Origin of the sequence: Streptomyces sp. NPDC101776 (assembly GCF_044766845.1) — a bacterium.
In the GTDB taxonomy this organism is placed as follows: domain Bacteria; phylum Actinomycetota; class Actinomycetes; order Streptomycetales; family Streptomycetaceae; genus Streptomyces.
Genome location: NZ_JBIWMV010000026.1, coordinates 1 through 112,291, shown reverse-complemented (window position 1 = coordinate 112,291; position 112,291 = coordinate 1). Strand labels below are relative to the sequence as shown.

General features: G+C 69.5%; 111 protein-coding genes and 1 riboswitch (1 of these 112 cut by a window edge). Of the genes, 56 read left to right on the top strand and 55 right to left on the bottom strand.

Annotated elements, in window-relative coordinates:
* From ACIRRY_RS45765 to ACIRRY_RS45740, 6 genes are all read left to right on the top strand, one after another.
* A protein-coding gene (locus ACIRRY_RS45765) for a penicillin-binding transpeptidase domain-containing protein (RefSeq protein WP_403985309.1) crosses the window boundary here: on the top strand, positions 1-288 show its end. The gene continues 1,170 nt to the left of window position 1, outside the view; only the last 288 of its 1,458 coding nucleotides appear in the window; the start codon falls outside the window, past its left edge; it ends in the stop codon at positions 286-288.
* Positions 289-331: 43 nt separating this feature from the next.
* On the top strand, positions 332-808 hold the full coding sequence (locus ACIRRY_RS45760; protein ID WP_403985271.1) for a DUF3291 domain-containing protein: 477 nt from the start codon (positions 332-334) through the stop codon (positions 806-808).
* 118 nt (positions 809-926) lie between these two features.
* The gene (locus ACIRRY_RS45755; RefSeq protein ID WP_403985269.1) at positions 927-1,865 is read left to right on the top strand and encodes a diiron oxygenase; all 939 of its coding nucleotides are present in this window, start codon (positions 927-929) and stop codon (positions 1,863-1,865) included.
* A gap of 191 nt (positions 1,866-2,056) precedes the next feature.
* Positions 2,057-2,710: a TetR/AcrR family transcriptional regulator gene (locus ACIRRY_RS45750; RefSeq protein WP_403985267.1), complete on the top strand. Its 654-nt coding sequence runs from the start codon at positions 2,057-2,059 to the stop codon at positions 2,708-2,710.
* 10 nt (positions 2,711-2,720) lie between these two features.
* Positions 2,721-3,035 (top strand): hypothetical protein, encoded by a 315-nt coding sequence (locus ACIRRY_RS45745; RefSeq protein WP_403985265.1) that lies wholly within the window; start codon positions 2,721-2,723, stop codon positions 3,033-3,035.
* Positions 3,036-3,175: 140 nt separating this feature from the next.
* Positions 3,176-4,186: a C40 family peptidase gene (locus tag ACIRRY_RS45740; RefSeq protein WP_403985307.1), complete on the top strand. Its 1,011-nt coding sequence runs from the start codon at positions 3,176-3,178 to the stop codon at positions 4,184-4,186.
* A gap of 94 nt (positions 4,187-4,280) precedes the next feature.
* On the opposite strand, the gene ACIRRY_RS45735 is transcribed toward ACIRRY_RS45740, so the two are convergent.
* From ACIRRY_RS45735 to ACIRRY_RS45715, 5 genes are all read right to left on the bottom strand, one after another.
* Complete coding sequence (locus ACIRRY_RS45735; protein WP_403985263.1) at positions 4,281-5,528, bottom strand: styrene monooxygenase/indole monooxygenase family protein; 1,248 nt, start codon at positions 5,526-5,528, stop codon at positions 4,281-4,283.
* Between the two features lie 69 nt (positions 5,529-5,597).
* Positions 5,598-6,239: an ATP/GTP-binding protein gene (locus ACIRRY_RS45730; protein ID WP_200689465.1), complete on the bottom strand. Its 642-nt coding sequence runs from the start codon at positions 6,237-6,239 to the stop codon at positions 5,598-5,600.
* The gene (locus ACIRRY_RS45725) at positions 6,220-6,633 is read right to left on the bottom strand and encodes a DUF742 domain-containing protein (protein ID WP_403985261.1); all 414 of its coding nucleotides are present in this window, start codon (positions 6,631-6,633) and stop codon (positions 6,220-6,222) included. Before ACIRRY_RS45725 ends, ACIRRY_RS45730 begins: the two co-directional genes overlap by 20 nt.
* Positions 6,630-7,133 carry a roadblock/LC7 domain-containing protein gene (locus ACIRRY_RS45720; RefSeq protein ID WP_403985259.1) on the bottom strand — a complete coding sequence of 168 codons (504 nt, stop codon included), beginning with the start codon at positions 7,131-7,133 and terminating at the stop codon, positions 6,630-6,632. Before ACIRRY_RS45720 ends, ACIRRY_RS45725 begins: the two co-directional genes overlap by 4 nt.
* The gene (locus tag ACIRRY_RS45715) at positions 7,130-9,856 is read right to left on the bottom strand and encodes a nitrate- and nitrite sensing domain-containing protein (RefSeq protein WP_403985257.1); all 2,727 of its coding nucleotides are present in this window, start codon (positions 9,854-9,856) and stop codon (positions 7,130-7,132) included. Before ACIRRY_RS45715 ends, ACIRRY_RS45720 begins: the two co-directional genes overlap by 4 nt.
* Positions 9,857-10,209: 353 nt before the next feature.
* Between ACIRRY_RS45715 and ACIRRY_RS45710 the strand changes: the two genes are divergently transcribed.
* Entirely contained in the window at positions 10,210-10,998 is a 789-nt protein-coding gene (locus tag ACIRRY_RS45710; protein WP_403985255.1) for a protein phosphatase 2C domain-containing protein, read from the top strand.
* Positions 10,999-11,016: 18 nt separating this feature from the next.
* On the opposite strand, the gene ACIRRY_RS45705 is transcribed toward ACIRRY_RS45710, so the two are convergent.
* Together ACIRRY_RS45705 and lon are read right to left on the bottom strand one after the other, a co-directional pair.
* Positions 11,017-11,526, bottom strand: coding sequence for a MarR family winged helix-turn-helix transcriptional regulator (locus ACIRRY_RS45705; protein ID WP_403985253.1), 510 nt, complete (start codon positions 11,524-11,526; stop codon positions 11,017-11,019).
* 138 nt (positions 11,527-11,664) lie between these two features.
* Entirely contained in the window at positions 11,665-14,106 is a 2,442-nt protein-coding gene (gene lon, locus ACIRRY_RS45700) for an endopeptidase La (RefSeq protein WP_403985251.1), read from the bottom strand.
* Positions 14,107-14,398: 292 nt separating this feature from the next.
* On the opposite strand from lon, the gene ACIRRY_RS45695 reads away from it, so the two are divergent.
* The 4 genes from ACIRRY_RS45695 (at position 14,399) to ACIRRY_RS45680 (ending at position 16,727) form a co-directional block, all read left to right on the top strand.
* Positions 14,399-14,824: a DUF4259 domain-containing protein gene (locus tag ACIRRY_RS45695; RefSeq protein WP_403985249.1), complete on the top strand. Its 426-nt coding sequence runs from the start codon at positions 14,399-14,401 to the stop codon at positions 14,822-14,824.
* Positions 14,825-14,855: 31 nt separating this feature from the next.
* A complete protein-coding gene (locus ACIRRY_RS45690) occupies positions 14,856-15,266 on the top strand; it encodes a hypothetical protein (RefSeq protein ID WP_403985247.1) in 411 nt (136 codons plus the stop codon).
* 29 nt (positions 15,267-15,295) lie between these two features.
* On the top strand, positions 15,296-15,499 hold the full coding sequence (locus ACIRRY_RS45685; RefSeq protein WP_403985245.1) for a hypothetical protein: 204 nt from the start codon (positions 15,296-15,298) through the stop codon (positions 15,497-15,499).
* Between the two features lie 469 nt (positions 15,500-15,968).
* A complete protein-coding gene (locus ACIRRY_RS45680) occupies positions 15,969-16,727 on the top strand; it encodes a GNAT family N-acetyltransferase (protein ID WP_403985305.1) in 759 nt (252 codons plus the stop codon).
* Positions 16,728-16,749: 22 nt separating this feature from the next.
* Here ACIRRY_RS45680 and ACIRRY_RS45675 read toward each other — a convergent pair whose 3' ends face one another.
* Positions 16,750-17,625, bottom strand: coding sequence for a rhomboid-like protein (locus ACIRRY_RS45675; protein WP_403985243.1), 876 nt, complete (start codon positions 17,623-17,625; stop codon positions 16,750-16,752).
* 132 nt (positions 17,626-17,757) lie between these two features.
* On the opposite strand from ACIRRY_RS45675, the gene ACIRRY_RS45670 reads away from it, so the two are divergent.
* The 4 genes from ACIRRY_RS45670 to ACIRRY_RS45655 all read left to right on the top strand — a co-directional run bounded on the left by ACIRRY_RS45670 (position 17,758) and on the right by ACIRRY_RS45655 (position 24,498).
* Positions 17,758-18,435, top strand: coding sequence for a spermidine synthase (locus ACIRRY_RS45670; RefSeq protein ID WP_403985241.1), 678 nt, complete (start codon positions 17,758-17,760; stop codon positions 18,433-18,435).
* A gap of 113 nt (positions 18,436-18,548) precedes the next feature.
* Complete coding sequence (locus tag ACIRRY_RS45665) at positions 18,549-19,289, top strand: response regulator transcription factor (protein WP_403985239.1); 741 nt, start codon at positions 18,549-18,551, stop codon at positions 19,287-19,289.
* Entirely contained in the window at positions 19,286-20,392 is a 1,107-nt protein-coding gene (locus ACIRRY_RS45660) for a sensor histidine kinase (protein WP_403985237.1), read from the top strand. Before ACIRRY_RS45665 ends, ACIRRY_RS45660 begins: the two co-directional genes overlap by 4 nt.
* Before the next feature lie 281 nt (positions 20,393-20,673).
* Positions 20,674-24,498, top strand: a complete 3,825-nt coding sequence (locus ACIRRY_RS45655) for a multifunctional oxoglutarate decarboxylase/oxoglutarate dehydrogenase thiamine pyrophosphate-binding subunit/dihydrolipoyllysine-residue succinyltransferase subunit (protein WP_403985235.1) — start codon at positions 20,674-20,676, stop codon at positions 24,496-24,498.
* A gap of 91 nt (positions 24,499-24,589) precedes the next feature.
* Here ACIRRY_RS45655 and ACIRRY_RS45650 read toward each other — a convergent pair whose 3' ends face one another.
* The 4 genes from ACIRRY_RS45650 to ACIRRY_RS45635 are packed head-to-tail and all read right to left on the bottom strand — an operon-like array spanning position 24,590 to position 32,310.
* A complete protein-coding gene (locus ACIRRY_RS45650; RefSeq protein WP_403985233.1) occupies positions 24,590-28,873 on the bottom strand; it encodes an SAV_2336 N-terminal domain-related protein in 4,284 nt (1,427 codons plus the stop codon).
* Positions 28,873-29,907 carry an AAA family ATPase gene (locus tag ACIRRY_RS45645; RefSeq protein WP_403985231.1) on the bottom strand — a complete coding sequence of 345 codons (1,035 nt, stop codon included), beginning with the start codon at positions 29,905-29,907 and terminating at the stop codon, positions 28,873-28,875. The genes ACIRRY_RS45650 and ACIRRY_RS45645 overlap by 1 nt, the downstream gene beginning before the upstream one ends.
* A gap of 58 nt (positions 29,908-29,965) precedes the next feature.
* On the bottom strand, positions 29,966-31,903 hold the full coding sequence (locus ACIRRY_RS45640; protein WP_403985229.1) for a trypsin-like peptidase domain-containing protein: 1,938 nt from the start codon (positions 31,901-31,903) through the stop codon (positions 29,966-29,968).
* Positions 31,900-32,310 carry a CU044_2847 family protein gene (locus tag ACIRRY_RS45635; RefSeq protein WP_403985227.1) on the bottom strand — a complete coding sequence of 137 codons (411 nt, stop codon included), beginning with the start codon at positions 32,308-32,310 and terminating at the stop codon, positions 31,900-31,902. The genes ACIRRY_RS45640 and ACIRRY_RS45635 overlap by 4 nt, the downstream gene beginning before the upstream one ends.
* A gap of 113 nt (positions 32,311-32,423) precedes the next feature.
* Here ACIRRY_RS45635 and ACIRRY_RS45630 point away from each other — a divergent pair, with 113 nt between their 5' ends.
* Positions 32,424-32,624 (top strand): DUF6104 family protein, encoded by a 201-nt coding sequence (locus tag ACIRRY_RS45630; protein WP_329290353.1) that lies wholly within the window; start codon positions 32,424-32,426, stop codon positions 32,622-32,624.
* An 84-nt stretch (positions 32,625-32,708) separates the two neighbouring features.
* Here ACIRRY_RS45630 and ACIRRY_RS45625 read toward each other — a convergent pair whose 3' ends face one another.
* Positions 32,709-33,566 (bottom strand): hypothetical protein, encoded by an 858-nt coding sequence (locus ACIRRY_RS45625; protein ID WP_403985225.1) that lies wholly within the window; start codon positions 33,564-33,566, stop codon positions 32,709-32,711.
* Positions 33,567-33,779: 213 nt separating this feature from the next.
* On the opposite strand from ACIRRY_RS45625, the gene ACIRRY_RS45620 reads away from it, so the two are divergent.
* The gene (locus ACIRRY_RS45620) at positions 33,780-34,841 is read left to right on the top strand and encodes a DUF4097 family beta strand repeat-containing protein (RefSeq protein WP_403985223.1); all 1,062 of its coding nucleotides are present in this window, start codon (positions 33,780-33,782) and stop codon (positions 34,839-34,841) included.
* Between the two features lies 1 nt (position 34,842).
* Positions 34,843-35,946, top strand: a complete 1,104-nt coding sequence (locus ACIRRY_RS45615; RefSeq protein ID WP_403985221.1) for a helix-turn-helix transcriptional regulator — start codon at positions 34,843-34,845, stop codon at positions 35,944-35,946.
* A 106-nt stretch (positions 35,947-36,052) separates the two neighbouring features.
* On the opposite strand, the gene ACIRRY_RS45610 is transcribed toward ACIRRY_RS45615, so the two are convergent.
* The 4 genes from ACIRRY_RS45610 to ACIRRY_RS45595 form a co-directional block, all read right to left on the bottom strand.
* A complete protein-coding gene (locus ACIRRY_RS45610; protein ID WP_403985219.1) occupies positions 36,053-36,622 on the bottom strand; it encodes a Clp protease N-terminal domain-containing protein in 570 nt (189 codons plus the stop codon).
* Positions 36,622-36,831: a helix-turn-helix domain-containing protein gene (locus ACIRRY_RS45605; RefSeq protein WP_105975866.1), complete on the bottom strand. Its 210-nt coding sequence runs from the start codon at positions 36,829-36,831 to the stop codon at positions 36,622-36,624. Before ACIRRY_RS45605 ends, ACIRRY_RS45610 begins: the two co-directional genes overlap by 1 nt.
* A gap of 132 nt (positions 36,832-36,963) precedes the next feature.
* Entirely contained in the window at positions 36,964-37,929 is a 966-nt protein-coding gene (locus tag ACIRRY_RS45600) for a zinc-binding dehydrogenase (protein ID WP_403985216.1), read from the bottom strand.
* A gap of 371 nt (positions 37,930-38,300) precedes the next feature.
* Positions 38,301-39,524 (bottom strand): NADP-dependent malic enzyme, encoded by a 1,224-nt coding sequence (locus tag ACIRRY_RS45595; protein ID WP_403985214.1) that lies wholly within the window; start codon positions 39,522-39,524, stop codon positions 38,301-38,303.
* Positions 39,525-40,023: 499 nt separating this feature from the next.
* On the opposite strand from ACIRRY_RS45595, the gene ACIRRY_RS45590 reads away from it, so the two are divergent.
* The 3 genes from ACIRRY_RS45590 to ACIRRY_RS45580 are packed head-to-tail and all read left to right on the top strand — an operon-like array spanning position 40,024 to position 42,743.
* On the top strand, positions 40,024-40,983 hold the full coding sequence (locus ACIRRY_RS45590) for an ABC transporter substrate-binding protein (protein WP_403985212.1): 960 nt from the start codon (positions 40,024-40,026) through the stop codon (positions 40,981-40,983).
* A 27-nt stretch (positions 40,984-41,010) separates the two neighbouring features.
* Positions 41,011-41,946 (top strand): amino acid ABC transporter permease, encoded by a 936-nt coding sequence (locus ACIRRY_RS45585; protein WP_403985210.1) that lies wholly within the window; start codon positions 41,011-41,013, stop codon positions 41,944-41,946.
* Positions 41,943-42,743: an amino acid ABC transporter ATP-binding protein gene (locus tag ACIRRY_RS45580; RefSeq protein ID WP_403985208.1), complete on the top strand. Its 801-nt coding sequence runs from the start codon at positions 41,943-41,945 to the stop codon at positions 42,741-42,743. Before ACIRRY_RS45585 ends, ACIRRY_RS45580 begins: the two co-directional genes overlap by 4 nt.
* Positions 42,744-42,847: 104 nt before the next feature.
* Here the strand turns inward: ACIRRY_RS45580 and ACIRRY_RS45575 are convergent, their stop codons facing one another.
* Complete coding sequence (locus ACIRRY_RS45575) at positions 42,848-43,321, bottom strand: hypothetical protein (protein ID WP_403985206.1); 474 nt, start codon at positions 43,319-43,321, stop codon at positions 42,848-42,850.
* Positions 43,322-43,361: 40 nt separating this feature from the next.
* A complete protein-coding gene (locus ACIRRY_RS45570; protein ID WP_403985204.1) occupies positions 43,362-44,120 on the bottom strand; it encodes a class I SAM-dependent methyltransferase in 759 nt (252 codons plus the stop codon).
* 142 nt (positions 44,121-44,262) lie between these two features.
* On the opposite strand from ACIRRY_RS45570, the gene ACIRRY_RS45565 reads away from it, so the two are divergent.
* Entirely contained in the window at positions 44,263-44,892 is a 630-nt protein-coding gene (locus tag ACIRRY_RS45565; protein WP_403985202.1) for a CGNR zinc finger domain-containing protein, read from the top strand.
* Here ACIRRY_RS45565 and sodX read toward each other — a convergent pair.
* Positions 44,796-45,230 (bottom strand): nickel-type superoxide dismutase maturation protease, encoded by a 435-nt coding sequence (gene sodX / locus ACIRRY_RS45560; protein WP_403985200.1) that lies wholly within the window; start codon positions 45,228-45,230, stop codon positions 44,796-44,798. The two genes, ACIRRY_RS45565 and sodX, sit on opposite strands and share 97 nt — an antisense overlap.
* 145 nt (positions 45,231-45,375) lie before the next feature.
* Between sodX and sodN the strand changes: the two genes are divergently transcribed.
* The 4 genes from sodN to ACIRRY_RS45540 all read left to right on the top strand — a co-directional run bounded on the left by sodN (position 45,376) and on the right by ACIRRY_RS45540 (position 47,552).
* On the top strand, positions 45,376-45,771 hold the full coding sequence (sodN, locus tag ACIRRY_RS45555; protein ID WP_019058247.1) for a superoxide dismutase, Ni: 396 nt from the start codon (positions 45,376-45,378) through the stop codon (positions 45,769-45,771).
* Positions 45,772-45,912: 141 nt separating this feature from the next.
* The gene (locus ACIRRY_RS45550) at positions 45,913-46,323 is read left to right on the top strand and encodes a helix-turn-helix transcriptional regulator (RefSeq protein ID WP_403985198.1); all 411 of its coding nucleotides are present in this window, start codon (positions 45,913-45,915) and stop codon (positions 46,321-46,323) included.
* Between the two features lie 10 nt (positions 46,324-46,333).
* Positions 46,334-46,750 carry a VOC family protein gene (locus tag ACIRRY_RS45545; protein ID WP_403985196.1) on the top strand — a complete coding sequence of 139 codons (417 nt, stop codon included), beginning with the start codon at positions 46,334-46,336 and terminating at the stop codon, positions 46,748-46,750.
* Between the two features lie 43 nt (positions 46,751-46,793).
* Positions 46,794-47,552, top strand: coding sequence for a VOC family protein (locus ACIRRY_RS45540; protein WP_403985194.1), 759 nt, complete (start codon positions 46,794-46,796; stop codon positions 47,550-47,552).
* Positions 47,553-47,556: 4 nt separating this feature from the next.
* On the opposite strand, the gene ACIRRY_RS45535 is transcribed toward ACIRRY_RS45540, so the two are convergent.
* The 4 genes from ACIRRY_RS45535 to ACIRRY_RS45520 all read right to left on the bottom strand — a co-directional run bounded on the left by ACIRRY_RS45535 (position 47,557) and on the right by ACIRRY_RS45520 (position 51,362).
* On the bottom strand, positions 47,557-47,901 hold the full coding sequence (locus ACIRRY_RS45535) for a DUF952 domain-containing protein (protein WP_403985192.1): 345 nt from the start codon (positions 47,899-47,901) through the stop codon (positions 47,557-47,559).
* A 33-nt stretch (positions 47,902-47,934) separates the two neighbouring features.
* The gene (locus tag ACIRRY_RS45530; RefSeq protein ID WP_403985190.1) at positions 47,935-48,558 is read right to left on the bottom strand and encodes a GNAT family N-acetyltransferase; all 624 of its coding nucleotides are present in this window, start codon (positions 48,556-48,558) and stop codon (positions 47,935-47,937) included.
* 171 nt (positions 48,559-48,729) lie between these two features.
* Positions 48,730-49,842 (bottom strand): family 2 encapsulin nanocompartment cargo protein polyprenyl transferase, encoded by a 1,113-nt coding sequence (locus ACIRRY_RS45525; RefSeq protein WP_403985188.1) that lies wholly within the window; start codon positions 49,840-49,842, stop codon positions 48,730-48,732.
* 113 nt (positions 49,843-49,955) lie between these two features.
* A complete protein-coding gene (locus ACIRRY_RS45520; RefSeq protein WP_403985186.1) occupies positions 49,956-51,362 on the bottom strand; it encodes a family 2B encapsulin nanocompartment shell protein in 1,407 nt (468 codons plus the stop codon).
* 296 nt (positions 51,363-51,658) lie between these two features.
* Here ACIRRY_RS45520 and ACIRRY_RS45515 point away from each other — a divergent pair, with 296 nt between their 5' ends.
* Positions 51,659-52,249 carry an N-acetylmuramoyl-L-alanine amidase gene (locus ACIRRY_RS45515; protein WP_403985184.1) on the top strand — a complete coding sequence of 197 codons (591 nt, stop codon included), beginning with the start codon at positions 51,659-51,661 and terminating at the stop codon, positions 52,247-52,249.
* 48 nt (positions 52,250-52,297) lie between these two features.
* Entirely contained in the window at positions 52,298-53,203 is a 906-nt protein-coding gene (locus ACIRRY_RS45510) for a 1-aminocyclopropane-1-carboxylate deaminase/D-cysteine desulfhydrase (RefSeq protein ID WP_403985182.1), read from the top strand.
* A 54-nt stretch (positions 53,204-53,257) separates the two neighbouring features.
* On the opposite strand, the gene ACIRRY_RS45505 is transcribed toward ACIRRY_RS45510, so the two are convergent.
* Entirely contained in the window at positions 53,258-54,853 is a 1,596-nt protein-coding gene (locus ACIRRY_RS45505; protein ID WP_403985180.1) for a Na+/H+ antiporter, read from the bottom strand.
* 62 nt (positions 54,854-54,915) lie between these two features.
* Between ACIRRY_RS45505 and ACIRRY_RS45500 the strand changes: the two genes are divergently transcribed.
* The 3 genes from ACIRRY_RS45500 to ACIRRY_RS45490 all read left to right on the top strand — a co-directional run bounded on the left by ACIRRY_RS45500 (position 54,916) and on the right by ACIRRY_RS45490 (position 57,027).
* A complete protein-coding gene (locus ACIRRY_RS45500) occupies positions 54,916-55,176 on the top strand; it encodes a UBP-type zinc finger domain-containing protein (protein WP_200687205.1) in 261 nt (86 codons plus the stop codon).
* Positions 55,177-55,483: 307 nt separating this feature from the next.
* Entirely contained in the window at positions 55,484-55,897 is a 414-nt protein-coding gene (locus tag ACIRRY_RS45495) for an anti-sigma regulatory factor (protein WP_019058277.1), read from the top strand.
* Positions 55,898-55,914: 17 nt separating this feature from the next.
* Positions 55,915-57,027 (top strand): RNA polymerase sigma factor SigF, encoded by a 1,113-nt coding sequence (locus ACIRRY_RS45490; RefSeq protein WP_403985178.1) that lies wholly within the window; start codon positions 55,915-55,917, stop codon positions 57,025-57,027.
* 16 nt (positions 57,028-57,043) lie between these two features.
* On the opposite strand, the gene ACIRRY_RS45485 is transcribed toward ACIRRY_RS45490, so the two are convergent.
* Positions 57,044-57,502, bottom strand: a complete 459-nt coding sequence (locus ACIRRY_RS45485; RefSeq protein ID WP_403985176.1) for a hypothetical protein — start codon at positions 57,500-57,502, stop codon at positions 57,044-57,046.
* Between the two features lie 116 nt (positions 57,503-57,618).
* Between ACIRRY_RS45485 and ACIRRY_RS45480 the strand changes: the two genes are divergently transcribed.
* Together ACIRRY_RS45480 and ACIRRY_RS45475 are read left to right on the top strand one after the other, a co-directional pair.
* Positions 57,619-58,587, top strand: a complete 969-nt coding sequence (locus ACIRRY_RS45480) for a diacylglycerol/lipid kinase family protein (RefSeq protein WP_403985174.1) — start codon at positions 57,619-57,621, stop codon at positions 58,585-58,587.
* Positions 58,588-58,906: 319 nt separating this feature from the next.
* Positions 58,907-59,164: a WhiB family transcriptional regulator gene (locus ACIRRY_RS45475; protein ID WP_006142322.1), complete on the top strand. Its 258-nt coding sequence runs from the start codon at positions 58,907-58,909 to the stop codon at positions 59,162-59,164.
* A gap of 222 nt (positions 59,165-59,386) precedes the next feature.
* Here ACIRRY_RS45475 and ACIRRY_RS45470 read toward each other — a convergent pair whose 3' ends face one another.
* Positions 59,387-60,853: a sensor histidine kinase gene (locus ACIRRY_RS45470; RefSeq protein WP_403985172.1), complete on the bottom strand. Its 1,467-nt coding sequence runs from the start codon at positions 60,851-60,853 to the stop codon at positions 59,387-59,389.
* A 373-nt stretch (positions 60,854-61,226) separates the two neighbouring features.
* Entirely contained in the window at positions 61,227-62,297 is a 1,071-nt protein-coding gene (locus ACIRRY_RS45465; protein ID WP_403985170.1) for an SIS domain-containing protein, read from the bottom strand.
* Positions 62,298-62,572: 275 nt separating this feature from the next.
* On the opposite strand from ACIRRY_RS45465, the gene nagB reads away from it, so the two are divergent.
* Positions 62,573-63,358 (top strand): glucosamine-6-phosphate deaminase, encoded by a 786-nt coding sequence (gene nagB, locus ACIRRY_RS45460; protein WP_403985168.1) that lies wholly within the window; start codon positions 62,573-62,575, stop codon positions 63,356-63,358.
* A gap of 403 nt (positions 63,359-63,761) precedes the next feature.
* Here nagB and ACIRRY_RS45455 read toward each other — a convergent pair whose 3' ends face one another.
* From ACIRRY_RS45455 to ACIRRY_RS45440, 4 genes are all read right to left on the bottom strand, one after another.
* Positions 63,762-65,276: a glycoside hydrolase family 3 protein gene (locus ACIRRY_RS45455; RefSeq protein ID WP_403985166.1), complete on the bottom strand. Its 1,515-nt coding sequence runs from the start codon at positions 65,274-65,276 to the stop codon at positions 63,762-63,764.
* Positions 65,277-65,285: 9 nt separating this feature from the next.
* A complete protein-coding gene (locus ACIRRY_RS45450; RefSeq protein ID WP_403985164.1) occupies positions 65,286-66,149 on the bottom strand; it encodes a carbohydrate ABC transporter permease in 864 nt (287 codons plus the stop codon).
* On the bottom strand, positions 66,146-67,129 hold the full coding sequence (locus ACIRRY_RS45445) for a carbohydrate ABC transporter permease (RefSeq protein WP_403985162.1): 984 nt from the start codon (positions 67,127-67,129) through the stop codon (positions 66,146-66,148). The genes ACIRRY_RS45450 and ACIRRY_RS45445 overlap by 4 nt, the downstream gene beginning before the upstream one ends.
* A 97-nt stretch (positions 67,130-67,226) precedes the next feature.
* Positions 67,227-68,513: an extracellular solute-binding protein gene (locus ACIRRY_RS45440; protein WP_403985160.1), complete on the bottom strand. Its 1,287-nt coding sequence runs from the start codon at positions 68,511-68,513 to the stop codon at positions 67,227-67,229.
* Between the two features lie 309 nt (positions 68,514-68,822).
* On the opposite strand from ACIRRY_RS45440, the gene ACIRRY_RS45435 reads away from it, so the two are divergent.
* From ACIRRY_RS45435 to ACIRRY_RS45390, 10 genes are all read left to right on the top strand, one after another.
* Positions 68,823-69,587, top strand: coding sequence for a GntR family transcriptional regulator (locus ACIRRY_RS45435; RefSeq protein WP_403985158.1), 765 nt, complete (start codon positions 68,823-68,825; stop codon positions 69,585-69,587).
* Between the two features lie 101 nt (positions 69,588-69,688).
* Positions 69,689-71,830, top strand: coding sequence for a carbon starvation CstA family protein (locus tag ACIRRY_RS45430; RefSeq protein ID WP_403985156.1), 2,142 nt, complete (start codon positions 69,689-69,691; stop codon positions 71,828-71,830).
* The gene (locus ACIRRY_RS45425) at positions 71,802-72,002 is read left to right on the top strand and encodes a YbdD/YjiX family protein (RefSeq protein WP_403985303.1); all 201 of its coding nucleotides are present in this window, start codon (positions 71,802-71,804) and stop codon (positions 72,000-72,002) included. The genes ACIRRY_RS45430 and ACIRRY_RS45425 overlap by 29 nt, the downstream gene beginning before the upstream one ends.
* A gap of 138 nt (positions 72,003-72,140) precedes the next feature.
* Positions 72,141-72,404 (top strand): DUF3311 domain-containing protein, encoded by a 264-nt coding sequence (locus ACIRRY_RS45420; protein WP_403985154.1) that lies wholly within the window; start codon positions 72,141-72,143, stop codon positions 72,402-72,404.
* Positions 72,401-74,002: a monocarboxylate uptake permease MctP gene (gene mctP, locus ACIRRY_RS45415; RefSeq protein ID WP_403985152.1), complete on the top strand. Its 1,602-nt coding sequence runs from the start codon at positions 72,401-72,403 to the stop codon at positions 74,000-74,002. Before ACIRRY_RS45420 ends, mctP begins: the two co-directional genes overlap by 4 nt.
* Positions 74,003-74,131: 129 nt before the next feature.
* Positions 74,132-74,638, top strand: coding sequence for a GNAT family N-acetyltransferase (locus ACIRRY_RS45410; RefSeq protein ID WP_403985150.1), 507 nt, complete (start codon positions 74,132-74,134; stop codon positions 74,636-74,638).
* 35 nt (positions 74,639-74,673) lie between these two features.
* Positions 74,674-74,815, top strand: a riboswitch (cobalamin riboswitch).
* Between the two features lie 124 nt (positions 74,816-74,939).
* Positions 74,940-77,372, top strand: coding sequence for a ribonucleoside-diphosphate reductase subunit alpha (locus tag ACIRRY_RS45405; RefSeq protein ID WP_403985148.1), 2,433 nt, complete (start codon positions 74,940-74,942; stop codon positions 77,370-77,372).
* A complete protein-coding gene (locus tag ACIRRY_RS45400; protein WP_403985146.1) occupies positions 77,372-78,385 on the top strand; it encodes a ribonucleotide-diphosphate reductase subunit beta in 1,014 nt (337 codons plus the stop codon). The genes ACIRRY_RS45405 and ACIRRY_RS45400 overlap by 1 nt, the downstream gene beginning before the upstream one ends.
* A gap of 298 nt (positions 78,386-78,683) precedes the next feature.
* Positions 78,684-80,768 carry a putative Ig domain-containing protein gene (locus tag ACIRRY_RS45395; RefSeq protein WP_403985144.1) on the top strand — a complete coding sequence of 695 codons (2,085 nt, stop codon included), beginning with the start codon at positions 78,684-78,686 and terminating at the stop codon, positions 80,766-80,768.
* Positions 80,769-80,895: 127 nt separating this feature from the next.
* Positions 80,896-81,363: a hypothetical protein gene (locus tag ACIRRY_RS45390; protein ID WP_403985142.1), complete on the top strand. Its 468-nt coding sequence runs from the start codon at positions 80,896-80,898 to the stop codon at positions 81,361-81,363.
* Here ACIRRY_RS45390 and ACIRRY_RS45385 read toward each other — a convergent pair.
* Complete coding sequence (locus ACIRRY_RS45385; RefSeq protein WP_403985140.1) at positions 81,338-81,496, bottom strand: hypothetical protein; 159 nt, start codon at positions 81,494-81,496, stop codon at positions 81,338-81,340. The genes ACIRRY_RS45390 and ACIRRY_RS45385 overlap by 26 nt on opposite strands.
* 93 nt (positions 81,497-81,589) lie before the next feature.
* Here ACIRRY_RS45385 and ACIRRY_RS45380 point away from each other — a divergent pair, with 93 nt between their 5' ends.
* Positions 81,590-82,552 carry a GlxA family transcriptional regulator gene (locus tag ACIRRY_RS45380; protein WP_403985138.1) on the top strand — a complete coding sequence of 321 codons (963 nt, stop codon included), beginning with the start codon at positions 81,590-81,592 and terminating at the stop codon, positions 82,550-82,552.
* Positions 82,553-82,568: 16 nt separating this feature from the next.
* Here the strand turns inward: ACIRRY_RS45380 and ACIRRY_RS45375 are convergent, their stop codons facing one another.
* The 10 genes from ACIRRY_RS45375 to ACIRRY_RS45330 all read right to left on the bottom strand — a co-directional run bounded on the left by ACIRRY_RS45375 (position 82,569) and on the right by ACIRRY_RS45330 (position 92,630).
* Entirely contained in the window at positions 82,569-83,939 is a 1,371-nt protein-coding gene (locus ACIRRY_RS45375; RefSeq protein WP_403985136.1) for a cytochrome P450, read from the bottom strand.
* Positions 83,936-85,033, bottom strand: coding sequence for an epi-isozizaene synthase (cyc1, locus tag ACIRRY_RS45370; RefSeq protein ID WP_403985134.1), 1,098 nt, complete (start codon positions 85,031-85,033; stop codon positions 83,936-83,938). The genes ACIRRY_RS45375 and cyc1 overlap by 4 nt, the downstream gene beginning before the upstream one ends.
* Positions 85,034-85,334: 301 nt before the next feature.
* A complete protein-coding gene (gene def, locus ACIRRY_RS45365; RefSeq protein ID WP_403985132.1) occupies positions 85,335-85,985 on the bottom strand; it encodes a peptide deformylase in 651 nt (216 codons plus the stop codon).
* A gap of 202 nt (positions 85,986-86,187) precedes the next feature.
* Positions 86,188-87,168 (bottom strand): hypothetical protein, encoded by a 981-nt coding sequence (locus ACIRRY_RS45360; RefSeq protein WP_200686745.1) that lies wholly within the window; start codon positions 87,166-87,168, stop codon positions 86,188-86,190.
* A 104-nt stretch (positions 87,169-87,272) separates the two neighbouring features.
* Complete coding sequence (locus ACIRRY_RS45355; protein ID WP_403985130.1) at positions 87,273-88,529, bottom strand: HD-GYP domain-containing protein; 1,257 nt, start codon at positions 88,527-88,529, stop codon at positions 87,273-87,275.
* A gap of 4 nt (positions 88,530-88,533) precedes the next feature.
* On the bottom strand, positions 88,534-89,841 hold the full coding sequence (locus ACIRRY_RS45350) for an HD-GYP domain-containing protein (RefSeq protein ID WP_403985128.1): 1,308 nt from the start codon (positions 89,839-89,841) through the stop codon (positions 88,534-88,536).
* A gap of 114 nt (positions 89,842-89,955) precedes the next feature.
* Positions 89,956-90,258, bottom strand: coding sequence for a mycothiol system anti-sigma-R factor (rsrA, locus tag ACIRRY_RS45345; RefSeq protein ID WP_019072150.1), 303 nt, complete (start codon positions 90,256-90,258; stop codon positions 89,956-89,958).
* On the bottom strand, positions 90,255-90,938 hold the full coding sequence (gene sigR / locus ACIRRY_RS45340; RefSeq protein ID WP_403985301.1) for an RNA polymerase sigma factor SigR: 684 nt from the start codon (positions 90,936-90,938) through the stop codon (positions 90,255-90,257). Before sigR ends, rsrA begins: the two co-directional genes overlap by 4 nt.
* Positions 90,939-91,174: 236 nt before the next feature.
* Entirely contained in the window at positions 91,175-91,804 is a 630-nt protein-coding gene (locus tag ACIRRY_RS45335) for an alpha/beta family hydrolase (RefSeq protein WP_403985125.1), read from the bottom strand.
* Positions 91,805-91,814: 10 nt separating this feature from the next.
* Positions 91,815-92,630 (bottom strand): SOS response-associated peptidase, encoded by an 816-nt coding sequence (locus tag ACIRRY_RS45330; protein WP_403985123.1) that lies wholly within the window; start codon positions 92,628-92,630, stop codon positions 91,815-91,817.
* A gap of 50 nt (positions 92,631-92,680) precedes the next feature.
* Between ACIRRY_RS45330 and ACIRRY_RS45325 the strand changes: the two genes are divergently transcribed.
* The 4 genes from ACIRRY_RS45325 (at position 92,681) to ACIRRY_RS45310 (ending at position 96,250) form a co-directional block, all read left to right on the top strand.
* A complete protein-coding gene (locus ACIRRY_RS45325; RefSeq protein WP_403985121.1) occupies positions 92,681-93,403 on the top strand; it encodes a M50 family metallopeptidase in 723 nt (240 codons plus the stop codon).
* Between the two features lie 96 nt (positions 93,404-93,499).
* Positions 93,500-94,828: a 3-phosphoshikimate 1-carboxyvinyltransferase gene (gene aroA, locus ACIRRY_RS45320; RefSeq protein ID WP_403985119.1), complete on the top strand. Its 1,329-nt coding sequence runs from the start codon at positions 93,500-93,502 to the stop codon at positions 94,826-94,828.
* Positions 94,829-94,840: 12 nt separating this feature from the next.
* Positions 94,841-95,851, top strand: coding sequence for a ribosome small subunit-dependent GTPase A (rsgA, locus tag ACIRRY_RS45315; RefSeq protein WP_403985117.1), 1,011 nt, complete (start codon positions 94,841-94,843; stop codon positions 95,849-95,851).
* A 75-nt stretch (positions 95,852-95,926) separates the two neighbouring features.
* Complete coding sequence (locus ACIRRY_RS45310) at positions 95,927-96,250, top strand: multidrug efflux SMR transporter (protein ID WP_043674501.1); 324 nt, start codon at positions 95,927-95,929, stop codon at positions 96,248-96,250.
* Positions 96,251-96,284: 34 nt separating this feature from the next.
* Here the strand turns inward: ACIRRY_RS45310 and ACIRRY_RS45305 are convergent, their stop codons facing one another.
* Positions 96,285-96,890, bottom strand: coding sequence for a TetR/AcrR family transcriptional regulator (locus ACIRRY_RS45305; RefSeq protein WP_403985115.1), 606 nt, complete (start codon positions 96,888-96,890; stop codon positions 96,285-96,287).
* Between the two features lie 216 nt (positions 96,891-97,106).
* Here ACIRRY_RS45305 and hisN point away from each other — a divergent pair, with 216 nt between their 5' ends.
* Positions 97,107-97,907 (top strand): histidinol-phosphatase, encoded by an 801-nt coding sequence (gene hisN, locus ACIRRY_RS45300; protein WP_403985113.1) that lies wholly within the window; start codon positions 97,107-97,109, stop codon positions 97,905-97,907.
* 37 nt (positions 97,908-97,944) lie between these two features.
* On the opposite strand, the gene ACIRRY_RS45295 is transcribed toward hisN, so the two are convergent.
* From ACIRRY_RS45295 to ACIRRY_RS45255, 9 genes are all read right to left on the bottom strand, one after another.
* Positions 97,945-99,180 (bottom strand): tyrosine-type recombinase/integrase, encoded by a 1,236-nt coding sequence (locus tag ACIRRY_RS45295; RefSeq protein WP_403985111.1) that lies wholly within the window; start codon positions 99,178-99,180, stop codon positions 97,945-97,947.
* Between the two features lie 82 nt (positions 99,181-99,262).
* Positions 99,263-99,508: a helix-turn-helix domain-containing protein gene (locus ACIRRY_RS45290; protein WP_403985109.1), complete on the bottom strand. Its 246-nt coding sequence runs from the start codon at positions 99,506-99,508 to the stop codon at positions 99,263-99,265.
* 452 nt (positions 99,509-99,960) lie between these two features.
* Entirely contained in the window at positions 99,961-101,436 is a 1,476-nt protein-coding gene (locus ACIRRY_RS45285; protein WP_403985107.1) for an ATP-binding protein, read from the bottom strand.
* Positions 101,437-101,438: 2 nt separating this feature from the next.
* The gene (locus tag ACIRRY_RS45280; protein WP_403985105.1) at positions 101,439-102,302 is read right to left on the bottom strand and encodes a bifunctional DNA primase/polymerase; all 864 of its coding nucleotides are present in this window, start codon (positions 102,300-102,302) and stop codon (positions 101,439-101,441) included.
* Positions 102,303-102,400: 98 nt separating this feature from the next.
* Entirely contained in the window at positions 102,401-104,185 is a 1,785-nt protein-coding gene (locus ACIRRY_RS45275; protein ID WP_403985103.1) for a cell division protein FtsK, read from the bottom strand.
* 353 nt (positions 104,186-104,538) lie between these two features.
* Positions 104,539-104,919: a DUF6251 family protein gene (locus ACIRRY_RS45270; protein WP_403985101.1), complete on the bottom strand. Its 381-nt coding sequence runs from the start codon at positions 104,917-104,919 to the stop codon at positions 104,539-104,541.
* Positions 104,920-104,992: 73 nt separating this feature from the next.
* On the bottom strand, positions 104,993-106,003 hold the full coding sequence (locus tag ACIRRY_RS45265; RefSeq protein ID WP_403985099.1) for a DUF2637 domain-containing protein: 1,011 nt from the start codon (positions 106,001-106,003) through the stop codon (positions 104,993-104,995).
* Positions 106,000-106,296, bottom strand: coding sequence for a DUF6303 family protein (locus tag ACIRRY_RS45260; RefSeq protein ID WP_403985097.1), 297 nt, complete (start codon positions 106,294-106,296; stop codon positions 106,000-106,002). The genes ACIRRY_RS45265 and ACIRRY_RS45260 overlap by 4 nt, the downstream gene beginning before the upstream one ends.
* The gene (locus ACIRRY_RS45255) at positions 106,293-106,550 is read right to left on the bottom strand and encodes a DUF6284 family protein (RefSeq protein WP_403985095.1); all 258 of its coding nucleotides are present in this window, start codon (positions 106,548-106,550) and stop codon (positions 106,293-106,295) included. The genes ACIRRY_RS45260 and ACIRRY_RS45255 overlap by 4 nt, the downstream gene beginning before the upstream one ends.
* Positions 106,551-107,042: 492 nt before the next feature.
* On the opposite strand from ACIRRY_RS45255, the gene ACIRRY_RS45250 reads away from it, so the two are divergent.
* Both ACIRRY_RS45250 and ACIRRY_RS45245 read left to right on the top strand, forming a co-directional pair.
* Complete coding sequence (locus tag ACIRRY_RS45250) at positions 107,043-107,888, top strand: sigma factor-like helix-turn-helix DNA-binding protein (RefSeq protein ID WP_403985093.1); 846 nt, start codon at positions 107,043-107,045, stop codon at positions 107,886-107,888.
* An 83-nt stretch (positions 107,889-107,971) separates the two neighbouring features.
* A complete protein-coding gene (locus ACIRRY_RS45245; RefSeq protein ID WP_403985091.1) occupies positions 107,972-108,697 on the top strand; it encodes a hypothetical protein in 726 nt (241 codons plus the stop codon).
* Positions 108,698-108,818: 121 nt separating this feature from the next.
* Here the strand turns inward: ACIRRY_RS45245 and ACIRRY_RS45240 are convergent, their stop codons facing one another.
* Together ACIRRY_RS45240 and ACIRRY_RS45235 are read right to left on the bottom strand one after the other, a co-directional pair.
* Positions 108,819-109,019, bottom strand: a complete 201-nt coding sequence (locus ACIRRY_RS45240; protein ID WP_403985089.1) for a hypothetical protein — start codon at positions 109,017-109,019, stop codon at positions 108,819-108,821.
* A 181-nt stretch (positions 109,020-109,200) separates the two neighbouring features.
* Positions 109,201-109,518: a DUF6415 family natural product biosynthesis protein gene (locus ACIRRY_RS45235; RefSeq protein ID WP_403985087.1), complete on the bottom strand. Its 318-nt coding sequence runs from the start codon at positions 109,516-109,518 to the stop codon at positions 109,201-109,203.
* A 297-nt stretch (positions 109,519-109,815) separates the two neighbouring features.
* Between ACIRRY_RS45235 and ACIRRY_RS45230 the strand changes: the two genes are divergently transcribed.
* The 4 genes from ACIRRY_RS45230 to ACIRRY_RS45215 all read left to right on the top strand — a co-directional run.
* A complete protein-coding gene (locus ACIRRY_RS45230) occupies positions 109,816-110,076 on the top strand; it encodes a hypothetical protein (protein WP_365608258.1) in 261 nt (86 codons plus the stop codon).
* The gene (locus ACIRRY_RS45225) at positions 110,048-110,575 is read left to right on the top strand and encodes a DUF6879 family protein (protein WP_403985085.1); all 528 of its coding nucleotides are present in this window, start codon (positions 110,048-110,050) and stop codon (positions 110,573-110,575) included. Before ACIRRY_RS45230 ends, ACIRRY_RS45225 begins: the two co-directional genes overlap by 29 nt.
* Before the next feature lie 24 nt (positions 110,576-110,599).
* Positions 110,600-111,451 carry a helix-turn-helix domain-containing protein gene (locus ACIRRY_RS45220; protein ID WP_403985083.1) on the top strand — a complete coding sequence of 284 codons (852 nt, stop codon included), beginning with the start codon at positions 110,600-110,602 and terminating at the stop codon, positions 111,449-111,451.
* A gap of 272 nt (positions 111,452-111,723) precedes the next feature.
* On the top strand, positions 111,724-112,291 hold a 568-nt coding region (locus ACIRRY_RS45215), incomplete at its 3' end, for a transposase (protein ID WP_403985081.1).

Here is a 112,291-nt window from a genome sequence, read left to right as displayed (position 1 = left end):
ATGAAGGAACTCATGGAGGACGTGGTCACCGAGGGCACCGGCACGAACGCGGCGATCCCCGGTGCCACGGTCGGCGGCAAGACCGGCACCGCGCAGCACGGGATCGGCAACTCCGGTACGCCGTATGCCTGGTTCGTGTCCTGGGCGCAGGGCGAGCGGGACCTGGAGCCGAAGGTGGCGGTCGCGGTGGTGGTGGAGGACGCGTCGGCGGACCGGTCGGACATCAGCGGGGGCGGGGACGCGGCGCCGATCGCGAAGGCGGTGATGGAGGCGGTGCTCGGCCTGTGAGACGGGGGTGTCACGGCACGGGCGCCCGACCTACCGTTCGGTGATGACTGAGCCGTTGACAGTACCCGCGTACGAACTCGCCCAGGTCAACATAGGACGTCTCCAATTCCCTCTCGACTCACCGGAGTTAAAGGACTTCGTGGACGCCCTCGATCCCGTGAACGCCGCCGCCGACGCGGCCGAGGGATTCGTCTGGCGCCTCCAGTCCGACACCGGCAACGCGACCGACGTCCCCGTCCTCGGCGACGAATGGCTGATCATCAACATGTCGGTGTGGCGCGACACGAACGCCCTGACCGCGTTCATGTACCAGGGGCAGCACCGGGAGTTGCTGGCCCGGCGCCGCGACTGGTTCGAGCGGATGCGGGAGGCGATGACGGTCCTGTGGTGGGTGCCGACCGGACACCGCCCCACGGTCGCGGAGGCGGAGGAACGGCTGCTGCGTCTGCGGGCCCACGGTCCGACGCCGTACGCGTTCACCTTGCGCTCCGGGCCGATGGACCCCGCACAAGGGATTTAGACCACGCACAGGGGATTTGGATCGCGTCAGGGGATTGACGAGCTTGCTGACAGGCAGTCTCATAAGACTCGGAGGATGTGACCGCTGGTAACACGCCGATACGCGAGGTGGGAGAACCATGACGACCCTGACCGAAGCCGACGCGGTCGACGGGCTGCGGGACGCGCTCGGCCTGCTCAAGGACCGTGAGCAGGTGGCCGAGCGGCTGCTCGTCTCCTCCGCCAGGCACTCCTTCGACCCCGACAAGGAACTGGACTGGGACGCTCCCTTCGAGGACGGCAAGTGGTTCTGGCCGCCGGAGTTGGTGTCCCTGTACGGCACCCCGATGTGGAAGCGGATGGGCGAGGAGCAGCGGATCCTGCTCTCCCAGCACGAGGCCGCGGCGCTCGCCTCACTGGGCATCTGGTTCGAGCTGATCCTGATGCAACTGCTCGTCCGGCACATCTACGACAAGGCGGCGACGAGTGCGCATGTGCGCTACGCGCTGACCGAGATCGAGGACGAGTGCCGGCACTCGAAGATGTTCGCGCGGCTGATCTCGCGAGGGGACGCGCCCTGGTATCCGGTGGGCCGGGCCCATCAGAACCTGGGGCGGTTGTTCAAGACGATCTCCACCACCCCGGGTTCGTTCACGGCGACGCTGCTCGGGGAGGAAGTGCTCGACTGGATGCAGCGGTTGACGTTTCCGGACGCGCGGGTCCAGACCTTGGTCCGGGGGGTCACGCGGATCCATGTGGTCGAGGAGGCTCGTCATGTGCGGTACGCGCGGGAGGAGTTGAGGCGGCAGATGGTGACCGCGCCGCGGTGGTCCCAGGAGTTCACGCGGGTCACCTCCGGTGAGTTCGCGCGGATCTTCTCCATCGCCTTCATCAATCCCGAGGTGTACACGAACGTCGGGCTTGATCAGCGGGAGGCGGTCGCTCAGGTGCGGGCGAGTGGGCATCGGCGGGAGGTCATGCAGGCGGGGTCGAAGAAGTTGACGGACTTCTTGGACGACATCGGTGTGCTGCGGGGTGTCGGCCGACGGTTGTGGAGGGCTTCGGGGCTATTGGCTTGAATTCAGAGTGCGGGCCGGTGGGGGCTGGTCGCGCCCCGCGGCGGAGCCGCATATCGGCACCGCCCCGCGCCCCTGAAGGCCGGACCACTCCAGTTGCTTCCAAGGGGTGCGGGGCCGAGTCGATGTGCGGCTCCGCCGCGTGGGCGCGACCAGCCACGACGTACCCGCACCCGCCCGACTACCCTGCACCCATGCCCCCCGCCGCCTCCACCCCCGCCTACCGCCGCCTGAACGTCGAGGAGCGGCGCAGCCAGCTCCTCGAAGCCGCCCTCACCCTCTTCGCGCACCGCGCACCCGAGGAGGTCTCCCTCGACGACGTGGCGGAGGCGGCCGGGGTCTCGCGCCCGCTGGTGTACCGGTACTTCCCGGGCGGCAAGCAGCAGCTCTACGAAGCCGCCCTGCGTTCCGCCGCCGAAGAGCTCCAGCAGTGCTTCGACGAACCCCGCGAGGGCCCGCTCCTCCCCCGCCTCGCCCGCGCCCTCGACCGCTACCTCGGCTTCGTCGACCAGCACGACGCCGGGTTCAGCGCGCTGCTCCAAGGCGGGAGCGTCGTGGAGACGTCCCGTACGACGGCCATAGTGGACGGCGTCCGGCGCGCCGCCGCCCTGCACATCCTCAGCCATCTCGGCGTCGCCGAACCCGGACCCCGGCTGCGGATGACCGTACGGATGTGGATCACGGCCGTAGAGGCGGCCTCGCTCATCTGGCTGGACGAGGACAAGGAGCCGCCGGTCGACGAGTTGCGGAACTGGCTGGTGGAGCAGTTCGTGGCGGTGCTGTCGGTGACCGCCCGGCGGGATCCGCAGACCGCCGCGCTGGTCCAGGGCCTCGGGGCGGATGGCTGACACTGGGGGCGTGAAGAGCGAAGAGACCCCGTTCGAGGGCGGCCCCATGGACGGGCGCTCCCTGCCGATCCTCCTCGGCCCGACCGGAACCCCGCCGAAGACCTACCGCATCCCGGTCCCCGACGACGCCGGCGGCCCGCCCACGGTCCTCGTCTACCGCCGCGTGCCCAGGGCACACAGCAAGCGGCTCGGGCTCCCCAAGGGCTGGAAGTACGAGTACGACCCGCAGGGCAAGCGCGGCAGCGGCCTGCGCTGGCCCTGGTCCAAACCGGACTCCGCACCGGACGCCACGCCGGGCGGCAAGCCGGACGACACCCACGGGTGACGGGGTTACGCCGAACCGCACACCCGGCGCGCGGACCCGGCGCCCGCGACTGATGCTCACGGTGCGGGGCGGAAAGCCCGCCGCGCACCGGAGGTGATGACGTGTCAGGAAGGCTTCTGCGTCTGGTCTGTACGGCAACGATGGCGGCCGGCACCGTCCTCGCACCGCTCCCCGCCGCGGCCGTACCCGATCCGCGGGCACCCGGACAGCGCCCCGTGGCCGAACTCCTGACGGACCTTCAGACCCTCTACCGCGAAGCCGAACAAGCCACCGAGACCTACAACGCCACCGAGGAGAAGCTGAGAAAAAAGCACTCGGAGGTCGACCGCCTCGACTCGGCACTCTCCCGCGCCCGCCTCTCCCTGCACGACAGCCGCGGCGCCGCCGGCCGACTGGCCCGCCAGCAGTACCAGAACAGCACCGCCCTCTCCCCGTACGTCCGCCTCCTCCTCGCCCACGATCCGCAGCACGCGCTCGACGAGGGCCATGTCATCGGCCAGTTGGCGCGCGAACGCGCCGAGACGGTGGGCCGACTGGTCGGCAACGAGAAGAAGAGCGACACCCTCGCCCGCGCGGCCCGCAAGGCCCTCGACTCCCAACTCACCCTGGCCACCGACCAGAAGAAGGCCCGCGACGAGGTACACCAGCGCCTCACCGACGTCGAGAAACTCCTCACCACCCTCACCCCCGACCAACTCACCGCCCTGGCCGCCGTCGAGAAGACCAACACCGACAAGGCCCAACAGGAACTGGTCACTTCAGGCGCCCTCGGCGACGACAACCACGAGCCCTCCCGGGAGGGCGACCGGGCCTTGCGCTACGCGGTACAGCAAGTGGGCAAGCCCTACGAGTGGGGCGCGGAGGGCCCGAAGACCTACGACTGCTCGGGCCTGACATCCGAGGCGTGGGGGCACGCGGGCACCCCGATCCCGAGGACGAGCGAGGAACAGTGGGCCAAGCTGCCGAGAGTCCCACTCAACGAACTACGCCCCGGAGACCTGGTCGTCTACTTCCCCGAGGCAACGCACGTGGCCCTGTATCTGGGCGCCGGCCAGGTGGTACAGGCCCCCCGCACAGGAGAGAAGGTCCAGGTATCACCTGTGGCGTCCTACCCGATCCTGGGAGCCGTCCGCCCAGACCAACCCACCTAGGGGCGCGGGGCCGTGACATTTGCGGCTCCGCCGCGTGGGCGCGCCCAGCCACCACGAACCCGCGGCCGCCAACTCCCCACAACCCCAACGGCGATTAGGCGACCGAACCCAAGTAGGCCGCAGTCTTCTCGGGCTCATAGAAGAAGTTCTCGAAATCAGCCGGATCATCAAACGCGTTGGCGAACCGATCCGCCACCGGCTGCAACTGGCCTGCCGCGCCAATGAGGTTGAGGATGTGTTCCGGCGGAGGCGAGAGCATCGCGTTGGTCCACTTCGTGACATGCCGCGCAGTGTCCCAGTACCGCTCGAACGTCGCAGACATCCAGTCCCCGTCGAACTCCTTCTCCCCGTGATCGAGGATCGACGCGAGATACGAAGCCGCGCACTTGGCCGCGGAGTTGGACCCCTGCCCGGTGATGGGGTCATTGGCGACGACGACATCGGCGACGCCCAGCACCAACCCGCCCCCCGGCAGCTGCCCCACCGGATTACGGACGGTGGGCGCGTACCGCCCGGCCAACGTCCCACCCGCGTCCGTGAGTTCGACGTCCCGCGCCCGCTCGTACTCCCACGGCGTGAACTTCTCCATGAGTTCCAGGGTCAGGGAGAGATGTTGCGCCGGGTCCTTGACGCCGTTGAAGACGTCGAGCGGGCCGCCGGGTATGCCCTCCCAGAACAGGATGTCCGCACGCCCGGAGGTGGTGAGCGTCGGCATCACGAACAACTCGCCCACACCGGGGACCAGGTTGCAGCGGACCGCGTCGAACTCCGGATGCTCCGGGCGCGGGCCCAGACCGTGGACGTAGGAGACCGCGAGGGCCCGCTGCGGCTCGGTGTACGGGGAGCGCTCCGGGTCGCGGGCGAACATCGAGACCAGCTCGCCCTTGCCCGCCGAGACCAGGACGAGGTCGTACGTACGGGCGAAGTAGTCGAGGTCGCCGACGGCCGCGCCGTGGATGACCAGTTGGCCGCCGCGCTGCGCGAACGTCTCCATCCAGCCGGCCATCTTGACCCGCTGGTCGACCGACTGCGCGTACCCGTCGAGCTTGCCCACCCAGTCGATCGCGCGCTGTGTCGGCCCCGGGTCGTGCGAGCCGGGAGCGGCGACCGAGACGCCGAGTCCTTCGATCTTCGGGGCCTGGGACTCCCAGAAGTTCAGCTGGAGATCGCGCTCGTGCCCGAGGGCCGTGTCGAACATGCACTGCGTCGACATGACCCGTCCGGAGCGGATCTCGTCCGCCGTCCGGTTGGACATCAGGGTGACCTCGTACCCGTGCGACTGGAGTCCGAGGGCGAGCTGGAGACCGGACTGGCCGGCTCCGACGACGAGTATCTTCCGCATACGGGTGGTGGCTCCTTGGTCGCGAGATCTCAAGAACGGCTCGAAGACTGCTCGAAGACCGCTCGGGGACTACTCGGGGGTGACGTCCAGCGCGTGGCCGACGAGGGCGAGCAGCGTCTCGATGGCCGATATCCGCCGCCGCGCGTCCATGATCATTACAGGAACGTGCGCGGGAATCGTCAATGCCTCCCGCACATCCTCCGGCTCGAACCGCTCGCTGCCCACGAAGTGGTTGACCGCGACGATGTACGGCAGCCCGCAGCTCTCGAAGTAGTCCAGCGCGGGGAAACAGTCCTTGAGGCGGCGGGTGTCGGCGAGCACGACGGCGCCGATCGCGCCCCGCACCAGGTCGTCCCACATGAACCAGAACCGCTGCTGTCCCGGTGTGCCGAACAGGTAGAGCACCAGGTCGTCGTCGAGCGTGAGACGGCCGTAGTCCATGGCGACCGTGGTCGTCATCTTGCCCGGGGTGGCCGTGAGGTCGTCGTGCTCCTCGCTGGCCTCGGTCATCAGCGCCTCCGTCTGGAGGGGCTGGATCTCGGAGACGGCACCGACCAGGGTGGTCTTGCCGGCGCCGAAGCCGCCGGCCACCACGATCTTCGTGGCGACGGGCGCGCGGGTGCGGTCCGTCTGCCAGGACCGCGGTTGCTCCTCGTCGTCGAGGAGCGGGGAGACGCCGTAGGCGGCGGCGTCAGAGACGACGGAGTCCACTCAGCACCTTTTCCAGCAGAGCGCGGTCAGGACGGCCCGTACCGTGCGCGGTTCCGGTTCCGTACACACGGATCTTTCCCTGGTCCGCGAGATCGCTCAGGAGTACGCGGACCACGCCGAGCGGCATCTTCAGCAGCGCGGCGATCTCGGCCACCGTACGCATCCGGCGGCAGAGTTCGACGATGGCCCGCATCTCCGGCATCACCCGGGTGTTGAGCGAACCGTTCGTCAACTCCTTGCGCTCCTCCGGGGCTTCGAGCGCCGCCACGAAGGTCTCCACGAGGAGGACATGTCCGAAGCGGGTACGGCCGCCGGTGAGCGAGTAGGGGCGTACGCGGGCGGGTTTGCGATCGCCGCCGCGCACCGGGAGTTTGTTGGGCGTACTACGGTTCATCGGGCACTCCCCGAGGTCGCGTCCTCAAGGGATTTCCTCAGCTCGCTGCGGAGTTCGGGCGTCAGCACATGGCCGGCCCGGCCGACGAAGAGCGCCATGTGGTACGACACGACGCTCATGTCGCAGTCCGCGGAGCCGTGCACGCCGAGCAGCGAACCGTCGCTGATCGACATCACGAAGAGGCTGCCCTGCTCCATGGCGACCATCGTGTGCTTCACCTTGCCGGAGTCCATCAGCTTCGCGGCGCCGATGGTGAGGCTGCCGATGCCGGAGACGATGGTGGCGAGGTCGGCGGCGGAGCCTCGTGGTCCGCTGCGCTTGGTTTCGAGCGCCTCGCGGGCCGCCGTGTTCCTCTCCGGATCGGAGGAGAGGAGCAGCAGGCCGTCGGAGGAGACGACCGCGACCGACTGGATGCCGGGCACCTCCTCGACGAGGTTGCTCAGCAGCCAGTGCAGGTTGCGGGCTTCACTGCTCAGTCCGAAGGTACTGGGCGCGGTCAACTGCTTGCCTCCTCGACGGTGCCCCCCGTGGGTTCCTCGGATCGTGCGGTTGCGCTTCGCGGTGCCGGGACTGGGTTCTGGCCGGTCTTCTCGGCAATCTCCGCTTCTACCTCGCGGTAGCCGGCGGAGGCTCCTGCGCGGAAGCCGCCGAGTCTGCGGCGTAGCGCGTCCGCGTCCACTGTGCCGGTTCGCTGGCGCGGGGCTTGTGCGGGTTGGGTGATCTTGGGGGTGCGTTTGGGGAGGCCCTTGTCTGTCACTGGGTCCTCGTCGGCTCGTGTGTGCTCGGCCTCGGCTTCGCCCTCGGCCGTGAATGATTTCCCACCCGTACCGCCCGTGACGCTCTCGTCGTCGGGTGCGAGTGGCCCCTGTGGGGCTGATTCGCCGTCGGCGGCCTCCGCTGCCAGTGGCAGCAAGAGCTCCATCGTCGTTTCCGCCGGGGTCTCCGGGACCTCCGGGCGCTCCGGAGTTTCGCTTACCTCCACCGCCTTCTCCGCCAGTGCCACCAACGGGTCCGCGTGTTCCGAACGGCCGGGCAGGACATTGGAGTTGGCCTCGGCCGAGGCGCCGGGGAGAGAGTAGGAGTGGGTGTCGCCGGTGACCGGGGCGGACGACGGGACTGCCGAGGCGGGGGCCGTGGCCAGCAACGGGCTCGGGAGGACCACGACCGCCGCGATGCCGCCCTGCTTCTGGTCGCGGAGCTGGACGCGGACGCCGTGGCGGTGGGCGAGGCGGGCCACGACGTACAGGCCGAGGCCGAGGCCCTCCTCGCCCTCCTGGTCGTAGGGGGATTCCGGGTCGAACTCGGTGAGGCGGGTGTTGAGGCTGTTCATCCGGCTGATGGTCATGCCGATGCCCTCGTCCTGGACGGAGAGCATGACCTCGCCGTTCTCCAGGAGCCAGCCGGAGATCTCGACGGGGGCGTCCGGCGGGGAGAACGACGTGGCGTTCTCCATCAACTCCGCCAGCAGATGGGAGAGATCGTCGGCCGCGAAGCCCGCCACGTGCGCGTGCGGCGGGAGGGCCGAGATGCGGACGCGGTCGTAGCGCTCGATCTCGCTGACCGCCGCGCGGACCACGTCGACGAGCGGGACCGGGCCCGCGTGCTGCTGGACGTGATCGGTGCCGGCGAGGACGAGGAGGTTCTCGCTGTGGCGACGCATGACCGTGGCGAAGTGGTCGAGCTTGAAGAGGGTGGAGAGGCGGTCGGGGTCCTGCTCGCGCTCCTCCAGGCCCTCGATGACGGCGAGTTGGCGTTCCACCAGGCCCAGCGTGCGCAGCGCGAGGTTGACGAAGGTGCCGCCGATGCTGGTGCGCAGGCGCTCCAACTGGGTGGAGGAGTCGGTGACTTCGGCGCGGAGTTCCTCGCGGGCGTCGGCCATCTTCTGGCGCTGGCCGACGAGGTGCTTGCGGTCGGCCTCCAGGGTGGTGATGCGCTCGTGGAGGGCGGCGGCGTACGCGTGCAGGGTGTTGACCGAGTTGACGACCTGGGCGAACTCGTCGTTGCGGCCGGTGAACTTGATGGCTTCCTCGGCCGCCGGGTTCTCGGCGCCGGCCAGCCGTGCCGAGCCGCGGCGCAGCACCGACAGCGGGCGGGTGAGGGTACGGGCCATGGCGGTGGCGATGCCGACGGCGAGCAGCGTGAGGGCGCCGAGGATCGCGATGCGGAGTTCCAGCGCCTTGACGTCGTCGTCGCGGAACCGGGCGAGGTCCTTGGCACGGTCGACGTAGAGCGCGGACTCCTCGCCGCGCATCAGGTCGACCCGGGCGGAGAGCGACGCGTCGAGCTTCTTCGTGCTGGTGCCCAACTGGCTGTCGGAGAGCGTGGGTTGGGCGGTGAGGGAGGTGAGGTACTTCTCTGCGGAGTTGACCTCGGATCCGGTGACCGTGGAGTCGTAGCCGTCGACGGCCGTCTTCGTCGCCGTGTCGCGGAAGTCGGCGAGCGCGGAGTCGGAGCGCAGCCGGGCCTGCTGGGCGGCGGCGCTGAGGGCGTCGCGCTGCTTGGCCTGGGCCTTCGTGGAGGTGGTCTGGGTGACGGAGAGGCCGGTGATGGGGCTGGTGACCGTCTCGGTGGTCGTCGGCACGTTCAGCGCGGCCAGGAGCAGTCCCCGGGCGGCGGCGGCCTGCTGGACGGCGGCGTCGAGTTCGGCGAGCGCGTAGGCGCCGGAACCGGCCCGCGGCGGCATCTGCTCCGCCAACTGCTCGGCCAGCCGGTGCAGTTCGGTGATGGCGCCGGAGTACGCGACATGCGCCTCCAGCGCGCTGCTCTGGCCGGTGAGCGCGGCCCGTCGTACGGCGGCGACGTCGTCGAGGTCCGAGCGCAGCGAGGCGGGGATGTCGGTGTCGGCGCGGAGTTCCTCGACCTGGCGGTCGACGCGGGCGCTGCGGTCCTCGTCCGGGGCCTGGGACTTGGGGCGGCCCGCGGCGATGTACGAGGTGACCTCGTCCCGCTCGTCGGCGAGCGAGTGGGCCAGCGACAGCGCGTCCTGGGTCTGTCCGGCGAGCGTCACCAGGTCCTGGGAGTCGTTCAGTTGGCCCGAGGCGGTGATGAGGGAGGGGACACCGGCGGCGGCGATGGCGGCGGCCACGACCGCGACCGCGATGATGAGCCGGTTGCGTACATGGGTGCTGCGCCCCCGGCCCGCGGGGTCGGGCGCGGCGGCACCGGTGGCGCCCCCCTGAGGGGCCGTCTGCTTGCCTGTGCGTCGCGGCCGCTTTTTCTGCACCGGTGCTCGCATTCCTGACTCGTGATACCCATGGGGCCGGGTGACGCTCCGTCATCCCGGTACGGCGACCCTCCCAGTGCCGGTGGGCGGTGGCCGCGCATCATCCGGCCCGCCACCCGAAGGAGTGAACCCCGGAGGGGAGTTGGCGGGCAAGTTCCGGCGGCGGGCCGAAAGGCCTTTCGCGCCCTGCCGGTTGGACGTGGGCGGCGCGCTTTGGCAGGATTCGCCGCCACGCATTCCCGGAGTGATCCATTCCCTCCCAAACCAGGCGTCTGACCTGCACGACTGCGGCAATTCGACAGCGTGTGCCGACCTTTCGCGAAGCCTGTGAAGAGGTCGTGCAGACTGACCGAATGCGTACGGAACTTGTGTCGGAACCCGGCAGCCCGGACCGCCCCAACGAGGACTTCGCGAGTGTCGGCCTTCCTGCCTCGGGACAGGGCGGTTCGCTGATCGTCCTGGACGGGGTGACACCGCCCAGGGGGGAGACCGGGTGTCTGCATTCGGTGCCCTGGTTCACCGCGCGCCTGGGCGGCGCACTGACCGAACTGACCGTTTCCTGCCGGGATCTGACCCTGGCGGAGATTCTCGCCCGGGCGATCCTCCGAACAGCTGAGGCCCACGCCACCACCTGTGACCTTTCTCACCCACGCACCTCTCAGGCAACGGTGGTGCTGGCCCGTTGGTCACCGCTGGAACTCGAATATCTGGTCCTTTCGGACTCCGCCCTGCTGGTCGATTCCCCGGCCGGCGAGGTGACCGTCGTACTGGACGAGCGCCTTTCGCGCCTGCCGCGGGCCGCTCGCGCCACGGACGAGCTGATCGACGCCACGCTCCGTAACAAGGAGGGTGGCTTCTTCACGGCCGCCGCCGATCCGTCGGTCGCGGCCCGGGCGGTGACGGGGTCGCTCCCCCGCGCCGGGGTCCGTGCCTTCGCCGCCCTGACGGACGGGGCGACGAGGTGGGTGGAGAAGTTCGGCCGGGGCGACTGGGCGGAGTGCTTCGCCCTCGTGGAGAAGGAGGGGGCGGCGGAGCTGGTGCGCCGGGTGCGGGCGCTGGAGCGGGCCGACACGGAGGAACGGACGTATCTGCGGCGGAGCAAGACGCACGACGACGCGACGGTCGGGTACGTGGAGCTGTGACCGGCCGCCGCCCGGGGGTCACTTCTCCATGACGCCGTTCAACTGGTGGAGCAGCCGGGCGAGTTCGGCGACCTCGCGGCGGTCCCAGTGGGAGAGCTGGCTGACGTAGCGCTCCCGTCGGGCCGCGCGGACATGGGTGACGCGGCGGCGGCCCTCGTCGGTGAGGTCGACCAGCCAGGCGCGGCCGTCCGCCGGGTCGGGCTCGCGGGCGATCAGGCCCAGTTCCTCCAGGGCGCGCAGTTGGCGGGACATGGTGGCCTTGCCGACGCCGATGTAGGCGGCCAGCTCGGTGGCCCGCTGCCGGCCATACTCCTCCAGCCGGACCAGCAGGCCGTACGCGGCGGACTCCAGGTCGGGGTGGACCTCGCGGGCCATCTCGCCCTGGTTGGCCCGGGCCCGGCGGAAGAGGAAGGTCAACTCGCGCTCCAGGGAGAGGTATTCGGGGTCGGACATCCCGCCCTCGACCATCCCGCCGTCGACCGCCCCGCTGTCGCTTCTGGCCTCGTCCTTGTGCACGTCAGCACTCATCGTCCGCTTTCCTGATCGTGAAAGTCGCCGCAGTTTCGCCAGTATTTCGCAGGGTGGGACCTATGTGCGACGAAGACCCGGGCCCCTCGTGAAAGGGACCCGGGCCTTCGCCCGACCGGTGGCGTCCTCCCCCAGTGCTTAACGCCTGGGAGGTGCCCCCATCGCCGCCACCGGAACCTCCGGCGTCGCGCCGTTCGTCGCGGGCGACAGGGCCAGCTCCAGGACCTGGCGGACATCCGTCACCGCGTGGACGTCGAGCTTGTCCAGGACCTCGGCCGGGACGTCGTCCAGGTCGGGCTCGTTGCGCTTCGGGATGATCACCGTGGTGACCCCGGCCTGGTGCGCGGCGAGCAGCTTCTGCTTCACCCCGCCGATCGGGAGCACCCGGCCGGTCAGGGAGACCTCACCGGTCATGGCCACGTCCGTGCGGACCAGCCGGCCGCTGAGCAGCGAGGCCAGGGCCGTCGTCATCGTGACACCCGCGCTCGGGCCGTCCTTCGGCACCGAACCCGCCGGGAAGTGGATGTGCACGCCCCGGTCCTTCAAGTCGCCGACGGGCAGCTCCAGTTCGGCGCCGTGCGAGCGCAGGAACGACAGGGCGATCTGCGCGCTCTCCTTCATCACGTCACCGAGCTGACCGGTCAGGGTCAGACCCGCCGCGCCCGTCTCCGGGTCGGCCAGCGACGCCTCGACGTAGAGGACGTCTCCGCCGGCGCCGGTGACCGCGAGGCCGGTGGCGACACCGGGCACCGCCGTACGGCGCTCGGCAGGGTCCTGCGCGGACTCGGGCACGTGGTGCGGCCGCCCGATGAGACCCCGCAGATCGGCGTCGGTCACCGTGAACGGCAGCTTCCGCTCACCCAGTTCGTGCTGCGCGGCGATCTTGCGCAGCAGCCGGGCGATCGACCGCTCCAGGGTGCGGACACCCGCCTCCCGGGTGTACTCACCGGCGAGCTTGCGCAGCGCGCTCTCGTCGATGACGACCTCGTCGTCCTTGAGACCGGCCCGCTCCAGCTGGCGCGGGAGCAGGTGGTCACGGGCGATGACGACCTTCTCGTCCTCGGTGTAACCGTCCAGCCGGACCAGTTCCATCCGGTCCAGCAGCGCCTCCGGGATGGCTTCGAGCACGTTGGCCGTCGCCAGGAACACCACGTCGCTCAGGTCGAGTTCGACCTCCAGGTAGTGGTCGCGGAAGGTGTGGTTCTGCGCGGGGTCGAGGACTTCGAGCAGAGCCGCCGCCGGGTCGCCCCGGTAGTCGGACCCCACCTTGTCGATCTCGTCCAGCAGGACCACCGGGTTCATGGACCCGGCCTCCTTGATGGCGCGGACGATACGGCCGGGCAGCGCGCCGACGTACGTACGCCGGTGCCCGCGGATCTCGGCCTCGTCCCGCACGCCACCGAGCGCGACCCGCACGAACTTCCGGCCCATCGCGTGCGCGACGGACTCGCCGAGCGAGGTCTTGCCGACACCGGGCGGACCGACGAGGGCCAGGACGGCACCGCCGCGCCGGCCACCCACCACGCCCAGGCCCCGCTCCGCGCGGCGCTTGCGCACGGCCAGGTACTCGGTGATGCGCTCCTTCACGTCGTTCAGGCCGGCGTGCTCGGCGTCGAGGATCGCCTTGGCGCCCTGGATGTCGTACTCGTCCTGGGTCCTTTCGTTCCACGGCAGTTCAAGAACGGTGTCCAGCCATGTACGGATCCACGATCCCTCGGGCGACTGGTCGGAGGACCGCTCCAGCTTGTCGACCTCCTTGAGGGCGGCCTCGCGGACCTTCTCGGGAAGATCGGCGGCCTCGACCCGGGCGCGGTAGTCGTCGGACTCCTCGCCGTCCTTGGCCGAGTCGCCGTTCAGCTCACGCAGTTCCTTGCGGACGGCTTCGAGCTGTCGGCGCAGCAGGAACTCGCGCTGCTGCTTGTCGACGCCTTCCTGCACGTCCTTGGCGATGGTCTCGGCGACGTCCTGCTCGGCGAGGTGGTCACGCAGGTGCTGGGTGGCGAGCTTCAGCCGGGCCACCGGGTCGGCGGTCTCCAGCAGCTCGATCTTCTGGTCGGTAGTGAGGAAAGGCGAGTAACCGGAGTTGTCGGCAAGCGTGGACACATCGTCAATGGCCTGCACGCGGTCGACGACCTGCCAGGCCCCCCGCTTGCGCAGCCACGCGGTGGCCAGCGCCTTGTATTCCTTCACCAGCTCGGAAACGGAGCCGGGCAAGGGTTCGGGCACGCTCTCGTCGAGCGCGGTGCCCTCGACCCAGAGCGCGGCACCAGGACCGGTGGTCCCGGCCCCGATCTTCACGCGGCTACGGCCGCGGATCAGCGCGCCGGGGTCGCCGTCGGCCAGCCGGCCGACCTGCTCGATGGTGCCGAGCACACCCGTGCTCGCGTAAGTCCCGTCGATCCGTGGCACCAGCAGGACCTTGGGCTTTCCGGACTCGGACCGCGCGGCGGCCTGGGCGGCCTCCACGGCGGCGCGTACATCGGTGTCGTTCAGGTCCAGCGGAACCACCATTCCGGGCAGCACGACCTCGTCGTCGAGCGGCAGCACGGGCAGGGTGAGCGGTGTGGACGTCGAAGCCATGATCTCCCCTTAGGCAGTCAAGTTGAGCTATGCCGACTCAATGCTTGGGCGGCTTCGATTGTTCCCCGCCTGTTGTTCGCCGTGAGCGATCAGAGGGAGGGGGTCTGGCTCTGTGCAGGTCAACGCGGAAAAGGGGTGGGGGCTTCCCCTGGGGGGCGGTGTGTTTTGACGGGGTCGCAGGGCTCAGCGCTCCACCTCGACCTCGACCTCGACGGGCGATGTCAGTGGCGGCTGCCACGATGCCCGGACGCGACGCCATGACGATCAAGCGAGGCAGGAGAGGTACGGATACATGGGCACCTGGGACGTAGGCCCCTTCGACAACGACACCGCGGCGGACTGGTGCGGCGACTTCGACGACGCGTCGCCGGACGCGCGGCAGGGCTTGGTGCGGGACACCCTCGTCCGGGCGGCGGACACCACGGATTACCTCGACGCGGACGTGGGCGACGAAGCGATCGCGGCGGCGGCGCTGGTAGCCGCGCAGTGCCCTGGCGGCGAACCCGCCGATCCCCACTACGGCCCCGACGAGCCGGTCCCCGACCTGACCGGTCTGCGCGCGCTCGCCCTCCGGGCCCTCGACCGCGTCATGACGAAACCGTCGGAACTCCTGGAGGTCTGGGGCGAATCGGATGGCAACCCCTGGCACGCCGTCATCAACCGGCTCCGCGAGACGCTCACACCCCGCCCGCCGGGAGAACAGCCCAACCTGATCTGACTCCCACCCACTCCCCCTCCGAAAGGTCCACATGAGCTGGGACGTTGTTCTCTGCCACCTGCCCGACGGCATCGCCTCGATGCAGGACATACCCGGCGACTACTCCCCGCCCCCACTGGGCCGACAGCACGAAGTCCTCGCGGCCGTGACCCGGGCCGAGCCGGAAGCCGACCTCTCGGACCCCACCTGGGGCGACCTCTCCGGACCCACCTGGTCCATCGAACTCAACATCGGCTCGGACGACCCCGTGGACTCGATCATGCTCCACATCCGCGGCTCCGGCGACGAGGTGCTCGCCTCCGTCTTCCGCCTCGCGAGTGCCCTCGGCTGCAAGGTGCTGGACTGCTCCACCGGGGACCTGATCACCCCGCAAGGCCCTTCGGGCCGGCACGCCTTCCAGGAGTATCGCGACCGCATGTTCAACCCCTCCGACCAGGGCTGATCATCCGCGCCGGGTAGGGTCACCGCACCATGGAACAACTGCCCGAGAGCGTGGACCGGAACATCCTGGAACACCGGATCGTCCATGCGCTCTTCATCATCCGCGAGACCCGGGGGTGCACCCTTCCCCAGGCGCTCGACATCTTCGAGGAGCGGCACGAGGAGCTCCGCCGCGATCGTCCGGACGACTTCACGCTGGGCCGGGACGACTACGGCCGGGGCTTCTACTCCTGACCGCGTCCGGCGAGGGCCTCACGCCCTCACGCGTCCGTCAGCAGCTCGAACCACACGACCTTGCCCTGGGCCGGCCCCATAACGAAGCTCCCCCAGTCGTCGGCGCAGAGTCTCGACTACTCGCGACGCCGGAACGGCACCCTTCGGGTGATCCCTTCAGCGCAGGCGGTTTGCCCGTCCCCGGTCTCACCGTGACATACGCCTCCGGAGCGCTGCCGGAACTCGACAGCGTTCAACTCGACAGGGCGACCACCACTGAATTCCTTACGCCCTCGCGCTCCGCGAAAGCGACACCCCCATCACCGTGCTCCACACCCACCGCCCCCAACTCGCCGCGCTCCTAACGCACATCAGGACCAGCACCCCCCGCCGATAACCAGTTGCCCCAGCTCACACGCCTCGTACCGTCTCCCCTGTGACAGAGACGGAAACCGAGACCCGAAACCTCCTCGCCGCCTACGACGAGCAGATGCGCGGAGCCCATCCCACCCCGCCCGCCGGAGTCACGTACGAGAAGGACGGGCCCCTGCTGCGGATCGTCGGGGAGACCCGGGGATTCGTGACCGGGCCGCGCGACCTGGGCGTACGGGGACGTGAGCTCGACGAACTGATCATTCGGCAGCGGGAGTTCTTCGCGGCTCGTGGGGAGCGCGTGGAATGGAAGATCCGGGGCCATGACGAACCGGCCGACCTCACCGACCGCCTGCGCTCGGCGGGCTTCGTGCCCGAGGACCAGGAGACGGTTCTCGTCGGGCGGACCGGCGAACTGGCCGTAGGCAAGCCCGTGTTGCCGGAATGCGTCACCGTGCGCCGGGTCTCCGACGAGGCGGATCTACGGCGGATCGGCGCCATGGAGTCGGCCGTCTGGGGCATCGACCTGACCTGGCTGGCGACCGAACTGCTCGGCCGGATCACCGCCACCCCGGACGAGATCGCGGTCTGCGTCGCGGAGGCGGACGGCGAGGTGATCTCCGCGGCCTGGCTGCTCTTCTACGGCGACTCCGAGTTCGCGGGGCTGCGCGGCGGTTCGACCGTCGCCGACTGGCGCGGCAAGGGCGTCTACCGCGCCCTCGTCGCCACCCGAGCCGCCCTCGCCGCGGCCCGCGGAGTCGCGTACCTGCACGTGGACGCCTCGGACGACAGCGCGCCGATCCTCCGCCGGCTGGGGTTCCGGGCGATCACGACGACCACGCCGTACGTGTGGTCACCGGATCAGCCGGGAAACTGAACACGCCCGGCCAGACGGGGAGTTACACCCGCCCGACCTCAACCCGAGCCGCCTCCACCCCAGCCACCCGCACCCGCTGCCACCGCCGTATCAACGGCCACGTCGCGACGCCTATCGTCAGCGAGATCAGGTGGCCCCAGTTCGTCATGGGATCGGTGAAAGCGATCAGGTCGGAGACCAGCGACCAGCCGAACAGGGCGATCAACGGCAGGCCCAGCCACGGCCGCAGCAGGCCGGCCAGCGCTCCTGTGCTCGTGGCGACGCCGAAGCTGATGCCGTAGTCGAGGCGGTGGAGCGAGGTGTCGGGGAGGTGGCCCGCCAACACCGCGATTCCTACCGTCCCTTCGGTCGCGAGGGTGGCCAGGATGTGCCCCGAGAGGAACACCGCGGCGGCCCGCACCCCGCCGATCCGGCGTTCCAGCGCGGTCAGGACCAGCAGGAAGAGCAGCGCGTACGGCGAGACCATCCCGCCCACGATCCACCACGCGCTCGCGATCAGCACCAGGAACGGATCGCGGACCAGGTGGGTGACATCGGTACTGGACGCCTGGTGGAGTTCGCTCACGAGGGTGGGATCGGCGTACTGCGCGACGAGGGACGTGATGAGGAGCAGCAGCGCGTAAGCAAAAGTGAACGGTGTGCCGGTGGGTGTGGGCAGCAGCCGCCAGAGGTGGACGCGGCGGAGCGCGGTGACGATCCGTGACTCTGCGGGTACGGCGGGGGTCGACGCCGAGACGGACACCGCCGCCGGGCCGGGACCCGGAGGACCCGAGAATCCCAACTCCTCACCCGCTGACGACACTTCGCGCTGTCTCGGCATCGCGTCCAGCAGCGAGGAGTCCTCCCCGGCCAGAGGCGTCGCGGAGGCCGGGGTGTCGGCCGTCACGGTCCGTTCCACGGTGAGGCGCTCCTTCCGTTTCAACCCCACCCTTCGCCGTCCCACCTGCCGCTGTCTATGACCGACGCCACGCGAGAGCCGATTCACAGCAACCCGAAAGCTTTCCCGCGCGTCCGCGGGTACCGTGCGCGGATGACCACCGCGTACGACACTCCCGTTGTCCTGGACCGTCGCGAGGGCCCCTACGGGGAGGTGGTGCTGCGCCGGCACGGGGAGTTGCTCCAGATCATCGCCAACGGCTGCTTCCTGATGGACACTTCGGACGGGCGCTCGGAGCGGCTGCTGATCGACGCCGCGCGCGACGCCCTGGACCGACGCCCCGAACCGCATGTGCTGATCGGCGGGTTGGGGGTCGGGTTCTCACTGGCGCACGCCGCCGCCGATCCCCGCTGGGGGCGGATCACGGTCGTGGAGCGGGAACCGGCGATCATCGAGTGGCACCGGTCCGGGCCGCTGTCGGCGCTCTCCGCGGCCGCTTTCGCCGATCCCCGTACGGACATTGTGAAAACGGACCTGGTCACACTAGTCAATGAGACTTGCGCCACTTTCGACGCGCTCTGCCTCGACATCGACAACGGCCCCGGCTGGACCGTCACCGAGGGCAACGACACCCTCTACTCACCGGCCGGACTCGCAAGCTGTGCAAGGGCGTTGAGGCCGGGCGGGGTACTCGCCGTATGGTCTGCGCGGCCCTCTCCGGAATTTGAGCGAACCTTATGGAATGCCGGGTTCCAACGGGTGCGTACCGAAGAGATCCCCGTTGACCGAGGCGTTCCCGACGTCGTGCACCTCGCCGTACGACCTGGATAGCAAAGCCGCCGTTACTCCCCGTACCCTGCTTGCCTGACGCAGATCATTCAAGCGTCAAGCGCAGTCATGGGATCACCCCACTGGTTCCGGAAAGCACACTTCAGGGGCGGGCGATGGAGCAGACACAGACCTCCCACAACGGTGCGGCCACGGCCACGCCCGGCGCACAGCGCCGGGTACTGGTGGTCGAGGACGACCCGACAATCGTCGACGCCATCGCAGCCCGTTTGCGGGCCGAGGGATTCCTCGTGCAGACCGCGGGCGACGGGCCTTCGGCCGTCGACACCGCCGAGGCCTGGCAGCCCGATCTGCTGATCCTCGACATCATGCTGCCCGGCTTCGACGGGCTGGAGGTCTGCCGCCGTGTGCAGGCCGCCCGCCCGGTGCCGGTGCTGATGCTCACCGCGCGCGACGACGAGACCGACATGCTGGTCGGACTCGGGGTCGGCGCCGACGACTACATGACCAAGCCGTTCTCCATGCGGGAACTGGCGGCTCGGGTGCACGTCCTGCTGCGCCGGGTGGAGCGTGCCGTGGTGGCCGCGTCCACCCCGCGCTCGGGCATCCTGCGCCTCGGCGAGCTGGAGATCGACCACGCGCAGCGCCGGGTACGGGTGCGCAGCGACGACGTGCACCTGACGCCCACCGAGTTCGACCTGCTGGTGTGCCTGGCGAACACCCCGCGTGCCGTGCTCTCGCGCGAGCAGTTGCTCGCCGAGGTGTGGGACTGGGCGGACGCCTCCGGCACGCGGACGGTCGACAGCCACATCAAGGCGCTGCGCCGGAAGATCGGCGCCGAGCGGATCCGCACGGTCCACGGCGTCGGCTACGCACTGGAGACACCGACGCCATGAGGGAAGGGCCGACGTCACGGAGGAGCCCCGGGGAGTCCTGGGGCGGCGTACGCCCGTTCTCGATCAAGACCAAGCTGGGCGCGCTGGTCGTCATCTCGGTGCTCATCACCACCGGGCTGATGATGATCGCCATGCGCACGGCGACGGAGCTGCGCTTCATCACGGTCTTCTCGATGATCGCCACACTGCTGATAACGCAGTTCGTGGCCCATTCGCTCACCGCGCCGCTGGACGAGATGAACACGGTGGCCCGGTCCATCTCGCGCGGCGACTACACGCGCCGGGTGCGCGAGAACCGCCGCGACGAACTGGGCGACCTGGCCGGGACGATCAACGTCATGGCCGACGAGCTGGAGGCGCAGGAGCGCCAGCGCAAGGAGCTCGTCGCGAACGTCTCGCACGAGCTGCGCACCCCCATCGCGGGCCTGCGCGCCGTACTGGAGAACGTCGTCGACGGCGTCTCGGCCGCCGACCCGGAGACCATGCGGACGGCCCTGAAGCAGACCGAGCGGCTCGGGCGGCTCGTCGAGACGCTGCTGGACCTCTCCCGGCTGGACAACGGCGTCGTACCGCTGAAGACCCGCCGTTTCGAGGTGTGGCCGTATCTCTCGGGCGTGCTCAAGGAGGCCAACATGGTCGCCTCCGCGCGCGCGGGCATCGCGTCGGGCTCGGGGAGTCACACGCGGACGGACGTCCATCTGCACCTGGACGTGTCCCCGCCGGAGCTGACCGCGCTCGCGGACCCGGAGCGCATCCACCAGGTCGTCGCCAACCTGATCGACAACGCGGTCAAGCACAGCCCCGCGCACGGCCGGGTGACGGTCAAGGCGCGGCGCGGTTCGCTGCCCCAGTCGCTGGAGCTGGAGGTCCTGGACGAGGGACCCGGCATCCCGAAGGCGCAGTGGGCGCACATCTTCGAGCGGTTCAACCGGGGTGCGGTGAGCTCGCCGCACGGGCCGGGCAGCGACGGCGGTACGGGCCTCGGGCTGGCGATCGCCCGCTGGGCGGTGGATCTGCACGGCGGCCGGATCGGTGTGGCCGAATCCGACCGCGGTTGCAGGATCATCGTCACCCTCCCGGGACTGTCATCCGTGCCAAGTTGACGTAAAGTTCGAACCGGAGCCCCAAGATCCATGTCGGTCCGCGCTGACGGACACGTGTGATCAGGCACAGGCCCGCGCCATCGGCGCGTCCGGCCCGCATCGATGCGTCCCTCCTGGAGCGGAACCACGCTTTTTTCCCGCCATTTCAGCGCTCGAAACACACTTTCCGATGTGACTTACGCGACGATGGACCGGCCCGACCTGACCTTGGCGGTCATGGGGGCGTAGCCTTAATTCCCGCTGTCCATCACCTTGTGAAGCGGAAGAGGGCGGTTGCCGCCGTGTCGTCACAGTCCCCCAGTAACTCGACCATCTCGACCGAGTCCGACCAAGTCGCGGGTAAGAATCCCGCCGCCGCGTTCGGGCCCAACGAGTGGCTCGTCGACGAGATCTATCAGCAGTACCTCCAGGATCCGAACTCGGTAGACCGAGCCTGGTGGGACTTCTTCGCCGACTACAAGCCGGGCGCGGCTGCCGCCCCGACCTCGACTTCGGCGGGTACTGCGGCCGCGGGGGCCGCAGGGACCTCCACTCCCCCGGCCCCGGCCGCACCCGTAGCCGCAGCCCCGGCTGCTCCTGCTGCCGCACCGGCGGCTCCGGTGGTCCCCGCACCGGCGCCCGCAGCAGCCGCTCCGGCCCCTGCGCCGGCTCCCGTCGCCGCTCCGGCCCCCGTGAAGGCCGTAGCCCCGGCTCCGGCCGCGAAGCCGAAGGCCGCGCCCGCGACCGAGGCCACCGGTGGCCCGGAGTACGTCACGCTGCGCGGCCCCGCCGCCGCGGTCGCAAAGAACATGAACGCCTCGGTCGAGGTGCCCACCGCCACGTCGGTGCGCGCGGTCCCGGTGAAGCTGCTCTTCGACAACCGCATCGTCATCAACAACCACCTGAAGCGTGCCCGGGGCGGGAAGATCTCCTTCACCCACCTCATCGGCTACGCGATGGTGCAGGCCATCAAGGCCATGCCGTCGATGAACTACTCCTTCGTGGAGAAGGACGGCAAGCCGACCCTGGTCAAGCCGGAGCACATCAACTTCGGTCTCGCCATCGACCTGGTGAAGCCCAACGGCGACCGCCAGCTCGTCGTCGCCGGCATCAAGAAGGCCGAGACGCTGAACTTCTTCGAGTTCTGGCAGGCCTACGAGGACATCGTCCGCCGCGCCCGCGACGGCAAGCTGACGATGGATGACTTCACGGGCGTCACCGTGTCGTTGACCAACCCCGGCGGCCTCGGAACTGTCCACTCGGTGCCGCGTCTGATGCCCGGTCAGTCGGTCATCATGGGCGTCGGCTCCATGGACTACCCGGCGGAGTTCCAGGGCACGAGCCAGGACACCCTGAACAAGCTCGGCATCTCGAAGGTCATGACCCTCACGTCGACCTACGACCACCGGGTCATCCAGGGCGCCGCCTCCGGCGAGTTCCTGCGGATCGTCGCGAACCTCCTGCTCGGCGAGAGCGGCTTCTACGACGAGATCTTCGAGGCGCTGCGCATCCCGTACGAGCCGGTCCGCTGGCTCAAGGACATCGACGCGTCGCACGACAACGACGTGACGAAGGCCGCCCGCGTCTTCGAGCTGATCCACTCCTACCGGGTCCGCGGCCATGTCATGGCCGACACCGACCCGCTGGAGTACCGCCAGCGCAAGCACCCCGACCTGGACATCACCGAGCACGGCCTCACCCTGTGGGACCTGGAGCGGGAGTTCGCGGTCGGCGGCTTCGCCGGCAAGTCCCTGATGAAGCTGCGCGACATCCTCGGCGTGCTGCGCGACTCCTACTGCCGCACCACCGGCATCGAGTTCATGCACATCCAGGACCCGAAGCAGCGCAAGTGGATCCAGGACCGCATCGAGCGCTCGCACTCCAAGCCGGAGCGCGAGGAGCAACTGCGCATCCTGCGCCGCCTGAACGCGGCGGAGGCCTTCGAGACCTTCCTCCAGACGAAGTACGTGGGCCAGAAGCGCTTCTCCCTTGAGGGCGGCGAGTCGGTCATCCCGCTCCTCGACGCGGTCATCGACAGCGCGGCCGAGTCCCGCCTCGACGAGGTCGTCATCGGCATGGCTCACCGAGGCCGGCTCAATGTGTTGGCGAACATCGTCGGCAAGTCGTACGCCCAGATCTTCCGCGAGTTCGAGGGCAACCTCGACCCGAAGTCGATGCACGGCTCCGGCGACGTGAAGTACCACCTGGGCGCCCAGGGCACCTTCACCGGCCTGGACGGCGAGCAGATCAAGGTCACCCTCGCGGCGAACCCGTCCCACCTGGAGACGGTCGACCCGATCATCGAGGGCATCGTCCGCGCCCGCCAGGACATCATCAACAAGGGCGGCACGGACTTCACGGTCCTGCCTCTCGCCCTGCACGGTGACGCGGCCTTCGCGGGCCAGGGCGTCGTGGCCGAGACGCTCAACATGTCGCAGCTGCGCGGCTACCGCACCGGCGGCACGATCCACATCGTCATCAACAACCAGGTCGGCTTCACGGCGGCTCCCGAGTCGTCGCGTTCCTCGATGTACGCCACGGACGTGGCGCGCATGATCGAGGCCCCGATCTTCCACGTGAACGGCGACGACCCGGAGGCAGTGGTCCGCGTGGCGCGGCTCGCCTTCGAGTTCCGTCAGGCGTTCAACAAGGACGTGGTGATCGACCTCATCTGCTACCGCCGCCGCGGTCACAACGAGTCGGACAACCCGGCCTTCACCCAGCCCCTGATGTACGACCTGATCGACAAGAAGCGCTCGGTGCGCAAGCTGTACACCGAGTCCCTCATCGGTCGCGGCGACATCACCCTTGAGGAGGCCGAGCAGGCCCTCCAGGACTACCAGGGCCAGCTGGAGAAGGTCTTCACCGAGGTCCGCGAGGCGATCGCCCAGCCCGGCGCCGCCCCCATGTCGGACCCGCAGGCCGAGTTCCCCGTCGCGGTCTCCACCGCGATCTCCACGGAGGTCGTCAAGCGGATCGCCGAGTCCCAGGTCAACATCCCGGACAACTTCCACGTCCACCCGCGCCTGCTGCCCCAGCTCCAGCGCCGGGCGACGATGGTCGAGGACGGCACGATCGACTGGGGCATGGGCGAGACGCTCGCGATCGGCTCCCTCCTCCTTGAGGGCACCCCGGTCCGGCTGTCCGGCCAGGACTCGCGCCGAGGCACGTTCGGCCAGCGGCACGCGGTCCTCATCGACCGCCAGACGGGTGAGGACTACACCCCGCTCCAGTACCTCTCCGAGGAGCAGGCGCGCTACAACGTCTACGACTCGCTCCTCTCCGAGTACGCGGTCATGGGCTTCGAGTACGGCTACTCGCTGGCCCGCCCCGACGCGCTCGTGATGTGGGAGGCGCAGTTCGGCGACTTCGTCAACGGCGCGCAGACGGTGGTCGACGAGTACATCTCGGCGGCGGAACAGAAGTGGGGCCAGACGTCCGGCGTCACGCTCCTGCTCCCCCACGGCTACGAGGGCCAGGGCCCGGACCACTCCTCGGCCCGCGTCGAGCGCTTCCTCCAGCTCTGCGCGCAGAACAACATGACGGTCGCGATGCCGACCCTGCCGTCGAACTACTTCCACCTCCTGCGGTGGCAGGTGCACAACCCGCACCACAAGCCGCTGGTGGTCTTCACCCCGAAGTCGATGCTGCGCCTCAAGGCCGCCGCGTCGAAGGCGGAGGAGTTCACGACGGGCCAGTTCCGCCCGGTCATCGGCGACGCCACGGTCACCGACCCGGCGGCCGTCCGCAAGGTCGTCTTCGTCGCGGGCAAGCTGTACTACGACCTGGAGGCCGAGCGCGCCAAGCGCGGCACCACGGACGTGGCGATCATCCGCGTCGAGCGCCTGTACCCGCTGCCGGGTGCGGAGCTCCAGGCGGAGGTCAACAAGTACCCGAACGTCGAGAAGTACCTGTGGGCCCAGGAGGAGGCGGCCAACCAGGGCGCCTGGCCGTTCATCGCCCTCAACCTGATCGACCACCTGGACCTGGCGGTCGGCGCGGATGTTCCGCACGGGGAGCGGCTGCGGCGGATCTCGCGTCCGCACTCGTCCTCTCCGGCGGTGGGGTCCGCGAAGCGGCACCAGGCTGAGCAGGAGCAGTTGGTGCGGGAGGTGTTCGAGGCGTAGGTCTCGACACGTCTTGGTCTTACGTATGGTGGGCCCGGCTCCGAGTCTTTGTGGCTCGGGGGCGGGCCCATTGGTGTATCCGGGGGACGGGTCAGCGGTCGTCGGGGGGATCGCAGAAGACGGCCAGGTGGCGGGCCCAGGCGGCTTCGGGGTCGTGGCGGGCGGATTGGGCCCTCAAGTAGCTGACCCGAACGACAAGTTCTCGGGCTGTACCGGCCTGGTGCAGCAGGTCTTCCGCGCGGTCGTAGAAATCGGCGCAGTTGTCATGGGTTGCCGCCCGACTCCACACCATGAGGGGGAATCCCCGGGCCTTGGCCCGGTCGAGGCCGGTGGTCGGCGTGTTCGCATCGACATGTCGGCACAGGAGTGGTACTGCGTTGAGGGGCGCCGTGTCCCAGTCGACAGCATCGAGCCTGTCCAGCCGAAGCCCCTGGAGCGGGCCCCTGGACACCGCGTCCCAACGCAGCAACCGTTCACCCCGACGCTCCTCGCTGCGTACGAAGACGATCCTCTCCCGTCCGGGCTCCTTCTTCCCTGTGGGCAGCCTCCAGCTCTCCACCGGGAGATCCCACAGCAGCTCGCTCGACAGAGAGAACTGGACGAACGCCGCGCCTCTGATCGCCTCAGTCAGCGGTTGCGAGTTCGAGAGATGACGGCGTAGCCGGTCCTGCAGTTCCGCTGCCGGAACACCCAACTGCGCCTCCAGCAGGAGCAGTTCACCACTGTCCTCCTTCAGTGCCATGTGCCAGTCGTAGGTGCCGAAGATGGAGGGCTTGATCTCTACGCGCACAACAGGTCCGATCCTGGTGAAATCCGCGTCCACGCGGCTGAAGACCTCGTCGACCTTCCGCCCGCCCGTGCCCATGAGGCGCACCCAGTTCCGCAGGGCTGCGAGTGCAGGGGCATAGTCCGAGCTGCTGCGCGTGGCGAGGTGGGCCCAGACGCGTGCGGCGTAGAGCAGTAGTTCCCCATCGGTGGCGAGGTGGTTCAGGTATCCGACGCCGTCTCGCCAGTGACGTGGGGGGCGGTCCGGCCGTGACCGTGGATCGAGTAGTTCCAGTACCGTCTTCGGCTCTACGGGCGGCTCCAACTCGGCGAGCAGTCCATAGAGTTCGGTCCGCTTGTCCGGCGGGAGGGCCGAGGCCGGCGCGTCTGTCAGCCCGAGTTGAACTCCCGTCCAGGTCATGTGGGGACCCCGTGCGGCGAACCGATCCGCGTGGTGCCGGTCATGGGCCGGTACGAGCTTGTGCCACAACTCGGCACCTGCGACGCCCGCTTCGCACAGCGCCCGCAGGGCGTCGATATGGACGGCCTCGCCCCTCCCACCGCCGTCGGCCCGCCGAACCATGAGCACGCCGATGACGGAGCCATCGCGCTCGTCGACTACAGGGCCACCCGCACTTCCCAAAGGAATCGGATCGCCGTCGAGCGCGAACTTGTCCCTGTTCAGCTGTCCGGAGACCGCGGTCGCCGTGGAACGCACACGAGGAGCGTCCAGGGGCCCATCGGCTCCGTACAGACTCGCCGTTCCGATCGGGGTCACCGAACGGTCGGTAAGCCACAAGCAGTCGAGGCCCGGCACGTCTGGCACCCGAAGCAGCGCCAACTCACCTACGACATGAACTTGTTCGACCTGATGGCCACGGCCGTCCATGGTGGTGATGCCGACGCCCGACCGCTGGTTACTGCCCCCGACCACGTGTGCCGCAGTGACCGCCCAGCCGGGTGCCAGGAAAAAGCCGCTGGCCGACACGACACCCTGCGCGTCAGCCGAGGCGTGGACACGGACCAGGGCGCGACGGACGAGTTCGTCCCAGTCTGTCGCCGGTCCGGTTGAGTCCGCCTCCTCGGTGGCGGACACCCGCAAGGCGTCGACCGCCTCCGCCCAGGCTCCGTCCTCGGTGGTGATCAGCGCGTGGCCGCCGCTGATCAGCAGGTCGTTGGCGTCCTGGAGGTCGTTCCAGCCGTCGTAGACAATCAGCCAGCGGAGGTTCGCCTCGCGCAAGTGCCGGAACCGTTCGTGGAGTTGGGGGAGGCCGTCGGCGTACGGCGCGAGTGTCGAGCCGAACCGTTGGACATCGGCGAGGCGTGTCACGTGGTCCTTGGCCCGGATCCACCCCACGAAGTCGTAGTCACCGGCGAACCTGCGCACGTACTCCGCCGCGAGCTGTGACTTGCCGGTCGACGGCGGTCCGACCAAGGCGCAGGCGGCCGAATCTCCTTGAGCGGTCGACAGTTTCTCGCGCAGTCGGCCGAGGAGGTCTTCCCGGAGGACGTATCCCGGCGAGGGAGTGGGCACCATGCCCCACACCACCTGGTCAGGTCCGGGAAACTCGACGTCCGGGGATCCGGGCGGCTGAGCGCCTGGATTGTCGACGCCCAGAGTGTCCAGCAGCCGCCATCTGGCCATGCGCTCGGTCGAATTGGCCAGGGAGAGGACCGGTTCCAGGCCCGAGCTCCAGTGCGGTGGAGGCCAGGGAGTGCTGACATCGACGGTGACAATCAGCTGTTCGGCCGTCGCCACGAGGGTTGCCAGTGCCACCTCGAACACTTTGCAGCCATCGCCGAGAAGAAGGAGCACCGGCGACGTGAACGCCTCCCGCAACTCCTCGACGTCGGTCCACGTCCGCAGATCCACGTCGTATCCCTGGGCACCCAGCACCTGGGCCGTCCACCGCGCCCACGCCTCGTCGTCCGTCATGTAGAACACCGCGAACGACTCCCGCCGCACCTCCACAGCCCCCGCGAACCGCCCCAACACCACCCGCGAAACCTCGGCAAACGCCTCCGGAACCCCCTCTTCCTCTCCCGTCGGCAGCCCGACCGCACCCCCCGCTAACCCAGCCGCCGCAAGCGCCGGAAAATTACGCGCCCGCCGCCCGAAGTGCCGCTCCACGTACTCACCGCAGTGCTTCAGCACAAGCAGCGCATCCCCACGAGGCAGCAGCCGCAGCAACTCCTCCCGCGCCCCCGGCGCAAACTCGTACCAGCCCTCCCCGTCCCCCCGCTTCAACAGCCCGCTGAGCAGCACCTCGGCAAGCACCGACGGCCCACTGCGCGGCTGCACCGCCCGCTGGACGAGCTGCATCACCGGCAGGCTCAGCGGTACGGCGGAGAAGGAGACGGCGAGGGACACGGCCTGGCGGGAGGCGGAGCGGCGGAAGGCGGTGACGAGTGGGCCGGCGTCGGCGGCAGGTGGGCGTTCGGCGCGGGGCGGGGCCGCGGGGTGGCTCGCGTGGACCCAGGCGGCCGCCGCCGGGAGGGAGCGGCCCGTGCCGCCGGAGAGCAGGCGCGCCCACGTGCCCAGCGCGGTGCGGGTGGGCCCGAGCACCGGCACCGGGAGCGCGCCGGACGGCACTTCGCCCTCGGCCGGCCTGAACTCCAGCCGCGCGCCCAGGCCTTCGCGGCGGCGCAGCGTGCCGGGCAGGGCAGGGAGGTGGGTGCGGCGCCACAGTCGCTGCGGGAGGGGCTGGACCACGGCGACGGGGGCCGCCCGCGTCCAGTGGTGCAGCAGCCGTTGCAACTGGCCCGAGCGCCACAGTGGGCCCGCGCAGTCGCTGAGGACGAGGGTGAGTTGGCGCCCGGTGGGGTCGCGCAGTTGCTCGGCGGCGCGCAGGGCACGGCCGGGGTCACGTGAGGTGCCGATCGCCAACTGGCCGTCGGCGCCCTGGTGGACGTAGTGCACCTGCACCTCGCGGAAGGCGCCGAGGCCCGCGCAGATCTGGTGGAGTTCCTCAAGTGTGCTGTCCCAGACGGAGGTTGAGGTCGAGGCGTCCATGAGGAGCCGCAGCCGGGCCTCGCGGCGCGTGCCTGGTCGGAGCACTGGGGTGAACAGGCCTGTCTCCGCGGCCCGTTCGGCGGTGGCCTGTTCGTCGAGGTGGTGGGCGGTGGTGCGGACGGGCGGGTGGTAGCGCTGGAGGGGGCGCAGGGCGCGTTGGAGGGCGAGGGAGTTGGGGAGGGCGGTCGCCACGGGGACGCGTACCCGCGCGAAGTCCGGTTCGGGACCGCCCTGTTCGGTGGTGTCGTGCGGTGCGGGGCCCGAACGGTCCGCGTACAGGCGGGTGGTGGAGGTGGTGCGGTCCGGTGGGTCGGGGGTGGGGGGCCTGGGAGTCGCCAGGTCGATTCGGGCCGCCGTTTCTCCGGGCGGTACCCCCGTCGGCCCGAACTCGGAGTGGAACGGGGACTCGTCCAGTTCCTCGGCCTCGGCCAACTCCGGTTCCGGTGGACGTACTTCGGGGCGGGCCACGTGCTCCGCCAGCCACAGCGCCTCCGCGAGTTCGCGTGCGCCCGGGTCGACGCCCAGCCGGGCACGCAGCCGCTCGACAAGCCCACTCAGCGGGCCGTCGGCGGCGGGGAATTCCGGCGGAACCGTCATCAGCGCGTTCCGTGCTCGCCCTGGTCCAGCGGCCTCATCAACAGCTCGGCGAGCCGCCGACGGTCGGGCTCGCTGTCGCGTACCGCTTCCTGGGTGAGGTAGATGGCGTTGAGGAGTTGGTCGGCGGCGCGCAGCGAGCCGGGGCTCGACTCCAGGAATTCGCGGATGAGTTGTTCGTTGCCGGACGTGTCCGTGTCGCCGAAGTGGGCGCGGACCATGGCGTCGAGGCGCGCGGTGCCCCACTCGTCGTTGCGGGGCGAGGGCAGGTCGAGGTGGAGGCAGCGGCGCAACAGCGGTGCGGGGAAGTCGCGTTCGCCGTTGCTGGTCATCACGACGACGGGGAAGGCCCGGCAGCGTACCCGTCCCTCCTCGACGGGGGCGCGGTCGCCGTCGTCGGTGAGGACCTGCACCTCGGGCTGCCTGCGGGCGATCCGCTGGAGCTCGGCGATGCGGAACTCGCCCTCCTCCAGGGCGTTGAGGAGGTCGTTGGGCAGGTCGATGTCGCTCTTGTCGAGTTCGTCGACGAGGAGGACCCGGGGTCGGGTGCGGGGCAGCAGGGCGGTGCCGAGCGGGCCCAGGCGCAGGTACTCGCCGATGTCCTCCGTGTAGGGCTCGTCGTCCAACTCCTTTGCCATCTGCATGTCTTGGAGGCGGGCTATCGCGTCGTACGTGTAGAGGCCGTCGCGCAGGGTGGTGCGGCTCACGATCGGCCAGTGCAGGACGCGGCCGAGGCCGAGTTCGTACGCGAGGGCGTGGGCGAGGGTGGATTTGCCGGAGCCGGGGTCACCGGTCACCAGGAGCGGGCGGCGCAGATAGAGCGCCGCGTTGATCAACTCCAGTTCCTCCGGGCGCCAGATGGGGCCGCCCGCGCCCCGGGTGCCCAGGCGGCGCGTCGACTCGGTGCCCAGCGGCGGGACCGTGCCGATGAGCGGGCCGCCGTCGAAGTCGCGCCACGGCGGCGGCGCGGGCAGCCGTTCGACACCGTCGTGCGGCTCACCGGAACCCCGGAAGACGAACCAGTCGGGGGTGGTCACGGGAGTCTCCTTCTGCCGGGCGGTCACAATCCACGGGTCGCGGTGGGGAGTTGACGGGTCACGGGGAGTCCAGCGGGTCGTCGCAGACCGGGAGGGGGCGCCGCGGGTCGTCGTAGAGGAGCGCGATGTGTGCCGTCCAGGCCGCGTCCTCGCCGCCTTCCTCACCGGCCTGTTCACGGAGGGCTCTCAGTCGCTCGGGGAGGGCCGCGGCGCCGTCGACCGAGCCGAGCAACTGGGCGGTACGGCCGTACAGTTCGCCGCAGTCCGTGCCGCACGCGCGTGCGTGCTCGGCGCTGAGGCTCCACAGGGCGACGCCGTATCCGGCGCCTATCGCCTCGGTCAGCGAGTCGGCGTTCTGCTGCGGCGGGCGGCACAGGACGGGCACCGCGTCGGGCGCCGCCGCCTCCAGCGCCTCCTTCGCGTACTCGGGCGAGTGCACCGGCAGCGCCTTGAGCACCTTTCCGGTGACGCCGTCCCAGCGCTCCCGCCACACCGGGGCCGGCTCGCCGCGCCGGTTCAGTGAGCGCAGCACGACCTGTCGCTGCGCGCCCATGGACGGCTCGGCGGTCCGTGGCCATTGGTGGGCGTCCAGCCCGAAGTGCTGCACGGGGAGGGCGAGTTCGAGGCGGGCGGGGCACTGTTCGGCATCCAGTTTCCCGAACGCCTGCCGCAGCGGCCGGTGCAGCACCCGCTGGAGGTCGGTGAGCCGGGCGCCCTCTTCCTCGGTGTCCTCGTCGAGCATCCGCGCCGTGTCGGGTCCGTCGGGCCAGGACCAGACCCGCCAGTGGAAACGGTCGCCGGGACCGTACGGGTTGAGTTCCAACTCGACGGCCACGACGGGCCGTTCGCTGTCCGGGACGGTGGGGTCGTCCGCGAGCCGACCGCCGTCGGCACCGTCATCGGCACCGACAGTGCTCGACCCCCGCTCCTCGCCCGCGCGTTCACGCAGCAGCGCCGCGAGGAAGACGGGGAGCTGTTCGACCCGCGCCTTCAACCAGCGCTCCAGTTCGACGACGGCGTCCGGTGCCCGCCGCCGGCAGGACTGGGCGACGGCGAGCAGATAGTGCAGCGCGACGATCTCGGCGCCGTCCGGCTGGTCGTGCACCCAGCCCTGCCCGTCGCGCCAGTCGACCGGGGCCAACTCGTCCTCCCACAGCGGCTCGTAGCCGAGCACGCGGCTGATCATCCGCTGAAGTTCGGCCGACGAGACGGGACGCGGCAGTTCGGCGAGCAGCGCGGACGCCTCGGCGCTGTCCCGGGGCCCCCAGCCGCGTCGGCCGCCGAAGGACGGTTCGCCCTGCAGCCACACCCAGCTCTGGCCGACCGTCCCGCCGCGGTGCCAGCGGTCGTGCCTGCGGATGAGCGCCGCGTACGGGTCGCGGCCCAGGCTGTCCTCGCCGCCCACGGCACGCGCCTCGCGGAAGCCGCGCAATGCCGTCGCCGCGACGGCCAGACCGCCGTCCTTGCCTGCGCGACGGGCCTTGACGATGCCCGCGACAACTCCGTGGTCACGGTCCAGCAGGGGTCCGCCGGAGGCCCCGTGCGGTATCTCCATGCGCGGCGCGAGGGTGAACCCGTACGAGCCGTCCCTGCCGTTGCACTCGCTGTGTCCGTTCCACGGCTGGGGCGCACCGCCCGCGGGTGTGCGCCAGCCGAACGCGGTGACCTGGTGCGGCGGGTCGTAGCGATCGGTGAGCCGCACGCACGCGTGGTCGTGTGCCGCGTCATCCTCCAGGCGGACGAGAGCGAGATCCTGTTCGGGGTCGGTGCCGCCGCCGAGCCAGTACGCGAGCCGGGCCGGGGCATCGAGCTGATAACCCTGCACGCGCAGCGTGCCGACACTTTCGACACCGGCGGAGAGGGGCAGGACGTGCGCGCAGGTCAGCACCCAGCCGGGGGCGACGAGGAAACCACTGCCCCAGAGGGTGCCGGGCGCCGTGTCCGGACCGATCCGTACGGTGGCTCGCATCGCCAACCGGTCGAGCTGGCCGGTCATGTGGCGGCGGCGCTTTGGCCGTCGTGGAGCGCCGTGACGGTGGCGTCCCCTGTGGCCTCCTGCACGCTGTCCCCGCGCCAGGTGAGCGTGATCGACAGGGCCGCCTTGGCCTCACCGTCGGCGAGCAGCGCCACGGCCTTCCCCGGCTTCATCGCCAACTCCACACCGAAGGTGGCGCTGACCTCGTCGGGCCGTACGGCACGCGCCGCCGCCAGCACGGCCCCGCCGACCCCGCCGACCAGTTCGTTGAGCTGGTCGACGCGGGCGGCCATGTGATCGAGGGCGCCCACGTCCTCGTACCCGAACTCCTCGGCCCCGCCTGGTACTTCCTCGGGCGAGAGCACACTGACCCGGGCGAGCACCCGCTCTCCCCCGGGCAGCTCGATCTCCTGGATCATCCGTTCCATGAGCACCCCCTGCGGTCATTGTGCCCAGTCACGCGCGCGTGAGGTGGTGGATCGGAAGCATTGCCGCCCGCATAACCTGGAGGTGTCAGACCCACGCCCTCAGGAGATTCCCCGTGTACTTCACCGACCGAGGCATCGAAGAGCTCGAAAAGCGGCGCGGCGAGGAAGAAGTCACCTTCGAGTGGCTCGCCGAGCAACTGCGCACCTTCGTCGACCTGAACCCGGACTTCGAGGTCCCGGTGGAACGCCTGGCGACCTGGCTGGCCCGACTGGACGACGAGGACGACGAGGACGACGAGGACGACGAGGAGTAGTTCCTACGGCTCCCGGCCCCTAGGGATCCCTACGGCTCCCGGTCCCTACAGTGCCTCGTCTCTACCGCGGTCCCGTCGGCGGCGTCAGTCGCGCGGGCGGGCGAGGTCGTAGGCGAGGTCGTAGGCGAGGCCCAGCGTGCCGTGGGCCAGGAGCAGTGCCCCCGCGACGAACCAGCCTCCGCTACGGCGTCGTAGGCCCCAGGTCGTGAGCGGGAGGCCCGCCGCCGTCTGGGCCAGGGCGAGGGCGCGTGCCCTGGGGGTGCCCGACCAGGGCATCCAGGGGCCGAGGCGGCTGCTGTCGACCGCGTCGAGTTCCGCGCGGACCGCCTCGCGCCAGCCCGCCCACTCGACCTGCTGGGCGTCCGACTGGACGCGGGCGGTCTCCCGGAGGCGGTCGGCGGGTTCACCGGGGGTGAGGCCGGCGGGGAGTGCCACTCCCGCGCGCGTGAGGACGGCGAGGAGGCCGCGGAGGCGGGCGCGGGCGTCTGCTTCGGGGTCCGGTCTCGTGAGCTGGGCCAGGGACTGCAGGTCCAGTACGGGGTCCAGGCCCAGGCGGGCGGCGAAGGTGCGCATCGCCTCGTCCTCGCCGGCCGGGGTGCCGTCGGTGAGCCAGACGTAGCCGACAGGGCGGCGGAAGCCCGAGGCCAGGGTGTAGCCCGCGCGGTCGGCGTCCCACCACAGGGCGAGTACGGGCCAGGGGGCGCCGACGGCGAGCGCGGTGGCCCAGCCGGTGAGGACGCGGTCGACGGGTTCGTCGCCGTGCAGCCAGGGCTTGCCCTCGGGGACGAGCACGCTCCAGTCGTCGCCCGCGCGGGTCAGGAGCATGCGTTCGCGGAGCGGGTGGGCCGCCTGGGCGACGGACTCGGGGGCGGCCCGGCAGAGCAGCAGGGCGCCCGGGGTGGCGCCGGTCCGAGGTCCGGCCTGGGGTTTCTCCGTCGACATGGTCACACGCTAGGGTAATTTGCCCATTTTTGCCGGTTGTTCAACGCCCGGAGGCGGCCACCTGAACGAGTGTCTTGACTTTCCACATCCGCGATATATCGTGTTTCTTGGGAGACGCGATATGGCGCGTCGTGTCCAGGTCAATCCCGCGCCAGATCGATCCCGCTCCAGTTCCGTTCAGTTCAGTCATGCCCGGCCGAGGAGGTCTGCATCATGTCCGAGTGGTCCGTCGCAGAGCCCAAGAAGCTCACGTTCGACGAGCCCGTGAGCGATCTCCATGTGCGCATCGTCAACGGAACGGTGAACGTCGTGGGGACGGACGAGGGTTCCGCCCGCATCGAGATCTCCGAGATCGACGGGCCACCCCTGGTGGTGACCCAGGAGAACGGCACGCTGACGGTGGCGTACGAGGACCTGCCCTGGAAGGGCTTCCTCAAGTGGCTCGACCGGAAGGGCTGGCGGCGCAGCGCGGTGGTCTCCCTGGCCGTTCCCGCGAACACCCGGGTCGAGGTCGGGGTGGTCGGCGCGGCAGCCGTCGTCTCCGGGATCAGCGGGCCTTCGGTGGTGCGCGGGGTCACCGGGGACACCACCCTCGTCAGCCTCTCCGGGTCGGTCCGCGCCGAGACGGTCTCCGGGAACCTGGAGGCGCAGGCCGTCACCGGCGACCTCCGCTTCAACTCCGTCTCCGGCGATCTCACCGTCGTCGAGGGCTCGGGACCCTCCGTGCGCGCCGAGTCGGTGAGCGGCTCCATGATCGTGGACCTCGACCCGGACGGCCCGACCGACGTCCGGCTGACCAATGTCTCGGGCGAGATCGCCATCCGGCTGCCGCATCCGGCGGACGCGGACGTCGAGGCCAACACGGCGAGCGGTTCGATCTCCAACGCCTTCGACGGATTGCGGGTGCACGGCCAGTGGGGCGCCCACAAGATCACCGGCCGGCTGGGCGCGGGCACGGGGAAGCTGCGCGCCACGACCGTCTCCGGGTCGATCGCGCTGCTGCGGCGGCCGGTGGCGGAGGACGAGGGCGAGGGTGAGGACGGGCCGTGGGAGGCGGATGCGAAGGAGCACCTCCAGGACAAGGAGCCCTTCCAGGACGCCGCCCAGGAGAGCGGACGGGGGCTTGAGGGCGACGCGACCGGCGCCTCTGGCGATGTGACCGGCGCTCCTGTGGACGGGGCTCAGGGCGACTCGGGGGACAATTCCGTTTCCGGCCCGGGTGATGCCTCCGGCACCGCCCCGGCCGACGGCACGACCGACAAGAAGGTGCTCTGACATGCCTCCCGTCTTCGCCCACGGCCGCCTCCGCCTGTACCTGCTGAAGCTGCTGGACGAGGCCCCCCGACACGGCTACGAGGTCATCCGCCTCCTGGAGGAGCGCTTCCAGGGGCTGTACGCGCCCTCGGCGGGCACGGTCTACCCCCGGCTGTCCAAGCTGGAGGCCGAGGGCCTGGTCACCCACACCACCGAGGGCGGCCGCAAGGTGTACGCCATCACGGACGCCGGCCGCGCCGAACTGGCCGACCGCAGCGGCGAGTTGGCCGACCTGGAGCTGGAGATCCGCGAGTCGGTCGCCGAACTGGCCGCCGAGATCCGGGCCGACGTCCGGGGCGCGGCGGGCGACCTGCGGCGCGAGATGCGCGCGGCGGCGACCGAGGCCCGCCAGGGAGCCAGGACCGGGCGCGGCCGGCCGGGCGAACACGACAGCCCCGCCGGGGACTTCACGGACTTCGGCGACAAGGAGTCGTGGCGCGCCGCCAAGGAGGAGATGCGCCGCGCCAAGCAGGAGTGGAAGGAGCAGGCCCGGCGCGCCAAGGACGAGAGCCGGCGGGCCCGCGAGGAGGCCCAGCAGGCCCGGCGCCAGGCCAAGGAGGCGCAGACGCGGGCGTGGGCGCAGGCCCAGGAGGAGATGCAGCGCATCGGCCGCCAGGTCCAGGAACACGCGCAGGACCACTTCGCGCGCGGCGACTGGCCCACGGGCGTGCGGGAGAGCCTGACCGAACTGGCCAAGGAGTTCGGCGACTTCGGGAAGGAGTTCGGCAAGGACTTCGGGTTCGGGGGACGGCCGGGGGCGGGGCCAGGCGCGGGTACCGGTGCGGGTGCGGGCAAGTCGGCCTCGGCACCGGGGGCGCCGTCGGCACCCGAGTACAGCCAAACCCCGGAGGACTTCCCCGCCGAGTACGAACCGACCTGGGCCCACGAGGACTCCACCGGCGACCCGGCCCGCGATCTGGACCGGCTCCTCGACCGCTTCCGGGACGACATCCGTGACGCGGCCCGCGACCGCGGTGTCACCGAGGACCAGCTCCGGGACACCCGGCGCCACTTGTCGGCGGCGGCGGCGCACATCGGGGCGGTACTGCGGGGGTACAAGGCCTGAGCCGACACGGTGAGGCACCGGCACAGGCGGTGCGCCCCGGCATCGAGCCCAGGCGCACCGCCCCCGCCCCTCACGCCGCCTCCACCCCTCAGCCCGCCCCCGCTCCTCAGCCCGCCTTCGCCTCTCCCCCGCCGTACAGCACGCGGGTCGCCGCCTCGTGGGTCACCCCGTGGTCGGCGAGCACCTCACCCGGCACTCCGGGGAGGATGGTCAGGGCGAGCAGGAAGTGCTCGTCGCCGACATGCCGGTCGCGACGGGCGACGGCGATGCGCAGGGATTTCTCCAGGACGTTCTTGGCGCCACGGCTGAAGACACGGCGGCTGGACCACCACTCCTTGTCCTTGCGGTCACCGGACATCGCCCCGACGCCGTGCACCTCCTCGACCCGGGCGACGATCTCCGAGACGTCGATGCCGAGCCCGGCAAGCGCGTCGGCCTCGGCCTGCGAGAGCCCGGCCCGCCTGCGCGCGTCGCCCAGCGCCTGACGTACGGACTCCTTGCGTTCCTCGGGAGCGAGACCCAGGGCGGCCAGGGCGAAGGAGGCCCGGCTGCCCTGGCGGTCGAGGAGTGCCAGCAACAGGTGATCGGGGTCGACGGAACCGGACCCCGACCGCTCGCGGTGCTCCACCGCGCCCCGCACCACGGCGCGGGCGTCCTTCGTGAACCGTTCGAACATCACTGCCTCCCGTACTTCTTGTGCACGGCCTGCCTGCTGACTCCGAGTTCCGCGGCGATCTCCTGCCACGACCAGCCCTGATTGCGCGCACCGCGCACCTGCACCGCCTCCAGCTGCTCCACCAGCTTGCGCAGCGCGGACACGGCACGGAGGCCGACCCGTGGATCACGGTCACCCGCGCGCTCGGCGAGATCCGTTGCTTCGGTCATGACGTCAACTTACGTTGACACGGCCCGCATGTCAACCAAAGTTGACGGACGGGGGTGGGCGCAGGTGGCACACGGCGACGGCCGGCCCGGGGAACCGGACCGGCCGTAGAAGCGGTGAGAGGGAAGGAGCCGCTAGCCGTTCGTGAGGACGATCTTGCCGAACTGGCCGCCGGAGTCGAGTCGTTCGAAGCCCTCGCGGGCCCGGTCCAGGGGGAGCACCTCGTCGATGACCGGGCGGACACCCGTCGCGGCGCAGAAGGCGAGCAGGTCCTCCAGTTCGTCCTTGGTGCCCATGGTCGAGCCGACGACCTTGAGTTCGAGGAAGAAGATGCGGGTCAGTTCGGCGTGCGAGGGGCGGTCGCCGCTCGTGGCACCGGAGATGACGAGCGTGCCGCCGGGCTTGAGGGACTTCACCGAGTGGGACCAGGTTGCGGCGCCGACGGTCTCGATGACGGCGTCCACGCGCTGCGGCAGCCGCGCACCCGGCTCCACGGCTTCCAGAGCGCCCAGTTCCAGCGCCCGCTTCCGCTTGGCCTCGTCCCGGCTGGTCGCGAAGACCCGCAGCCCGGCCGCCTTCGCGAGCACGATCGCGGCCGTGGCGACACCACCGCCGGCCCCCTGCACGAGCACCGAATCACCAGGCCGTACACCGGAGTTGGTGAAGAGCATGCGGTACGCGGTCAGCCAGGCCGTGGGCAGACAGGCGGCCTCCGCGAAGGACAGTTCCTTCGGCTTGGGCAGCACGTTCCAGGTCGGTACGGCGACCTGTTCGGCGAAGGTGCCCTGGTAGTGCTCGGTGAGGATGGAACGGGGTTCCTTGGGGCCGACGCCGTGACCGGTCTGGCCGATGACGGAGTGCAGGACGACCTCGTTGCCGTCCGCGTCGACACCGGCGGCGTCGCAGCCGAGGATCATCGGCAGCTTGTCCTCGGCGAGGCCCACGCCGCGCAGGGACCACAGGTCATGGTGGTTGAGGGAGGCGGCCCTGACATCGATGACACTCCAGCCCGGCCGGGCCTCGGGGGCGGGACGCTCCCCCAACTCAAGGCCGGAGAGCGGCTGGTCGCGGTCGATTCGGGCGGCGTAGACGGCGAACATGACCTTGACGATAGGCTCCGCCGGTTGGCCAGGGAACTACCGGGCGGTGTGACACATGCCCTCTTGCGCGAAGGTGCGGGGCATTGGGCCGAGCGCCGCGCCTCGGCCTGAACGGCCTCGTCCTCGAACACCGGGCGGGTCGGGGTACCCGGCCCCTACGACTACCTGCGGCCGCCGACCGGCCTCAGGGCCCACGGGCAGGGCCCACCCGTCAACGCCCCGAACGGGCGGGTGGGAAAGGTTCAAACGACCACGGGCCGTGGCCGCCGACGAGACCCGAGCCACCCACGGGATACGCCCCCCAAGTCACCTGAACGGGCGGGCGGGTGGGCAAAGAAATGGCCCCGCCCAGAAGGACGGGGCCATCCGGGCTACCGTCGGGCAACGCCCTCCGCCCGCGCCGCCGCAGCGACAGCCGCGGTGACCGCAGGCGCGACGCGCTCATCGAACGGCGACGGAATCACATAGTCCGGGGCGAGATCGTCTCCGACGACACCGGCCAGCGCCTCGGCCGCCGCGATCTTCATCCCCTCCGTGATCCGAGAGGCCCGCACCTGCAACGCCCCCGCGAAGATCCCCGGGAACGCCAGCACGTTGTTGATCTGGTTCGGGAAGTCGGACCGCCCCGTGGCGACGACCGCCGCGTACTTGTGCGCCACATCGGGGTGCACCTCGGGATCCGGGTTGGCCATGGCGAAGACGAAGGCGCCCTCGGCCATGGAGGCCACGGCAGGTTCCGGCACCGTACCGCCGGAGACCCCGATGAAGACGTCGGCACCTTCCAGCGCCGCCTCCAGCGACCCCGAGAGACCCGCCTTGTTGGTCAGCTCGGCCAGTTCCCGCTTGACCGGCGTGAGGTCGTCCCGGTCTCGCGAGACGATGCCCTTGCGGTCCGCGACGGCGACGTCACCGAGCCCGGCCTCCAGCAGGAACTTGGCGATGGCCACGCCGGCCGCGCCCGCACCGGAGATGACCGCCCGCAGTTCGCCGAGCTCCCGCCCGGTCAGCCGCGCGGCGTTCCGCAGCGCGGCCAGCGTCACGATCGCCGTACCGTGCTGGTCGTCGTGGAAGACGGGAATGTCGAGCCGCTCCTGGAGCCTGCGCTCGATCTCGAAGCAGCGCGGCGCCGAGATGTCCTCCAGGTTGACACCCCCGAAGGAGGGCGCGAGGCGGACCACGGTCTCGATGATCTCGTCGACGCCGGTGCAGTCCAGCGCGATCGGCACCGCGTCCACGCCGCCGAACTGCTTGAACAGGATCGCCTTGCCCTCCATGACGGGGAGGGAGGCCTCAGGACCGATGTCGCCGAGTCCGAGCACCGCCGTACCGTCCGTCACGACGGCGACCACGGACGACTTCCATGTGTAGTCGTGGACGAGTTCCGGCTGCTCCGCGATCGCGGTGCACACGCGCGCGACGCCGGGTGTGTACGCGAGGGACAGGTCGTCCTTGTCGCGGATCGGCACGGTGGCCTGCACGGCCATCTTGCCGCCGCGGTGCAGCGCGAACGCCGGATCGAAGGAATCGAGGGGCTCGGCCCCGCCGTCCTGATCCGTACTGCTGTCGCTGCGAGGATTGACGATCTCCGCTGCCACTTTGTCTAACCCCTTAGGTCTTCATTGATTTGAGGGTGGCCACTCCCTGGTGAGGGGTGGGCGGGCACCGCGCAGGGCCCAGAAATTGATGCGTACGAGCACCTGCGCGACGGGCGCGCCGCACACGCGCCCTGAGCCCCGGATGAGGGGTGTAAAGAACCTTCTTACCGGACGGACGGCACCGAGGACGAGTCCAATAGGCGCAAGGTCACATCTCGTCCGCCAGAGGCGGAACCGTGATCGATCACCCCGTGGGCCGTACCGAAGATCCTCCGGCCGGAAGGAGCCATTCCCGTAGATGGTCCGTGCGCGGGCCGTCCTGATGTACCGACCTGATGCGATTAGGGGGTCACCCGTTATCCGATTTTGACATGGCTGGTCCCCTGAATGGTTCAGTCCGAATGGCAAGATGCCCTAATCACACGAGGTCGCGACACCCGAAGGTGTGTGTTCTCGTCGACCCGTCGGCACCGCCATCCATCCGCCGGAGGAACCCACCATGACCGCACGTTTCACCCGTCGTACGACCGCCCCGCACACCCGGCTGGCAGCGGTCGGTGCGATCGCGGTCGCCTCCACCCTGCTGCTGGCCGGCTGTGGCGACCAGACGGACAAGAGCAGCGACAGCTCGGAGTCGGCGTCCTCCTCGGCGCCGCTCGCGAGCAAGCTCCCCGCCGACATCCGCAAGGCGGGTGTCATCGAGGTCGGCTCGGACATCGCGTACCCGCCGGTCGAGTACATGGAGAGCGGCAAGGCCGTCGGTATCGACCCGGACATCGCGGACGCGCTCGGCAAGCAGCTCGGCGTGAAGTTCGAGTTCCAGAACGGCAAGTTCGACAACCTGATCGTGGGCCTCCAGGCCAAGCGCTTCCAGGTGCTCATGTCGGCGATGAACGACACCAAGGCCCGCCAGGACGGCGTGGACTCGGACACCGGCAAGAAGGTCGGCGACGGCGTCGACTTCGTCGACTACTTCACGGCCGGTACGTCGATCCTGGTCCAGAAGGGCAACCCGAAGGGCATCAAGTCGCTGGACGACCTGTGCGGCAAGGTCGTGGCCCTCCAGAAGGGCACCACGTCCGAGGGCATCGCCAAGACACAGAGCAAGAAGTGTACGACCGACGGCAAGAAGGCCATCAACCTGCAGACCTTCGACACCGACCCCGAGGCGCTGCTCCGCCTGAAGCAGGCCGCGTCCGTCGCCGACCTCAACGACTTCCCGGTGGCGGCGTACAACGCGAAGACCTCCAGCGGCGGCAAGGACTTCGAGGTCGTCGGCGACCAGATCGAGGCGGGTCCGTACGGCATCGCCGTCAGCAAGTCGAACACCCAGCTGCGCGACGCCCTCCAGGCCGCCCTCGCCGCGATCATGAAGAACGGCGAGTACACCAAGATCCTGCAGAAGTGGAACGTCACGGACGGCGCGGTGACCGAAGCCAAGATCAACGGCGGCTCCTGATCCACGCGACGTCGAAAGGCAGTCACCGTGACTGACATTGCCGACCAGGTCCCGCCGCCCGCGCCCTCGGTCCCGCCCGAGCAGATCAAGGCCATCCCGGTGCGCCACTACGGCCGCTGGGTGGCCGGCGTGGTGGTCGTGGGCCTCGTGGTGCTGATCGGGATCGCGTTCTCCAACGCGAAGATCAACTACAGCGTGATCCCCGACTACCTCTTCGACCCGGGCATCGTGGCCGGCGCCTGGACCACGCTGTACATCTCGGTGCTCGCGATGCTCCTCGGCGTCGTACTCGGCGTGATCCTCGCCGTCATGCGGCTGTCGTCGAACCCGGTCACCAGCACGGTGGCCTGGTTCTACATCTGGTTCTTCCGCGGCACCCCGGTCCTTGTCCAGCTCCTGCTCTGGTACAACATCTCGCTCGTCTTCCCCGTCCTGAACCTGGGGTTCTACAAGGACGAGATGAACCAGGTGATGACGCCGGTCCTGACGGCGCTGCTGGGACTCGGTCTGAACGAGGCCGCGTACATGTCGGAGATCGTCCGGGCCGGCATCCAGTCGGTCGACGAGGGCCAGACGGAGGCGTCGCACGCGCTGGGCATGACCCAGGGCAAGACGCTGCGCCGGGTGGTCCTCCCGCAGGCGATGCGGGTCATCATCCCGCCGACCGGCAACGAGTTCATCAACATGCTGAAGACCTCGTCGCTCGCCTACGCCGTCCAGCTCCCAGAGCTGATCAAGAAGGCCACGGACATCTCCAGCACCTCGCTGGCGGTCGTCGAGATGTACTTCGTGGCGTGCATCTGGTACCTGTTCCTGACCACGGTCTTCAGCATCGTCCAGTACTACATCGAGCGTCGCTACGCCCGCGGTTCGAGCCGTAGTCTGCCGCCGACCCCGCTGCAGCGGATGGGGAAGTACCTCCGCATGTTCGGCTCCTTCCGCCGCCCGGAGGTGGCCCGATGACCAAGCTCACCAAGGACATCGCCCCGAGCACCGGTGGCCGGCCGATGGTCAGGGCCGAGGCCGTGCACAAGTCGTTCGGGCTCGCGCACATCCTCAAGGGCATCGACCTGGAGGTGAATCCGCGCGAGGTGTTCTGCCTGGTCGGCCCGTCGGGTTCGGGCAAGTCCACCTTCCTGCGCTGCATCAACCACCTGGAGAAGATCAACGCCGGCCGGCTGTACGTCGACGGCCGGCTGGTCGGCTACCGGCAGCAGGGCGACAAGCTCTACGAGCTCAAGGAGAGGGAGGTCTCGGCGCAGCGGCGGGACATCGGCATGGTGTTCCAGCGCTTCAACCTCTTCCCGCACATGACGGCCCTGGAGAACGTCATGGAGGCGCCGGTCCAGGTCAAGCGCGAGACGAAGGCCGTGGCCCGGGAGCGGGCCCAGCAACTGCTGGACCGGGTGGGACTCGGTGACCGGACGGGCCACTACCCGGCCCAGTTGTCCGGCGGCCAGCAGCAGCGCGTCGCGATCGCCCGGGCCCTGGCGATGCAGCCCAAGCTGATGCTCTTCGACGAGCCGACCTCGGCCCTCGACCCGGAGCTGGTCGGCGAGGTGCTCGACGTGATGCGGGACCTCGCGGCGGACGGCATGACGATGATCGTCGTCACCCACGAGATGGGCTTCGCCCGCGAGGTCGGCGACTCGCTGGTCTTCATGGACGACGGAGTGGTGGTCGAGTCCGGCCACCCGCGCGAGGTCCTGGCGAACCCGCAGCACGATCGGACCAAGTCCTTCCTGTCCAAGGTGCTGTAGCCGTACGGAGCTCCAAGGTCCGCTGACGGTAAGAGAGTTGGCCGTCGCGGCAAGAGAGCCGAAGGGGCGGTACGAGATCCTCGTACCGCCCCTTTCGCCGTCCCCTACCGCCGGCTCTTCATCAACAGCTCGGGATTCAGGGCCAGTTCACGCAGCCGGCTCTTCGTCAGCGGCGGGGACGCGAGCAAGGGGCCCAGCGAGTTCCGGCCCGTGAAACCGGCGGTGTCGTCGACCTCGAGAGTGCCGCCCTTCTTCAGATAGAGCGTGACCATGAGGTAGTCACCCCACTTCTGGCGTGGGTCCTGCATGACGGAGAGGTGGGTCCAGTTCTCGCGGAACTCCAGGACGTTGCCGTTCGGCAGCCGCTCGAAGCTGCACGTCCCCGAGTCCTCCTTGGTCGGCATGTCACAGGGGCGACTCCAGCCGACGGTCGGCTTCGGGCCGGTGAAGTTGAGGACCCTGATGAAGCCGACCGGGTCGGACATCGGGAACTCCGTCTCCTTCCGGAACACGTAGTCCATGCTCACCTCACGGATCTCCCCGACACCGGCGGGCAGCAGCTTCGCGAAGGCGGCCACTTCGCGGTGCGCGCGCCGCCTCTCTTTCCCTTGCGGGGGCCTACTTCAGCGCGAGCAGCAAGGTGTCGGAGGGCGAGCACCACACCGGCCGCGCCTCCCCGAACCCCTTCTCGCGCAGCACGCGCGCGTGCCACGCGGCCGAGGGCATGTCACCGTCCGCGTGCTCGCCGTAGATCTCGTAACGGCGGGCGGTCGGGCCGGCGAGGACCGGGTCCTGGGCGGCGAGCTGCCACCACTCGGCCCAGTCGAGGGCACCGTTCTGCTTGGCCTGTTCCATCTGCGCGTGCCGCCGCGCCCGCTCCGCCGCGTTGATCCTGGGCGTCGACTCGTCGATCATGTGGTCCGCGTTCATGAAGACACCGCCGTCGCGGACGAGCCCCGCGATCTGACCGTAGAGAGCCGCGAGGGGTTCGCTGTGCAGCCAGTGAAGGGCCGTGGCGGTCAGAACCGCGTCGTACGAGTCGTACGGCAGCCTTGTCGCCCACTCCGGGTCCTTGAGGTCGGCCGTGACGAAGGTGACCCGCTCGTCGTCCGCGAAGGTGCCCTCGGCGATGGCGAGGAGGGCCGGGTCGAGGTCGACCCCGGTACTGGTGGCGTCCGGGAAGCGGGCGAGCAGCCGGGCGGAGATGCTGCCGGTGCCGCAGGCGAGGTCGAGGACCCGGGGTGCGGGTCCGACGAGCGCCTCGACCATGTCGAGCATGATCCGGAAGCGGTCCTCCCGGTCGGGCATGTACCACTCCTGCTGCCGGTCCCAGCTCTCCTGCCAGGCCTGCCAGTCGGTTCCGACACCGGTCGTCATGAGGACCCCCTGTCTACGCACTGTCGTCATGGCACTGTCGCCGTACCACTGTCGTAGCAGCACTGTCGTAATACCCTGGAAGCACGATCAGCTGTTACCCGACCGCACCCACGACCATAGAGCGCCTCCGTAAGGACTACAAGTGGAACTGGCCTATTACTCGGACTATGCCGTACGCCTCGTCAACACCGAGGAACCGGCGCGGGGCAAGGACGCCCTGACCTCGGTCGAGGCCGTGCGGGACCTGTTCACCGGCAACCAGGAGGCGGCCCGGCGGGCCACGGACGCCGATGTCACCCGCTTCCGTTCGGTCCGGGCGCGGCTGCGGGCGGTCTTCGAGGCGGCCGACGGCGGCGACGAGACCCTCGCCGTGAACCTGCTGAACTCGCTCCTCCTGGAGTTCCCGGTCAGCCCGCAGATCTCCGGGCACAACTTCCGGGACGAGGACGGCCGTCCGCTGTGGCACATGCACCTCGCGGACCACCCGTCGAACGCGACGGCCGGCTACGCGGCGATCGCGGCGATGGGCCTGGCCTTCCATCTCACCGAGTACGGCGTCGACCGCCTCGGCCTGTGCGAGGCCGCGCCGTGCCGCAACGCCTACCTGGACACCTCGACGAACCGCTCCCGGCGCTACTGCTCGGACCGCTGCGCGACCCGCGCCAACGTGGCCGCCTACCGGGCCCGGAAGCGCCTGGAGGCCGGCCGGTCCGGGAAGACGGGCCTGGCGGCCGAGACCACCCAGCGCGCCAGCGCGAGCGGCGAACGCTGACCGGGCCTGAGCGGCCGGTACCTGAACCGCACCTTGCCCAGCACCAGTTCCCCGGGCACGGTGCCGTAGTCGGTGCTGTCGCCACCGGCGAACGCGTTGTCGCCGAGCACCCACCACCCCCCGTCGCGCCGCTCGACGGCCCGCTTGACGACCAGCAGATCCTGCTGGAACGGATGCCGCAGCACGACGACGTCCCCTGGCCTGACCCTGGCGCCGTACTGCACCACGAGCAGATCCCCGTGCAGCAGTGTCGGCACCATGGACGGCCCGGTCACCTCGGCCGTCCCGAAGGGCAGTACGGCCCTCCCGCGCTCGGTCTCCTGCGACAGCTCCGGCATCCCCGGCACCTCCCCGGTCCTATCCTCCACCAGTCTGAGTCCGACCCCGGACTTTTGTCCTAAGCCCATGGGGGCACTCGCGAAATCAGCTTCTCCAGGGAGTAATGTCCCACCTGAGAAGACGATCACGAGGAAGGAACGCTCCATGCTTTCCCGCCTGTTTGCCCCCAAGGTGAAGGTCAGCGCGCACTGCGACCTGCCCTGCGGTGTGTACGACCCGGCCCAGGCCCGCATCGAGGCGGAGTCGGTGAAGGCCGTGCAGGACAAGATGGCCGCCAACGACGACCCGCACTTCCAGGCGCGCGCCATCGTCATCAAGGAACAGCGTGCCGAGCTCGCGAAGCACCACGTCTCGGTGCTCTGGAGCGACTACTTCAAGCCCCCGCACTTCGAGAAGTACCCGGAGCTGCACCAGCTGGTCAACGACACCCTGAAGGCCCTCTCGGCCGCCAAGGCGTCCACCGACCCGGCGACGGGCCAGAAGGCGCTCGACTACATCGCCCAGATCGACAAGATCTTCTGGGAGACCAAGAAGGCCTGACACCCAGTCGGCCCGACCCGACCGGCGATCGGTGCACCATCGCAGGTCAGTGGGTATGGGGAAGGGGCTCCACCGGTTCGCCGGCGGGGCCCCTTCGTCGTTCCCCTCGACTCCGCCCGCACCCGTGCCATCCTTGACCCCGTGAACCGCGACGACCTCGTACGGCTGCGCCAGGCCCGCGACCGCATGAACCGCGAGTACGCCGAGCCGCTCGACATGGCCTCGGTCGCCCGGACCGCGCTGATGTCACCGGGCCACTTCCAGCGCAGCTTCCGCGCCGCGTACGGGGAGACGCCGTACAGCTATCTCATGACCCGGCGGATCGAGCGGGCCAAGGCGCTGCTGCGGCGCGGCGACCTGAGTGTGACCGAGGTGTGCATGGCCGTCGGCTGTACGTCTCTCGGTTCCTTCAGCTCGCGCTTCACCGAGCTGGTCGGCGAGACCCCGAGCGCCTACCGCGCCCGTTCCCACGAGGCGGGCGCGGTGATCCCGTCCTGCGTGGCCCGCACTTTCACCCGCCCGAACCGGGCGGGACCGCCCCTCCAGCCCTAGCCTGTGCTGCATGGATCTCAAACTCCGCCAGTGCTTCATCGCCGTCGACGACCACGACAAGGCGCTCGCCTTCTACTGCGACGTCCTGGAACTGGAAATCCGTAACGACGTCGGCTTCGAGGGCATGCGGTGGGTGACCGTGGGGTCGCCGTTGCAGCCGGACGTGGAGATCGTCCTGGAGCCGCCGGCCGCGAACCCGGACGCCTCCCCCGCCGACAAGCAGGCCATGGCCGAACTGCTCGCCAAGGGCACCCTGCGCGGGGTCAACTTCACCACCGCCGACTGCGACGCCCTCTACGCCCGCGTCCAGGAGTCCGGCGCCGAGGTGGTCCAGGAGCCGACGGACCAGCCGTACGGTGTCCGGGACTGCGCGTTCCGCGACCCGGCCGGGAACATGCTGCGGTTCATGCAGCGCAACGGGGACTGAGAATCCCGGGGGCGGGTCGCGGCCTCCGGCTTACGATCACGCCATGAGCAACCCCGCCGGCACCACCGTCCGCTGGACCTACGCCTTCGTCGACCGCCCGCGCGCCCTCCTCGGCCCCGCCCGCGCTTTCTGGACGGCCGTCACGGACACCCGGCTGTCCGAACCGCGCGGTGGGGAAGGGGAGTTCGTCACCCTGCTGCCCGAGGGGGCGGACGCCTGCGTGAAGGTCCAGGGGGTCGAGGCCGGCCCCGGCGGCGCCCATCTCGACTTCGCCGTCGAGGACGTGCCCGCGTTCGTGGACTCCGCGCTGCGGCTCGGCGCGGACACCGTCGCCGAACACGACGGCTGGACCGTACTCCGGTCCCCCGCCGGGCAGTTGTTCTGCGCGGTCCCCTGGCACGGCGAGTCCGTACGGCCGCCCGTCGTCGCCGGGAGCCGTCTCGACCAGGTGTCCCTCGACATCGGACCCGGCTCCTACGACGCCGAAGTCGCCTTCTGGAGCGCCCTGTTGCCCGACTGGGCCTCACTGGCGGGCGCGCTCCCCGAGTTCCATGTGCTCAAGCCCCCGCCCGGCCTGCCGATCCGCGTCCTGCTCCAGCGCCTCGGCGAGGAACGCCCCGCCTCCGCCCATCTCGACCTGGCCTGCGCCGACATCGACGCGACCAGGGAACGGCACGAGCGGCTCGGCGCGACCGTCGTCTCCCACGGCAAGCACTGGACCGTGCTGCGGGACCCGGCCGGCGGTGTCCACTGCCTGACGGGACGCGACCCGGAGACCGGCGGGCTGCCCAGCCGCGCCTAGCGACTCATCCCGCCCACGTCTCCACGCCCACCACCGCGTCCACCGGAATCGGCCCGTACACGTGCGGGAACTCCTCGCCGCCCGGCTCCGGCGCCTCGTACTTCAGCGGTGCGCCGAGCCGTGCCGGGTCCACGACCAGGACCACCAGCTCGTCGGGGCCGTCGTAGGAACCGTACAAAAAGGCCGCCACGCGCGGGAGTTGGGCACTGGTCGAGCAGTGGATGAAGCCCTCCTCCTGGAGGGTGCGGCCACGGGTCGACCACTCGTAACCGCCGCGCTCGCGGGCCGCGTCCCACAGGGCGCGCTCGGTGATGTGAAGGATGGTGGCGGTGGGTTCGGGTTCCGGCATGCACCCACGCTACGGCCCCCACGTCAGCCCACGCTACGACCTCGGTTCGCGCCACATCGGGTACATGCGCGGGCCGTCCGGCAGGTCGAGGGTGTTGTCGGTGAACGAGTAGCCGAGCCGCTCGTACAGCTTGGTGCTGCGTTCGCTGCTCGCCTCCAGGTACGCGGGCAGGCCCTCGCGGTCGCAGCGCTCCAGGACGTGCCGGATGAGCGCGGCGCCGAGGCCCTCGCCCTGCCGGGCCGGTGCCACGGCGATCATCCACAGGTACTCGTGGGCCGTGCCGGCGGGATGCCCCTCCGCCATGAGTCGGGCGATCGTCTCGACCCGCTCGTTGTCCGGATCCACCAACTCCCGCAGCCCTACGGCCTCGTCCTCCCCCTCCGTCCCGTCCTCCCCCTCCGCCCCTTTCTTCACATGCGCCTCACCCGGTACCGACAGCCACAGCGCGCACGCCGCACCGTCCTCGGCGAGGTCGATACGGCCGTCGGCGAACACGGAGTCCGTGAAGGCGGCCATCAGCTTGTGGTGGGTCCTGCGGCGGTACTCGGCGTCGGGGAAGATCCAGCCGCTCACCGGATCGTCCTGGAAGGCCTCGTCCAGCAGCCGGACTATCAGCTCCCGGTCACCCTCGCCCGCCACCCGGATCGCCACGCCCATGTCCCGCCCCCACGTCTCAACAGTCGTATTCCGTAAGGGTGTTGAGCCTATCCGGATTTCCGCGCGGGGGAACGGGCCCCGCGCACCGTGGGGATGCGCGGGACCCTTCGGTCCGGAGCCCGGTCGCCGTGCGGAGTCAGGTCCGCACGGTTCCCGAAGGCTCCGGAGTCTTCAACTGCTGCGCCGGGTCACGAACTCGGCCAGCGCGAGCAGACCGCCCGCGTCCTGCGGATCCGGGATCGCCCGGGCCAGCTCCTGCACGGCCCGCGCCATCCGGTCGGCCGCCTGGGCCTGCGCCCAGTCCCGGCCGCCCGCCCGCTCCACGGCGAGCGCGGTGCGCTCCAACTCCCCCTCCTCGTACGGCAGTCCGTACAGCTCCGCGAGTTCGGCGGCCGCCGGTGTGCCCGAGGTGAGGGCGGCGACCACGGGCAGGGACTTCTTGCGGACGGCGAGGTCGGCGCCGGCCGGTTTGCCGGTGCGGCCGGGGTCGCCCCATATCCCGATGACGTCGTCGATCAGCTGGAAGGCGAGCCCGGCCTGCCGGCCGAACGCGTCCAGCGCCGCGACGTCCTCGGCACCCGCTCCCGCGTACAGCGCGCCCACCGCGCAGGCGCAGCCGAGCAGCGCGCCGGTCTTGGCCTCGGCCATGGTGAGCACCTCGTCGAGGGTGACCTCGCCGGGGTCGCGCTTCTCCATGGCGGTGTCCGCGTGCTGGCCCTCGCACAGTTCGACGACACAGTCCGCGAGCCGGACCGCGGCGGCCGAGGACGCCGGGTGCGGATCCTCGGCGAGGAGCCGCAGCGCCAGCGCCTGGAGCGCGTCCCCGGCGAGGATCGCGTCGGGGTCGCCGAACACCGTCCACGCCGTGGGCCGGTGTCTGCGGGTGGTGTCCCGGTCCATCACGTCGTCGTGCAGCAACGTGAAGTTGTGGACCAGCTCCACCGCCGCCGCGGCCCGCAGCGCGCTCGCCCGCGCCCGCTCGCCGCCGAGTGCGGTGGCGGCGGCCAGGACGAGGGCGGGGCGGATCGCCTTGCCCGCGTTGCCCGCCGCCGGGGTGCCGTCCGCGTGCTCCCACCCGAAGTGGTAGAGCGCGATCCGGCGCATCGAACCGGGCAACGAGTCGATCGCCGCGCGCAGTTCGGGGTCGACGGACGCCCTGGCCCCCTCCAGGATCACCGCCGCCTCGTGCCCGTCGAGCGGCGGGGTGCCGCCGGGCGACCGCGTCCCGTCGAGTGGCGGGGTGCCGCCGGCGGGCTCTTGCGTCTCCGTCCTGAACTCGGCCATGGGGTCCCCCTCGGAGAATCCGCGGACGGTGACACCTGCGCTGCGACCGGGATGCTGCGACCGGGGTGTACCCGCCCTGACGGGCGGGGACACCGCGTCCAACTGCTGAAACGTCACCTCCAGCGGCCGATCTCGACGTTCTCCAGAACGCCGAGGGCGTCCGGCACGAGGACGGCCGCCGAGTAGTAGGCCGTCACGAGGTACTTGATGATCGCCTGTTCGTTGATGCCCATGAAGCGCACCGACAGGCTCGGCTCGATCTCGTCCGGGATGCCGGCCTGCTGGAGGCCGATGACGCCCTGGTCGGCCTCGCCGGTGCGCAGGGCGATGATCGAGGTGGTCCGCCGGTCGCTGACCGGGATCTTGTTGCACGGGTAGATCGGCACCCCGCGCCAGGTCGGGATGCGGTTGCCGCCGACGTCGATGGACTCCGGGACCAGTCCGCGCTTGTTCAGCTCGCGGCCGATCGCGGAGATCGCGCGCGGGTGGGCGAGCAGCATCTTGGTGCCGCGCCGCCTGCTGAGCAGTTCGTCCAGGTCGTCCGGGCCGGGCACCCCGTCGTGCGGCTGGAGCCGCTGGTCGTACTCGCAGTTGTTGAGCAGGCCGAACTCGCGGTTGTTGACCAGCTCGTGCTCCTGGCGCTCCTTCAACGCCTCGACGGTGAGCCGCAGTTGCTGCTCGGTCTGGTTCATCGGCTGGTTGTAGAGATCGGCCACGCGCGAGTGGATGCGCAGGACGGTCTGGGCGACGCTCAGTTCGTACTCGCGCGGCCGGGCGTCGTAGTCGACGAACGTGTGCGGGATGTCCGGCTCGCCGGAGTGGCCGGAGGCGAGATCGATGGACTTCTCGCCGTACTTGTTGGTGCGCTGCTCGGGGATCGCGCGCAGTTGCGCGAGGTGTTCGCGCAGGGTCTCGGAGCGCTCCGCGACCTGCTCGACGTCCCCTCGGGCCAGGATCAGCACCGTGCAGGCGGTGTCCGCGCGGGCCGTGTACTCCCAGATGGCCTCCGGGTCGAGCAGCGCCTGGTCGCCGAAGTAGGCGCCGTCGGCGAGGACTCCGAGGACCGTGTCGTCGCCGTACGGGCCCGTGCCGACCTTCTCCACCCTGCCGTGCGCCAGCAGGTACACCTCGTCGGCCTGGCCGCCGAACGACGCGATCGCCTCCCCCGGGGCGTACTCGCGCTGCCGGCAGCGGACGGCCAGTTCCGAGAGCACCTCCTCGTCCTCGTAGTCCCGCAGCGCGGGCAGTTCGCCGAGCTCCGCGGGGATGACCTCGACGCGGTCGCCGGTCTTCACGAATGTCACCCGGCCGTCGCCCACGGAGTAGCTCAGCCGTCGGTTCACCCGGTATGTGCCACCCTGCACGTTCACCCACGGCAGTGTGCGCAGCAGCCAGCGGGAGCTGATCTCCTGCATCTGCGGCGCGGACTTCGTGGTGGTGGCCAGGTTCCGCGCAGCCGCTGTACCAAGGCTCTGCTGCGGCTTGTTCTGCTCCGCGCGGACCTCTTCGCCTACCGACATAGAGAAATGCCCTCCCCATTCATGCCGGGCCCTGTGCGCCCGACATCCTTCTCGCGCACCAGCCTTCCTCACTCAGCGTGCCGGTGGTATTACCCGAAAGAGCGGGAATGGATCTTCAACTGCTGGGCACAGGGGCTGTTTACGTCGAATGGTGTTCGAGTTGCCGCCGGGGCCGCCGATGTCCGGATCGGCTCGCACGCCGTACGAACAAGTCGTCCGTACCCGATTTTTTCGGTAAAAGCGGCGATAACAGACGGCCGTGCACGTCGGCCGTCGCACAGCACGAAGGAGGCGTCATGGCCTCACCCATGTCCGCGGGCGGTTTCCTGGACGCGCTGCGGGACGAAGGCGTCACGGTCGTCGAGGTCGGCGACTGGAGGCACCACAACCGCAACCACAAGGGCCCGTGGGGGCCCGTCCACGGCGTGATGATCCACCACACGGTCACCAACGGCAGCGCGCGCACGGTGGAGCTGTGCCGCGAGGGCCGCCCGGACCTGCCCGGCCCGCTCTGCCACGGCGTCATCGCCAAGGACGGCACCGTCCACCTGGTCGGCTACGGCCGCGCCAACCACGCGGGCCTCGGCGACGACGACGTGCTGCGCGCGGTGATCGGGGAGAAGCGCCTGCCGCACGACAACGAGGCGAACACCGACGGCAACCGGCACTTCTACGGCTTCGAGTGCGAGAACCTCGGCGACGGCGAGGACCCATGGCCCAAGGCCCAGTTGGAGGCGATCGAGAAGGTGTCCGCGGCGATCTGCCGCCACCACGAGTGGTCGGAGCGGTCGGTGATCGGGCACCTGGAGTGGCAGCCCGGAAAGGTGGACCCGCGCGGGTTCTCGATGACGTGGCTGCGCGAGCAGGTCCGCGACCGGCTGAAGTGACCCCCAGGGGACCCGGCCGACACGGCCGCTCCGGGTGACAATGGTGCCGTGACCAGCCCCGACCTCGCCGCCCTGCGCCCCCGGCTGCCGTCGCCGGTGGAGGAGATCACGGACGGGCGCTTCGGCCGGCACGGCGTCCGGCTGCTGCTCAAGCGGGACGACCTGATCCACCCGGACCTGATCGGCAACAAGTGGCGCAAGCTCGCGCCCAATCTCGCGGCGGCGGCCGGACGTACGGTCGTCACGTTCGGCGGCGCCTACTCCAACCACCTGCGCGCCACCGCCGCCGCGGGCCGCCTCCTGGGTCTGCCCACGGTCGGTGTGGTCCGCGGCCAGGAGCTGTCCGACCGCCCGCTCAACCCGTCCCTGGCCCGGTGCGCGGCCGACGGGATGCGCCTGCGCTTCGTCGACAGGTCGACGTACCGGCGCAAGTCCGAACCGGAGACGCTGGCTTCGATCCTGCGCGCGGTGGACACGGCGGACGCGTACGTCGTCCCCGAGGGCGGCAGCAACTCCCTTGCCGTACGCGGCTGTCGTGCCCTGGGCGATGAGCTGCGCGCGCGTGCCGACGTCGATGTCGTCGCCCTCGCCTGCGGCACCGGCGGCACCCTGGCCGGACTGGCCGCCGGACTCGCCCCCGACCAGCGGGTGTTGGGGATCCCGGTCCTCAAGGGCGGCTTCCTGAACGCTGACATCAGAGCCCTCCAGGAGCGCGCCTTCGGCGGCCGGCGCGGCGACTGGTCGCTCGACGACCGCTTCCATTTCGGCGGCTACGCGCGCGTGCCGGCCGAACTCGACACCTTCGCCGAGGACTTCGAGGACCGGCACGGGCTGCCCGTCGAGTGTCTCTATGTCGCCAAGTTGCTGTACGGACTTGTCGCCCTGGTGGAGGAAGGCGCCTTCCCGCGCGGGAGCACGGTCGCCGCTGTCGTCACCGGGCGGCCGTTCCCGTAAGCCCACGTCAGGGGTCGTGGAAACCGCTGGTCACTCCAGGTGCCGTGGAAACCGCTACGCCGCCTCCCGATAAGCCGCTGCCTCCTCCAGGTCCAGCCTGCGCAGCAACGTGCGCAGCATCTCGTCGTCGATGTAGCGGCCGTCGCGCAGGCGGACGAACATCGAGCGTTCGGCGCTGATCATCTCGCGGGAGAGGCGGCGGTAGGTGTCGTCGACGGTCTCGCCGGTGACGGGGTTGGTGGCGCCGAGACGCTCCCAGACGGCGTTGCGGCGGCGCTCCAGGACCTCGCGGAGGCGGTCGGCGAGCGGTGGCGGGAGGGCGTTGCGTTCGTCCTCCAGAAGGGCCTCCAGGCGCTTTTCGGCGACCCGGGAGGCCTGGGCCTGGGCGTTGGCCTCGGCGAGCGTCTCGGCCTGCTGGTCGCGGCCGGGGAATTTCAGCAGCCGGATGATCGGGGGCAGGCTCACGCCCTGCACCACCAGGGTCCCGATGACCGTCGTGAAGGTCAGGAACAGGATGAGGTTGCGCTGCGGGAAGGGGTCGCCCCCGTGCACGGTGAGCGGGATCGAGAAGGCGATGGCCAGCGAGACCACGCCTCTCATGCCGGCCCAGGCGGTGGTCATCGCCCCCTTCCAGGTGGGGCTGTCCTCGCGCTCCCTGATCCGCGCCGACAGGATGCGGGGGATGAAGGCCGCCGGGTACACCCACACGAACCGGGTCGCGACGACGACCAGGAAGAGCGCGATCGCGTACCAGGCGGCGTCCAGACCGCGGTACTCGCCAAGTCCCTTGAGCACCACGGGCAGTTGCAGCCCGATCAGGGCGAAGACCGCCGACTCCAGGACGAAGGCGACCATCTTCCACACCGCCTCCTCCTGGAGGCGGGTCGCGAAATCGACCTCCCACGCGCGGTGGCCCAGATAGAGCGCCACGACCACGACGGCGAGCACCCCGGAGGCGTGCACCTGCTCGGCGACCCCGTAGGCGACGAACGGGATCAGCAGGGACAGCGTGTTCTGCAGCAGCGCCTCCTTGAGGTGCGTGCGCAGCCAGTGGATCGGCACCATCATCAGGAGCCCGACGCCGACCCCGCCGACGGCCGCGAGCAGGAACTCCCCGATGCCGCCCGCCCAGGTCGCGCCCTCGCCGATCGCGGCCGCGAGGGCCACCTTGTAGGCGGTGATCGCGGTGGCGTCGTTCAACAGGGACTCGCCCTGGAGGATCGTCGTGATCCGCGAGGGCAGCCCGACCCGCCGGGCCACCGCCGTCGCCGCGACCGCGTCCGGCGGCGCCACCACCGCGCCCAGCACCAGCGCCGCGGTCAGCGGCAGCCCAGGCACGATCACATACGCGGCCCAGCCGACGACGAACGTGGCGAAGAGCACGTAGCCGACCGACAGCAGTGCCACGGGCCGCACTTGGGCCCGCAGGTCGAGGTACGAGCTGTCGGTGGCCGAGGTGTACAGCAGCGGGGGCAGCAGCAGCGGCAGCACGACCTCCGGGTCGAGGGTGTAGTCGGGCACCCCCGGGACGTACGAGACGACCAGTCCGACCGCGACCAGCAGCAGCGGCGCCGGCACCGGGGTGCGCCGGGCCGCGGCGGCCACCACGGCGCTGCCCGCCACCAGCAACAGCAGTGGCATCACGTCCATCGTCCTCGCCCGCCCTCGTTTTTCCGCGCGGCCAACCGCACAGCCGTCGTAATCTGGCAATCATGAAACAGTGCACGCACGCCGACGCGCTGCCGCTCCCGGAACCGAAGCCCCAGAGCGAGACCTGCCTCGAGTGTCTGGCGGCCGGCACCCACCCCGTGCAGCTGCGACTCTGCCTCTTCTGCGGCAACGTCGCCTGCTGCGACTCCTCGCCCCTGCGCCACGCGACAGCACATCACAAGGAATCCGGGCATCCGGTGATGCGGACCTACGAACCCGGTGAGAGCTGGCGCTGGTGCTTCGTCGACCATGTTCTTCTGTGACACGGCCTTCTGTGACACGGTCTCCTGTGACCCCGTTTTCCGGCCGTCTGTTTCCCGCCCGTTTCGACGGTTCGACCGTCTGACGTCTGGGTACGTCAACCCGGCGCGCGCTCTTCCCAATTGGGCCCGCAGGACCCCTAGCCACGGAGCGTATCCGTAGGTTTACTATGAGTGACAGCGTGGGGTTGGGGTCCCGGGGACAGAAAAGTTCGGAGCGCGGTAGCGTCACCGCTGAACCAAGTATCGCGTTACCCCGGGGGGCGACCCCTGGGCCCCCGAAAGAGCTTGTACCACCTTGGAGGTGAGGGTGTCCCAGATCGCAGGCGAGCCCGCGACCCAGGACTTCGTGGAAGTCCGGCTGCCGGCTGCGGGTGCCTACCTGTCGGTGCTGCGTACGGCCACGGCCGGCCTCGCGGCCCGTTTGGACTTCACCCTCGACGAGATCGAGGACCTCCGCATCGCGGTGGACGAGGCCTGCGCGATCCTGCTCCAGCAGGCCGTGCCGGGCTCGGTGCTCAGCTGTGTCTTCCGCCTCGTGGACGACTCGCTCGAAGTCACCGTCTCCGCCCCGACGACGGACGGTCACGCCCCCGCGCGCGACACCTTCGCCTGGACCGTGCTCTCGGCCCTCGCGGGCAAGGTCTCATCGGCAGTCGACGAGGACAAGACCGTTTCGATCAGCCTCTACAAACAGCGCGGCGCGGGACCCGGGCCGGCGTGAGGAACGGGGACGGGCCGGTGCGGGACGAAGAGCGCGGCACACGGGAGCTGCCGGCCGAGGGCGGTTCAGACGGATCCCGCCGCACGGCGGACGGCGGCGCCCTCGTGCCACGCGGCCAGATTCCCGAGCAGGCCCGGCCGCACCCGGAGGAAGAACCCTCGGAGGCCGGTGTGATGGACGACGGTCAACGTGAGCAGGACGGTGCCGTGCGTATTGGTGGGGTCTCCCCCGTTGCCGGGGGTCCCCCCGCTCCGACTGAGTCGAGCGTGGGGGAGGAGGCGAAAGCTCAGGAAGGGGCGACGGGCCAGGCGATGAGCGAGCACGAGCGGGACGACGTGGCGGGCACACAGAGTGTGCAGGTCACCCGGCACGACCCCCAGGACCGCAGCGGAGCGCGCGCACTCTTCATCGAGCTGCGCACGCTCAACGACGGCAGCGTCGAGTACGCGGAGCTGCGCAACCGGCTGGTCCGCATGCACCTGCCGCTCGTCGAGCACCTCGCGCGCCGCTTCCGCAACCGCGGCGAGCCGCTGGACGACCTGACCCAGGTCGCCACCATCGGCCTGATCAAGTCGGTCGACCGCTTCGACCCGGAGCGCGGCGTCGAGTTCTCGACGTACGCGACCCCGACGGTCGTCGGCGAGATCAAGCGGCACTTCCGTGACAAGGGCTGGGCGGTGCGCGTCCCGCGCAGGCTCCAGGAGCTGCGTCTGTCGCTGACCACGGCGACGGCGGAGCTCTCGCAGCGGCACGGCCGCTCCCCCACGGTCCACGAGCTGGCCGAGAAGCTCGGCATCTCCGAGGAGGAGGTCCTGGAGGGCCTGGAGTCGGCGAACGCCTACTCCACGCTGTCCCTGGACGTCCCCGACACGGACGACGAGTCGCCGGCGGTCGCGGACACCCTGGGCGCGTACGACGAGGCCCTGGAGGGCGTCGAGTACCGCGAGTCGCTCAAACCGCTCCTGGAGGACCTGCCGCCCCGGGAGAAGCGGATCCTGTTGCTGCGTTTCTTCGGCAACATGACGCAGTCGCAGATCGCGCAGGAGGTCGGCATCTCGCAGATGCACGTGTCCCGGCTCCTGGCCCGGACACTGGCGCAGTTGCGGGAGAAGCTGCTCGTCGAGGAGTAGTCCCCCCCCGCCGGAGTCAGCTCTTCGGCTCTTCGGTTCCACGACCGGGCCCTCGGATTCCGAGGGCCTGTGTCGTCGCCGGGTTCACCAGCAGCACCAGCGCGCCGATCGCGAGCACCGCGAGCGCGATACCGGCCGGGATGGCCACACTGTCGGCCCGGAGCAGGTTGTAGGCCACGGGCAGCGCCATGATCTGGGTGATGACGGCCGGACCCCGGCTCCAGCCGCGCAGGCCCAGCAGTCCGCGCGCGGCCAGCAGGGGCAGCAGCGCCAGCACCACCAGGGTCACTCCCCCGGTCACGGCCTGCTGCCGGTCGTCCGGCTCACCGGTGAGACCCAGGACGAGCATCCACACACCGGCGACGGCCAGCGCGAGACCCTCGACGGCGACGAGGACCGCCGCGTAGGTCAGCCGGCGCGGACGGGTTGTGCCGGGGCCGTCGGTCTCCGGGGCGGGGGTCTGCTCAGCACTCACCCCAGAAGGGTAGCCCTCGGAAAACGGCCCCAGGTGTTCAGGCTCACGCCCTCTCCTCTTACCCAACCCCTACCTCGGTATGGGACGGGTACCCCCCAGTAGGTACGCTGCAACTCATGCGTGCACTTCTCGTGGTCAATCCGGCGGCAACCACCACAAGCGCACGTACGCGCGACGTCCTGCTCCACGCGCTCGCCAGCGAGATGAAGCTGGAGGCCGTCACCACGGAGTACCGGGGCCACGCGCGCGACCTCGCCCGGCAGGCCGCGGAGAGCGGCAACGTCGACCTGGTGGTGGCCCTCGGCGGTGACGGCACGGTCAACGAGGTGGTCAACGGCCTCCTGCACACCGGCCCCGACCCCGAGCGCCTGCCCGGCCTCGCGGTGGTCCCCGGCGGCTCCACCAACGTCTTCGCCCGTGCCCTCGGCCTGCCCAACGACGCCGTGGAGGCGACCGGCGCCATCCTCGACGCCCTGCGCCGGGGCAGCGAGCGCACGGTCGGCCTCGGACTGACCTCCGGGACACCCGGCACCGAGGACGAGTCGGTGCCCTCGCGCTGGTTCACCTTCAACGCCGGGCTCGGGTTCGACGCCGGGGTGGTCGGGCGGGTCGAGCAGCAGCGGGAGCAGGGCAAGAAATCCACCCACGCGCTCTACGTGCGTCAGGTGGTCCGGCAGTTTCTCGGTGAGCAGCACCGCCGGCACGGGACGATCACCCTGGAGCAGCCCGGCACCGATCCGGTCACCGATCTGGTGGTGGCCATAGTCTCGAACACCTCGCCCTGGACGTATCTCGGCAATCGCCCGATGTACACGTCACCTAAGGCGTCGTTCGATAAAGGCCTCGACGTACTCGGTCTCAGCCGTCTGTCCAGCGCCGCGGTTGCCCGGTATGGCACCCAGTTGCTCACTTCGTCCCCCGAACGCGGACCCCATGGCAAGCACGCTGCGGCTCTGCACGACCTGAGCGAGTTCACCTTGCATTCGAAGGTCCCGTTGCCCCTCCAGATGGACGGCGACCACCTCGGACTGCGTACGAGCGTGACGTTCACAGGCGTACGCCGTGCACTGCGTGTGATTGTGTGAGCAGAAAGGGCTGAAGTCCTTTCACTCGAACGTTTAGACCAGGGTCCACCCCATGGAAGTACGGCTGTGACCTAGTCGACACCGAGGAATCAAAAAAAACTTTCCGGTAGGGGTTGTATCCGCCGCTGAGGTTTGCGAGTCTCTACGTGGCGATCGAGACGGCCCGCAACACCGGCCTCCACGGATCACCGGAACCCCTCTTCAATCCACAGGACCCCGCCAGTGAACCTGGCGTTCGGCCCTTCACTTGTTGAGGGATTCGTGAAAGCGTTCACATTCACAAGCAACCCGCACGTAATACCAAGGAGAGGTAGCAGCCATGGACTGGCGTCACAACGCCGTTTGCCGCGAGGAAGACCCCGAGCTCTTCTTCCCCATCGGCAACACCGGTCCTGCGCTGCTGCAGATCGAGGAAGCCAAGGCCGTCTGCCGTCGCTGTCCCGTTATGGACCAGTGTCTGCAGTGGGCGCTCGAGTCCGGCCAGGACTCCGGCGTCTGGGGTGGTCTCAGCGAGGACGAGCGCCGCGCCATGAAGCGCCGCGCCGCTCGCAACCGTGCCCGTCAGGCCTCCGCCTGACGCCCACCCGCTAACAGCCTGAGCTTGGCGGCGCGTACAGCGAGTACGCATCTCCCGCCCCCGAGCCGCAGCGCGCAGTACCCCCGATGCGCATAGCAACGAGCGACTGGCCCCGGATCATCATTTGATCCGGGGCTCTTTGCTGTTCACTTGCCGCTGCTCAAATGCCGTCGCGCATACGGCCGTTCGGGGCCGCCCATGTGAAGGTCGTGTGCGGGTACGTCACTTGTGCGCCTGCACCGGCACATCCAGGATCACCCGGGTCCCCCGCTCCGGCCCCGGCACCATGTCGAACGTGCCGCCCAACTCGCCCTCCACCAGCGTCCGTACGATCTGCAGACCCAGGTTGCCGGAGCGGTGCGGGTCGAATCCTTCGGGGAGTCCTACGCCGTCGTCCTGCACGGTGACCAGCAGGCGGGCGTCCTTCGCGTTGCCGCCGCGCACCGCCGACACCTCGACGGTGCCGGTCTCGCCCTCGCGGAAGCCGTGTTCCAGGGCGTTCTGCAGGATCTCGGTGAGCACCATGGAGAGCGGGGTCGCGACCTCGGCGTCCAGTATTCCGAAGCGGCCGCTGCGCCGGCCGGTGACCTTGCCCGGGGAGATCTCGGCGACCATCGCGAGCACCCGGTCGGCGATCTCGTCGAACTCCACGCGCTCGTCCAGGTTCTGGGACAGCGTCTCGTGCACGATCGCGATCGAACCGACCCGCCGTACGGCCTCCTCCAGCGCCTCCCGGCCGCGCTCCGACTCGATCCGGCGGGCCTGGAGCCGCAACAGGGCGGCGACGGTCTGGAGGTTGTTCTTCACCCGGTGGTGGATCTCCCGGATGGTCGCGTCCTTGGTGATCAACTCCCGCTCGCGGCGCCGCAGTTCGGTGACGTCCCGGAGCAGCACCAGGGAACCGATGCGGGTGCCCTTGGGTTTGAGCGGGATCGCCCGGAACTGGATGACCCCGTCCCGGGCCTCGATCTCGAACTCGCGCGGCGCCCAGCCGCTGGCGAGCTTGGCGAGCGCCTCGTCCACCGGGCCCCGGGTGGGGGCGAGTTCGGCGGTGGTCGTACCCAGGGGCTGGCCGACCAGGTCGGTGGCGAGGCCCATGCGGTGGTAGGCGGACAGCGCGTTGGGCGAGGCGTACTGCACGACGCCTTCGCCGTCGAGGCGGATCAGTCCGTCGCCGACGCGCGGCGAGGCGTCCATGTCGACCTGCTGGTTCGGGAACGGGAAGGAACCGGCCGCGATCATCTGCGCGAGGTCCGACGCGCTCTGCAGGTACGTGAGTTCGAGACGGCTCGGGGTGCGCACGGTGAGCAGATTGGTGTTGCGCGCGATGACGCCCAGGACGCGCCCGTCCCGTCGTACCGGAATCGACTCGACCCGGACGGGGACCTCTTCGCGCCACTCCGGGTCGCCCTCGCGGACGATGCGGCCCTCGTCCAGGGCCGCGTCCAGCATCGGGCGGCGGCCGCGGGGGACGAGGTGGCCGACCATGTCGTCCTGGTACGAGGTGGGGCCGGTGTTCGGCCGCATCTGGGCGACGGAGACGTAGCGGGTGCCGTCGCGCGTGGGGACCCACAGGACCAGGTCGGCGAAGGAGAGGTCGGAGAGCAGCTGCCACTCCGAGACCAGCAGGTGGAGCCACTCGAGGTCGGAGTCGTCGAGTGCGGTGTGCTGGTGTACGAGTTCGTTCATGGAGGGCACATCTGCGAGCGTACCCGCCGGTCTGTACCTGTCCTAAAAACACCCGCGGGCCGCGGCGCCTGAGAGGGACCCTCAGCCCTCTCGGCACCGCAGCCCGGAGCAGCAACGGCCACGGGGTGTGCGGTCCCGATCGGCCGATGGATGAGGAGCCGGGGCAGTCAGGGCAGAGAGCCTCGGTTCCTCGATCCGTCTTCCTGTGCGGGGAAGACGGAGGCTTACGCCTTAACACATTGTGGACTAGACCACATTCGGTGTCCATGCCTTGAAGGCTGTGGGAAGCCTAACGGTGTCGGGTCCTGTGCGGGACTGGTTGGTCATGGGAATTTCCATGGCCGGTACATGGGACACGGCACGGGACACGGCCTCAGCGGGTCTCCGTCACCTTGGCCAGGGCGCGCGGGGCGTCCGGGTCCTGGCCGCGGGCGATGGTGACCTCGTAGGCGAGGAGCTGGAGCGGGAGGATCTCCAGGACGGGCTGGAGTTCCTCGGGGACGCCCTCGACGGGCAGGACGAAGCCGGCCGAGGCCTGTTCGACCTGGCCGGCCGGGCCGATGACGACCAGGTCGGCGCCCCGGCCGCGCAGCCGGTCGAGCACGGGCTGGAGGGCGGTGCCGCCCTTGCCGTCGGTGACGACCGCGATGACCGGGGAGACGTTGTCGACCATGGCGAGGGGGCCGTGCAGGAGGTCGGCGCCGGAGTAGGCGAGAGCGGGGATGTAGCTGGTCTCCATCAGTTTGAGAGCGGCTTCCTTGGCGGTGGGGTAGCCGTAGCCGCGCGAGGTGATGACCATGCGTTCGGCGAAGCGGTAGCGGGAGGCGAGGGTGCGGACCTCGTCCTGGCGGGCGAGGAGCTGCTCGGCGAGATCGGGCAGCGCCTTGGCCGCGGCGCCGTCGCCGCCGCGCAGGCCCTCGACGAAGAGGTAGAGCGCGAGGAGGGAGGCCGTGTACGTCTTGGTCGCGGGGAGCGCCTTCTCCGGGCCGGCCATGACGTCGACGTGATATTCGGATACGGCGGCCAGCGGTGAGTCCGGATTGTTGGTGACGGCGACCGTGATCGCGCCGGCCTCGCGGGCGGCCCGGGTCGAGGCGACCAGGTCCGGAGAGCCGCCGGACTGACTGACGGTGACGACGAGGACGTCGGTCAGGTCGGGCCGGGCGCCGTAGGCCGTGGTGGTCGACATCGAGGTGAGCCCGCAGGGCAGGCCGAGGCGGATCTCCAGGAGGTACTTCGCGTAGAGCGCGGCGTTGTCGGACGTACCGCGAGCGGTGAGCAGCACGAAGCGCGGCTTACGGGCGGCCACGGCCTGGGCGACCTGGCGGATGCGCGGGGCACCCTCGTCGAGGATGCGCCGCAGGACGGCGGGCTGTTCGGCCATCTCACGGGCCATGATCCGGCCGGGGAGTTCGCTGTCGGGGGCCGGGGGTGTGGCGGTCATGCGGGGTCCTCCGGAGGGGGCGGGGAAGAGGGTGGGGGTGTGTCTGTTGGGTGGTGTCCGAGATCGGCGGCGATCGGGCGAGGTTCCGTCGGGGGGCGTAGGTGATCCGCCGGAGGCCATCCATGGGCGGTCGGGTCCATTTCACCCCTTCTTCGGCTACCGCGCCCGTGCGGGGTGGTGGGACGTGGATCACTCTGGGAGGGCGGAACCGATTCTGTTAGATTGGCCACGATTGGTCTAAACCACATGGTTCTCTTCAGAACGGCAGGCCCAGCGTGGAAGTTGTCATCGTTCCGGACGCCAAGTCGGGCGGCGAGCTGATCGCCGAGGCCATGGCACAGCTGCTCCGGCGCAAGCCGGACGCCTTGCTCGGCGTGGCCACGGGGTCGACGCCGCTGCCCATCTACGAGGCACTCGCGGCCGGGGTGCGTGCCGGGGCCGTGGACACCTCGCGGGCGCGGATCGCGCAGCTCGACGAGTATGTGGGGCTGCCCGCCGAGCACCCGGAGTCGTACCGTTCCGTGCTGCGGCGCGAGGTGCTGGAGCCGCTCGGGGTCGGGATGGACTCCTTCTTCGGGCCGGACGGGACCGCCGAGGACGTGCTGGGGGCGTGCGAGGCGTACGACCGGGCGTTGGGCGAGGCCGGCGGGGTGGACCTGCAAATACTGGGGATCGGGACCGACGGGCACATCGGGTTCAACGAACCGTGCTCGTCGCTGGCCTCGCGGACCCGGATCAAGACGCTGACCGAGCAGACGCGGGTGGACAACGCGCGGTTCTTCGACGGTGACATCGAGCAGGTGCCGCACCACGTGATCACACAGGGCATCGGCACGATCCTGGAGGCCCGGCACCTGGTGCTGCTCGCGACCGGCGAGGGCAAGGCGGACGCGGTCGCCGCGACCGTGGAGGGACCGGTCGCCGCGGTGTGCCCTGCCTCGGCACTTCAGTTGCACCGGCATGCGACGGTCGTGGTCGACGAGGGCGCCGCGTCCAAGCTGAAGCTCGCGGACTATTTCCGGCACACGTTCGTCAACAAGCCGGACTGGCAGGGGATCTGAGGCACGGGGCCTGAACAAGCCCCACCCGTAAAGGATCTGAGGCACCGGGGCCTGAACAAGCCCCACCCGCAAGGCATCTGACGCTCGGACGCCTCAACAAGCCCCACCCGCAAGGGAGCTGGCGCTCGGGTGCCTGAGCAGGCCCCACCCGCAAGAGATCTGAGGCTTGGATGCCCCAACAAGCCCCACCGCAAGGCATCTGAGACTCGGATTCCTCAACAAGCCCCACCCGCAAGGGACCTGAGACTCGGGTGCCCCAACCAGGCCGACCCGCGAGGGAACCCAAGGCGCCGGCGCCTCCCCCTTCCGCGTGCATGCCGGTGCCGGGCCCCCTCGTGGAGGGCCCGGCGCCGGTGTATTCGGAGGTGGTCCCCCGGGTCGGGGTCGCTCCCCCGGCTCACGGTCACGCCCCGGCGATGACCTCCGCCGCCGCGTGGCCACAGACGCGGGCCGCGCCGTGAGTCGCGATGTGGAGGGCGCCTCGGGGCGGGGCCTGCGGTACGCCCATCTCGACCACGACGGTGTCGGGCCGGGCCGCCAACACGGTGTCGAGGGTGGCCGCCATCCAGGGGTGCCGGTGCTCGTCCCGCACCACGACCACGGTCCGCCGCGCCCCGGCCGTCTCCAGCACGGCATCCCCCGCGGCCTCCCCGGCGAAGCTCCCCGTCTCCGTACCGGGCAACAGCCGCGCGAGCTCCGCACCCACACCCCAGGGCGTCCCGTCGCCGACGGCGATGTTGGCGACGGGGGTGAGGAGCGCGACGTAGGGCGCTTCGGTGAGGGGCGTGAAGCCGTCGGCGCCAGTGACCGTGAGGGCGCGACGGGCGGCGACGAGGCCTATGTCGACGCGCGTCACATCCGCCGCGGGCGCGGGGGCTTCCTCGGAGCCCCGGGCCGAGGCCGGCGCCGAAGTCGCCCACCGGGCCAACCCCCGTACCCGTTCCGCCGCTTCGGCCAGGCGTTCCTCCGGTAGTTCGCCCGAGCGCACCGCCCCCACCAGCGCGTCCCGCAGCCGTCGTACCGTCTCGTCGTCCGCGAGGCCGCCGCCCACGCAGATCGCGTCGGCCCCGGCGGCGATCGCCAGGACGCTGCCGCGTTCGATGCCGTAGGTGGCGGCGATGGCCTGCATCTCCATGCCGTCGGTGACGATGAGGCCGTCGTAGTCGAGACGGCCGCGCAGGAGGTCGGTCAGGACGCGGAGGGAGAGGGTGGCCGGGTGGTCCGGGTCCAGGGTGGGGACCAGGATGTGGGCGCTCATCACCGCGCGGGTGCCGGCGGCGATGGCCGCGCGGAACGGGAGGAGTTCGCGCTCCTCCAGGACCGACCGCTCGGCGTCGATGCGCGGCAGCGCGTGGTGGGAGTCGACCGCCGTGTCGCCGTGGCCCGGGAAGTGTTTCGTGCAGGCCGCGACGCCCGCCGACTGGAGGCCGGTGACGTAGGCCGCCGTGTGCCGGGCGACCAACTCCGGGTCGGCGCCGAAGGAGCGGACGCCGATGACCGGGTTGGAGGGGTTGGAGTTGACGTCCGCGGACGGGGCCCAGTTGAGGTTCACGCCGCATTCCGCGAGGCGGCGGCCCAGCTCGTGGGCCACCTCCCTCGTCAGGTTCACGTCGTCCACCGCGCCCAGCGCGTGGTTGCCCGGGAAGGAGGAGCCGGTGCGCGCTTCAAGGCGGGTGACGTCGCCGCCCTCCTCGTCGATCGCGACCAGCACGTCGTCCCGTTCCGACCTCAACTGGGCGGTGAGGGACGCCAGTTGCTCGGGCGAGGCGATGTTGCGGCCGAACAGGCCGACCGACGCCAGGCCTTCGCCCAGGCGGCGCAGCAGCCAGTCGGGGGCCGTCGTACCGGGGAAGCCTGGTTGCAGGACGGTGAGGGCGTCGCGCGTCAAGGTGTCTGTACCGCTGGCGAGTGTCGTCATCGGTTGCCGTTATCCCTTCACAGCGCCGGCGGTGAGGCCCGCGGCCATCTTGCGCTGGACGATGAGGAACAGGACGACGATCGGCACGGCCATCATCGTGGCGCCGGCCATCATCGGGGCGTACTCCGTGCCGTGCTTCGTGGTGAAGTTGCCGAGCCAGACGGTCGCCGTCTGGTGCTCCTGACTGAGCAGCATGAGGGCGTACAGGTACTCGTTCCAGGCCTGGATGAAGCCGTACACGGACGTGGCGACCATGCCGGGGGCCAGGAGGGGGAAGACCACCCGGATGAAGGCGCCGGTGCGGGAGCAGCCGTCGACCATGGCCGCCTCCTCCAGTTCCTTCGGGATGTTGACGATGAAGCCGCGCAGGGTCCACACCGTGAACGGGAGGATGAAGGTCAGATACGTGATGACCAGGCCCGAGAGCTTGTCGTACTGGTCGAGGTCGTTCAGCAGCAGGAAGACCGGGATGATCATCGAGACCAGCGGGACCATCTGGACCGCGAGGATGCCGACGATCACGACCTTGCGGCCGCGGAAGGCGAAGCGGGAGATGGCGAGCGCGGCCAGCAGGCCCACGATGACGCCGATCACGACCACCGACAGGGACACGATGAGGCTGCGGCCGACCGGGCCCCAGAAGTCCGCGATGTCCAGCGCCCGGTGGAAGTTGTCGAGCGTGATGCCGGTGGGCAGCAGGCTCGGGTCCGGGTCGATGGCGTCCCGCGCCGGCTTGAACGCCGTGTCGAGCATCCAGTACAGGGGGAAGCCGACGACGACGAAGACGAGCAGGCCTACGAGGTTCCAGCCGAGCTTGGACTTCTTGCGCCCGCCGGTCGGCCTGCGGGGCGCGTCGGTCGTGAGCGCGCTCATTCGACCTCTCCGATCTGAAGCATCTGACGCATGTAGACGGCGACGACACCGAGCAGCAGCACCACGGTGACCAGGGCGATCGCCGAGCCCTGCCCGTAGTCGTTGACGACGAACGCGCGGTCGTACGAGTAGGTGCTCAGCAGTTGGAAGTCGGCCTCGGGATGGCCGCCGCGCATCACGAACACCTGGGGGAAGACGCCCATGTCCCAGATCACCGACAGGGTCGTGAGCATCACGATGATCGGCTTGAGGATGGGCAGGGTGACGTACCGGAAGACGCCCCAGGCGCCGGCCCCGTCGAGGCGGGCCGCCTCCTCCAACTCCTGGGGGACCTGGGTGAGTCCGGCGCTGAGGGTGATCACCACGAAGGGCACCGCGCCCCAGACCACCAGCAGCATGATGACGAGAAGGCCCTGCGGTCCGCTGGCGAACCAGTTGTGGCCGACCATGTCGACGCCGGGCAACTTGCTGAGCAGGGCGTTGAAGACGCCGTAGTCCGTGTCGAAGAGCCACTTGAAGACGGTGGTCGCGACGATGACCGGCATGCCCCAACTGGCCACCAGGACAATGTTGATGAGCGTCTTCACCCAGCCGGAGACCTTCTGCTGGAGCAGGGCCAGGGCCATGCCGGCGACCATCGTGAAGACGACCGAGCCGGCCGCGAAGACGATCGTGCGGACGACGACGCCCCAGAACTCGCCGTCGCCGAGGATCCCGGAGAAGTTGTCGAAGCCGATCCACTCGGCGGGCTTGAAGCCCCACAGCTGGGACTGCCCGAACGACTGGAAGGACAGCGTGACCAGCCGGACCAGCGGATAGCCCATGACCAGGCCGAGGATGAGCAGACAGGGCGCGAGCAGCAGCCAGGGAACCCCGGCCCCTCTCGACGTCCGCCGTCCGCGGGGTGCGGTGGGGGCACCCGGTGGCGGTGCGTGCCGCTGCGGCGGCACCTTGGCGGGGGTGGTCGTGTCGGCACTCATCGCGCGCTCCTCAGCGATCCCTCAGGTCGTACGGCCATACGAGGGCAGGGCCCTGCCCCGAGAACACCTCCGGTGTCCAACAGGGCCCTGCCTCAGGTCACTTGGTGTTGATGACCTTGTCGATCGCGGTGTCCGCTTCCTTCGCGGCGTCCTCGACCGACTTCTTGCCGGTGCCGATGTTCTGCAGCATGGTCTGCAGGACCTGGGCCTTCTCGACCTGGCCCCAGCCGGGCGCCATCGGGACGAACCAGTTGGACTCGGCCGCGGTGGCCGGGACCGCCGTCGCGGGGTCGCTCTTCAGCGTCGCGAGGTCGGTCTTGTTGTTCGGCAGGTTGCCCTTGGCCATCAGGCCCTTCTGGCCGGACGGACCGGTGAAGGCGTTGATCCACTCGGCGGCGAGCGCCTGCGCCTTGGACTTGACCGGGATCGCCAGGTCGGAACCGCCCAGGAACACGGGCATGTTCTTGCCGGACGGGCCGGGCATCACGAAGTTGACGAGGTCGGTCGCCAGCTTGCCGCCGGTCTTGTCGTTCTTCGGGTCGGCGGCGGTCGCGCCCTCCCACGCGGCGGCGAAGATCATGGACGCCTTGCCCTGGCCGTAGACGATGTAACGGTCGGACTCGTCCTTGGTCTTGTCGCCGTGCATGTACTTGTCGATGACCGACTTCCACTCGCCCAGTCCCTTGATGGACTCGGGCGAGGAGAGGCTGGCCTTCCACTCACTGCCGGACTGGGTGGCGATGGCGCCGCCGGCGTCGTAGACGAAGGACATGGCCGCGTACCAGTCACGGGTGGGCTGGTACCAGGCGCTGAACTTGCTGCCCTCCTTCTTCTGGATCTTGTCCAGGTCGGCGGTCAGCTCGGCGTACGTGGTCGGGGGCGTCTTCACGCCGACCGAAGCGGCGATGTCCTTGCGCCAGTTGGCGACGCGGCCACCGGCGTAGTAGGGGACGCCGTAGGTCTTGCCGTCGTAGGTCACGGAGGCCTTGAGGCCGTCGAGCCAGGCGGAGGAGTTGGTGAACTTGGCAGGGTCCACGGGCGCGAAGGCGCCCTTGACCATGTAGCCCAGCATCTCGGTGTTGCCCATCTCGACCACGTCGGGGGCCTTGTCGGTGGCGAGGACCGCGTCGAGCTTGGTGTTCTTGTCCGGCCAGCCGTAGTACTCGTGCTTGATCTTGACGCCCGGGTGCGCCTTCTGCACGGCCGCGTCGGCTGCCTTCACCAGCTGGGGCCAGTTGTTCTGCGCGTCGACGGTGAGCCAGACGGTCAGCTCCTTGGCGTCGGCGCCGCTGTTGGAAGAGCCCTTGTCGTCGTTGCCCCCGCACGCCGCGATGGAGACCATCATGCCCGCGATACCGATCGCGGCTATGAGCTTGCGCTTCACGCCACCCTCCTCAGGGATGCCTGCCACACCTCCCGCCCAAGAGCCGGGACCTGAACCAATGGTGTAGACCAGTACCGGGAGCTTGGACCAGACCAGTGGGCCTGTCAAGGGTCCTCGAAACACCCCTGACCAGCCGTTATGGGACCTACATATGCAGGAACCTTTAAGTAAGAAGGCAGCGAAAACAGCGGTGCCGGAGTACTCTCCTCCACTAGACCACTTGGCGCTGTGGACTAGACCAAAAGCGGCGGCGACGGTATACAGAGGGGATCACCGAATGACCCTTGCCCGGAGCCGGAAAGGCGGAGCATGAGCACCGACGTCAGCAGTGCGGAGAACGAGGGTGGGGCCACCGTCCGCACCGCGCGTGTGCCCAAGTACTACCGCCTGAAGAAACACCTCCTGGACATGACGGACACGTTGCCGCCCGGTACTCCGGTCCCGCCGGAGCGCACCCTGGCCGCGGAGTTCGACACCTCGCGCACGACCGTCCGCCAGGCTCTTCAGGAACTGGTCGTCGAGGGCCGCCTGGAGCGCATCCAGGGCAAGGGCACGTTCGTCGCGAAGCCGAAGGTCTCGCAGGCCCTCCAACTCACCTCGTACACCGAGGACATGAGAGCCCAGGGCCTGGAACCGACCTCGCAGCTCCTCGACATCGGCTACATCACCGCCGACGACACCCTCGCCGACCTGCTCGACATCACCACCGGCGGCCGGGTCCTGCGCATCGAGCGGCTGCGCATGGCGAACGCCGAGCCGATGGCCATCGAGACCACCCACCTCAGCGCGAAGCGCTTCCCCGCCCTGCGCAGGTCCCTGGTCAAGTACACGTCGCTCTACACCGCGCTCGCCGAGGTCTACGACGTCCATCTCGCCGAGGCCGAGGAGACCATCGAGACCTCCCTGGCCACCCCGCGCGAGGCCGGCCTCCTCAGCACCGACGTAGGCCTCCCGATGCTGATGCTCTCCCGCCACTCCCTCGACAAGGAGGGCAAGCCGGTGGAGTGGGTGCGCTCGGTGTACCGGGGCGACCGCTACAAGTTCGTGGCCCGCCTCAAGCGCCCGCAGGACTAGCCCGTGGCGCGACTCAAGCGCCCACAGGACTAGGGGACTTACGGAGTTACCCGGGTTGCTCTACGTTCCTCCCGTCGCCGCGTGGACGGGAGGACAACCCGGTGCGTACCGCGAACGTCCGAACCATCGTCGCCTGGACCCTCGTCGCGCTCGTCGCCGCGGCGGGCTGGTCCGTTCTCGCGCTGGCGCGGGGCGAGAACGTGTCGGCCGCCTGGATGGTCGCCGCCGCGCTCGGCTCGTACGCCATCGCCTACCGCTTCTACGCGAGGTTCATCGCGTACAAGGTCCTGAAGGTCGACGGCACCCGGGCCACCCCGGCCGAACGCCTCGACAACGGCATCGACTTCCACCCCACCGACCGCCGCGTCCTGCTGGGCCACCACTTCGCCGCGATCGCCGGCGCGGGCCCGCTCGTCGGACCCGTACTGGCCGCGCAGATGGGCTACCTGCCCGGCACGATCTGGATCATCGTCGGCGTCATCTTCGCGGGCGCGGTCCAGGACATGGTGGTGCTGTTCTTCTCGACCCGGCGCGACGGCAAGTCCCTCGGCCAGATGGCCCGCGAGGAGATCGGCCCGTTCGGCGGCGCGGCAGCCCTGCTCGCCACCTTCGCCATCATGATCATCCTGCTCGGCGTGCTGGCCCTGGTCGTCGTGAACGCGCTGGCCTCCTCCCCCTGGGGCACCTTCTCCATCGGCATGACGATCCCGATCGCGCTGCTGATGGGCTTCTATCTGCGGGTACTTCGGCCCGGCCGGGTATCCGAGGTCTCCCTGATCGGCGTGGCCCTGCTGCTGCTCGCCCTGGTCGCGGGCCGCTGGGTCGCCGAGTCGTCCTGGGCCGGCACCTTCACGCTCGCGCCCTCGACGCTGGTGATCTGGCTGGTGGGCTACGGCTTCGTCGCCTCGGTCCTCCCCGTCTGGACCCTGCTCGCCCCGCGCGACTACCTCTCCACCTTCATGAAGATCGGCACCATCGCCCTGCTGGCGATCGGCGTCGTGGTCGCCCTGCCCGCCCTGAAGATGCCCGCCGTCACCGACTTCGCCAAGCACGGCAACGGCCCGGTCTTCGCCGGCTCCCTCTTCCCCTTCGTCTTCATCACGATCGCCTGCGGCGCCCTGTCCGGCTTCCACTCGCTCATCTCCAGCGGTACGACGCCGAAGATGATCCAGAAGGAGACCCAGATCCGCATGATCGGCTACGGCGCGATGCTGATGGAGTCGTCCGTCGCCTTGATGGCCCTGGTCGCCGCGAGCATCATCGACCCGGGTCTCTACTTCGCGATGAACGCCCCCTCGGGCGCGATCGGCACGACCGTGCAGAACGCCTCGCAGGTGGTGAGCGGTTGGGGCTATCACATCTCCCCCGCCGACCTCGCGCAGGCCGCGAAGAACGTCGACGAGGCCAGTCTGCTGTCCCGCACCGGCGGCGCGCCCACCCTCGCGGTCGGCGTCTCGGAGATCTTCTCCAAGGTCACCGGCGGGAGTCTGCGCGCCTTCTGGTACCACTTCGCGATCATGTTCGAGGCCCTGTTCATCCTGACCGCGCTGGACGCGGGCACACGGGTGGGCCGGTTCATGCTCCAGGACATGCTGGGGAACGTCTACCGGCCGTTCAGGAACGTGAGTTGGAAGCCGGGCCTGGCCCTGACGAGCGCGATCGTGTGCGCGCTGTGGGGCTACTTCCTCTGGGTCGGCGTCCACGAACCCCTCGGCGGGATCAACCAGCTCTTCCCGATCTTCGGCATCTCCAACCAGCTGCTGGCCGCCGTCGCGCTGGCCGTCTGCACCACGCTCCTGGTGAAGTCCGGCCGTCTCAAGTGGGCCTGGATCACCGGGATTCCACTCGCCTGGGACGCGACGGTCACGCTGACCGCGAGCTGGCAGAAGGTGTTCTCCAGCGACCCGAGGGTCGGCTTCTTCGAGCAACGGTCCGTGTTCCAGGACGCGATCGACGCGGGCAAGGTACTGCCACCCGCCAAGTCGATGGACGACATGCACACCGTCGTCACCAACTCCACGGTGGACGGGGTGATTTCGGCCATTCTCGCGGTGCTGGTCGTGGTCGTGATCGCGGACGCCCTTCGCGTCTGCGTTCGACACGTCCGCCGCCCCGCGCTCTCCACGCTGCGCGAGACGCCGTACGTCGAGTCGAACATCACGGCACCGGCCGGGCTGATCCCGACCCGCGAGGAGAAGGAGGCGACGGCGCGTGATGTGGTCGGCGTTCAGGCGGGCGACTAGCGGAGTGCGCTGGTACGTCCGGGAGTTGACCGATGAATCAGCCTACGACCGGTATGTCGCACACGTGCGCCGGGACCACCCGGACGCGGAGGTCCCGAGCCGGCGCGACTTCGAACGCATGCGGACGGACCGTCAGGAGGCCGATCCACGCCAGGGCTTCCGCTGCTGCTGAACTTGCTTTTGACACCGATGTCAGGCTTTCACCGAATCGACATGACGATATGCGGACGGGGTCTTTCGCAGCGGTGATTCCGTGACCTACATTGCCTGCGCGTTACACAGGTGATCGGCGAGGGGACGGAGCCGCGAAATGTCAGATGTGCCGGAAGTTCCGCCCGAAGTGGCCGCACCGGTGGTGACCCCGGTCCGCGTCGTCATCGCGGTGTGCCTGTTCGCACCCTTCGTGGCGCTGCTCTGGGTCGGCTCCTACGCCAAGACGGACCCCACGTTCATCGGCATCCCGTTCTTCTACTGGTACCAGATGCTCTGGGTGCTGATCTCGACGGCGCTGACGATGACCGCCTACACGCTGTGGCAGCGCGACCAGCGGGCCCGCCATGGAGGTAACCGGTGAACGACGGCGTGAACGGCGTCGCCCTCGGCGTCTTCGTCTTCTTCTTCCTGGCCGTCACGGTCCTGGGCTTCCTGGCCGCACGCTGGCGCCGGGCCGACAACGAGCAGAGCCTCGACGAATGGGGCCTGGGCGGACGGTCGTTCGGCACCTGGGTCACCTGGTTCCTGCTCGGCGGCGACCTCTACACGGCGTATACGTTCGTGGCGGTCCCGGCGGCGGTCTACGCGGCGGGCGCGGCCGGCTTCTTCGCCGTGCCGTACACGATCCTGGTGTACCCCCTCATCTTCACGTTCCTGCCCCGGCTCTGGTCGGTGTCGCACAAGCACGGATACGTGACGACGTCCGACTTCGTGCGCGGCCGCTTCGGCTCGAAGAGCCTGTCGCTGGCGGTGGCGGTCACCGGCATCCTCGCGACGATGCCGTACATCGCGCTCCAACTGGTAGGCATCCAGGCCGTGTTGGACGTCATGGGGGTGGGCGGCAGCGCCAGCTCCAACTGGTTCGTGAAGGACCTGCCGCTGCTGATCGCGTTCGCCGTGCTGGCCGCTTACACCTACTCGTCCGGCCTTCGCGCCCCCGCGCTGATCGCGTTCGTGAAGGACGGCCTGATCTACATCGTGATCACGGTGGCGATCATCTACATCCCGATCAAGCTCGGCGGCTTCGACGACATCTTCAGCGCGGCGGGAGCCAAGTTCAAGGCGGCCGGAGCGGGCGGACTGGTCCCCGCCCCGGCGGGCCAATGGACGTACGCCACACTGGCGTTGGGCTCGGCACTGGCCCTCTTCATGTACCCGCACTCGATCACGGCGACGCTCTCCTCCAAGAGCCGCAACGTGATCCGCCGCAACACCACGATCCTGCCCCTGTATTCACTGATGCTGGGCCTGCTCGCACTGCTCGGCTTCATGGCGATCGCGGCCGGAGTCAAGGTGACCAACGGCCAGTTGGCGATCCCGCAGCTCTTCGAGAACATGTTCCCGGACTGGTTCGCGGGCGTGGCCTTCGCGGCGATCGGTATCGGCGCGCTCGTCCCCGCGGCCATCATGTCCATCGCGGCGGCGAACCTCTTCACCCGCAACATCTACAAGGACTTCATCAACCCGGACGCGACCCCGGCCCAGGAGACCAAGGTCTCCAAGCTGGTCTCCCTCCTGGTGAAGGTCGGCGCCCTGGCCTTCGTCCTGACGATGGACAAGACAGTCGCCATCAACTTCCAGCTCCTGGGCGGCATCTGGATCCTCCAGACCTTCCCGTCCCTGGTGGGCGGCCTCTTCACCCGCTGGTTCCACCGCTGGGCCCTCCTCACCGGCTGGGCGGTGGGCATGCTCTACGGCACCCTCGCGGCCTACGGCGTCGCCTCCCCGACCCAGGATCACTTCGGCGGCTCGTCCAAGGAGATCCCCGGCATCGGCGAGATCGGCTACATCGGCCTGACGGCGTTCGTCCTGAACGTCGTAGTCACGGTGGTCCTGACGTTCGTGCTGAAGGCGGCCAAGGCCCCGGAGGGCGTCGACGAGACGAGCCCCGGGGACTACACGGCAGACGCGGGCGACCCGGGAGTAAAAGAGGAGCTCCCCGTAATCGCCGGCCACTGACACCCCCTAGGGGCGCGGGGCTGTATCAATGTGCGGCTCCGCCGCGTGGGCGCGACCAGCCACGACGAACCCGCAGCGGGCCACCGAGAGCACCCCCTCGGCGGCCCGTTGTCGTACACACTCACCCCCATGGACATCCTCATCCGCCGAGCAGACCCCACCGAGTACGAACCCCTGGGAGAGATCACCGCACAGGCCTACCTCCAGGACGGCCTCCTCGACTACGGCGACGAAGACCCCTACCTCCCCGTACTCAAGGACGTAGCGAAACGAGCCGCCGCGGCCGAGGTCCTCGTCGCGATGGACGGCGACCACCTCCTCGGCGGCGTCACCTTCGTCAACGGCCCCGGCCCCGTCGCCGACATCGCCCGCCCCGGCGAGTCCGAGATCCGCGCCCTCGCGGTAGCCCGCACGGCCCGCGGTCGAGGCGCGGGAGAGGCCCTCGTCCGCGCCTGCGTGACCCGCGCCCGAGCCACCGAGGGCTGCACAACCATCGTCCTGTCGACCCAGTCCTCCATGCACGCGGCCCACCGCATCTACGAACGCCTAGGTTTCGTCCGCACACCCGAGCGGGACTGGAATCCCGTGCCACACCTGGACGATCTCACTCTGCTCACCTATCAACTGACACTCTGAAACCGCCGCGACACAACATCTGGTGGTGGCGTGACAGGCGAGCACAAGATGTATGCTCGTGCTCGCTGTCGCCGCAGGGGAATCCGGTGCGAATCCGGAACTGTCCCGCAACGGTGTACTTGCGTGCATATGCACGCCTGGCCAGTCCGAGGACCTGCCGACGGCGCGCGCCCGGCCACCCGGTCAGGGCGTATGACGTCCGGGCCTCGTGGAGTGGGCCGGTGGACGCGACGCCCCGTGCGCTCGTGTACTGCCGCCTGCCCTCCGCAAGGCCCCGTGCCGAGCGAGGGAGAGCCCCACCGTGACCATCGCGCCAGCAGAGCCGGCATCAGCGATCCAGGCGACCGAGGACACCGCGGCCGGAACCGCCGTTCCCGGAGCGGTCGTTCCCGGGGCCGACGGCCCCGGCACCGCGATCCTGCGGACCCTGACCGAGCTGACCGCCGACCTTCCCGACGCCGACCCGGGCCGGGTCGCCGCCGCCACGTTGCGCGGCCGGTCCGCGCGCGCGGACCTGACGGAACTGCGCGAACTGGCCACGGAGGCCTCCGCCGGCCTCATCTCCGAGGACCCCGTCTACTCCCGGCTCGCCGCCCGGCTGCTGACGATCAGCATCGCCGCCGAGGCCGCCTCGCAGGGCGTCACGACGTTCACCGAGTCCGTCGCCGTGGGCCACCGCGAGGGCCTGATCGCGGACCGCACCGCCGAGTTCGTGACGCTGCACGCGGCCCGTCTCGACGCGCTGATCGCCGCCTCCTTCGATGAGGGCGCCGACGACCGCTTCGGCTACTTCGGCCTGCGCACCCTCCACAGCCGCTACCTCCTCCGCCACCCGATCACCCGCAAGGTCATCGAGACCCCCCAGCACTTCATGCTGCGCGTGGCGGCCGGTCTGGCGGAGGACGACTCGACCCGCGCCCTGGACGAAGTCGCCGCGCTCTACCGCCTGATGAGCCGCCTCGACTACCTCCCCTCCTCCCCCACGCTCTTCAACTCCGGTACCCGGCACCCCCAGATGTCGTCCTGCTACCTCCTCGACTCCCCGCTGGACGAGCTGGACTCCATCTACGACCGCTACCACCAGGTCGCCCGCCTCTCGAAGCACGCCGGCGGCATCGGACTGTCGTACTCCCGTATCCGCAGCCGCGGTTCGCTGATCCGGGGCACGAACGGGCACTCCAACGGCATCGTCCCGTTCCTGAAGACGCTGGACGCCTCGGTGGCCGCGGTGAACCAGGGCGGCCGGCGCAAGGGCGCGGCCGCGGTGTACCTGGAGACCTGGCACTCCGACATCGAGGAGTTCCTCGAACTGCGGGACAACACCGGTGAGGACGCCCGCCGTACGCACAACCTGAACCTGGCGCACTGGATCCCGGACGAGTTCATGCGCCGGGTGAACGAGAACGGCGTCTGGTCGCTGTTCTCCCCCGCCGACGTGCCCGAGCTGGTCGACCTGTGGGGCGGCGAGTTCGACGCGGCCTACCGCAAGGCGGAGGCGCGGGGCCTGGCCAAGAAGACCATCCCGGCCCGTGACCTCTACGGCCGCATGATGCGCACCCTCGCGCAGACCGGCAACGGCTGGATGACCTTCAAGGACGCGGCCAACCGCACCGCCAACCAGACGGCCGAGCCGGGCCACACGGTCCACTCCTCCAACCTCTGCACGGAGATCCTGGAGGTCACGGACGACGGCGAGACGGCGGTCTGCAACCTGGGCTCGGTGAACCTGGGCGCGTTCGTCGACCAAGCGAACGGCGACATCGACTGGGAGCGGCTGGACGAGACGGTCCGCACCGCCGTCACGTTCCTGGACCGCGTGGTCGACATCAACTTCTACCCGACCGAGCAGGCGGGCCGTTCCAACGCCCGCTGGCGCCCGGTCGGCCTCGGCGCGATGGGCCTCCAGGACGTCTTCTTCAAACTCCGCGTCCCCTTCGACTCCCCGCAGGCGCAGGCGCTTTCGACCCGTATCTCCGAGCGCATCATGCTCGCCGCGTACGAGGCCTCCGCCGACCTCGCCGAGCGCAACGGCCCGCTCCCGGCCTGGGAGAAGACCCGTACGGCGAGGGGTGTCCTGCACCCCGACCACTACGACGTGGAGCTGACCTGGCCGGAGCGCTGGGCCGCGCTGCGGGAACGTATCGCCCAAGTCGGCATGCGCAACAGCCTGTTGCTGGCGATCGCACCCACGGCCACCATCGCGTCCATCGCGGGCGTCTACGAGTGCATCGAGCCGCAGGTCTCGAACCTCTTCAAGCGCGAGACGCTGTCGGGTGAGTTCCTCCAGGTCAACTCGTACCTGGTGAACGAGCTGAAGCAGCTCGGCGTGTGGGACGCCCGCACCCGCGAGGCGCTGCGCGACGCCAACGGCTCGGTGCAGGACTTCAGTTGGATCCCGGCCGACGTGCGCGCCCTGTACCGCACCGCGTGGGAGATCCCGCAGCGCGGCCTGATCGACATGGCCGCCGCCCGCACCCCGTTCCTGGACCAGTCCCAGTCCCTGAACCTGTTCCTGGAGACGCCGACGATCGGCAAGCTCTCCTCGATGTACGCGTACGCCTGGAAGCAGGGCCTGAAGACGACGTACTACCTGCGCTCCCGCCCGGCGACCCGCATCGCCCGAGCGGCCCAGGCCCAGACGCAAACCCCCATCCCCGTGCAGCAGTTGACGCCCGACGAAGACGCGGTCGCCTGCTCCCTGGAAAACCCCGAGTCCTGCGAGGCCTGCCAGTAATGACCACCGAAGCCAAGAACCTTCTCGACCCGGGCTTCGAGCTGACCCTCCGCCCCATGCGCTACCCGGACTTCTACGAGCGCTACCGGGACGCGATCAAGAACACCTGGACCGTCGAGGAGGTCGACCTCCACTCGGACGTCGCCGACCTGGCGAAGCTGTCGCCGGGTGAGCAGCACATGATCGGGCGGCTGGTGGCGTTCTTCGCGACGGGCGACTCGATCGTGGCGAACAACCTCGTGCTGACGCTGTACAAGCACATCAACTCCCCCGAGGCGCGGCTCTACTTGAGCCGTCAGCTCTTCGAGGAGGCCGTGCACGTCCAGTTCTACTTGACGCTCCTCGACACCTACCTCCCGAACCCGGAGGACAGGGCCGCCGCCTTCGACGCGGTGGAGAACATCCCCTCCATCCGCGAGAAGGCCGAGTTCTGCTTCCGGTGGATCAACGAGGTCGAGAAGCTGGACAGCCTCCAGACCCAGGCCGACCGCCGCCGCTTCCTCCTCAACCTGATCTGCTTCGCCGCGTGCATCGAAGGGCTGTTCTTCTACGGCGCGTTCGCGTACGTCTACTGGTTCCGCAGCCGGGGTCTCCTGCACGGTCTGGCCACCGGCACCAACTGGGTGTTCCGCGACGAGACCATGCACATGTCCTTCGCGTTCGAGGTCGTCGACACCGTCCGCAAGGAGGAGCCGGAGCTCTTCGACGACCAACTCCAGCAGCAGGTCACGGACATGCTGAAGGAGGCCGTGGAGGCGGAGCTGCAGTTCGGGCGTGATCTGTGCGGTGAGGGTCTGCCGGGCATGAACACCGACTCGATGCGCCAGTACCTGGAGTGCGTCGCGGACCAGCGCCTCCAACGGCTGGGCTTCGCACCGGTCTACGGCTCCGAGAACCCCTTCTCCTTCATGGAGTTGCAGGGCGTGCAGGAGCTGACCAACTTCTTCGAGCGCCGCCCGTCGGCGTACCAGGTGGCGGTGGAGGGCACGGTCGACCTGGACGAGGACTTCTAGCCCCGCCGAAAGCCCACCACCGAACGCCCTTTATCTGTCGCTTACTTCGCGGACGGCCCATGGAGCTTCCATGGGCCGTCCATGGAGTTTCTATGGAGCGGCAAAGTTCATGGGGTGCGTCTGTTCGCGGTCTCGTCGACCCGGCTACGTTCTGCCCGTCCTGTTCATGTCATTCACCAGTGCCCCACAGGACGCTCAAAGTGTCATGCCCATGACTGCGTCATCTGCCGCCGCTACGCGCGTCACAGGCCTGCCACCACGCCGAGGAACCCCACTCCCACGATGGAGGCAGTACCCCATGCGTGAAAAGCCCCGACGGAGTCTGCGAAGACTGCTGACCGCCGCCGTACCCGTCCTCACCCTCAGCGTCTTCGGGCTCGTGGCGGCCTCCCCCGCCGACGCGCAGCCCGCCCCCCAGGCAGTCGTCCAGTCCGCCCAGGTCTCCAAGGTCACCCAGAACGCCAAGGCCCTGACCGCCCCCGCGGCCCAGGCCGTCCACGCGACCGGCAAGGCCGGCCAGAAGGTGCCGACCGAGCACCTGTGCGCCGCCGCGACCCCCGGTCACGCGTCCTGCTTCGCCCAGCGGCGCACCGACATCAAGCAGCAGCTGGCCGCCGCTGTGCACGCGGACGCCGCCGCCGCGGTCTCCGGGCTGAGCCCGGCCAACCTGCACAGCGCGTACGCGCTGCCCTCGACCGGCGGCTCCGGCCTGACGGTCGCGGTGGTCGACGCGTACAACGACCCCAACGCGGCCTCGGACCTGGCCACTTACCGCTCCAACTTCGGCCTGTCGGCCTGCACCGTGGCCAGCGGCTGCTTCAAGCAGGTCAGCCAGACCGGCTCGACCACCTCGCTGCCGACCAACGACACCGGCTGGGCGGGCGAGGAAGCGCTCGACATCGACATGGTCAGCGCGGTCTGCCCGAACTGCAACATCATTCTGGTGGAGGCCACTTCGGCCACCGACGCCAACCTCGGTGCCGCCGAGAACGAGGCCGTCGCCCTGGGCGCGAAGTTCGTGTCCAACAGCTGGGGCGGCTCCGAGTCCTCCTCGCAGACCAGCGAGGACACCTCGTACTTCAAGCACCCGGGCGTCGCGATCACCGTCTCCTCCGGTGACGAGGCCTACGGTGCCGAGTACCCGGCAACGTCCCAGTACGTGACGGCAGTCGGCGGCACCGCCCTGTCCACTTCCTCCTCCACCCGCGGCTGGACCGAGTCCGTGTGGAAGACCAGCAGCACCGAGGGCGGCGGCTCCGGCTGCTCCGCCTACGACGCGAAGCCGACCTGGCAGACCGACACGGGCTGCACCAAGCGCATGGAGGCCGACGTCTCCGCCGTCGCCGACCCCGCCACCGGTGTGGCCGTCTACGACACCTACGGCGGCTCCGGCTGGGCGGTCTACGGCGGCACCAGCGCCTCGTCCCCGATCATCGCGGGCGTCTACGCACTGGCCGGCACCCCCGGTTCCAGTGACTACCCGGCGAAGTACCCCTACTCCCACACCAGCAACCTGTACGACGTCACGAGCGGCAACAACGGCTCCTGCACGACGAGTTACTTCTGCACCGCGGGCACCGGCTACGACGGCCCGACCGGCTGGGGCACCCCGGACGGCACCGCCGCCTTCACCGCCGGCACCACCACGGGCAACACGGTGACCGTCACGAACCCGGGCAGCCAGTCCACCGCGACCGGCTCCACGGCCAGCCTGCAGATCTCGGCCTCCGACAGCGCGAGCGCGACCCTCACCTACAGCGCGAGCGGGCTGCCGACCGGCCTGTCGATCAGCAGCTCGACCGGGCTGATCTCCGGCACCGCGTCGACCGCCGGCACCTACGCCGTGACAGTGACCGCGACCGACTCCACCGGCGCCTCCGGCTCGGCCTCCTTCACCTGGACGGTCAGCACCTCCGGCGGCGGCTCCTGCACCTCGACCCAGCTCCTGGGCAACGCGGGCTTCGAGTCGGGCAACACCACCTGGACCGCGAGCAGCGGTGTCATCACCAACTCCAGCAGTGAGGCGGCCCGCACCGGTTCGTACAAGGCCTGGCTCGACGGCTACGGCTCGGCCCACACCGACACGCTGTCCCAGTCGGTGACGGTCCCGAGCGGCTGCACGGCCACGACCTTCACCTTCTACCTGCACGTCGACACCGCGGAGACCACCACCAGCACGGCTTACGACAAGCTGACGGTCACCGCCGGATCGACCACCCTGGCCACCTACTCCAACCTCAACGCGGCCACCGGGTACGTCGCGAAGTCCTTCAGCCTCTCGGCCTTCGCCGGCAGCACCGTCACCCTGAAGTTCAGCGGAGTCGAGGACTCCTCGCTCCAGACCAGCTTCGTCGTCGACGACACCGCCGTCACGACCGGCTGACCTCCTCATGAGCTGAGCCCCGGCCGTCTCGCAGCGGTCGGGGCTCTGTCATGTCCACGAATACTTCACAGTTCACGGGGGATCCGGATACGACCGAGACACGTCAAAGGGACAAAGGAGGCCCCCCATGCGTCGATCGATTCTCGGTCCGTCCCTCGCCGTCGCCACCCTGGCACTGGCCCTCACGGGCTGCGGCGGCACGAAGTCCGACACCGGCAGCGGCAGTGTGTCGCCGGCCCCGTCGCAGTCCCCCACACCGAGCAGGAGCCGGGCGGCCTGTACGGCGAAGGAGACGCTCGCCGCCACCGACAGCAACGGCACGTTCTGCCTGACGACCGGCACCACCGTCCGCATTCTGCTGGACGGCACGACCACCCGGCCCTGGGCGCCGGTCAAGACGGTGGGCAGCGGCCTGAAGGCCACCAACAGCGGGATCCTGATCCGGCCCGGCGACGCGAGCAACGCGTACGAGGCGGTCTCGGCCGGGACCGTGAAGCTCACGTCGTCCCGGCCGCTGTGTGCGACCGCTCCGCACAAGATCTCCTGCAAGGGCATTCAGGAATGGTCGGTCACCGTCGTGGTGACGACGTCATGATCCGGTGGGCGGTGCGGATCTGACGGTCGACGCGTCGGTCGTGCGCGATGCCGAGCAGCGACGGGAAGGTCACGGCCAGGAGGATGCCGGCGACGGACAGGAGGGCGATGAGGTTGTCCATGGCTGTATTCATGGACATGAGTCTCGTCCGTTTAACTCCTTACCGTGAGTGGCAGGACTGCCGCACACCCTCGATTTACTGCCACTTAGGGCGCACACTGGCCGCATGCTGAGAAATGTGGCCGTCGTCCTGCTCGACGGAGTCCATCCCTTCGAACTCGGCGTCGTCTGCGAGGTGTTCGGCCTCGACCGCAGCGACGAGGGCCTGCCGGTCTACGACTTCGCCGTCGCCTCGGCCGAGGGGCCGACGCTCTCCACCCACGCGGGCTTCTCGCTGGCCGTCCAGCACGGTCTCGAGCGACTGGAGAGCGCGGATCTCATCGCCGTACCGGCCGGTCGGACCTATGCGGCCCGGGAGTATCCGGAGGAGTTGCTCGACGCGCTGCGGCGGGCCGTGGACCGGGGTGCCCGGGTGCTCAGTGTCTGCTCGGGGGTGTTCGTGCTGGCCGCCGCCGGGCTGCTGGACGGGCGCCGGTGCGCGGTGCACTGGCATCACGCGGAGCTGCTCGCCGAGCGGTACCCGAAGATCCTCGTGGAGCCGGACGTGCTGTACGTCGACGCGGACCCGGTGATCACCTCGGCCGGCACTGCGGCCGGCATCGACGCCTGTCTGCACCTCGTGCGCAAGGAGCAGGGACCGGAGGTCGCCAACGCGATCGCCCGGCGGATGGTCGTACCGCCGCACCGCGACGGCGGCCAGGCCCAGTACATCGAGCGGCCGCTGCCGCGCTCGCAGTGCGACACGGTGGGCGAGGTGCTGGTGTGGATGGCGGAGCACCTCGACCAGGAGGTGACCGTCGAACAGCTCGCCGCCCGCGCCCTGATGTCACCGCGGACCTTCGCCCGCCGCTTCCAGCAGGAGACCGGGACCACGCCGTACCGCTGGCTCCTGCGTCAACGGGTGCTGCTGGCGCAGCAGTTGCTGGAGGGAACGGACGAGACGATGGACGCGATCGCCTGGCGCGCCGGCTTCGGCACCGCACCCGCCCTGCGCCATCAGTTCGTCCGCGCCCTGGGCACCACCCCGAACGCCTACCGGCGCACGTTCAGGGGCCCGGAAGCCGCCTGAACGCACGCCCGTCACCTCACCTCGGCACGGGCCTGACCAGCAGCCGGTGCGGACGGAGGGTGATGCCGACGCGGGTGCTGTCGTTCGAGCCGGACACCTGCTCGAAGCGGTACTTCGTCGCCACCGCCGCCGTGACCAAGCTCAGTTGGGCCATCGAGAAGTGGTCGCTGGGACACTTCCGGTTGCCGTTGCTGAACGGGCTCATGGCGAACTTCGGTACGTCCTTGGACCGTTCCGGAAGCCAGCGGTCGGGGTCGAACTCCAGGTTGTGCGCATACGAACGCGCGTCGCGCTGGATCGCGTACGGGCTGTAGATGATGTCGGCCCCGGCCGGAATCCGATAGCCGCCCAGTTCGGTGTCGACGACCGCCCGCCGCGTCAATATCCATACGGCGGGACGCAGCCGCATCGCCTCGACGACGACATTGTTCGTGTGGCTCAGCTTGCGGACGTCGTCGAATGCCACCGGACGGCCGCCCGTCACGGTCTGGACCTCTTCGTACACCTTGTCGCCGTGTTCCGGGTGTTCGCTGAGGACCTGGAGCAGCCACATGATCGTGGACGCGATTGTTTCGCTTCCGGGGGTGAGGATGGCGACGACCTGGTCGTGGATCTCCTGTTCCCCGATCGGGTCGCCATTGTCGTCCGTGGCCTCCAGCAAGGCGGTCAGCAAATCGTCCGGCTTTTGACCAGATGCCCGCCGTTCGGCCACGATCTCGTCGACCAGGAGATGCAAATCGGCCAGCGCCCGGTTGAATTCGCGGTTGGCCGGGAGGGGCAGCCGGTAGAGCGGCCCGGCCGGTACCACCATGCGCCGGTACATGCCCCGGAAGACGGTGGCGAGCGCGACGCACAGCCGCTCGGCGCGCTCGTCCATGAAGTCGCCGCGCAGCAGACAGCGGGCCGCGATCCGCACGGCGACCCGGAAGGACTCGGAGGTGCAGTCGATCGTCCCGCCGTGCCGCCAGCGTTCGGTGAGCGCGTGCGCCTCCTCCTCCATGATCGGCCCGTAGGCGGGTATCGCGTCGAGCTTGAACGCGGGCTGGATGATGCGCCGTTGGCGACGATGGGTGGGTCCGTTGGCGGTGGCCACCCCTTCCTTCCCGAGCAGTCCCTCCAGGGACTCCCACAGCGGGCCCGAGATGATGTAGTCGGGGCTCAGCGCCATGGCGCCGGTGAGGTCCGGCGCGGTGACGGCGTACACCGTCTTGGGACCGAGGCGGAGCCGGACGACCTCGCCGTGGTCGCGGAGTTGGGCCATGAAGGCCAGCGGGTCGCGGACCAGCTTCCAGCCGTGGCCGAGCAGCGGGACTCCGCCGCCCGCGAGGGGCGGCTCCAGCAGTTCCGGCGTCTCGGGGGGAGCGGGCTTCACAGACTCGACGGTCATTTCTCACCTGCCGCTTCGTTGTTGACGTACGGGGGTGTGGACCGGTCGTCCCAGCTGTCGACCATGTAACGGCCGGACTCGTGGTGGAACCAGTAGACGGTGCTGAACCAGTTCCGCATATTGCCGAGGCAGGTCCGCACGGCGGCGCTCAGTTCCATTCCGTGCACGGTGCCGTCGTCGAGGCGGTCGGCGAGACGTAAGGTCTCCTGTTCCGCGTCGAGGAAACCGGCTATGCATTCCTCGATACGGCACCTCAGTTCGGCGACGGATTCCTCCAGAGTCAGCCCCTCGTGCTTGATGAGACTGATCCCGAGATTGTGGACCTCGTCGCCCGCGATTTCCTTGGGCAGCGAGCAGAGGTCGTTGTACCAGGCGGCGAATTCCTGGCTGAGCAGTGCCGCCCGCCGATATCCCGGGTGTTTCCTCACACTGTCCGGGAGTTCGAGCCCCGCGCTCGCCTCCAGCAGATCGGTCCAGATCCAGTGGGCGAAGGTGAGCCGGCGCAGTGCGAGGTATTCCTCGACCGTGGGGACGGTCCCCTCGGTGCGATTGCGGAATTCACGGTCGTAGGCCTCGATGACCGCGTGGAAGTGCCGGGCGAACCGCGCGTTCCAGGTGTCGGGCAGGAACGAGTAGATCCGCATCATGCTGTCGGCGAACCCCGCGACCAGGGGATCCGGGTGGAACAGATGGTGCCTGGGTGAATCCAGTGCCGCGTGCAACCGGAACCTCAACCGCCGCCAGGCGTCCGGCCGTTCGTGCACGATGTCCCGGTCGTGGCGGTCGTCCCAGACGAAGAACCACGCGCTGTAGTCCGCAATCGCCTGGAGCACCTCGTCCGGTGCGCCCAAGTAGTACCCGGCCATCAGGTCCGTGTAGCAAAGACCGTCGGCATATTCCCTTACCTTGTCCGCCGGCATGAGGCGCTTTTCCAGGAGCCAGACACGTGTCTTCTCCTGGAGCCTCGGCCAATACGGATGCAGTTGCCGGGGAAACGCCGCCTCGATCACCGGGAGAGAGAGCGACGGTGGAACCGTGATCGCCGTCGTTACCGTTGCCGTTGTCGATGTGGTGCTGTGTGAGAAAGCAGGCACGAACAAACCCCTCTCAGCCGCCAGTTGCGCACGCCCCTCCCGCTGTGCCGGGCGTGCGCCGTTGCGTATCCCCGCACTTCCCATTCAGCACCACAACTGACCGTTCTGGGAACGGATTTGCTCCCTTCACTACCCCCAAGTGCCGAGAATCCCCCCTTGCGTGACCGATTCTGGATCACTAGACGAACGAAAACGATCGAATGTACGAGGGACAGACGAACGGCGCCTGGTCAGGGAGGTGCACCTGAACAGACGCCGTACGGAAGGGGGTGGTGATCGTCTCTGGGACTCGGTGGTCGACTCAGTCGTTGGCGACCACGGGGTAGCGGGGCTCGTTCTCGGCCATCTGCCGCAGGGCGTCCTTGCGGTCGCGCTTGGAGAGCCGGTCGATGTAGAGGTAGCCGTAGAGGTGATCGGTCTCGTGCTGCAAACACCGTGCGAAGTAGCCGGTGCCGCGGACCTTGACCGGGTTGCCCTTCTCGTCCTGCCCGGTCAGCTCGGCGTAGTCGGGCCGTGCGAGCGGCGCGTACGCGGTGGGCACGGACAGGCAGCCCTCGTTGCTCTCGTCCAGGTGCCGCTTCTCCGCCGGCAGGTCGACGAGCCTGGGATTGCAGACGACACCGACGTGCCGCTTGCCCTCGTCGTCCATGCAGTCGTAGACGAAGACCTTCAGGTCGACACCGACCTGGTTGGCGGCGAGACCGACGCCCTCGGCGGTCCGCTGCGAGGCGAACATGTCCGCCACCAGCGTGTCCAGCTCCGCGCCGAACTCGGTGACGTCCCTGCACTCCTTGTGCAGCACCGGATTCCCGACGACCGTGATCGCCCGCGAGACCCCCCGCTCCCGCCAGGCCGCCTCACGCTCCTCGGTCCCCTCGGTGTCGACGACAAACCCCTCGTCGTCCACGGGAAGCACGCCCACGTGCTGCTGATCGGTGTCCTGCTGCGCCATGCCGACGAACGCCTTCCTCAAAACCAGGGGGGATTACTGCGAATACAGGGTACGTGGACTTCTCCAGGGGCGCGGGGCCACGCACATGTGCGGCTCCGCCACGGGGCACGCCCTGTCTTTCAAGGGGCGCGGGGCTGTGCTCATGTGCGGCTCCGCCGCGGGGCGCGACCAGCCACGACGGACCCGCGGCGACCCACCGACCTCAGCAGACCTCTTCCAGGTCCCGCCAGTCCCGGGAATCAGGGCTGTCCGCAACCCACCCGTCCAACAGCCCCCGAACCAGCGACGCCGGCGCCGCAAGCCCGCACTCCCGCTCCGGCACCCACAACTGCCCATCCGTCCGATGCCCCAACGGCCCGGGATGCCCCGGCTCACTGTGGTCATGAGGATCGAGATGCTCCCCGTCCCCCTCATCGGACGGCATCCGCGACTCCGAGCACATCCGGCACAGCAACCGCACCGAAGACGACCAGTCCTCCGCAGCGAACCCCGCATCCGCCGCCAACTGCTCCAACGCATCCCGGTCGGCCTCGGCGGCAGCCTCCAGCAGAACAACCCACGTCGGCACGGGAGACGGCGCCCACAACTCGATCTCGTCGAACACGGGGTACGAGTGCCCGGCAGCCGTGGTCCGCTCCCCGTGCGGCACCCCGTCGTGCAGCACGACCTCACCCCACCGTCGCCCGGACGAGGGAAGCGGAATCGACAGCACCTCGATCCGCGCCGGATCCAGCCGCCGCCCCCACACCACCTCGGCCTCACCCTCGGGAGACAGCCGTACCGCCGCACTGCCGAGGTCCATCCCGGCCGGCTCACCCGCGCCGGTGACCCCGCCCGGCACCCGCAGCCCGTACGCCTGCCAGGCCCGCCGGGCCAGCGGCCAGTCCTGGAGCGCCGTGGCCGCGATGCCCACGTTCCACCAGTCGGGCGCCCCCGCCTCCCGCTCCAGCAACGCTACGGCCCGCAGCCCGGCCGCCCGGGCCTGCTCCCAGTCGTGCCGGAACTTGTGCAGCAGGGCGAGGTTGAACCACGACTCGGACAGCCAGGGCTCCAGATCGGCGGCCCGTGTCAGCAGCGCGCCCGCGTCCTCGTACCGACCGTCGCCGATCAGCGTGAACGCGCGGTCGGTGGCCTGCCGCCAGGAGGCGGAGGGCCGGTGCCGTCCCTTGCCGAAGATCCTCACGATTCCCGCCTGCCAGTTCCGTTCAGTGGGCTGGCCATGCCCCCGGACACCCTCTTCTTCGCATCCAACCACGTACGGCTGGGAGGCCGCTCATTACCCATGGGTTACCCAGCCGAAGGCAAGGTCAGACAGTCCCGGGACAGTACCCGGGCCAGTGCTTCCACGACCTCGGGAGCGTAGTCCCCGGCGGTCCCCAGGCGCAGCTCCTCCAGCGCGCGGAGAGGCCCGCCGGGGCCGCCTGCCCGGGTTTTCTCCTCGTACGCGTTCACGGCCCGGACGATCCGCGCGGACACCGGCTGCTCCCGGCACGGGTCCGCCTGCCGCTCCACGACGGCCGCCACCCGAGGACTCACCCCGGTCTGCCGTACGACGGCCCCGCCGAGCAGCGCTATCCGCCGCTGCTCCTCCGCCGGGAGCATCGCGGTGGCCCCGGCCGGTACCGGGTCGACGAGGCTGAGCTGGCCGATGTCGTGCATCAGGGCGGCGTACTCCAGGACGGTGAGGTCGGGTTCGGACAGCCCCAGGTCCCGCCCGACCGCCTGGCAGAGCGCGGCAACCCGGCGGGCGTGCCCGGCCGGCGTGTACCCGGCGATCTCGGTGGAGCGGGCGAGGGAGGCGATGGTCTGCCGGTAGGTGTCCCGTACGGCCGCGTACCGCCGGAAGGACAGCTGGGTCAGCAGCAGTGGCAGCGAGAACACGGGCAGCGCCCACAGCCCCACGACGGCGACCGCGAGCGCCATCACCGCGCCGGTCGCGCACACCGCCGACCCGATCCCGAGCATCCCGCGCAGCTCGTCCCGCAGCAGCGGCCCGAACGGCCACCGGGTCCGGGAGTGCGCGAGCGCGGCTGCGAGCACGGCGTCGCAGAGCGCGGTGAGGGAGAGCAGCGCGAGCAGGAGCAGGGCGTAGGCGGGGCCACCCCAGTGGCTGAACACCCCTTGGTTGTACAGGGGTTGGAAGCAGACGGCGGCGAAGCCGACGGTCAGGACACGGCGCGCCATGTGGTCGGGCGTCCCGCTCTGCCCGCGCGCGATGTGCGGCACACAGCCGACCAGCGCGGCGGCGACGACCACGGTGACGACCTGGAAGACACCGTGGTGGGTGGGGTGCCCGGCGTCCGTGCCGAGGAGGGCGTAGGAGAGGGCGCCGGCCGCGCCGAGGGGGGCGGTCTCGCGGAGACCGGCCGTGCGGTTGCCGTTCCAGCGGCTCAACTCGCCCATGGCGACGAGGAGTCCGAAGGCGAGGGCGACGGGGGGTTCGCGGAGGCCGGTGTAGAGGGTGTGGGTGAGGGAGGTGGCGGCGAGGAGGGCGGCGGAGGTGTGGACGGCGGCGAGGATGAGAGGGGGGCGGGGGAGCGGCATCTCGTCAACCCCTCAACCCACTGGAAACGGGTGGGGTGGGTGGGAAGACAATGGATGACTGGACCTCGTCGGCTGTTACCGAGGGATGCCATCCGCACCGTGACAGCGCCCGCGCCAACGCCCGCACCATCAACGGGTCGAACTGACTCCCGGCACAGCGCGACAGCTCCTCCAGCGCGACAGACACCGGCCGAGCCCGACGGTAGGACCTCGTGGACGTCATCGCGTCGAAGGCATCGGCAACGGCAACCACCCGCGCGGACTCCGGGATCTGGCTCCCCAACAGCCCGTACGGATACCCGCTCCCGTCCAGCCGTTCGTGATGGTGCAGGACAGCCGCACGAGCCTCACCGAGAAAACCGATGCCCCGCACCATCTCGTGGCCGTACTCGGGATGCAGTTCGATCACCCGCCGCTCCTCGGGCGTGAGCGGCCCGTCCTTGCGCAGCAACCGCGTGGGCACGCCCAGTTTCCCGACGTCGTGCAGGATCCCCGCGAACCGCAGCACCTCCACCCGCGAGTCGTCCATCCCCAGCTCCCGCGCGATCATCATCGACGCCTGTCCGACCCGCTCGCTGTGCCCGCGGGTGTACCCGTCCTTGATGTCGACGGCCTGGACGAGCGCGCGGATCGTGGCCTGATGGGCGGCGCGTTCCCGGTGGTACTGGGCGAACACCCACCAGGACACTCCCATCGGCAGCAGCACGAGCAGCGCGGCGACCGGGCCGTAGGGACTGCGCCAGAGCACGGCCATCATCAGCCCGGCGAGCCCGTGCACGCCGATGGGCGCCAGGGACCGTAGAAACAGACCGCGCCAGGCCCGCCGTGGCGGCACCCGCTCGGCCAGCGCGAGGATCCCGCCGTCGAGGGCGGTCAGGACCAGGCAGAAGGCGAGGACGGCGGCCAGCGCGGGCACCAGCGCGTACGGGAAGTCGGACGCGACGACGGCGTTCCGCCCGCCCAGCGCCCAGTGCACCCGTCCCGCCGCCCACACGGCGAGCGCGAGCTGCGCGGCCCGCCAGCTCCGCCGCAGCCAGGGCGCGCCCTGTGCGACATGGGAGAACAGCGCCCCCGGAAGCGGTACGAGCGCGGCGGCGGGCGGGGGAAGGAGAAAGGCGGCGGCGAGCAGCACCGGGTAGAAGGTGCCGGCGAACCGGCGCCGGGCGACCTGCTCACAGCCGGCGTAGAGCGCGGCCAGCAGTGCGACCGCCCACCAGGGTGTGTGGACGGCCGGCAGCGGAAGCAGACACCACAGGGCGCCGAGGACGGCACAGACGACGTACGCACGTGCCCGTGCCGGTGTCGCCTCCATGGCTGACGCCCTTCCCCCGACCATGCCTGTCCAGGCCGAGGAGCCTAGGGCGGTCGGGGGAGCGGTGCGGGCGTATCACCCGCGGATTAGCACGTTCGAGTGACGGCAGTCCGTTCAGGACTCCTGCGGGGAGGCCGCCACATCATGCTCGGGTACGACCTGCCCCGACCGGATCATCTCCAGGCGTCCCATCACCTTGGAGCGCAGATCCGTCGGCACGTCGTCCTGCCCGCAGCACCGCTTCACGAGCTTCTTCACGGCCTGCTCCAGGCCGTACTTCTCCAGGCACGGCGAGCACTCCTCGAAGTGCACTTCGAACTTGGTGCAGTCCGCGTCCGGCATCTCTCTGTCGAGGAACTCGTAGAGATGGTCGAGGACCTCACTGCAGTCCGTTTCGTGCGGCTCTCCGCAGCTCATGAGCCCGAGCCTTTCGCTTCGTTCGACTCTCCGGCACCGGCCGGGACCAGTCCGCGGTCACGCGCGTAGTCCTCGAGCATGCCGCGCAGTTGACGGCGGCCCCGGTGCAGCCGGGACATCACCGTACCGATGGGTGTCCCCATGATGTCCGCGATCTCCTTGTAGGCAAAGCCCTCGACGTCCGCGAGATAGACGGCGATGCGGAATTCCTCGGGGATCGCCTGGAGCGCTTCCTTCACGTCCGAGTCGGGCAGGTGGTCGAGCGCCTGCGACTCGGCGGAGCGCAGACCTGTCGACATGTGCGACTCGGCACGGGCGAGCTGCCAGTCCTCGATCTCCTCGGCCGCGGAGCGCTGGGGTTCACGCTGCTTCTTGCGGTACGAGTTGATGAAGGTGTTGGTGAGAATCCGGTACAGCCACGCCTTGAGGTTGGTGCCCTCACGGAACTGGTGGAAGGACGCGTACGCCTTCGCGTACGTCTCCTGCACCAGGTCCTCGGCGTCGGCCGGATTGCGGGTCATGCGCAGCGCGGCCGAGTACATCTGGTCGAGGAATTCGAGCGCGTCCCGCTCGAAGCGCGCACTGCGCTCCGTCGTGGACTCCGTGCCCGTGCCCTGGCCCTCGGGCTGCTCCGCCTGGCCGTGTTCGGTCCCTGCGTCGGTACCGGGAACCGGACCCACCTCCTCAAGATTCCGGGCAGCATCGAAGCCGATGCCACCAGAATCGGAGGATAGACGACGATCCGGTCCGCCCGCCGCCCCAATAGGGGTGGCCTTGGTCGCGTGCAGCACCGACCACTCCAGGTCGGAGCGGCTGCTACGGGCCGGGCAGAAGGTCGAACCCATGCGGCGGACTTCCTTTCTACGACTCTCTATGTCCGCCACAACAGTGGTACGGGCCGCGGCATTCCCACCCTTTACCCAAGTGTTCGAGTCCACTCCACCACGCGCCCCGTGATGATCTCCAGGGCCTGCTCCTGAGTGGTCTCCGCCCGCTTGGGCACGGAGAATCCATGATCGCCGCAGGGCACCTCGACCAGTTCGAAGTCGCCCTCCGGGAACTCCGCCGGTTTCCCGAACGGATCGTTCCCGCCCTGCACGACGAGCGTCGGCACCCCCGCGCCGAGCAGTTCGCCGGCCCGCGACTTCTCCGGCCTGCCGGGCGGATGCAGCGGGAAACTCAGGGCGAGGACGGCGGCGGCCCCGAGCTCCGTCGCCGTACGACAGGCCACGCGCGCTCCGGCGCTACGGCCCCCGGAGACCACCGGCAGACCGGGCTTCGCGACGGCCGGCCAGATCCCCCGCCACCCGATGTCCAGCGTCCTGGGCGCGGGCGCCACCTTCTTCCCGGCGACCCGCCACGGCTGCTCGACGAGCGCGACGGTGACGCCGTGCGCGGGGAGAACGGCGGCGAGGGCCTGGAGATCGCGGGCGTCGATGCCACCGCCCGCGCCATGACTGACGGCGAGGACGAGCCGCGCCTTCTTGGCCTTGTGCCAGGTGACGCGGGCCGTACCCGCATCGGTCTCGATGATCTCTGCTGTCACATCCGTCACGCTAGAAGAGTGTGCCCTCCTCGGGCCCCTCCAGCTCCTTCAGCAGCTCCGGTCCGTTGTTGCGGACGTTGCTGACGGCGGTCGACACCGGATACGCGCGCATCAGCCCGGTCGGCGGCGGAGCGAGCAGCTCGCGCAGCTCGTCCGGGTCGGTGCGGGCGGGGTCGAGCCAGGAGTCCCAGCGGTCCGGGGTGAGCATCAGGGGCATCCGGGGATGGATGTCGGCCAGCGTGTGCGGCCCTTCGGCCGGGGGCACCGCCAGCGGGGTCGTCTCCGCCTCGGTCGTGATCACCGAGCAGGTGACCCACCAGGCCAGCGGATGGTCGTCGGGCAGCGTCCGGTCCCGCCAGAACTCGTACAGCCCGGCCATCGCGAACACGGACCCGTCGGCGGGAAGCACGAAGTACGGCTGCTTGCGCTGCCGCTTCTTCCTGCCCTCGACCTCCAGCTCCCGCTCGTCCTTGGCGGTGACCCACTCGTAGTAGCCGTCGGCGGGGATGATGCAGCGCCGGGTCGAGAAGGCTCGACGGTACGACGGCTTCTCGTGCACGGTCTCCGCGCGGGCGTTGATCATCCGCGCACCGCCCTCAGGGGTCTTCGACCAGCTCGGCACGAGCCCCCACTTCAGCTTCCGGAGCTGGCGAACCGGTTTCGGACCGTCCGCGTCTTTAAGTGGACGGTCGAGGACTGCATAGACCTCTTTGGTCGGGGCCACGTTGTAGTCGGGGGCCAGAACCTCCTCGGGCTCCCACTTCTCGATCTCAAAGACTCCTGCGAGATCCTCGGGCCCACGACTCGCTGCATACCGTCCGCACATACGTGCCAGACTGCCAGATTCGACGACCAGCACGGGAGCCTCCGCCAGCAATGGACAGCACCGCAATCGCCTCGATACCCGCCCTCTGGGACGAGGTCTTCGGCAGCCAGCCCGACCCGGATCTGTGGGTGGTGATCGCCACCATGGTCGCCGCGCTGGCCGTGGTCGTCCCGCACAGCCTGTGGCGCCTCTCCCGCAACGCCATCACCATCGCCCACGAGGGCGGCCACGGCCTGGTGGCCCTCCTCACCGGCCGCACCCTCACCGGCATCCGCCTGCACTCCGACACCAGCGGCCTCACGGTCAGCCGGGGCAAGCCGCACGGCCTCGGCATGATCCTCACGGCAGCCGCCGGCTACACCGCTCCCCCACTCCTGGGCATGGGCGGCGCGGCCCTCCTGGGCGCCGGCCACATCACCCTCCTCCTGTGGCTGTCGACCCTCCTGCTGATCGCCATGCTGGTGATGATCCGCAACGCGTACGGCGCCCTCACGGTGATCTTGAGTGGCGCCGCCTTCCTCCTGGTGTCCTGGCTTACGGGTCCACAGGTGCAGGCGGCGTTCGCGTACGCGGTGGTCTGGTTCCTGTTGTTGGGTGGCGTACGCCCGGCCTTCGAACTCCAGGCGAAGAGGTCGAGGGGCGGAGCGGGCGACTCGGACGCGGACCAACTGGCCCGCCTGACGCACGTACCGGCAGGCTTGTGGCTGTTCCTGTTCCACCTGGTGTCGCTGTGCTCGCTGACAGGCGGCGGACGGTGGCTGCTGGAATTGTGAAGCGCCCCGAAAGGGCAGCTTCAGGGGCGCGGGGAACTGCGCGACCAGCCCCGACGGCGCCGCACCCGAACAACAGCCTCCTACTACAGTGACCCCATGGCCCCGAACCACGACCAAACCGCCCTCTGGCCCGCCCCCACAGCCGCCGGAGCCGTCAACGCGACGGTCCACGTGCCCGGGTCCAAGTCCGTCACCAACCGCGCCCTCGTCCTCGCCGCCCTGGCCAGCGAACCGGGCTGGCTACGCCGCCCCCTCCGCTCCCGGGACACCCTCCTGATGGCAGGCGCCCTGCGCGCCATGGGCGTAGGCATCGAGGAGGGCGTAGGCACGGAAAAGGGCTCCGGCGAGTTCTGGCGCGTCATCCCCTCCGGCCTGCACGGCCCGGCCACGGTCGACGTCGGCAACGCGGGCACCGTGATGCGCTTCCTGCCCCCGGTCGCGGCCCTCGCCGACGGCCCCATCCGCTTCGACGGCGACCCGAGGTCGTACGAACGCCCCCTGAACGGCGTGATCGACGCCCTGCGCGTCCTCGGCGCCCGGATCGACGACGACGGCCGGGGCGCGCTGCCCCTGACCGTGCACGGCGGCGGCGCGCTGGACGGCGGCCCGGTGGAGATCGACGCGTCCTCGTCGTCCCAGTTCGTGAGCGCGCTCCTGCTCTCGGGCCCGCGCTTCAACATGGGCGTCGAGGTCCGCCACATCGGTTCCTCGCTGCCCTCCCTCCCGCACATCCGCATGACCGTCGACATGCTGCGCGCGGTCGGCGCCCAGGTCGACACCCCGGAGTCGGGCGGTGAGCCCAACGTCTGGCGGGTCACCCCGGGCGCGCTGCTCGGCCGGGACCTGACCATCGAGCCGGACCTGTCGAACGCCCAGCCCTTCCTCGCGGCGGCGCTCGTAGCCGGCGGCAAGGTGGTCGTACCGGACTGGCCGGCCCGGACCACCCAGCCCGGTGACCGGCTGCGGGAGATCTTCACCGAGATGGGTGGTTCCTGCGAACTCACCGAGTACGGGCTGGAGTTCACCGGTTCGGGTGCCATCCACGGCATCGACGTGGACCTGAGCGAGGTCGGTGAACTGACCCCGGGCATCGCGGCCGTCGCCGCCCTCGCGGACACGCCGTCCACGCTCCGCGGCGTCTCGCACCTGCGCCTGCACGAGACGGACCGGCTGGCCGCGCTCACCAAGGAGATCAACGAACTGGGCGGCGATGTGACCGAGACCGCCGACGGTCTGCACATCCGCCCGCGCCGCCTGCACGGCGGGATCTTCCACACCTACGAGGACCACCGCATGGCCACCACGGGCGCGATCATCGGCCTCGCGGTCGAGGGCGTGCAGATCGAGAACGTGGCGACGACCGCGAAAACCCTTCCGGACTTCCCCGACCTGTGGGCCGGGATGCTCGGGAGCGATGGGGCGTAGGGGACTCACGCCATGCGTCGCTACGGCAAGAACACCGACGAGGACGACATCCGCCAGCGCCCGAACCGCAAGGGCAACCGGCCGCGTACGAACATCCGCCCCAAGCACGAGGAAGCGGTCGGGGGCATGGTCCTCACCGTCGACCGGGGCCGGCTGACCTGCCTCGTCGACGACCGGGTCGTGATGGCGGTCAAAGCCCGCGAACTGGGCCGGAAGGCGGCCGTGGTCGGCGACCGGGTCGGCATCATCGGTGACCTGTCGGGCGACAAGGACACCCTCGCCCGCATCATCCGCATCGAGCCACGCACCTCGGTGCTGCGCCGCACGGCCGACGACGACGACCCGTACGAGCGCGTGGTCGTCGCCAACGCCGACCAGCTCGCCATCGTCACCGCCCTCGCCGACCCCGAGCCGCGCCCCCGCCTCATCGACCGCTGCCTGGTCGCGGCCTACGACGGCGGCCTCGACCCGCTGCTCGTCCTCACCAAGTCGGACCTGGCGTCACCGGACCAACTCCTGGAGATGTACGGCGCGTTGGGCGTCCCCTACGTCGTCACGAGCCGCGAGGAGCTGGAGAACGGCAGCGCGGTGGAGCGGGTCCGCAAGCAGCTCGACGGCAAGATCACCGCGTTCGTCGGGCACTCCGGTGTCGGCAAGACGACCCTCGTGAACGCGCTGGTCTCGCTGGAGCGGCGGCGCAGCACCGGCATCGTCAACGCCGTCACCGGGCGCGGCCGGCACACCACGACCTCGGCGCGCGCGATCCCGCTGCCGGACGACTCGGGCTGGGTGGTGGACACCCCGGGCGTGCGTTCCTTCGGCCTGCACCACGTGGACCCGTCCCGGGTCATCAAGGCATTCCCCGATCTGGAGCCCGGTACGGCCGACTGCCCGCGCGCGTGCAGCCACGACGAGCCGGACTGCGCACTGGACCAGTGGGTGGCCGACGGTCACGCCGACCCGCAGCGGCTGTACTCGCTGCGCCGGTTGTTGGCCACTCGTGAACGAACCGACGGCGACTGACCACCGCGTGTTTGTGGGGGCTCAAGTTCGGTAAGTGCATAATCGCACCGAGCCGGACAAACGGGAGGACAGCTCATGGCGTGGCTGCTGGTTGTCGTGGCCGGAATTCTGGAGACCGGGTTCGCCGTGTGCCTGAAGCTGTCCCACGGCTTCACCCGCCTGTGGCCGACGGTCGCCTTCTGCTCCTTCGCCCTGGGCAGCTTCGGCCTGCTCACCCTCTCCCTGAAGAAGCTCGACGTGGGCCCCGCGTACGCCGTGTGGACCGGCATCGGCGCGGCGGGCACCGCGATCTACGGAATGGCGTTCCTGGGCGACCTGGTGTCCACGCTGAAGCTCGTGTCGATCAGCTTCGTCATCGTCGGGGTGATCGGACTCCAGCTGTCCGGTTCCGCGCACTGATCTGTTTGGCACGCGGTTTTCGTCGGGCTGAGCTCTATTTGGCCGGGCCCAGCGCGCCGCGCACCAGTTCGCCGACCCCGCCCTCGCCCGGCGGAGCCGCCACGCAGGACAGCGCCAGCCGTACGACGAGTTCGCAGGAGCGGACCAGGTCGGCGGTGTCCGGCCGGGCGCCCCCGGGTCCGACGAGCGCGGCCACGGCACGGTCGCGGACGACGGCGACGAAGTCACCGGGTGACGGCAGCGGCCCGTCGGCCCGGCGCTGGGCCGGCACGGCGGAGGAGGACGGCACCGCGGACAGGGTCGGCGAGGGCAGCCGTTCGCTCCAGCAGCCGGTGAGCATCGCCCGTACCAGCGCGTTCTCGCGGGCCGCCGACGTGGTCCACTCGGCGGTCGCGGTCAGCCGCTCGCGGGCGTCGCTGTGACTTCCGAGCGCCCGCTCGACACCGACGAGATACCCGTCGGCCTCCCTTCTGACCAGCGCCCGCGCGAGCCCCTCCTTGCTCCCGAACTCGTTGTACAGCGTCTGCCGGGACACTCCGGCGGCGGCGGCCACGTCCACCATCCGTACGGTGGACCACGACCGGCGCGCCAGCGCCGTATAGGCGGCGTCCAGCAGGGATTCCCGCGCTGCAGGCATCATTCGCCTCCCTGGGGCGAGCGGCTCTGCGCCCAGATTTGACGCGCACGGGAGCACTGTCAAGGGTTCGCGGCGGTGCCGGGGGGCGCACTTCGGCCGTCGCGCGCGGGAGTCCGCGGGGCGGTGCCGCTCGGAGGGAGGTCCCGACGGTCCCCCACCTCACGTTTCGCCCACCGGACCCTGTAGCCCCGGCGCGACCCCTGAAGATACGGTTCACGCATGGCCGACTATCACGATGACCTGCGCCTCGCCCACGTCCTCGCGGACGCCGCCGACGCCGCGACGACCGCCCGGTTCAAGGCGCTCGATCTCAAGGTCGAGACCAAGCCGGACATGACTCCGGTCAGCGACGCGGACAAGGCGGCCGAGGAACTGATCCGCGGCCATCTGCAGCGCGCACGCCCGCGCGACGCGGTCATCGGCGAGGAGTACGGCATCGAGGGCACCGGCCCCCGCCGCTGGGTGATCGACCCGATCGACGGCACCAAGAACTTCGTCCGCGGCGTCCCGGTCTGGGCCACGCTGATCTCCCTGACGGAGGCGGCGGAGGGCGGCTTCCAGCCCGTCGTCGGCCTGGTCTCCGCACCCGCGCTCGGCCGCCGCTGGTGGGCCGCGAAGGGCCACGGCGCCTACACGGGCCGCAGCCTGTCCTCCGCGTCCCGGCTGCGCGTCTCCCAGGTCTCGAAGCTGGCGGACGCCTCCTTCGCGTACTCCTCGCTCAGCGGCTGGGAGGACCAGGGCCGGCTCGGCGGCTTCCTGGACCTGACCCGCGAGGTGTGGCGCACGCGCGCGTACGGCGACTTCTGGCCCTACATGATGGTCGCCGAGGGCTCGGTCGACATCTGCGCCGAACCCGAGCTCAACTTGTGGGACATGGCCGCGACCGCGATCATCGTCACCGAGGCCGGCGGCACCTTCACGGGCCTCGACGGCCGCCCGGGCCCGCACAGCGGAAACGCGGCGGCGTCGAACGGCATCCTGCACGACGAGTTCCTGGGGTATCTGAACATGCGCTACTGACCTGGTTTCCGGCCTGACCTGCGCGTTCCTCCCTCCCTCATACCCCCTGGGCCGTCGTGGGGCCGTCATCGGTCTTCGGGCCGTCCTCGAACACGCCGTTCACCGCCTCCCGTGTCCGCTTCTCGCTGCTCGGCATCAGGTGGGTGTACGTCCGCAGCGTGAAGCCCGGGTCGTGGTGTCCCAAGTACTCGGACAGGGCTTTGATGTTCTCCCCCGCGTCCAGAAGCACGGACGCGTAGAAGTGCCTGAGCGCGTGCATGCCGTTCTCCCTGCCGCGCGGGACGCCTGAGGTGTCGAGGGCGGGGCGCCACGCCAGGCGGTTGAAGACGACCCGGTTGATCGCGTGCTTCCCAACGTTGGTGAAGAGCAAGGAAGCGGTCACCGGATTGCCGTCGACCGTGCGCCATGGCAGCGATACGGCTGTGGGCGAGTGCTTCGCGATGTGGCCCTCAAGCGACCGCGCGACGCTTTCAGGCAGAGGGACAGTGCGCGTCTTGCCGCCCTTGGGCAGAGCGAACACCTGCTTACCGGCGATGAGCTTGACCTGGCGCACGACGTGAACGACCCCTTCCACGAAGTCCACGTCGTCAACGGCCAGGCCGAGCACTTCGCCCTGCCGCATGCCGCAGCCGCCGGCCAGGTCCACCATGACCCGGTACCGCTCCGGCAGTGCGGAGCGCATGGCCAGCACACGCTCAGGCCGCCACGGCACGATCCGGCGGGGCTCCAACTTGGGCGCCTTCACCGACGATGAACGGCAGGGGTTGTGCGGGATCAAGCGGTCATCGACGGCCGCCGCCAACATCGCGTTGCAGTTGGCGAAGATGACTCGCTGATAGGCGGGCGCCACCCCACCATCCTGAAGCTTCCGTAGCCACTCACGAACGTGGATCGGCTTCAGCGAGTCCAGCGAGCGACTGCCCAAGTGCGGCAGGACATGCAGGCGTATGCGCTGCTCCGTACTCACGAAGGTGCCGGGGTCCATGGTGAGCGACGCCAACCACCGCTGCGCGTGCTGACGGACCGTGAGGCGCCCGGCACGCGGGTCGATGTACTGACCGCGCGTCATGTCCGCCTCGATCTGAGAAAGCCACTTCTCGGCGATGCGCTTCTGTCCGTCGGGGAAGCTCTTGGACTTCTCGGTGCCGTCGGGGCCGACGTAACGGGCGCGGTAGCGCAGGCCGGTTCCGTGGCGGTCGCTCTTGGCGCGGATGGTCTTGCCGTCGGTGGTGGTTTCGGTCTTGTACCAGCGGTCTTGGATGTGGCCTGCCATGCGGGGGTGTTCCCTTCGAGGCATGAGGAAGGGGGCCACGGTGTGGCCCCCTGGGGTGTTGCGTTGTGTGGTTGTGGCTGGGTCAGGCGGCGGCCTGGTCGTCGTTCTTGCGTTCGGTGACGTAGGCGCGGACGTCGGCGGGGTCGTAGCGGATGTACTTGCCGATGCGGAATCCGGGCGGCCCGACCTGCTTCTTGCGCCACTGGTAGACGGTCTCTTTGGGGACCTCGAAGATTTCGGCGATGTCGTCCGGGGTCAGGTAGCGGTCCGGGAGGCCACCCCGGAGAGTCGCGCGGGGGTCGTTCTGCACGGGGGCGGTCGTGCTCATGCGGGCAGACTCCTTCTGAACGGACTGCCCTTGTAGGGGGCGCGCGTGTCCGAGGTGGGGATTTCTGCGTCACCCGCGTCATCTGCGTCATCCGTGCGTCTGAACTGCGGGTTTTGGGTGACGCAGAGCGATGGGAGTGCGTCACCGGTGACGCAGGCTGTCCGTCGCCGGTGACGCAGATGACGCGGGGTGACGCAGGCACGGGCCGTCTGCGTCACCCCTGTCTGCGCAGGTCACCGGCCGTTTTCCGGGGTCGGGTGACGCAGGTGACGCAGCGTTTCCTACTTAGGAAAAAGGGAGGGGGTGTTTGTGGTCGTGTGTGCGGCTCAGGGCGTGAAAAAGGGGCCGCCTCGCGGCGCGACCTGGGGCGGCGCAAGCGCCGAACAGCAAGAGGAGCACGCCCCCACGGCGGTGGTGCTCCTCTTGCTCGTGCCGACGGGCGGTGACGCCGGTCAGAACGCCCGTTCCTGGTCGTGCGGGATCGGGAGGGACGGTCGGGCCAGTTCGAGGTATCGGCCCTCTTTGGTGCGGCCGGAGTCGATGAGGACGCCCCGCGCGGCGAGGGTGGGCTGAAGGCGCTTGAGACGGTCGGAGAGGACCTTGCCGGTGGTGGGCCAGCCCTTGGGTAGGGGGCGGCAGTCGTCGCCGCTGTAGAGGCGCGTAAGGCAGTGCAGCCACTCGGTGGAGGTCATCCGCGTTTCCGTACTCGCGTCCATGGTGGCAGCGTGCTGAAGCACGGTCTGTGCCAACAGGTCACCTTCGATGACGTCGTCGTTGAGGTCGTCGAGACTGGCCCGGTAGGCGGCCAGAGCCCCGAAACCGGTGGCCGCGTCGAGCTGCGCGCACAGGTGCGCGAAGTCCGCCATCCGCAGGTCGGTTGGAGTCTCCACCTCAACCGCCCGGACCTTGACCGCGAGGTCCAGGAGCGAGCCAAGGACCACGGGCAGCACCTCGGCGTACTCCGTCCACAGCTCCGCTTCGGTACGCCGGACGCGGGGGCGTTCCAGGCGTAGCGGCAGGAGCCGTTCGGCGAGGTCGGGGCGGATGACTCCGACGTCGATACCGGTCAGGAGCAAGGGGCGACGGTACCGGGCGCGGAACACGTCCCCGTCCGTGAACAGGGCGCGTTTGACGGTCTCGGCCCCAGTGACGATGCAGCACATCGCGTCGGACAGGTCCGGCGTCATGTGGGAGAGGTTGTCCAGGGCGGTGACCCATCCGGCGGCGACGGCCGCGATCAGGTTCTCTTCGTCCTTCGGGGCCCGGCGCAGGTCACCGTCCATGCCCTCGATGATCCGTACGAGCATGCGTCCGCCGGTGGACTTCCCGGCGCCCTGGGGCCCGGTGAGGAAGGGGGCGGGGACGGGCACGGACGGACCGAGGCAGCCGATCAGCCACGCGATGGCGAGGCATTCGGTCTCGGCGCCCGAGAAGTTGCACAGCCTCAGCAGGAGGTCGATGCCCTTGCCGTTCGTGTCCTTGACCGGGAGGGGGAGTTCGCCGGTGAGCTGGGTCCGTCGCCAGCACACTTCGCGCGGGTCGGGAACGGTGACGGCCCATCCGGTGGGGTGGATGCGGACGGACTGTCCGTCCGTGCGGCCCAGATCCAGCCACGTCGCTCCGTCGAATCCGGGGGCGACGCGGATGTGCACTGGCTGCACGTCCTCCGTCAGCGCGAGCGCTTCGATCAGGTCCAACGCCTCCTTGAGGGCGGTCCCGTTGAACACGCCAATCCCGTCCTTGAACAGGCCGACCATGAGTTCCTGGCGGTGGCTGCCGGTCGTGCCCTGGGAGCGGATGGGGCGGGCCACGGGGTGGCCGTTCTTCTGCGCGTACACGGTTCCATCGGCGGTGCGGAAGTAGCGGAAGTGGGCTTGCGCGTAGTCGGTGATGACCTTGCGGGCGGGGCTCTGTTCTTCGTCGGCCATGGCTAAAGTCCCAGCGTGGTGCGGGCGTTGGTCCATGCGTCGGTGCAATGCCGGACGCTCTCCCCCTTGGCCTGCGCAGCGGTGAACAGCCGGCCGATGTGGGCGTCGGTGAGGCAGCCGCACCGGCCGTGAGTGGAGAGCACGGCGAGAAACGTCCGGTAGACGGTGGCGTGGATCGCCTCGCGGGCCACGGTGATGCGCTGCTCGGCCATCGCAATGCCACGGTCCAGATAGGCGGGCATGCGGTGACGGCACTCCCCCTCCTCCGCCCGTGCGGGCACAGGGATAACCGCCCGCACGGGCCGCACCGTGGAGGGTTCTTGCGCGGTGAGTCCGCGCACGGCGTCCGGCAGCGCCGTGATGGTGCCAGTGCCAGGACCGAGCCAACGGGCGTAAGACATGAGCGACTTGATGTCCACGCCGGACCGGACCGCGTTACGCGAGGGCATGACCCCCTGGTAGATCCAGTGCTGCCCACGCGTGGTCGGCACGGTCCGCGTGGCGGGCAGGGTGTCACGGGCCCACGCGATGGCTGCCGCGTTGTCGAGGTCGACCACGGTCAGCCCGGCGCCGCCGGGGTGGTAGCCGACCCCCGCCGCCTGTCGCCACGCAGCCATCCACTGTGGGGAGTTGAGGACGTGCGGGTCGGTAGTGGCAGCGGCCCACGCGTGGCAGGGAGCCGAGCAGTGGCAGGGGCCGGGGGTCTTCATGTTCGGCCGGCCGCCGCACGCGTTCTTTGCGCAGGTACGGCAGTTGCCGAACGGCACCTTCCCTACCCGCAGCGGCAGGGAAGGGAGCCCATTCGCGGCGAGTGCTAGCGCGGCGTGCAGCGGAGCTAATCGCCGGATGTCGGTGGGTTGGGTCATGCTGGGGGACCTCCACAGGTCGGTTGATGACAGGTGGACAAGCGGCGGCCCCGGTTCATTGGCGTGAGGGGGGCCGCCGTTGTCGTGCGTTGGGAGGCTCAGGCGGCGGCGGTGTCGCCGCCACGTGTCGCGGTCAGTCGGCCGTCCAGGGCGCGGAGGGCCATACCGCCGGTCGTGAGGGTCTTGACGGCCTTGGACACAGAGCCCTTGGACAGGCCCGTGATCGTGACCAAGTCCTTCTGTCGGACCGGTTCGCTTGCGGTCTCGATGGCCTTGAGGACGCGGGCAACGGCGCTGTCCGTGGCGGGTTCATCCGCCGCCGTGGCCTTGACGAGAGTGAGCGTCGGCGCGCTCACGGCTTGCGCTGTGGGGCTGGCGGAGCGGGACCAGGGGGTGCGGTTGGGCAGGGCGATGACGACGGCCTTGTCCATGTAGCGGACCTTGACGGGGTCGGGCTTGCGCTTGCCGTCCCGGATCAACGCCACACCAGGGACCGGGAGTTCGTCCGCGTTCCAGCCCTTGGCCTGCGCGTCCTCTCCGAGCACGACGCGGGCTTCGGCCGGCGTGCGGACCGAGAGGCAGATGGAGACGCCGATCTGCGGGGCGATCTGCTTGGGGATGCCGTCACCGATGGTGGGCTTCTGCGTCATCCACCACAGGTCGACGCAGGCCGCGCGCCCCATCCGCGCGATGGACTCCAGCCCCGGCAGAGCCGACCGGTTCACAATCCGAGTCTTGCCGTCGCCGCTCTCGCTCTCGTACGGCACCTTGTCGGCGGCCGTCATGACCTCGGCACCCTCGTCGACGACGACCGTGATGCGGGGCCGCTCCGCCGTGGGGGTCCAGGTGTCCTGTCCCTTGGGCAGGATGCTGAGCCGGTCCAGCATCTCCGTCTCCAGCTCATCCACCAGGTCGACGACGTCACGGGGAATGGAAGCGACGCGGGCGCGGTGGTCCCACAACCGGCCCTCCACCCGCTTGAGGTCGATGATGGCCAGCGCGTTCGTCTCCCCCTCGGACGCGTCGAACAGCAGCGGGCGGGAGGCGACCGACTTGCCGGCACCCGAGCGTCCGGCGATCAACAGCCGCTCCCCGAGCGGCACCGTCACCGCGTCACCGGTCACGGTGTCGACCCCGAGGGAGCGCCGCTCAGGTGTCCACGTCAGGTCGTCGCCGTCGGCCGCGCTGCGGGTGCGCAGGATCAGTTCCGCCCACCCGCCGCGCTTGCCTGCCTTGATCTGCACGCGCAGGTCTGTGCGGGCCCCGAGCAGGGCGCGGACGTGGTCCTCGGCTCCGCGCAGTTTCCTCGGCGTCCACTGGCCATCGAGGCGGACGGCGCACACGATGCCCGACTCGGTCAGCTTGGGCTGTCCGGTCAACGTGCCTGCGAGGCCTCGCTGTTCGGCGTGTTCCTTCCAGTGCAGCGGCTGAAGTCGCTTGAGGAGTGCGGCCTCTTCCGCGTTCGGCTTGAGCCCGTCGTCGTCGCGACCCCGGACAATGGCCCAGACGATCGAGGCCGTGACAGCGATCGTGACGGCGACGGCCGACCACACCCACACCCGTGTGGGCACCGTCGGCAGCCAGACGTATCCGGCGACGGCCGCACCGATGACGGTCTTGGACGCGAACAGCCACAGTGGGTCGGGTACGCGCCGCTTGGCGTTACGCAGTTCACGTTCCGCGCGGTGGCGGATGGGGGTGATCCCCTCGGGGTCGAGGGCGCGGGCGGTGGCGAGCGCACGGCGCGCGTCGCGCACCAGGGGGTTGCGGTCGGCGCGCACCGCGCGGCGGCGGTCGGCTTCCTTGCGCCAGTGATCGGCCGTCCAGCGGGCGGCGGTTGCTGCGTACTGACGATGTGTCCGCCAAACTGACGTGTGGCTCACGGAGTCCTCTTTCCGGGATGGTGAGTCGGACGGTGGCGGGCCCTGCACGGCCTGCCACCGTCACGGTGTGTAGTGCGGTTTCCGGTTTCCTGGTTTCCTGACAGCCTCTCTACGCATGCGCGCGCGAGGACGGAAACTGCCCTCACGGAGCGTTGCTACAGGGGCTGTTGTGGCCGAACAGGCTTCGGGGGGTGTCCACCCACACCGAAGAGATGTCGAACGCTCTATGGGACGCCTACGGCTTGCGCCCGTTCCGGGTCAGCTGAGACGAGGCGATGGAGAGGCCATCGGGCCGCCTCCCCTCCCTGTCCTCACGCCCGGTGATGAGGCGTGAGGCCGGGGACAGGCAGGCGTCAGCGACCGCGACGCACCCGCTCAGCGGCGGCCCTGCCGTCACCGCCGCACACCGAACGGACGATCGTGACCACGCCCCAGGCCATGACTGCGGCCAGGAAGGCGAGCATCGCGAGGTTGGCGGCCATCGCCGTCAGCACGCCGACCAGCAGCGGGCCGAAGTAGACGCCGGCGGCCACCGCGCCAGCCCCGACGCCGGAACCGAGCGCGATGCGCTGGACGGTGCGGTCCGGCGGCGCGTGGTGGATGTGCTGAATCACCGTCGGCGCCATCTGCTGCGCGGGCGGCACCGGGCCGAGGTGGGCTGGGTGGTCGTTGTAGACATAGCGGCCATCCGGGAGGCGGACGACGCTGGGCACAGGCAGGTTGTCGAAGTCCACCAGGGACCTCCCAGATCAGTTGGAGTCGACGCAGGGCACGCAGGCAGAGACCCGCTCGCGGGTGCGGCGGTCATCAGCGGCCGGTAATGGCGAGATCCGCTGGAACACCGTTCACGGGACCTCGCAGTTCGGCGTACCGGGTCGAGACCCAGCCCACCGACCAGCCGCACAACTCGGCAGCCGTGCGCACCGACATGCCCTCGGCATGAGCGGCGGCCACGATCGAGCGGGCGTCGTCCTCGGAGAGCTTCTCCGTGGCGGGGCCGGCGGACAGCAGCGCGGCGCGTTCACGCGCGGCCCGCTCCTCCCGCTCCGCCTGTTCACGACACTCCCGCTCAACACGCTCGGCCCGCTCCCGCTCGGTGCGTTCGACGGCCTCTTGTTCACGGCGTTCACGGTCCCGCTCACGCTGTTCACGCTCGCATTGAAGGCGTTCACGCTCGGACCGCTCGGCTTCCTCCCGGGCCTGTTCGCGCTCGCGTTCCTCGCGCCGCGCGGAGGCTTCCCGCTCGGCCTGTTCACGGGCCATGCGGGCTTCGTGCTCACGCTGTTCACGCACCAGCGCCGCCGTGTGCTCACGTTCCTCGCGGGCCCGCCGTGCGGTCTCGCCACGCCGCTCGATGGCGGCACGCTCACGGGTTTCCCGCTCGGCCTGTTGCTTGGCTTCCAGCGTGAGTACGGCGGCGGTGATGGCCCGCCGGTAGGCGAGTCCGGTCTCTGCCGTGACGATCAGCAGCAACGGCGCAACCGCGTGCACGGCCACGCCCACCAGGTCGTTCTTGAGGGCGGAGTCCGCGACGTTGAGGGCGAGCGTCATGCAGCCGGTCATCCACCGCAGGACGATCGGCCACTTCCCGCCGTTGCCCCCGAGCCGGGCGAGCACCGCGTCCAGGCGGACCACGATGACCACCGCCGCATCCACCACAAGCGGCAGGATGGGCGCGGTCCAGGCCCACCGGGCGGGGGTGTGAGCGGCAGCGAGCGGAGTGACGGTGAGGATCGAGTAGAGCATCGCGCCCGCCACGATCAGCCACGTGCCGACCGACAACGCCCGTTCTGCCGAACGGATATGAGCGGCGTTCATACGCTCACCCCCGCCCATGAACGCACCCGGATCGCGGCGATCAGCACCACCGGGGAGGCGGGGTCACCGTAGGTCTCGGTGTCCTCGGTCCACTCCCACTCGGCGCCCGTTACCGGCTCGAAGCCGAGCACGCTGAGCGCGTCCGTACGGTCCGTGAACGTCGGGACCGTGCGCCCGAACCGGTGGTCCGGCCACCGGTCGGTGGTGTTCATCAGGGCCACATACAGACGCCAGCGGCCATCCCGGACGGACATCTGCGCGGTGAACTCCCGCGTGCTCTGCTGTGCGTTCACGCCGCACCGCCCCGGTGCACAGTCGCGGCCTGGCCCGCCAACGCGGTCAGCAGCCGGCGGCGGGCCCGGCGGATACGCCGGACGTCCAGCTCGGTGGGAGTGCGGTTGATGGTGATGATCTGCGCGTCCAGCAGGTCGACGTCCGCGAGGATCGCGGGCATCTCCAGCTCGATCGCGTCCAGCTCGGCGTCCGTCGGGTCCATGAAGTCGGCGAACGCGGTAACAGCATCTCGAACAGTGACGATGTGGTCCATTGGGTCGTGTGTCCTTCCACAGGTGAACGGCCCGAACAGCGGCCCCGGTGTGTCAGCACCGGGGCCGCGCGCCGTTGAAGTCGGGTTTCCGGCTCCCCTCAGCGCCGCTCGTACGAGACGAGCAGCGGAGGCAACCGGCCGCAGAGAACTGCGGTGGATGAGTGGTCTCTTTCGGGGACGCGGCTGCCGGATCAAGGAACAGCTCGCTAGGGCCCCGTTGTAGGCAGAGACCTGACCTTTCGGTCTGCCATCCGAACTGCCAAGGGATCGCCTGCCGCGAGGCAGACGACTGTCCGGTGCCCTCCCCCCGTCCACTGCGGGGCTCCTGGTCGTGCGTTCTTGCAGGTAAAGCAGGCGTGGCGCATTCCCCCTACGTTGCTTAGGGGGGGTTGCGCACTTGCTTGATAGGTACCGTAAGCAAACGGGAGGGGTGCGCGCAACCCCCTCTAGCGATAGAGTTCGCTAGCCCCCCTAGACGAGGAGTGGAGAGCTGTGCACGACGACATGAAGCGGGTCTCTGAGATCGCGGCCCCGGTCGACCGGGCCAAAGCAGCGATCGACCTGATGGCGACCTATCAGGGATGGGTGCTTGAGCTGTCCCGCATCCGCCGCGAGGCCATCGAGGAAGCGCAGGCGTCCGGCATGACTCAGACCGAGATCGCCGCGCAACTCGGGGTGAGTCGAGGCCGCGTAGGGCAGCTGGCGTCCGCCGGCCCACCCCCGGAGCGCGCGTTCTTCGGCACGGATCTCGTGACCGTGTCGCTCGGCGGCAAGCCCGAGGCAGGCAAGGGTCCCGATCAGAACCCGAGTGAGGTTGTGACCAGGGAAGACCTCAAGAACTTCGACCACCTGCGCAAGTTGCTGGGTGGGATGAAGCTTGAGGCGGAGTACGAGGTGATTCCGACGACGGGAATCGTCAACCTCAACCGCGACAACCACGTGGTCGTCTGTGGACCGCGACTGTCACCCATCGTGGCCCAGGTGCTCGAAGGGGACGACAACCTGCGGTTTCAGAAAGACCGAGCCTGGCACCTGGTAGATCAGAAAGCCGGCAACGAGTACCGATCGCCGATGGATGAGGACGGCACCGCGGGCGACTTCGGCTATCTGGGCCGACTTCCTCGGTTGGACGGCCGCGGCACGTTCTTGTACATCGCCGGAATCCACTCCATAGGCGCCAACGGGGTCGTGCACTACTTGGAGAACAACCTCGCTGAGCTGTACCGAGAGGTTCGCACCCGCCGGTTCTCAACGCTCATTTCCTGTCGCTACGACCCCAAGACGCTCGACGTGCTGGAGAGCCGCCGCGTCACCCCGCTGTACCGACACGAGGGATGACCATGCGCGTCTGTATGGACACACAACCTGGGGGACCCAACCCCAATGAGGACTGGGTGGCAGGAACACCCACGCTCGCTGTCGTGCTGGACGGACTCAGCACGGCAGGCCTCACCACGGGATGCCGACACGGCGTCCCGTGGTACGTCGCGCACCTCGGCGGTCAGCTTGTGGCGGCCCTCGCAGACCAGGACCGCCAACTCTCAGACGGTTTGGCGGATGCCCTCGAACGTGTTGCCAGGCTGCATCCGGAGTGCGACCTCAAGAATCCGGGGACGCCGTCCGCCACAGTCGCGGTCCTGCGGCATCGAGACGACGTCCTGGACCATCTCGTCCTCGCAGACTCCCCCATCGTGTTTGAGGGACCACAGGGGCACTCGGTGATCACCGATCTTCGAGTGGACGACATCCTCCCCGAGATGAGAGCCGAGGTTGAGCAATACGAGACTCATACCCCAGAGCACCGGGAGAGCCTGCAACGCTTCGTGCTCGCGCAGCGGCAAGTGCGCAACACGACAGAGGGGTACTGGGTGGCTGCGGCGGGTCCAGAAGCAGCAGAACACGCCCTGACCGGCACGACCTCACTTGGAGAGGTGCACGCTGCCGCCGTGATGTCTGATGGCGTATCAAGGCTCGTAAGCGAGTACGAGATGGCGACCTGGTCTGAAGCGTTCGCCACGCTCCGGGCCGGAGGTCCCCGTGAACTGATCGACACCGTACGCAGGGTTGAGGCTACGGACCCCACTGGACGCCGGTGGCCGCGATACAAGTCCGGGGACGATGCCGCAGTGGCCTTCTGCCAATGGTGACTTGACCAGCGAAAAGCCCACCACGTTGGGCCCTCAGTGACCGATGTGGACGATCACGGAATTGGTTCTGGCCGTGACCACGTGACCGTTGACAGAGTCGTGCCATCGGGCTTGCTCTGACTCAGGGCTTCCTCCGCTCCGCTACGAGCACGCGCGCCAGGATGCGCACCAGCGCGGTGTCCGGCTCGACGAGGGCGACGTGCTCGCGGTGTGCCCACACGTCGCGCCCCGGTCCGCTCATGCTCTCCTCGTGCCAGAGATGAACTGCCTCGTCAGGGTCGGCGATCGGCTCGTCGCAGTAGCGGCAGAAGCGCAGGGTCATGACGCACCCGCCGTACGCGTGTGGCAGGGACAGGTGCAGCGGCGTACCAGGACCAGCCCAGCCCCGTGAGGTAGTGGGATGTCCTTGGTCTGGCGGCAGTCATGATGCAGGTACTGGTAGCCGTCCTGAGCAGCCACCGCGCACTCTGCGGAGCGCGTCGAAGTGTCGTCGATGGCCCCGCTCACGGGCGCACGTCGAGGTTCTCGTAGTGGTCGCACAAAGCGTTCAAGGTGCGTGCCAGGCGCCGGGCATAGCCGACTTCTACGCCGAATCTGCGAATCGGCTCGGCGCGAAGTTTTCCCCTCGCCTCACCTACGCAGGCGAGTGCGCAGTACCGGGGGATGCTGTCCTTCTTCAACCGCCTGACGGACTGCTCAACCTCGGGAATGAGCAGCTCCAGATGCCCTCGAACCGTCTGTGTCAGCGTCTCTAGTTCATCAGCCGTCGGCGGCAGTGCCACGGCATCTGAGTCCAACAGAATCTGCGCGGTCTGGCGCATGACTGCAATGTCAGGGCGATCGGCTTGCCGGCGCTCAGTGCCCTCGGATGCTGCGGTTGCGCGGTTCGCCATGTTGACCCCTGCCCCGTCGGCCACGCCCGGGGCCGTTCGCGTGGTCGCCGGGTCTCGTCGTACCTCCTGAAGCTAGGAGTGCGATACACACCATCGCCAGCGATGTGCAAATGTTTGCATCCTGGCTAACTGTTCCTGCCCTTGGCGATTTTGACCTCTTGACCGGACACGACATCTGCCGGAGCGTGTCGCAAAGAACTGCACATCTCATGGATGGAGACAGTCATGTCGCTACGGTTCATCGGGATCGACCCCGACACCAAGACCGGGGACTCACCGACCGTCTGGGTTGACCAAGAGAAGGGTGAACTGGTCTTCCAGGGATGGAAGCCCGACCCCCAACTCGAAGCAGAGTGCGCCGCGTTCGAAGTACCAGGACACGCCGTCGGCATTCCGGTGGACGAGGCCGTCATCCGCGTCCCTGCCAGGATGGTGCACATGATCAGGGAGGCATGCGATGTCCTCGATCGTTCCGACGATCGCTGAACTCATAGACGACTGCACCCGCTCCGCTGTGCACCTTGAGATGCGAGACCACTACGGCGTGGCCGCAGAGGCTGATGACTTCCGGGCATGGTTGGAGACCGGCCGTCTCGACACCGACCCGGAATCACAGGACTGGGCGCCTTGGGTGGACCTGGTCTCCCGCGCCGTGGCGCGCGGCATCTCGGTGCGGCGCGCCAGAATCGTGTCCGAACCCGTCACGGACTACATCCGCTACGAACACGCCTCCACCGGCGTCAACGTGCACGCCGGGGAACAGGTGCGCTGGTTGCCCCGCCGAGGCGCCTCGGACATCGCCCTGCCGGGCAACGACTTCTGGCTCTTCGACGATCAGGTGATCCGGTGGGGCTACTTCTCCGGCGACGGGGCCATGATCGGCCACGAGATCTCGGAGGACCCTGCCGCCGCGAAGCTCTGCGCTGAGTCCTTCGAGGCCGTATGGACGCGCGCGATCCCTCACGACCAGTACCAGATTCACTGACCAGAAAGCACCGGCAGCCAACTCATGCCCGCCTCGCCGTCCTCGTCTGCCCAGGCCGCACGTGAAGCCGTCGCCCACCGGCTGCGCGACCTCCGCAAGGAAGCCGGCCTGACGGTCGTGCAGTTGGCTGCCGCGTGCGGCTGGCACTACTCCAAAACCTCACGCATCGAGAACGCTCTCACTGGGCCGTCCGCGAACGACATCCGGCGATGGTGCACCGCGACCGGGTCGGACAGCCAAGCGCAGGATCTCGTCGTGCAGTCCATCAACGCCGAGTCGATGTACCGGCAGTGGCGCGACCAGGTCCGCGCCGGCCTGCGCCACATCCAGGAAAGCAGGATGCAGGCGTCACGCGAGACCGAGAACTTCCGGATCTACTCCTCCAGCATCGTCCCCGGCCTGTTGCAGACAGAGGGCTACGCGCTCGCTGTCCTCGGTATCGCTGCGGGCATCCATGACTTGGACATCGACGACAGCGCGGAGGCCGCGCATGCTCGGCTCGAACGCTCCCGCATCATTCACGAGCAGGGACACCGTTTCGTCGTCGTGATCGAGGAGGCCGTCCTGTACTCCCAGGTAGCCGACGCCGACGCGATGGCAGCACAACTCGGCTACCTCCTCACCGCCGGCGCCCTGCCGGCCGTCTCCCTCGGTGTCATCCCTATGACCATCCGTCGGACACACTGGCCCGAGGAGACCTTTCACCTCTACGACGACAAGCACGTCTCCGTCGAACTGGTGTCCGCCGAGGTGAACGTGACCCAGCCCTCCGAGATCGCCCAGTACATGAAGGCGTTCGAGCAGTTGCGCAGCATGGCCGTGTACGGCGCGGATGCTCGCGCTCTGATCGTGAAGGCCATCGATGCTCTGCGCTGAGCCCGGCAGAAATTTCCCCACTCCATCAAGGCGGCTCGCTCCGCTCCCCGCGTGCGGCCCGGGCGCCGGCCGGGCCTGCGCTCTTGTCTCCGCCCCGCTCCAGCCCGGTCGGCTCCCGGGCCGCACGCGCAATCAGCCACTTGCCTCTAGCCTCGGGCTTTCATGAAGTGGTCTGTCCGAGGCTTGATCACAAACGCGAGAAGTGCTCCTGACCTGGAACGATAGGACTTGTCGAGGGTCCAGATCGTGCCGTGGAAAGAAGCACTTCTCAGGTGAAGAAGCGTATCGGGTCGTACCCGCGTGTCCGCGTTGAGGGCAGTGGTCGTGGAGTGGTCTCGCAGGCGGGGGCCGTGCTGCTGGTGGAGACGGTCCGCAAGTCGGGTCTGGATACTGCGATATCGACGGCTCTGACACCCTGGCGCAAGCCGCGGGCGGTGCACGATCCCGGCAAGATCCTGCTGGATGTGGCGCTCGCGGTCGCCCTCGGCGGCGACTGCCTGGCCGACGTCGGCATGCTGCGGGCCGAGCCGGCCGTGTTCGGGCCGGTGGCCTCGGACCCGACAGTCTCCCGGCTGATCGACACGCTCGCAGCGAGCGGCCAACGCGCCTTGACCGCGATCCGCAGTGCCCGGTCCCACGTGCGCCAACATGTATGGAAGTTGGCCGGGCAGACGGCGCCGGATGCGACCGGCTCGGTGACCGTGGACCTGGACGGCGTCCTCGTCATCGCGCACTCCGACAAGGAAGACGCGGCTGCGACCTGGAAGAAGACCTTCGGCCACCACCCGCTGATGGGTTTCGTCGACCACGGGACGGGCGGGTCCGGCGAGCCGGTGGCCG

Bases quoted from the DNA above. Each gene is read 5' to 3' on its own strand.
- ACIRRY_RS45330 (WP_403985123.1), bottom strand. From the start codon at position 92,630: ATGTGCGGACGGTATGCAGCGAGTCGTGGGCCCGAGGATCTCGCAGGA.
- aroA (WP_403985119.1), top strand. From the start codon at position 93,500: ATGGCCCCGAACCACGACCAAACCGCCCTCTGGCCCGCCCCCACAGCC.
- ACIRRY_RS45455 (WP_403985166.1), bottom strand. From the start codon at position 65,276: ATGACGACACTCGCCAGCGGTACAGACACCTTGACGCGCGACGCCCTC.
- ACIRRY_RS45240 (WP_403985089.1), bottom strand. From the start codon at position 109,019: ATGACCCTGCGCTTCTGCCGCTACTGCGACGAGCCGATCGCCGACCCT.
- sodX (WP_403985200.1), bottom strand. From the start codon at position 45,230: ATGCCGGAGCTGTCGCAGGAGACCGAGCGCGGGAGGGCCGTACTGCCC.
- ACIRRY_RS45725 (WP_403985261.1), bottom strand. From the start codon at position 6,633: ATGAACCGTAGTACGCCCAACAAACTCCCGGTGCGCGGCGGCGATCGC.
- ACIRRY_RS45295 (WP_403985111.1), bottom strand. From the start codon at position 99,180: ATGGCAGGCCACATCCAAGACCGCTGGTACAAGACCGAAACCACCACC.
- rsgA (WP_403985117.1), top strand. From the start codon at position 94,841: ATGCGTCGCTACGGCAAGAACACCGACGAGGACGACATCCGCCAGCGC.
- ACIRRY_RS45480 (WP_403985174.1), top strand. From the start codon at position 57,619: ATGCGTGCACTTCTCGTGGTCAATCCGGCGGCAACCACCACAAGCGCA.
- ACIRRY_RS45620 (WP_403985223.1), top strand. From the start codon at position 33,780: ATGTCCGAGTGGTCCGTCGCAGAGCCCAAGAAGCTCACGTTCGACGAG.
- ACIRRY_RS45660 (WP_403985237.1), top strand. From the start codon at position 19,286: ATGAGGGAAGGGCCGACGTCACGGAGGAGCCCCGGGGAGTCCTGGGGC.
- ACIRRY_RS45400 (WP_403985146.1), top strand. From the start codon at position 77,372: ATGACCACCGAAGCCAAGAACCTTCTCGACCCGGGCTTCGAGCTGACC.
- ACIRRY_RS45590 (WP_403985212.1), top strand. From the start codon at position 40,024: ATGACCGCACGTTTCACCCGTCGTACGACCGCCCCGCACACCCGGCTG.
- ACIRRY_RS45570 (WP_403985204.1), bottom strand. From the start codon at position 44,120: ATGACGACCGGTGTCGGAACCGACTGGCAGGCCTGGCAGGAGAGCTGG.
- ACIRRY_RS45445 (WP_403985162.1), bottom strand. From the start codon at position 67,129: ATGAGTGCCGACACGACCACCCCCGCCAAGGTGCCGCCGCAGCGGCAC.
- ACIRRY_RS45310 (WP_043674501.1), top strand. From the start codon at position 95,927: ATGGCGTGGCTGCTGGTTGTCGTGGCCGGAATTCTGGAGACCGGGTTC.
- def (WP_403985132.1), bottom strand. From the start codon at position 85,985: ATGGCGCAGCAGGACACCGATCAGCAGCACGTGGGCGTGCTTCCCGTG.
- ACIRRY_RS45525 (WP_403985188.1), bottom strand. From the start codon at position 49,842: ATGGCCGAGTTCAGGACGGAGACGCAAGAGCCCGCCGGCGGCACCCCG.
- ACIRRY_RS45285 (WP_403985107.1), bottom strand. From the start codon at position 101,436: ATGGCCGACGAAGAACAGAGCCCCGCCCGCAAGGTCATCACCGACTAC.
- ACIRRY_RS45605 (WP_105975866.1), bottom strand. From the start codon at position 36,831: ATGACCGAAGCAACGGATCTCGCCGAGCGCGCGGGTGACCGTGATCCA.
- ACIRRY_RS45435 (WP_403985158.1), top strand. From the start codon at position 68,823: ATGAGCACCGACGTCAGCAGTGCGGAGAACGAGGGTGGGGCCACCGTC.
- ACIRRY_RS45395 (WP_403985144.1), top strand. From the start codon at position 78,684: ATGCGTGAAAAGCCCCGACGGAGTCTGCGAAGACTGCTGACCGCCGCC.
- ACIRRY_RS45680 (WP_403985305.1), top strand. From the start codon at position 15,969: ATGCGCGGAGCCCATCCCACCCCGCCCGCCGGAGTCACGTACGAGAAG.
- ACIRRY_RS45750 (WP_403985267.1), top strand. From the start codon at position 2,057: ATGCCCCCCGCCGCCTCCACCCCCGCCTACCGCCGCCTGAACGTCGAG.
- ACIRRY_RS45350 (WP_403985128.1), bottom strand. From the start codon at position 89,841: ATGGAGGCGACACCGGCACGGGCACGTGCGTACGTCGTCTGTGCCGTC.
- ACIRRY_RS45390 (WP_403985142.1), top strand. From the start codon at position 80,896: ATGCGTCGATCGATTCTCGGTCCGTCCCTCGCCGTCGCCACCCTGGCA.
- ACIRRY_RS45520 (WP_403985186.1), bottom strand. From the start codon at position 51,362: ATGTCGGTAGGCGAAGAGGTCCGCGCGGAGCAGAACAAGCCGCAGCAG.
- ACIRRY_RS45670 (WP_403985241.1), top strand. From the start codon at position 17,758: ATGACCACCGCGTACGACACTCCCGTTGTCCTGGACCGTCGCGAGGGC.
- ACIRRY_RS45535 (WP_403985192.1), bottom strand. From the start codon at position 47,901: ATGCCGGAACCCGAACCCACCGCCACCATCCTTCACATCACCGAGCGC.
- ACIRRY_RS45610 (WP_403985219.1), bottom strand. From the start codon at position 36,622: ATGTTCGAACGGTTCACGAAGGACGCCCGCGCCGTGGTGCGGGGCGCG.
- ACIRRY_RS45615 (WP_403985221.1), top strand. From the start codon at position 34,843: ATGCCTCCCGTCTTCGCCCACGGCCGCCTCCGCCTGTACCTGCTGAAG.
- ACIRRY_RS45410 (WP_403985150.1), top strand. From the start codon at position 74,132: ATGGACATCCTCATCCGCCGAGCAGACCCCACCGAGTACGAACCCCTG.
- ACIRRY_RS45280 (WP_403985105.1), bottom strand. From the start codon at position 102,302: ATGACCCAACCCACCGACATCCGGCGATTAGCTCCGCTGCACGCCGCG.
- ACIRRY_RS45425 (WP_403985303.1), top strand. From the start codon at position 71,802: ATGTGGTCGGCGTTCAGGCGGGCGACTAGCGGAGTGCGCTGGTACGTC.
- ACIRRY_RS45355 (WP_403985130.1), bottom strand. From the start codon at position 88,529: ATGCCGCTCCCCCGCCCCCCTCTCATCCTCGCCGCCGTCCACACCTCC.
- ACIRRY_RS45760 (WP_403985271.1), top strand. From the start codon at position 332: ATGACTGAGCCGTTGACAGTACCCGCGTACGAACTCGCCCAGGTCAAC.
- ACIRRY_RS45265 (WP_403985099.1), bottom strand. From the start codon at position 106,003: ATGAACGCCGCTCATATCCGTTCGGCAGAACGGGCGTTGTCGGTCGGC.
- lon (WP_403985251.1), bottom strand. From the start codon at position 14,106: ATGGCTTCGACGTCCACACCGCTCACCCTGCCCGTGCTGCCGCTCGAC.
- ACIRRY_RS45255 (WP_403985095.1), bottom strand. From the start codon at position 106,550: ATGGACCACATCGTCACTGTTCGAGATGCTGTTACCGCGTTCGCCGAC.
- ACIRRY_RS45290 (WP_403985109.1), bottom strand. From the start codon at position 99,508: ATGAGCACGACCGCCCCCGTGCAGAACGACCCCCGCGCGACTCTCCGG.
- ACIRRY_RS45385 (WP_403985140.1), bottom strand. From the start codon at position 81,496: ATGAATACAGCCATGGACAACCTCATCGCCCTCCTGTCCGTCGCCGGC.
- ACIRRY_RS45235 (WP_403985087.1), bottom strand. From the start codon at position 109,518: ATGCGCCAGACCGCGCAGATTCTGTTGGACTCAGATGCCGTGGCACTG.
- ACIRRY_RS45705 (WP_403985253.1), bottom strand. From the start codon at position 11,526: ATGAGTGCTGACGTGCACAAGGACGAGGCCAGAAGCGACAGCGGGGCG.
- ACIRRY_RS45420 (WP_403985154.1), top strand. From the start codon at position 72,141: ATGTCAGATGTGCCGGAAGTTCCGCCCGAAGTGGCCGCACCGGTGGTG.
- ACIRRY_RS45305 (WP_403985115.1), bottom strand. From the start codon at position 96,890: ATGATGCCTGCAGCGCGGGAATCCCTGCTGGACGCCGCCTATACGGCG.
- ACIRRY_RS45640 (WP_403985229.1), bottom strand. From the start codon at position 31,903: ATGACCGGCCAGCTCGACCGGTTGGCGATGCGAGCCACCGTACGGATC.
- ACIRRY_RS45530 (WP_403985190.1), bottom strand. From the start codon at position 48,558: ATGGGCGTGGCGATCCGGGTGGCGGGCGAGGGTGACCGGGAGCTGATA.
- ACIRRY_RS45545 (WP_403985196.1), top strand. From the start codon at position 46,334: ATGGATCTCAAACTCCGCCAGTGCTTCATCGCCGTCGACGACCACGAC.
- ACIRRY_RS45650 (WP_403985233.1), bottom strand. From the start codon at position 28,873: ATGACGGTTCCGCCGGAATTCCCCGCCGCCGACGGCCCGCTGAGTGGG.
- ACIRRY_RS45375 (WP_403985136.1), bottom strand. From the start codon at position 83,939: ATGACCGTCGAGTCTGTGAAGCCCGCTCCCCCCGAGACGCCGGAACTG.
- ACIRRY_RS45380 (WP_403985138.1), top strand. From the start codon at position 81,590: ATGCTGAGAAATGTGGCCGTCGTCCTGCTCGACGGAGTCCATCCCTTC.
- ACIRRY_RS45695 (WP_403985249.1), top strand. From the start codon at position 14,399: ATGGGCACCTGGGACGTAGGCCCCTTCGACAACGACACCGCGGCGGAC.
- hisN (WP_403985113.1), top strand. From the start codon at position 97,107: ATGGCCGACTATCACGATGACCTGCGCCTCGCCCACGTCCTCGCGGAC.
- ACIRRY_RS45690 (WP_403985247.1), top strand. From the start codon at position 14,856: ATGAGCTGGGACGTTGTTCTCTGCCACCTGCCCGACGGCATCGCCTCG.
- ACIRRY_RS45505 (WP_403985180.1), bottom strand. From the start codon at position 54,853: ATGGACGTGATGCCACTGCTGTTGCTGGTGGCGGGCAGCGCCGTGGTG.
- ACIRRY_RS45600 (WP_403985216.1), bottom strand. From the start codon at position 37,929: ATGTTCGCCGTCTACGCCGCCCGAATCGACCGCGACCAGCCGCTCTCC.
- ACIRRY_RS45710 (WP_403985255.1), top strand. From the start codon at position 10,210: ATGCGTACGGAACTTGTGTCGGAACCCGGCAGCCCGGACCGCCCCAAC.
- ACIRRY_RS45325 (WP_403985121.1), top strand. From the start codon at position 92,681: ATGGACAGCACCGCAATCGCCTCGATACCCGCCCTCTGGGACGAGGTC.
- ACIRRY_RS45515 (WP_403985184.1), top strand. From the start codon at position 51,659: ATGGCCTCACCCATGTCCGCGGGCGGTTTCCTGGACGCGCTGCGGGAC.
- ACIRRY_RS45465 (WP_403985170.1), bottom strand. From the start codon at position 62,297: ATGACCGCCACACCCCCGGCCCCCGACAGCGAACTCCCCGGCCGGATC.
- ACIRRY_RS45475 (WP_006142322.1), top strand. From the start codon at position 58,907: ATGGACTGGCGTCACAACGCCGTTTGCCGCGAGGAAGACCCCGAGCTC.
- rsrA (WP_019072150.1), bottom strand. From the start codon at position 90,258: ATGAGCTGCGGAGAGCCGCACGAAACGGACTGCAGTGAGGTCCTCGAC.
- ACIRRY_RS45220 (WP_403985083.1), top strand. From the start codon at position 110,600: ATGCCCGCCTCGCCGTCCTCGTCTGCCCAGGCCGCACGTGAAGCCGTC.
- ACIRRY_RS45500 (WP_200687205.1), top strand. From the start codon at position 54,916: ATGAAACAGTGCACGCACGCCGACGCGCTGCCGCTCCCGGAACCGAAG.
- ACIRRY_RS45625 (WP_403985225.1), bottom strand. From the start codon at position 33,566: ATGTCGACGGAGAAACCCCAGGCCGGACCTCGGACCGGCGCCACCCCG.
- ACIRRY_RS45735 (WP_403985263.1), bottom strand. From the start codon at position 5,528: ATGCGGAAGATACTCGTCGTCGGAGCCGGCCAGTCCGGTCTCCAGCTC.
- ACIRRY_RS45580 (WP_403985208.1), top strand. From the start codon at position 41,943: ATGACCAAGCTCACCAAGGACATCGCCCCGAGCACCGGTGGCCGGCCG.
- ACIRRY_RS45635 (WP_403985227.1), bottom strand. From the start codon at position 32,310: ATGGAACGGATGATCCAGGAGATCGAGCTGCCCGGGGGAGAGCGGGTG.
- ACIRRY_RS45740 (WP_403985307.1), top strand. From the start codon at position 3,176: ATGGCGGCCGGCACCGTCCTCGCACCGCTCCCCGCCGCGGCCGTACCC.
- ACIRRY_RS45225 (WP_403985085.1), top strand. From the start codon at position 110,048: ATGTCCTCGATCGTTCCGACGATCGCTGAACTCATAGACGACTGCACC.
- ACIRRY_RS45450 (WP_403985164.1), bottom strand. From the start codon at position 66,149: ATGAGCGCGCTCACGACCGACGCGCCCCGCAGGCCGACCGGCGGGCGC.
- ACIRRY_RS45665 (WP_403985239.1), top strand. From the start codon at position 18,549: ATGGAGCAGACACAGACCTCCCACAACGGTGCGGCCACGGCCACGCCC.
- ACIRRY_RS45755 (WP_403985269.1), top strand. From the start codon at position 927: ATGACGACCCTGACCGAAGCCGACGCGGTCGACGGGCTGCGGGACGCG.
- ACIRRY_RS45540 (WP_403985194.1), top strand. From the start codon at position 46,794: ATGAGCAACCCCGCCGGCACCACCGTCCGCTGGACCTACGCCTTCGTC.
- sodN (WP_019058247.1), top strand. From the start codon at position 45,376: ATGCTTTCCCGCCTGTTTGCCCCCAAGGTGAAGGTCAGCGCGCACTGC.
- ACIRRY_RS45685 (WP_403985245.1), top strand. From the start codon at position 15,296: ATGGAACAACTGCCCGAGAGCGTGGACCGGAACATCCTGGAACACCGG.
- ACIRRY_RS45470 (WP_403985172.1), bottom strand. From the start codon at position 60,853: ATGAACGAACTCGTACACCAGCACACCGCACTCGACGACTCCGACCTC.
- ACIRRY_RS45230 (WP_365608258.1), top strand. From the start codon at position 109,816: ATGTCGCTACGGTTCATCGGGATCGACCCCGACACCAAGACCGGGGAC.